Here is a 111,966-nt window from a genome sequence, read left to right as displayed (position 1 = left end):
AACTTTGCCCGGGTTTACCTGGTGGAGAAACAGATTCAGATTCAGCTATTACAGCAGGGCGATCGGCGTTTGTGGCAGCAGGCGAATCACATCATTGAACAGGGCATCGCGCAGCTGGCAAAACCGCCGTACAGCGTGCCGGAGAGCTGGTTTGTCAAACAGGCGGCGAAATACGGTGGCTTAAGCTAAAAAAAACCCGCCGTGCAGGCGGGTCACAGAGAACCGATAGTCGGCGTTATTCCAGCAGCTGTCGGCCCAGATACGGATTGGCCTGCAGCAGTTTCATCAGTTTGCGAGCCGTGGCGGATGGGCGCGTACGTTGCGCTTCCCAGCTTTTTACTGACGAGACGCTCACCCCCATCACGCGGGCGAATTCATCCACCTGCATGCCGGTCATCTCGCGTAAACGCTGCGGTTCGGGAACGGAAACGGTATTGAGTGCAATTTCTGATACGGGAGTCTGTGCATCACGTGTCAAAACAATTTGCTCAAGACTGCTGAGTAATTCGACCATTGGATCTTTTATTTCCATAGAGAACTCCTTAAAACTCACTATGAAGCACGTGAAAGTAGAGAGGTAAGCGCCACCAGGCGCTGAAACCGGCCTTATCAGGCTGTATCCCGAAACAGTTTTCCCTTATCAGGGCGAAAATAGTGTTTTAATGAAACCGTTACGGGACACAGCCTGTTGCACACTGCGAAAAGATGTCAGGGCAATGCAACATTGAACCGGGTCTCTAAGTATGGGTCAGATCCCCGGTTTTGCTGCCTGTTTCCTGATTATTTTTTCTTCTTTCTTATACTGCAAACGGATCGATCACCATAAGTAACTGACCCGCCTGCACTTGCTGCCCGGCCTGGCGTTGCAGGCTGTGGATTTTGCCACTGACCGGCGCCACGATCGGGATTTCCATCTTCATGGATTCGAGAATGCCTACCGTGGCACCCGCGGTCACAATACTGCCTTCCGCCACCAGCCATTGCCACACGCTGCCCGCCACCTGGCTCTCCACGCTGTGGCAGCCCGCCGGCACCACCACTTCCTCGCTGCTCTGCGCCTGCAGCTGGCTGTCGAAGGTGAACTGGCCATCGGCGCGCCAGCGTGCCAGCTCGGCGTCAAACGCCTGCTGACGCTGCTGCTGGAATGCGTCGATCTCCGTCGCCTGGGCAGTCAGCAGCGCCTGATAGTCGGCCAGCCGGAACTCACCGGTTTCCACGCGCAGCGGATAATCGCCCCACGGGAAACGTTCGCGGATTTGCAGCAGTTCGTCGGCACTGACCGGATAAAAACGGATTTGGTCGAAGAAACGCAGCAACCACGGCTGGGTAAAGGCGCTGGTGCGGCGATCGCGATTCCACATCTGCAGCGTACGTCCGACGAACTGATAGCCGCCCGGCCCTTCCATGCCATAAACACACAGATACGCGCCGCCGATGCCCACCGAGTTTTCCGCCGTCCAGGTGCGCGCCGGATTGTATTTGGTGGTCACCAGGCGGTGACGCGGATCGAGTGGCGTCGCCACCGGTGCGCCGAGATAGACATCGCCCAGCCCCATCACCAGATACGAGGCGCTGAACACAATCTGTTTCACCGCCTCCACGCTATCGAGCCCGTTAATACGCCGGATAAACTCAATGTTGCTCGGGCACCAGGGCGCATTCGGACGCACCGACTGGCTATAGCGTGTCACGGCTTCACGGCAGGCGGCATCATCCCAGCTGAGCGGCAGCCACACGGTGCGCGACGGCACAGCCGCGTCGGCGAGGTCGCCCAGCAGATTATCAGCGTGCAAAATTTGCGCCAACAGCTCACTTCTTGCGCACTGCTGCGCATCATAATGCACCTGTAACGAGCGGATGCCGGGCGTCAGCTCCAGCTGACCCGCCAGCGGATGCGCCTCCAGCCACTGCATCAGGGCGTGAACGCGGAAACGCAGCGCAATGTCCAGTGTCAGCGCGCCATACTCCACCAGCAGAAAACGGTCACCCGCGGCGCGCACGCACAGTGCAGGCCGCCCGGCGGTTGCTGCATGCTGGTGCAAGATCGGATCGATCAGCGGCAGTGCTGGCGCCACGCACACCGCTTCCGGTTGCAGATGCGCGATCTCGTGACGCTGCGCCTGCGCCAGACGATCGGCATCAGCAAGGGCGATCGGCACAAAGCGCAGTCGATCGCCCGCTTTGAGCTGACCCAGCTTCCACAGATCGGCGTCGATCACCGTCGCCGGACAGACAAAGCCGCCCAGCGAAGGGCCGTCCGGACCAAGGATCACCGGCATATCACCGGTAAAATCCACCGTGCCAAAGGCATAGGCGTTGTCGTGAATATTGGACGGATGCATGCCCGCCTCGCCGCCGTCGCTGCGCGCCCAGTCAGGTTTCGGGCCGATCAGCCGAATCCCGGTGCGGCTGGAGTTGTAGTGCACCTGCCACTCGGCAGCGAAAAATTCGTCGATATCGTCATCGGTAAAGAAGGCAGGTGCGCCGTGCGGACCATAAATAACGCGCAGCTGCCATTCACCGTTAAGCGGCGGCAGCAGCGTCTCGGGCAGGCGCGCCGCCGCAGCCTGACGCGGCGCGGCCAGCTGCAGCACGTCGCCGGCGCGCAGCGCCCGCCCGGCGTGACCGCCAAACTTACCCAGCGTAAAGGTACTGCGGCTGCCCAGATAGCGCGGCGTATCCAGCCCGCCCGCCAGCAGCAGATAGCTGCGGCAGCCGTCGCGCACGTCACCCAGCGTCAGGGTTTGCCCGGCCTGCGCATGCAGCACCTGATGCATCGCCAGCGGCTGGCTGTCGAGCGTGGCTGCCAACGGCGCGCCGCTCAGTACAAAGCTGCATGCCTGATTAAAGCGCAGCGTCGGACCGCGCAGCGTGATTTCCAGCCCGGCCGCCTGTGCCTCGTTACCCAGCAGGCGGTTGCCGAGCTGGAAGGCGCGGCTGTCGAACGGCCCGGAAGGCGGTACGCCGACGTGCCAGTAGCCGACGCGGCCCGGCGCATCCTGCACCGTGGTGAGGGTGCCGCCGCTGAGGATATCCAGCGTCGGCGGCTGCCACGCCACGCTGCCGAGCGTGGCGGTAATGATGCGCCCCTGCTGCACGTCCGGCAGCGTACAGAGCTGACGCAGCCAGCGCAGGTTGGTCTCGATGCCATACAGCTCACTCTGCGCCAGCGCCGCGATCATGCCGTCGAGCGCGCGCTGGCGATCGGCCGCGTGCACGAGGATCTTCGCCAGCATCGGATCGTAAAACGGTGAAACCTCCATGCCGCTCTCTACGCTGCTGTCGATGCGCAGCGTGGCGTGATCGAGCGCCGTCGGGAACTGCACGTGGCTGAGCAGCCCGGCGCTCGGCTGAAACTGCTTCGCCGGATCCTCAGCGTACAGCCGCACCTGAATAGCATGGCCCTGCGCCACCGGTTGCAGCGTCGCCAGCGGCGGCAGGCGCTGCTGCGCCAGTTCGACCATCCAGCGCACCAGATCCACGCCGTACACCAGTTCAGTGACGCCATGCTCGACCTGCAGGCGGGTATTCACTTCGAGGAACCAGAATTGCTGGCTGACCTCATCGTAGACATACTCCACCGTGCCGGCGCTACGATAGTTAACCGCGCGCGCCAGCCGTACGGCGGTAGCCTGCAACTGCGCGCGCACCGCATCGCTGAGCCGCGGCGCGGGCGTCTCCTCCAGCACCTTCTGATTACGGCGCTGCGCCGAGCAGTCGCGTTCGCCCAGCGCAATCACGTCGCCCCGGCCATCGCCAAAAATCTGTACTTCGATATGGCGCGCCCGGGCGATAAATTTCTCTAAGAAGACGCCATCGTCGGCGAAGTTGTTACCTGCCAGACGCTTCACGCGGGTAAAGGCTTCCTCCAGCTCCTCCGCGCTGTTGCAGCGCTGCATCCCGATGCCGCCACCGCCGGCGGTGCTTTTCAGCATCACCGGATAGCCAATCTGTTGCGCGGCGGCCTGTGCCTGCTGCAGGGAGGTCAGCAGGCCGCTGCCCGGCAGCAGCGGCACCGCGTTCTGCTCAGCCAGTTCGCGCGCGCGATGTTTCAGGCCAAACGCCCGCATCTGCGCCGCATCCGGCCCGAGAAAATGCAGGCCCGCCGCTTCGCAGCGCGTGACGAACTCCGGTTTTTCACTGAGAAAGCCATAGCCCGGATGCAGCGCCTGCGCGCCGCTCTGCGCGGCAATCGCCAGCAGTTTGTCCTGGTTGAGATAGGTGTCGCGCACCTGGCCCTCGCCCAGCGACCAGGCTTCATCGGCCAGCCGCACGTGGCGCGCATGGCGGTCGGCTTCGGCATAGACGGCAATCGCCCGGATATTCATGGCCTGCAGGGTACGGATGATACGCACGGCAATCGCGCCACGGTTGGCAATCAATACGCGATCAATCATGACTGAATACTCTTATTGCGGCAGGTCGTCCTGCACCAGCTGTGACGGCGTAAAACGGGTCGTCCCGTTGCGTCAGAGAATCACCACACGCTGACGGCAATCGGCGTCGGGTTGTAACCGTTACAGGGATTGTTGAGCTGCGGACAGTTGGAGATCAGCACCAGAATGTTCATCTGCGCCACCATCTCAACATACTTACCCGGCGCGGAGATGCCATCAGCAAACGTCAGGCCGCCGTCGTGGGTCACCGGCACATTCATAAAGAAGTTAATGTTGTGCGTGATATCGCGGCGCGTCAGGCCAGACTCCGGATGCGCGGCGACCGCCAGCATCCAGCTGTCACGACAGGAGTGCATGTGGCGCTTTTCGAGGTCATAACGCACCGTATTACTCTCGCACGAGCAGGCGCCGCCGAGCGTATCGTGACGGCCACAGGTATCGGCGGTGATGGTCAGCATCGGCCGATCAAGATTAGAACGCAGCACGCTGCCGGCCGTGAGAAACACGTTGTGCTGGCCGCGCAGCGTCTCGCTCATGCTGTAGCGCTCGGCGGTATCGTCGGCGTTGAAAAACAGCGTATCCGCCGCCTGATTGCCTTCCAGATCGGTAATGCGCAGCGTTTCTCCGGCGGCAATGCGCTGCAGCCAGTAATCACCGGCGTCGATCTGCTGTTGCAGACGCGCCTGCGCCGGGTTTCGTTCACTCTCTTTGATCATCACACTTCTCCCTGCAGTTGATAGAGGGCGTTATTGCGCAGGCCGCGCTGGTTTTCCGCGCGCTGCAGACAGATTTCCGGCAGCGGCGCACGCTGCGCATCCAGCGTCAGCTGCAGCGGCTGGCGCGGATAATCGCTCGCCGGGCTGAGCGGGTGCGGACAGGTGTGCAGCAGCACCAGCGTGTCCATGGCGAAACGCAGCCGAACCTGCGCGCCGGCTTGGCCCTGCCGCTCCAGCGTTAAGCGCCCGCTGTCATCGGCGCGTACCTGCGCAAACAGATTGAGGCAGGCCGCCATGTCGCGCTGGCCAAGGCCATATTTCGCCAGCTCGACCAGGAAGCTGTCGTAGCCGTTTTGATGGCGCAGGTTGCGCGCCTGCTGATAGTCGCTGACCCCATAGCGCGCGGCCGTTTGTGCCGCGTTCAGCGTGCCGCACACACTCTCGTGCCAGCCGAAACTGTCGTGTTCAATACCGCAGAAAATGCGCCCCATGTCCGAGTAGAGACAGTGGCCGGCGGTGAGCCGGAAAGTGTGCTGGCACTTGAGCGTGTCCGGCGCGTTATAGCGCTCCAGCAGGTTTTCCGGGTTATAAAACAACAGGCTGGCGCTGGCGCCGCCCTCCACATCGGTCAGCGTCAGCGCGCTGCCGCTGCGCATGACAAAAGACCAGTGCGCCCCGGCGGGCAGCAGGGTTTGGTATGGCTGCATCGTGCTCTCCTTTAAGCCACCTGCGTTGCGGACAGCACTTCAGCGGCGGGCTGAGTGCGATCCAGCGGCAGGTCGTAAGTGATAGTGGCGCCCCAGGCTTGCGGCGCGTGCGGATCGTGGCGCAGTTTGTCGAACACCAGCAGGCGTGACGCGAGGCTGAAGCCCTCTTTCAGATCGTGGGTGATCATGAAAATGGTCAGCTGATGCTGCTGCCACAGCTGGGTGATCAGCTGATGCATCTCGCTGCGAATACCGGGATCGAGCGCGCCAAAAGGTTCATCCAGCAGCAGAATACGCGGCTGTTTCATCAGCGCCTGCGCCAGGGCCAGACGTTGCTGCATGCCGCCCGACAGCTGATGCGGATATTTGCTCTGCGCCTGTTCCAGTCCGACCTGCGCCAGCATTGCCTGCGCGCGCTGGCGAATCGCCTGACGTTTGCGCCCCCAGACGCGTCCCAGCCAGCGTGCGCTGCTGAACTCGTCGGCCAGCATCACGTTGCCGAGCACCGTCAGATGCGGAAACACCGAGTAGCGCTGAAACACCACGCCGCGATGGGCGTCCGGCTCGTTGGGAATCGGTGCGCCATCCAGCAGCAGCTCGCCTTTGGTCGGTGCTTCGGTGCCGAGCAGCATATTCAGAAACGTGGTTTTGCCGCAGCCGGAGGCACCGACAATCGCCACGAACTCGCCGCGCTCGACCTGCATATTCAGCCGCTCCAGCACCACCTGATCGCCGTAGTGTTTTTCCAGATTTTTCAGTTGCAGTAAGGGCATCGCGCGCTCCTTATTTGGCGTGATACCACGGCCAGCAGCTTCGGCTGACGAGCCGCAGCAGCAGGTCGAGGGCAAAGGCCAGCAGGGTGATCCACGCCACGTACGGCAAAATCACATCCATGGCCAGATAGCGGCGCATCAGGAAGATGCGGTAACCGAGGCCTTCCGTGGCCGCAATCGCTTCGGCAGCAATCAGGAACAGCCACGCCGAACAGAGCGACAGCCGCACCGCATCGCACAGGCGCGGCATCAGCTGCGGCAGAATCACCCGCCACAGAATCTGCGCGCTATGCGCACCGAGCGTCTGCGCTTTGACCAGCTGCTCCTGCGGGATTTTCTGCACCTGCAACTGCAGATCGCGCGCGATCAGCGGCGTGATGCCGATAACGATCAGCACCACTTTGGAGACTTCGCCAAGGCCAAAGCAGATAAACAGAATGGGCAGAATCGCCAGCGGCGGCACCAGCGCAAACAGCGTCACCAGCGGCGCCAGCACCGCGCGCACCACCGGCAGCGCGCCGGTAAACAGGCCGATTGCCAGCGCCAGCAGCGCGCTGATAGCGACGCCACTCAGCAAACGCAGCAGGCTGGCGGCGGTATCGCTCCACAGCAGATACTCGCCGGTGCGCGGGCTGGGCTGAAACGCCATCCGGCTGATGGCCTCGCCCATGGCGTTGAATCCCGGCAGCAGTTTGTCTGCCGCGTTCAGGCTGAGGCGCGCATCCGACGCGAACAGATAGACCAGCAGTACCGCCAGCAGCGGCAGAATGCCAAGCAGCAGGCGGCCGAGCGGCAGCGGTTGGTAGTTAATTAATTTACGCATCGGCAGCGCCTCGCTTACAGCTGACCGGCGGCGGCCAGTTTGGTGAAGGTGTCGGTAAAGCGCAGTTTGATGTTGCCGGCATCGCCCCAGTTACCGGCCGGGGTCGCGACCCCTACCGCATCGGCCCCCGGCGCGCCTTCGCCCAGCAGGCCGTGTTTAAAGGAGAATTCGGCCACCAGCTGCATCGTGGCTTTCAGCTGAGGGCTGTCGACAAAATCCAGCGTGGTTTTGGCATCGCTGAACAGGTGTGTCGCGGCAAGCTGCTGATCAAAACCGGCCAGATCGGTACCGGATGCCTGCGCCATCTGCGTGCGCGCCGCTTTGGCACTGTCGCTCTGTCCGGCCATGCTGTGCAGCGTCTCGTACCAGGCGCCGGTCAGCGCTTTGCCGAGCTGAGGATATTTGTTGAGCGTGGCGGTGTTAACTACCAGCAGGTCGAGGATTTCGCCCGGGATCTGCGCCGAGGAGAACACCAGATGGCTGTCCGGCTGCTTCTCTGCTTCCGCCAGCAGCGGATTCCACGTGACGATGGCGTTAACGTCAGCAGTGCCAAACGCCGCCACCAGATCGGCATCGGCGGTGTTAACCACCCTGACATCTTTCTCGCTCATGCCGGATTTCTCCAGCGCGCGCGCCAGCAGATAGTGTGAGACCGACAGTTCGACGAGGTTGATGGGTTTGCCTTTCAGCGCGCTGACGCTGTCCGCGCCTTTAAGCAGAATGCCGTCGTTACCGTTGGAGTAGTCGCCGACAATCAGCGCGGTGCTGTCGACGCCGCCGGTCGCCGGAATGGTCAGCGCATCCATATTGGTCATGGTGCAGCCGTCAAATCCACCTGCGGTGTACTGATTGACCGACTCGATATAGTCATTAACCTGCACAAACTGAATATCGATGCCGTACTTATCGGCCCACTTTTTCACGATGCCGCTTTGCTGGGCGTAATCCCACGGCATCCAGCCAGCGTAGATGGACCAGCAAAGCTTAAAGGAAGGTTTAGCGGCGGCCAGCGACGGAACGCTGAACAGGGCGACGCTGCAAATCAGCAGCAGGCGCAGACAGACTTTAATCATGATGATTCCTCTGGCGTTAACGGACGAAAATCAGGCAGGAGGCGGCGAGCAACGTTCTCGCTTTCCTCCCGGGCTTTTTTCCCGCCGTGTAACCGTCAGAGGACGGTCGGTCACTCTCGGACCAGCATCTCGCGATCGGAACCCTAGTGACCCATTGCAAATTGTGTGGCGACGTCGGTTGCCCGCGATCGCTCCTGCATCTGCCAGAAAGCAGGCAATATCAATGCCAGGTTGCTATCAGCCTGAATTAGATGCGTTATTGCACAGCGCTGCGCTCGCAGGCAGGCTGCGCTGCACAGTTGTGCAGCAGGCACGCACCAGCGTGAAGCACTGCAGACCAGCCGTTGTACAGCCGGGGCCATTGCACTATTCTTTAGGACCTTTCCCAGCGAATCGAATTTAGCCATCGTCACAACAGGAGTTGAATTATGGCGTCAGGAATTTCCCGCATCTGGATGCGTAGCGGCATGCTGCTGACCGGCGTGCTACTTGTGCTGCAGCTTACCGCCTGCGGCGATAAAGAGGGCGATCAGCGCAAAGCCTTTACTGATTTTCTGCAAAACACCGTGATGCGCAGCGGTGAACATCTGCCCAGCCTGAGCGAAAACCAGAAGCAAACCTTCGGTAACTACGCCAGTGATTACGCCATCCTGTATGGCTTCTCGCAGCAGGTGAATCAGGCGGTGGATCAGGGCATGCGCCCGGTGGTTGATGAGCTGGCGGCCATTCGCGTACCGCAGGATTATCTGACACGCCGCGACAGCCTGCGCCAGGCGAGCGGCAATCTGAGCGTGCTGACGCAGCAGATTCAGAGCGCCAAAATGCAGGCCGACAGCAGCAAAGCCACGCTGAAGCAGCCGGACGACCTGAAGAAAGTGTACGACAGCGTGTACGCCAAAGTGGTGACGCAGCCAGCCAGCACGCTGATCCCGCTGCTGCCGCAGCTGCAGGCGCTGAGCCAGTCGGCAGTTCAGGCCGGCGATTATCTGCAGTCGCAGGGCGCACGCGTCAGCTTCAATGACGGCGGCGTTCAGTTCCCGACGCAGGAGCAGGCCACGCAATACAACACGCTGATGAGTAATCTCGCCAGCAATACGCAGGCGCTGACCCAGGCACAAAATGCCGTACAGGGTGGTTTGCAGTAAGCCGCTCAGCGGGCAGTTCTCCCCTGCCCGCTTTTTCAGATTTTTGTCACTTCCTTACATCGCCTTTTTCTGTCAGCACAGAGTGTGATCTGGCGCATTTTCAACCAAAAATAGTTTGTGATCTCAATCACATTTGTGAAACAAACCGGCCCAGATGAAAGGTGATTTTTGTCACATTTCTACCGCTAATGCGCGCATTTTTTCACCGACGTTGCTTTCTTACAGGGTATTTTTGTGATCAAAGTCACCTTTAATCCCCCTGCCCACCCCAACTTAGCGTGATATGTATCACACTTTTTTCCTGACGCTACGCAGTGTAATCAACTAGTGCTAGAGTCCGCGTGCATACAGTAATGCCACGGCCCCCGCCGTAACGTCTTAACAAAAACAAACGCGCTCTCTTATTGCAGCGCGTCTCAATAAGGGGTGGGTTTATGTCCTCATCAGTCAAGGTCAAGGTTCAGAGCTTTGGTCGCTTTCTGAGTAATATGGTGATGCCAAACATCGGTGCGTTTATCGCCTGGGGTATCATCACAGCACTGTTCATTCCAACCGGATGGATTCCTAACGAAACGCTGGCCAAGCTGGTCGGCCCGATGATTACCTACCTGCTGCCGTTGCTCATCGGCTTCACCGGTGGTCGTCTGGTGGGTGGCGATCGCGGCGGCGTGGTGGGTGCCATCACCACCATGGGCGTGATCGTCGGTGCCGATATGCCGATGTTCCTTGGCTCGATGATTGCCGGTCCGCTGGGCGGCTGGGCGATCAAGTCGTTTGACCGCGCGGTTGACGGCAAAATCAAAAGCGGCTTCGAGATGCTGGTTAACAACTTCTCGGCCGGTATTATCGGTATGCTGCTGGCGCTGCTGGCCTTCCTCGCTATCGGTCCGCTGGTAGAAGGTCTGTCGCACATTCTCGCCGCCGGCGTAAACCTGATGGTGCAGAACAACCTGCTGCCGCTGACCTCAATCTTTGTTGAACCGGCGAAAATCCTGTTCCTCAATAACGCCATCAACCACGGTATCTTCTCGCCGCTGGGTATCCAGCAGGCCAGCGAAGCGGGCAAATCGATCTTCTTCCTGATTGAAGCGAACCCGGGTCCGGGTATGGGCGTGCTGGTTGCTTATATGATCTTCGGCCGCGGCAGCGCCAAGCAGTCGGCGGGCGGTGCAGCGATCATCCACTTCCTTGGCGGTATCCACGAAATCTACTTCCCGTACGTGCTGATGGCGCCGCGCCTGCTGCTGGCAGTAATCCTCGGCGGTATGACCGGCGTGTTCACCCTGACGCTGCTGAACGGCGGTCTGGTATCACCGGCTTCACCAGGTTCGATTCTGGCCGTGCTGGCGATGACGCCAAAAGGCGCTTACTTCGCTAACATCGCGGCTATCGTTGCGGCTTTCGCCGTCTCCTTCGTGGTCTCTTCGATTCTGCTGAAAACCAGCAAAGTAAAAGAAGAAGACGACATTGAAGCGGCGACCCAGCGCATGAAAGACATGAAAGCGCAGTCAAAAGGCCAGACCGTTGCCGGTTCACCGGTGGTAGCCGATGCCAGCAGCGTTGACGTCAGCCACGTGCGCAAAATCATCGTCGCCTGTGATGCCGGTATGGGCTCCAGCGCGATGGGTGCAGGCGTGCTGCGCAAGAAGGTGCAGGATGCGGGCCTGAGCAATATCTCTGTGACCAACAGCGCGATTAACTCGCTGCCGGGCGATGTCGATCTGGTGATTACTCACCGCGATCTGACCGAACGTGCGATGCGTCAGGCGCCACAGGCGCAGCACATCTCGCTGAACAACTTCCTCGACAGCGCGCTGTACACCAACCTGACTGAGCGTCTGGTGGCGGCGAACCGCAGCGAAGCCCACCGTGAAACGGTGCAGACCGCGCTGGCAGACAGCTATGACGACGGCAGCGCGCACCTGTTCAAACTGGGCGCTGACAACGTGTTCCTCGGCCTGAGCGCCAGCAATAAAGAGCAGGCGATTCGCTTTGCCGGCGAGCAGCTGGTGAAAGGCGGCTACGTGCAGCCGGAATATGTTGAAGCGATGCTGGCGCGCGAGCAGCTGACGCCAACCTACCTCGGTGAATCCATCGCTGTGCCGCACGGCACCGTCGAAGCCAAAGACCGCGTGCTGAAAACCGGCGTGGTATTCTGCCAGTATCCGGCCGGCGTGCAGTTTGGCGATGAGCCGGACGAAGTCGCGCGACTGGTGATTGGTATTGCCGCACGCAATAACGAACACATTCAGGTGATCACCAGCCTGACCAATGCGCTCGACGACGACAGCGTAATCGAGAAGCTGGCGAACACCACCAGCGTGCAGGATGTGCTGGATCTGCTGTCTGGCAGCACTGCCAACGCGTAATTCGCGGTTTTAACTTCCCTGGGGCGGGCAAGCCCGTCCCCACTTTCCGGGGCGGACATGCTCGCCCCTTCGTCATTTGATATGGGTCAAATTTATGAAAGCGTTACATTTTGGAGCAGGTAACATCGGCCGTGGATTTATCGGTAAGCTGCTGGCGGATGCCGGTATCGAACTGGTGTTTGCTGATGTGAATCAGGTGGTGCTTGATGCCCTTAACGCCCGTCATGAGTATCCGGTTCACGTGGTGGGCGAGCAGGCGCAGGTTGAAATCGTTACCGGCGTCAGCGCGGTGAACAGCACCAGCGACGACATCGTCACGCTGATCGCTGAGGTTGATATCGTTACCACGGCGGTTGGTCCGCAGATCCTTGAGCGCATCGCGGGCAGCGTGGCGCAGGGTCTGGCCAAACGCAGTGACAACGGTAATGTCCGTCCGCTGAATATCATCGCCTGTGAAAACATGGTGCGCGGCACCAGCCAGCTGAAGCAGCACGTACTGAAGGCGCTGCCGCAGCAGTATCATGCGTGGGTTGAAGAGCATGTTGGCTTTGTCGATTCGGCAGTTGACCGCATCGTGCCGCCATCTGAAGCCGGCAGCACCGATCCGCTGGAAGTTACCGTAGAAACCTTCAGCGAGTGGATCGTCGACAAAACCCAGTTTAAAGGCGCGCTGCCGGACATTCCTGGCATGGAGCTGACCGATAACCTGATGGCATTCGTCGAGCGCAAGCTATTTACCCTCAACACCGGTCACGCCATTACCGCTTATCTCGGCCAGCTCGCCGGTCACGCCACCATTCGCGAAGCCATTCTCGACCAGAAAGTACGTGCCGTGGTGCAGGGCGCGATGCAGGAGAGCGGCGCGGTGCTGATCAAGCGTTATGGTTTCGATGCGGAGAAACATGCCGCGTATATCCAGAAAATCCTGACGCGTTTCGAAAACCCGTACCTGAAAGATGACGTCGAGCGCGTGGGCCGTCAGCCGCTGCGCAAGCTGAGCGCCGGCGATCGCCTGATCAAGCCGACGCTGGGCACGCTGGAGTATCAGCTGCCGCACGCCAGCCTGGTGCAGGGCATTGCTGCCGCGATGCACTATCGCAGCGAAGCCGATCCGCAGGCGCAGGAGCTGGCGTCACTGATCGCACAGAAAGGCCCACAGGCGGCGCTGGCGGAGATTTCTGGCCTCGATGCCAATAGCGAAGTGGTGAGCTCAGTGGTGAGCGCTTACCACGCTATGGCATAATGCGCGCCCTTTAGTGGTCAATTCGGGCACGGCAGCCGCGTGCCCGTCGACGGTAGCTGAATGATGCAGGCAATAATGGAAGAGAAGCAGGCTTTTGAAAACCGGGTGCTTGAGCGGCTGAACGCCGGTCGTTCGGTGAGAAGCTTCCTGATCGCCGCTGTCGAACTGCTGGCGGAAGCAGTCAATCTGCTGGTGCTGCAGGTCTTTCGCAAAGATGACTACGCGGTGAAATATGCGGTGGAACCGCTGCTGCTGGGCGACGGCCCGCTGGGCGAGCTCTCGGTACGCCTGAAGCTTATCTACGGCCTGGGGGTGATCAATCGCCACGAATACGAAGACTGCGAGCTGCTGCTGGCGCTGCGTGAGGAGCTGAATCACGACACCAGCGACTACCGCTTTACCGACGATGAAATACTCGGCCCGTTCGGCGAACTGCACTGCGTGCTGGCCTGGCCGCCGCAACCCGATTTCACCCGCGACGACGCCGCGCTGCGCGCCATGCAGCAGCAGCGCTACCTGCAGATGGTGCGATCCACCATGGTGCTGTCGCTGACCGAGCTGATTTCCCGTATCTCGCACAAACAGGCCTTCAAGAAGCCCGCCGTGTAACGCTTCCCCTGCGGCGCTATTGCCACGCGCCGCTGTTCTCTCCGCCGCAGACAAAATATTACGCAGGATATTGATGCAGCGCTTTTTTTGGCGGTTGATGATTTTGCCAACAATCGTCAGATAGCGATATACTTACCGCTCCTGTGGCAAACAGACGACATCCCTATGAAATACGATACATCTGAACTCTGCGACATCTACCATGAAGAAGTGAACGTTGTTGAACCGCTTTTTTCGAACTTTGGTGGGCGCACCTCATTCGGTGGTCAAATTACCACAGTGAAATGTTTCGAAGACAACGGCCTGCTGTATGACCTGCTCGAAGAGAACGGTCGCGGTCGCGTGCTGCTGGTCGATGGCGGCGGCTCAGTGCGGCGCGCGCTGGTTGACGCTCAGTTAGCAAGACTGGCGGCGCAAAACGAGTGGGAAGGCATCGTGGTGTACGGCTCGGTTCGCCAGGTCGATGAACTGGAAGAGCTGGAGATCGGCATTCAGGCGATTGCAGCCATTCCGGCTGGCGCTGCAGGCGAAGGCATCGGCGAGAGCGACGTGCGGGTTAACTTCGGCGGCGTCACCTTCTTCTCCGGCGATCATCTCTACGCCGACAACACCGGTATGATCCTGTCTGAAGACGCGCTCGACATCGAGTAAGCGACAAACAAAAACGGGTGCCGCGGCACCCGTTGGTTTAAGCGCTGAGGCTTAAACTTCTTCCATTTTTCCCAGCAGTGCACGCAGGCGCTCCTGCCATACATGCTGCTCTTCTTTCAGGTGCTGATTTTCACGCGCCAGCGCTTCGTGATTGCCGGATGCCTGGCTCATTTCATTTTTCAGGTTATTGTTCTGCTCTTTCAGCTCTTCAATTTCCATCTGCAGCAGGGTGATGGTATCAATCGCCTGCTGTACTTTCGCTTCCAGTTTCTCGAATACTTCAAATGACATCTTTCTGACCTCTCCTAAATCGTGCAAGGCGTTGATAGACCGGGCGTGCCTTAAAATAGTGCGTCCAGCCACGATGTCCCGATTGTATGTAGCCACACCCGGCAAGTCCAGCAGCACAAGGCCTGCGAGGGAAGTCTGTAACACTTTTCAGTTTATACCTGGAAAACGCGCAACTTCGCGCATTTTGCGCGCGGTCACACGCGCAGGGTGCAGCGCAGCGGGGGTTTTTGGCCCTAAACACAGGCAAAAGACGCGAAAACGCGCATTTTTATGACACGGCACACAAAATTCGATTTCGCTATTTCTCGTTTATGCTCGTTAACGATAAATTCACATCAACCCTACATTAGAGCTGGGCGACTCAAGGATTGAGAACAAAAACTGATAAAATTTAACCTCGCTTCAGGAATTCCATTATGAGTCAGACAACGAACACACTCAAAGGTCAGTGCATCGCCGAGTTCCTCGGTACCGGTTTGATCATCTTTTTTGGTGCCGGCTGTGTGGCGGCGCTGAAGCTGGCCGGTGCCGCATTCGGCCAGTGGGAAATTTGTATCATCTGGGGTCTTGCTGTCTCCATGGCGGTTTATCTGAGCGCAGGCGTATCCGGCGCTCACCTCAATCCGGCAGTCACGGTTGCCCTGTGCCTGTTCGCCAACTTCGAAGGCCGCAAAGTTTTACCTTATATTGTGTCGCAAATCGCTGGCGCGTTCTGTGCGGCGGCGCTGGTCTACGGTCTTTACTACAATCTGTTCTTTGATTACGAAGCCAGCCACCAGATGGTACGCGGCAGCGTGCAGAGCCTCGATCTGGCCGGTATCTTCTCCACCTATCCGAACCCGCACATCACCGTGGCGCAGGCGTTCCTGGTGGAAATGGTAATTACCGCCGTGCTGATGGCGGTGATCATGGCGCTGACCGACGACGGCAACGGCGTACCGCGTGGCCCGCTGGCGCCGCTGCTGATTGGTCTGCTGGTGGCGGTGATTGGCGGTTCCATGGGTCCGCTGACCGGCTTCGCCCTGAACCCGGCGCGTGACTTCGGTCCGAAGCTGTTCGCCTTCTTCGCGGGCTGGGGTAACGTGGCGTTCACCGGTGGTAAAGATATTCCTTACTTCCTGGTGCCAATTTTTGGCCCGCTGGTCGGAGCCTGCCTCGGTGCCTTTGGTTATCGTGCGCTGATTGGCCGTCACCTGCCGGGCAACCTTGCAGAAACCAGTAAAACAGAAAAACCGGTCGCGCGCGCTGAGCAGCGTAAAGCGTAAGTTTCATCGTTAATCATCAGGAAACCATAATGACTACGACTGATAAAAAATATATTGTCGCGCTCGATCAGGGCACAACCAGCTCACGTGCCGTGGTGCTCGATCATGACGCCAACATCGTCGCCGTCTCACAGCGCGAATTCACCCAGATCTACCCGAAAGCCGGCTGGGTTGAACACGATCCGATGGACATCTGGGCCTCGCAGAGCTCCACGCTGGTGGAAGTGCTGGCGCACGCTGATATCCGTTCTGACCAGATCGCCGCCATCGGTATCACCAACCAGCGTGAAACCGCGATTGTCTGGGACAAAGAGACCGGCAAACCAATTTACAACGCCATCGTCTGGCAGGATCCACGTACCGCCGACTACTGTAACAAGCTGAAGAAAGAGGGTCTGGAAGAGTACATCCAGCACACCACCGGTCTGGTGATTAACCCGTACTTCTCCGGCACCAAGGTGAAATGGATTCTCGACCACGTGGAAGGCGCACGCGAGCGGGCGAAACGCGGCGAACTGCTGTTCGGTACCGTCGACACCTGGCTGGTGTGGAAAATGACCCAGGGCCGCGTGCACATCACCGATCACACCAACGCATCGCGTACCATGATGTACAACATCCACAAGCTGGAGTGGGATGCGCGCATGCTGGAGATTCTGGATATTCCGCGTGAAATGCTGCCGGAAGTGAAAGGATCGTCCGAAATCTACGGCCAGACCAACATTGGTGGTAAGGGCGGCACGCGTATTCCTATCGCCGGTATCGCCGGTGACCAGCAGGCTGCGCTGTATGGTCAGCTGTGTGTGCAGCCTGGTATGGCGAAAAACACCTACGGCACCGGCTGCTTTATGCTGATGAACACCGGTACCGAAGCGGTTACTTCTACTCACGGTCTGCTGACCACCATCGCCTGCGGTCCACGCGGCGAGGTGAACTACGCGCTGGAAGGTGCCGTGTTCATCGGTGGTGCGTCCATTCAGTGGCTGCGCGATGAGATGAAGCTGATCAGCGATGCGGGCGACTCCGAATACTTCGCGATGAAAGTCAAAGACACCAATGGCGTGTACATGGTGCCGGCCTTTACCGGTCTCGGCGCACCGTACTGGGACCCGTATGCGCGCGGCGCAATCTTCGGCCTGACCCGTGGTGCCAATGCCAACCACATCATTCGCGCCACGCTGGAGTCCATCGCTTACCAGACGCGTGATGTGCTGGAAGCGATGCAGAACGATGCCGATACCCGCCTGCAGTCGCTGCGCGTGGATGGCGGTGCGGTGGCCAACAACTTCCTGATGCAGTTCCAGTCCGATATTCTCGGCACGCGCGTGGAGCGTCCGGAAGTGCGCGAAGTGACTGCGCTGGGTGCGGCTTACCTCGCCGGTCTGGCGGTCGGCTTCTGGAACGATCTGGAAGAAGTTCGTGCTAAAGCTGTGGTGGAACGCGAGTTCCGTCCAAGCATTGAAACCACCGAACGCAACGTGCGCTATGCCGGCTGGAAAAAAGCCGTGGCGCGCGCCCAGGCGTGGGAAGAAGAAGAGTAACACTGTGCTGACCCGCGGCGCCCTGCCGCGGGTTTTTCACGTCCCCCTGCCCCGCTGTGCTACACTGCCCGCCTGTTTTTTGTCAGGTGCAGACCATGAAACGAGAACTCGCGATTGAATTTTCCCGTGTGACCGAAGCCGCTGCGTTAGCGGGCTATCACTGGTTAGGACGCGGCGACAAGAATGCCGCCGACGGCGCCGCCGTCAACGCCATGCGCATTATGCTCAACACCATCAATATCGACGGCCAGATCGTGATTGGCGAAGGCGAAATAGACGAAGCACCGATGCTCTACATTGGTGAAAAAGTCGGTACCGGCCACGGCGATGCGGTGGACATTGCAGTTGATCCTATCGAAGGCACGCGTATGACTGCGATGGGCCAGGCCAACGCGCTGGCGGTGCTGGCGGTGGGCGATAAAGGCAGCTTCCTGCACGCACCTGATATGTATATGGAAAAGCTGATTGTCGGTCCGGGCGCGCGCGGCGCTATCGATCTCAACCTGCCGCTCGCCACCAATCTGCAGGCGATTGCGCAGGCGCTCAATAAACCGCTCAGCCAGCTGACGGTGTCGATTCTCGCCAAACCGCGTCACGATGCGGTCATCGCGCAGCTGCAGCAGCTGGGCGTGCGCGTGTTTGCTTTCCCGGACGGCGACGTGGCGGCCTCGATTCTTACCTGTATGCCGGACAGCGAAGTGGACGTGCTGTATGGCATCGGCGGTGCGCCAGAAGGCGTGGTGTCGGCGGCGGTGATCCGCGCCATGGATGGCGACATGCAGGCGCGCCTGCTGGCTCGTCATCAGGTCAAAGGAGATTCGGCCGAAAACCGCCGTCTGGGTGAGCAGGAGCTGGCGCGCTGTGCCGAAATGGGTATCAACGCCGGGGAAGTGCTGACGCTGCAACAGATGGCGCGTAACGATAACGTGATTTTCGCGGCGACCGGCATCACCACGGGCGATCTGCTAAAGGGCATCACGCGCCAGGGCAATATCGCCACCAGCGAAACGCTGCTGGTGCGCGGTAAATCGCGCACCATTCGCCGCATTCAGTCGATCCACTATCTGGACCGCAAAGACGCGGCGCTGCACCCTTTTATCCTGTAACCGTCTGTTTGCCGCTCTCCGGATGACGCGAGAGCGGCCACCAGCACAGCAGCATCACCAGCGACGTCACAAACATCAGCATGCCGAGGCTCGACTGATCGTGCTGCGGCAGCAGCGCTGAGAGCCACGCCACCACGCCGGAACCCAGATTCTGCAGCCCCCCAATCAGCGCACCGGCACTGCCGGCCAGCCACGCGTAGGGCTCCATCGCGCCAGAAGTTGCCAGCGGAAACAGCATGCCCGCGCCGAAGAAGAACAGCGCGGCCGGTACCAGCAGCGTCCAGATAGTCATCACGCCAAACCACGCCGGCAGCCACATCAGCAGGCCCGCCAGCAGGCAGCTGTTCACGCCATACCACATCAGCGTATGCCAGGATTTCTGCTCGCGGCCGGCAAACCAGGCGCCGAAAAAGGCCGCCGGAATCGGCAGGATGAACAAAATACTCACCGTCAGCCCGTCCAGCCCCAGCACGCCCGCCATCAGTACGCCACAGCTGGCCTCAAATACCGCAATGCCCGCCAGCGCGCCGATCAGCAGTAGCAGATAGCGCACAAAGTTGCCGTCGCTGAGCAGCGTGATGTAGCGGCGCAGAAACGGTGTCGCGGGCGCATCCACCGGACGGGTCTCCGGGAGCCAGCGGGCCATTGCCGCCGTTACGCCAACACACAGCAGCAGCAGGAAAGCAAAGCAGGCGTGCCAGCCAAACAGATGGGTCAGCAGCGCGCCGATTACCGGCGCCAGCAGCGGGCTGACCAGAATGCCCATGTTGAGCAGGCTGTTGGCCTGGCGCAGCGCAATGCCGGAGTAAAGATCGCGCGGCATGGTGCGCGCCATCACGCCAGCCACGCCGGTACCCAGTCCCTGCACCGCACTGCCCAGCACCAGCACACTCAGCGACGGCGCAAACAGGGCGATCAGCGCGCCCGCCGCGAAGATCGACATTCCCGAGAGGATCACCGGACGCCGGCCAATACTGTCCGACAGCGGCCCGTAGATCAGCTGCGATCCGCCGTAGGTCATCAGATAGGCCGCCATCACCTGCTGCATGGCGCCGCTGCGCACGTTAAGCGCCTCTGCCATGTTCGCCATGGCGGGCACATAGATGGTCTGCGCCATCTGTCCCACCGCCACCAGCACAATCAGCATGAACAGCATGAAGCGGTTTTGCGTATTACTCATCATCATGGAACAAAATGTCTGCCTGAGAAACAAAGTAATGACAGCACTAAACAGGGCTGCCGGAGAGTTATGGCGGCAAAAATATCAGGAATTGCGCACAAAGCGAGAGGCGGGCGTAAAGCGATAGCTCAGACATCGTCAAGCTTCTGTACCAGGCTGTAACGTGGCCGCTACAGTTGCTGATGTGTGCGGACGATTTGTCGCAGAGAGCCCTTTGCCCGCTGCGGGGCTGGAAATCTGGTGCCGGGCTGACGAAGATAGAAAGAGACCAATTATCAATCATCAGGAGCGAACATGGCAGAGTGGGTCAATGCAGAAGTTAAAGAAGTGAAAAACTGGACCGATGCACTGTTCAGCCTGCGCGTCACGGCGCCCATCGACCCTTTTACCGCCGGCCAGTTTGCCAAGCTGGCGCTGGAAGTCGACGGCGAGCGCGTGCAGCGCGCCTACTCCTACGTTAATGCGCCGCAGGATCCGCTGCTGGAGTTCTATCTGGTAACGGTGCCGGAAGGGAAGCTCAGCCCGCGTTTGCAGGCGCTGCAGCCCGGCGATCAGGTGATGGTGACCAAAGAGGCGGCCGGTTTCTTTGTGCTGGATGAGATCCCCGACTGCCAGACGCTGTGGATGCTGGCGACCGGCACGGCGATCGGCCCGTATCTGTCGATTTTGCAACAGGGCGAAGGGCTGGAGCGCTTCGACAACATTGTGCTGGTACACGCTGCGCGCTATGCCGCCGACCTGAGTTTTCTGCCGCTGATGCAGCAACTGCAGCAGCGTTATCAGGGCAAGCTGCACATTCAGACGGTGGTCAGCCGCGAGCAGATGCCCGGTTCACTGCATGGCCGCGTACCGCAGCTGATCGAGAGCGGAGAACTGGAAAACGCCGTGGGCCTGCCGATGCTCGCCGACACCAGCCACGTGATGCTGTGCGGTAACCCGCAGATGGTGCGCGATACCCAGCAATTGCTGAAAGAGACCCGCGATATGCGCAAGCATTTCAAACGTAAACCCGGTCACATGACCAGCGAGCATTACTGGTAATCGCGCTGGCAGCAAAATGTCAGATTTTTCCCGGCGCGGGTTTTGACTTTCAGCGGTAAAAACCGTTCTAATCGTGGGCTAAGTGAATGATTTAGGGCCGAAGCAATGAAGAATCTGCCAGTCGCGCTGCTGCTCAGCATCGCACTGACATTTCCCGCCTGGGCGGAGGACGCGCCCGCGCAGGATCGCAACGATCACCTGCCTGCGGCGCCGTATCTGCTGGCGGGTGCGCCCACCTTTGATATGACCATCGCGCAGTTCCGCGAAAAGTACAACGCTGCCAATCCTGACCTGCCGCTGCAGGAGTATCGCGCCATCGATAACCGCGATGACAAGAGCCACCTGACACGTGCCGCCAGCAAAATCAGCGAAACGCTGTATGCCTCTACCGCGCTGGAACAGGGCACCGGCAAGATTAAAACGCTGCAGATTACTTGGCTGCCGGTGCCGGGCCCGGATATGAAAGCGGCACAGACACGCGCCATGGATTACATGACTGCGCTACTGCGCTTTTTTGTGCCCGGTTTGTCAGCGGAAGAGGGACACAAGAAGCTCGACGGCCTGCTCAGCGCCGGCAAGGGTGCACGCTATTTTTCCCGCACCGAAGGTGCACTGCGCTTTGTGGTCGCAGACAACGGCGACAAGGGGCTGACCTTCGCCGTTGAGCCCATTAAACTGGCGCTCGCTAGCCCCTGATCTCCCCGGCAAAAATGACGAAAAGCAAAGCCAGCGCCCCATTTGATCTCTATACTGTCTGGCAGACATCGCTGCCCCGATGGCAGCGCTATTTCATGAATCGCGTTATGCGGAGGAAAGAATGCGACATCCACTGGTTATGGGTAACTGGAAACTGAATGGCAGCAAGCACATGGCGGGCGAGCTGATTGAAGGCCTGCGCAAAGAGCTGTCCGGTGTGGAAGGCTGCGGTGTGGCGATTGCTCCGCCGGCGATCTATCTGGATCAGGCCAAACACGCCATTTCCGGCAGCCACATTGCGCTGGGTGCGCAGAACGTTGACGTGAACCTGTCTGGCGCTTTCACCGGTGAAACCTCTGCCGAGATGCTGAAAGACATCGGCGCGAAATACATCATCATCGGCCACTCTGAGCGCCGCACCTACCATAAAGAGAGCGACGAGTTCATCGCGAAGAAATTCGCCGTGCTGAAGGCCGCAGGCCTGGTACCAGTGCTGTGCATCGGTGAGACCGAAGCCGAGAACGAAGCCGGCAAAACTGAAGAAGTGTGCGCACGTCAGATCGACGCCGTGCTGGAAACTCAGGGCGCAGCGGCCTTCGAAGGCGCGGTTATCGCCTATGAGCCAGTCTGGGCCATCGGTACCGGCAAATCAGCGACCCCAGCGCAGGCGCAGGCAGTACACAAATTCATTCGCGACCACATCGCGAAGAAAGATGCCGCTATCGCTGAGCAGGTAATCATTCAGTACGGCGGTTCGGTTAACGACAAAAACGCCGCAGAACTGTTCACTCAGCCGGACATCGACGGCGCGCTGGTGGGCGGTGCGTCACTGAAGGCCGACGCTTTCGCGGTGATCGTCAAAGCCGCTGCAGCAGCCAAAAACGCGTAAGTTTCTCACGCAGAAAAAGGCGGCTGATAAGCCGCCTTTTTTATTGCCTGAGCAGTCGCGATGCCACTCACTCCAGCAAACGGCACTGGTGATCCTGCAGTTCTTCCGCCGAACCGCGATTCAGCTTGAGCCAGTTGCGCTCCAGCGCCAGCAGCGCCAGGCGTCCATCCGGCAGTTGGGCCAGCGCCAGCCCGTATTTGCCCATCTCACCGCGCGCATGCGGCACCTCCTCTGCAAGCCGGATAAACACGCTCTGCTGCGCCAGTTCGGCGGTGCTCAGCGTGCGAATCAGCCAGGTATGCCGCAGCAGCGTTGCCGTCTGCCACTGCGCATTCAGCTTCGGTGCCAGCGTATCCAGCTGCTGACGCACATCCGGTCGCAGGCAGGAGATATGAATGTGCAGCTGATTCTGCGTACGACCATACTGCGCGTTGATGGCCAGCGACAGCACGCGGTCGTCGACAGGCGCACCGCGCTTCTGCGCCAGCAGGCGGCGCTGCTGCCAGGCGGCAGCAAACAGGTTCGGCGTAGTGGGTTCGAGAAGGATTGGGCTCTCCATGCCGGTGATTTTTGCTATCGGCATCAGCAGATATTGCAGCGGGCCATTCAGATCTTTGAGCGTAACGTAACCCTGCGCCAGATTGACCTGCTGACAGGGGGCAGGATTACCGCGTTGCGTCATGTCCGGTACGCACTTTTCGCTGACAATCTGCCACAGCGCGTCGGCGTTTTTATGCAAATGCAGCGCACCGGCGATCAGCCCGGCAATCAGAAGGATGAACGCGATAATCAGCAACGTAACACTACGGCGGCGCGCCTGCATGGCCAGATCCTCAGTGATGAGCTGCCAGCATCCTCACCTGTCGCCAGCGAAAAGTCACGGCTTTTTCCGCGCCGTAAAGCAAAACGGCCAGCGCAGGGCTGACCGTTTCGTCATGATGAAAACGCGGTTACGGTTTCATGACCTGATCGTAGCTGCCGCCGTCGGCAAAGTGTGCTTTCTGCGCTTTGCTCCAGCCGCCAAACTTGTCATCGATGGTGAACAGCTTAACCGGCGCGAAGCTGCTGGCAAACTTCTTCGCCACCTCAGGATCGCGCGGGCGATAGAAGTTTTGCGCCGCGATGGTCTGGCCTTCCGGTGAGTAGAGATATTTCAGATACTCTTCCGCCACCTTACGCGTGCCCTGCTCATCCACCACTTTATCGACCACGGAGACCGTCGGTTCGGCGAGGATCGATTCGCTCGGCGTAACGATTTCAAACTTGTCTTTGCCCAGCTTATCGACGGCCAGATAGGCTTCGTTTTCCCATGCAATCAGCACATCACCGATACCGCGCTCAACGAAGGTGTTGGTCGCGCCACGTGCACCGGAATCCTGCACTTCAACGTTTTTGAACAGCGCCCGGACGTAAGCCAGCGCTTTGGCCTGGTCACCGTGGTTCTGGTCCAGCGCCCAGCCCCAGGCCGCCAGATAGTTCCAGCGTGCGCCGCCGGAAGTTTTCGGGTTTGGCGTGATTACGGAAACGCCTGGCTTAATCAGATCCGGCCAGTCATGAATGCCTTTAGGATTGCCTTTGCGTACCAGGAACACGATGGTGGAAGTATAAGGTGCCGAGTTATCCGGCAGACGCTTGATCCAGTTTTTATCGATACGACCACGGTCAGCAATAGCATCCACGTCGGACTGCAGCGCCAGCGTAACCACATCCGCGCGGATGCCATTGATCACGGACGTCGCCTGCTTACCCGAACCGCCGTGCGACTGGCGGATCACCACGTTATCGCCGGTTTCCTGCTTATAGTGCGCGCTAAATGCTTTGTTGTACTGCTCGTACAGCTCACGGGTTGGATCGTAAGAGACGTTTAACAGCTGAATATCCTTTGCCAGAACACTGGTTGAAGCCAGTAACAGGGTGACACCAATACTCCACTTGTTCATTGCTTGCTCTCCCGAGGTCGTTATAGAACAAGACTGACACAAAGCAATCCATGGATTAAAGAATTAAAAATAAGCTGTTATAACTATGGAGAATATAGCAAGGCATAAAAAAGGGCGCGAAAGCGATCGCGCCCGATTTATCGTTGATTAGTAGAGTTTTTTCGCGGTATCCAGCCAGTCGCGCTTGAACGGACGCTTCATGTTTTCGATAGCGTCAATGATGTCATGATGAACCATCTTCTCGTTCTGAATCCCCACGCAGCGACCGCCGTAGCCCTGCAGCAGCAGCTCAATTGAATAAGCGCCCATGCGTGATGCCAGAATGCGGTCGTAAGCGCATGGCGCACCGCCACGCTGGATGTGGCCGAGCACGGTGGCACGGGTTTCACGCTTGGTTTCCGCTTCAATAAAGTGCGCCAGATCGTCGATGTCACAGATGTGTTCGGTGATCGCCACGATGGCGTGTTTTTTACCTTTCGCAATGCCAGCCTGGATTTCTGCCACCAGCTCTTCGCGCGTGTAAGGGATTTCAGGCAGCACGATGAACTCACAGCCACCGGCGATGGCCGCCGCTAAGGTCAGGTCACCGCAGTAGCGGCCCATCACTTCTACGATGGAGATACGCTGATGCGAAGAAGAGGTATCGCGCAGACGGTCAATCGCTTCAACTACGGTTTCCAGCGCGGTGAAATAACCGATGGTGTAATCGGTACCGGCGACGTCGTTATCGATGGTGCCCGGCAAGCCAATGCACGGGAAGCCCATCTCAGTCAGGCGCTTAGCACCCATGTAAGAACCGTCACCGCCAATCACCACCAGCGCATCAATGCCGCGCTTTTTCATGTTTTCGATCGCGACCTGACGCACTTCTTCGTTGCGGAACTCCGGGAAACGCGCCGAGCCGAGGAAGGTGCCGCCGCGGTTAATCATGTCCGACACGCTGTAGCGGTCGAGGTTGATCATGCGGTCTTCGTACAAACCCAGATAGCCGTCATAAATACCAAAAACTTCAAGGCCTTCACTCAGCGCGGAACGGACAACTCCGCGAATGGCTGCGTTCATGCCTGGGGCGTCGCCGCCGCTGGTCAGTACTCCGATTTTTTTGATCATGACAACCTCTGGATTGTTCAAAACTAAGGATTATTCCTGCCTTTCGACCGGTGTGGACCAGCTCGCGATCGCACGGCTTAATAGTTGCAGATAGTATATCAAAGGCTTGATGCTGAATTGATTCAGGTCAGACAAGTTTTCGCTAATTTTTTACAGAGTTGTTAGCGTTACGTCATTTTTTTCACGCAATACTATGTTTTATAACGGCTAAAACTGAAAAAAACCCTGCTGATTTTGCGGCACGACAGAACAGGGGTCCTGATGAATAATCACATCTGAGCCGGGAAATTTTTGCCGTAATGCCTGCTCAATTTGATCGGCCACCTGATGCGCCTGCACCAGCGGGAGATGATCGTCCATCTCCAGATGAAGCTGAATAAACCGCGTCGGGCCAGACTGCCGCGTACGTAACGCATGGGCACCGCGTACGCCGGGCCAGTGGCTTACCAGCGCGATAATCGCCTGTTTTTCCTGCTCCGGCAACGCACGATCCAGCAGCGACTGCACCGCTTCATAGCCCATGCGCAGCGCGTTATAGAGGATATATACGCCGATGCCGAGCGCAAACAGCGCATCCGCACGCTTGAAACCATAACTGCTTAAGCCCAGCGCCACCAGAATCGCGCCGTTCATCACCACATCCGACTGATAATGCAGCATGTCCGCGCGAATCGCCTGGCTGCGGGTACGCCGCACCACCCAGCGTTGGAAAGCGACCAGCACCAGCGTGGAGCTGAGGGCGATCAGCGTCACTATTATACCCACCAGCGGCGCACGCAGCGTTTCCGGCGTGGCCAGATGCTGCAGCCCGGTAAGAAACAAAAACAGCGCCGATCCGGAGATAAACATGCTTTGCGCCAGTGCCGCCAGCGATTCCGCTTTGCCATGACCAAAGGTGTGATCGTCATCGGCAGGCTGCAATGAATAGCGCACCACCAGCAGATTGGTCAGTGACGCGGCGATATCGACCAGCGAATCCACCAGCGCCGCCAGCACGCTGACCGAACCGGTGTACCACCAGGCGAAAATTTTCACGATCAGCAACAGCGTTGCCAGCGTGGTCGCCGCCAGCGCCGCGCGGTTTACCAGTTTTGCGTAGGAAGGTTCCATGCCTTGCCTCGTCAGGCGCTGCAGCACGCCATGCAGTGGAAAATGGCTCAAGTTTATCACCGTACCGTGCAGACTGCGTGACAGGATAGCGAAACGGATGCAATTTGCCCGCGAATTCAGGGCAAAAAAAACCCCGCCATCATGGCGGGGAAGACAGGGATGGTGTCTATGGCAAGGAAAACAGGGATACTATGTTACTGGTTACTGCTGGTACTACTCACTGCTTGCAGCGGTGATGATGGCTGCAATCCGGAGAGCCGACGCGCTTCATTCAGGCGCCGCTCAAAATTCTTCTGCAATGTCGCTTGCTGTGCAGGCGTTAGCAGGTGATACATCTGATTACGAACCCGGGCCATCTCGATTTGCAGTTCTACCTGCTCGCGGGCCTGTTTCTCTGCCTGCTGGCGGATAGCCGATTCGTTAAATTTGTCTGCAATGACAAGGTCATGCATAGTTTCTATGTCCTGAACGCTTAACACCGGGCGTTCATGGCGCGCTTGCTGCATCAGGTCGCGCATCTGTTGCCGCTGTTGTTCAGTCAGCTCAATGCCATCGAACATGTGGCTTTGCGGATTTTGCGTCATACTGCCTGTCGTCAATCCGCCGTTATGATGCATCTCGTCAATCGTCGTCGTGTCTGCTGCTTCTGCGCTGGCGTGACTGAGAACCATCGCTGAGGCAAAGACGACGGCGGTTAAGTAGCGCATCGTTTACTCCCGGTTCGTTCCGTTTTGCGATTCAACGAGAGCTAGTGTACGGCGACAGCTGCAAACATCCGTCAGGGGGTGTAAAACTACGTAAAGCGTTGGATTGCCACTATAGGAACACGGTATTTTGCCTGCGGAGGGCAACAAAAAATGAATAAAATCCTGTTGGTTGATGACGACCGCGAATTGACTTCGCTGCTTAAAGAACTGCTTGAAATGGAAGGTTTTGAGGTGATTGTCGCCAGCGATGGCGAGCAGGCGCTCAATCTGCTGGACAACACCGTCGACCTGCTTTTGCTCGATGTCATGATGCCGAAGAAGAACGGTATCGACACGTTAAAAGAGCTACGCCAGCAACATCAAACCCCTGTCATCATGCTGACCGCCCGCGGTAGCGAGCTGGACCGCGTTCTGGGCCTGGAACTGGGCGCGGATGACTATCTGCCAAAGCCGTTCAACGATCGCGAACTGGTGGCGCGTATCCGTGCGATTCTGCGCCGTTCCAACTGGAGCGAACAGCAGCAACAGCACGATAACAGCTCACCGACGCTGGAAGTGGATTGCCTGCGCCTGAATCCGGGCCGTCAGGAAGCCAGCTTCGACAGCGAAACGCTGGATCTCACCGGCACCGAGTTCACCCTGCTCTACTTACTGGCGCAGCATCTTGGCCAGGTGGTGTCACGCGAGCATCTCAGCCAGGAAGTGCTGGGCAAGCGCCTGACGCCGTTTGACCGCGCTATTGATATGCACATCTCTAACCTGCGTCGTAAGCTGCCGGAACGTCGTGATGGTCATCCGTGGTTCAAAACTCTGCGCGGACGCGGCTATCTGATGGTTTCGGCATCATGATTGGAAGTTTGACTACCCGCATCTTCGCCATCTTCTGGCTCACCCTGGCGCTGGTGTTGATGCTGGTACTGATGGTGCCCAAACTCGATTCGCGCCAGATGACCTCACTGATGGAGAGCGAACAGCGCCAGGGTACCATGATTGAGCAACACGTTGAGGCGGAGCTGTCACAGGATCCGCCCAACGACCTGATGTGGTGGCGCCGGCTGTTTCGCGCCATCGACAAATGGGCACCGCCCGGTCAGCGCCTGCTGCTGGTGACCAGCGAAGGACGGGTGATCGGTGCGCAGCACAATGAAATGCAGGTGATCCGCAACTTTATCGGCCAGTCTGATAATGCCGATCATCCGCAGAAGAAAAAGTATGGCCGCGTCGAGATGGTCGGTCCCTTCGCGGTGCGCGACGGCGAAGACAATTACCAGCTGTATCTGATCCGTCCCGCCACCAGTTCCCAGCTCGATTTCGTCAACCTGCTGTTTGACCGTCCTCTGCTGCTGCTCATCGTCACGATGTTAATCAGCTCACCGCTGCTGCTGTGGCTGGCGTGGAGCCTGGCGCGTCCGGCACGCAAACTAAAACATGCCGCGGATGAAGTGGCTAGCGGAAATTTGCGTCAGCATCCGGAACTGGAATCGGGCCCGCAGGAATTTCTCGCTGCCGGCTCCAGTTTCAACCAGATGGTGAGCGCGCTCGAACGCATGATGACGGCACAGCAGCGTCTGCTGTCGGATATCAGCCATGAATTACGCACGCCGCTGACGCGTCTGCAGCTGGCGACGGCGCTACTGCGCCGGCGTCATGGCGAAGGCAAAGAGCTGGAGCGCATTGAGACCGAAGCGCAGCGTCTGGACGGCATGATCAACGACTTGCTGGTACTGTCGCGCACCCAGCACAAGAACGCGCTGGTGAGCGAAGCGATGAAGGCCAACCAGCTGTGGAATGGCGTGCTGGAAGATGCCAAATTCGAAGCGGAGCAGATGGGTAAAACCATGGACGTGCCCTATCCGCCCGGTCCATGGCCGCTGTACGGCAACCCGCATGCGCTGGAAAGCGCGCTGGAGAACATTGTGCGTAACGCGCTGCGCTATTCACACACGCACATCAGCGTTAGCTTTGCGGTGGATATTCAGGGCATTACCGTGCACGTGGACGACGACGGTCCCGGCGTCAGCCCGGAAGATCGCGAGCAGATTTTCCGTCCGTTCTACCGCACCGATGAAGCGCGTGACCGTGAATCCGGCGGCACCGGGCTCGGGCTGGCGATTGTCGAAACCGCCGTGCAACAGCACCGCGGCTGGGTGAAAGCCGATGACAGCCCGTTAGGCGGTCTGCGCCTGACGCTGTGGCTGCCGCTGTACTCCGCCCGGCAATAATTTGCTATGCTGCGGCCCTCGTTTCCGGGGGCCTTATGCTAAACATCGTCTTATTTGAACCTGAAATCCCGCCAAATACCGGCAACATCATCCGCCTGTGCGCCAATACCGGCTTTCAGCTGCACCTGATTGAGCCGTTAGGCTTCGCCTGGGATGATAAACGCCTGCGCCGCGCCGGACTGGATTACCATGAATATACCGCGCTGAAAAAGCACGCCAGCTATGCCGCTTTTCTGGCGGCGGAAGCGCCACAGCGCTTATTCGCGCTGACCACCAAAGGCACACCGGCGCACAGCGCCGTCAGCTATCAGCCGGGCGACTATCTGCTGTTTGGCCCGGAGAGCCGTGGCTTACCGCCAGAAATTCTTAATGCGTTGCCGGCAGAACAAAAGATCCGCATTCCGATGCGCGCGGAGAGCCGCAGCATGAACCTGTCGAATGCGGTTTCAGTGGTGGTGTATGAGGCGTGGCGCCAGCTGGATTATGCGGGCGCGTTGATCAAAGGCTAGATGCCGTCGCCGTACTCAAACCCGGCGCCGGTGAAGTGCTGATCCATATCCATCGACGGTTTGTCACTGGCTGGTTTGCCGACAATACGCGCCGGCACGCCGGCTGCCGTGGTATGGGGCGGCACCGGCTGCAAGACCACCGAACCGGCGCCGATTTTGGCACCGCGCCCGACTTCAATATTGCCAAGGATTTTGGCCCCCGCGCCAATCATCACCCCTTCACGGATCTTCGGATGGCGATCGCCGCTGGTTTTACCGGTACCGCCCAGCGTGACCGACTGCAGAATGGAGACGTCATTTTCCACCACAGCCGTTTCACCAATCACGATGCCGGTGGCGTGATCCAGCATGATGCCACGCCCGATGCGCGCCGCCGGATGAATATCCACGGCGAATGAGACCGAGATTTCGTTTTGCAGATACACCGCCAGCGCGCGCCGTCCCTCTTTCCACAGCCAGTGGCCAATACGGTACGCCTGCAGCGCGTGGAAACCTTTCAGATAGAGTAACGGCGTGGAATATTTGTCGACCGCCGGATCGCGCTGACGCACCGCCTGAATATCGTACGCGGCCGAGACAATCATCTCAGGATCCTGACGATAGGCTTCTTCAACAATTTCGCGTATGGCAATAGCGGGCATGATCGGGTTAGCGAGCTTGTTAGCCAGCATGTAGCTGAGCGCGCTGCCAAGATTTTCGTGCTTGAGCAAGGTCGCATGGTAAAAACTGGCCAGCATCGGTTCACAATCGGCCAGCGCTCTGGCTTCGGCTTTGATATGGTTCCAGACCAGTTCTAACTCTTCAGACGACATTGCTGTTTGCTCCCGATAAAAAAGCGCCCGATTAGGCGCTACAGGTGATAATGCTTAAGCATCCTGCTTTAGCTTTGGCTGTTCTCGTCCTTCCTTGTACGACCAAGCAGGCTCAATGCTGCCTCTCGCGCCGATTTTTCGCAATATAATACCTGATAAATTTGCTCGGTTATTGGCATTTCCACGCCCACATGCGCAGCTAACGCTTTGACTTCTTTCGTGTTTCTGTAGCCTTCTACAACTTGTCCGATAATGCGTTGCGCCTCATCCACGCTTTCGCCCTGCCCCAGCATCATGCCGAAACGGCGGTTGCGCGACTGATTATCAGTACAGGTCAGCACCAGATCGCCAAGACCCGCCATGCCCATAAAGGTCGTCGGATCGGCACCCAGCGCAGCACCGAGACGGCTCATCTCCGCCAGACCGCGGGTGATGAGTGCCGTACGCGCGTTGGCGCCAAAGCCAATGCCGTCGGAGATCCCGGCACCAATCGCAATGACGTTTTTCACTGCGCCGCCCAGCTGCACGCCGATGAAGTCCGGATTGTTGTAAACGCGGAAGCTTTTGCCGCAGTGCAGCTTTTGCTGCAGATCGTCGGCAAACTGCGCGTCAGTGGCCGCCAGCGCAATCGCCGTCGGCAAACCGGCCGCCAGCTCTTTGGCAAAGGTCGGGCCGGAAATCACCGCCAGCGGAATGCTGTCGCCGAGGATTTCACGCGCCACATCCTGCAGCAGCCGTCCGGTCTCTTTTTCCAGTCCTTTGGTCGCCCAGACAATGCGTGAGTCGGCACGCAGCAGCGGTTTGAGCTGCATCAGCACATCGCCGAACACATGGCTTGGCACCACCACCAGCAGATCGCGGCTGGCGCTGACGACGCGGGCCAGATCGGCTTCAGGAACGAGATTATCGGGGAAAGGAACATCGGGCAGGAAAGCGGTATTGCATCGGTCAGCCTGCAGCTGCGCCACGCTTTGCGGATTGTGGCCCCACAGCAGCACCGGGTGGCCATTACGGGCCAGCATAATGGCCAGTGCGGTGCCGTACGAGCCGGCACCGATGACGCTAATCGAAGCGTTGAGTGTAGTCATCAGGCATCCTGACGTGGCGCTTCGCCTTCACCCTGCTGCTGCAGATAATTCATGAACAGCGCATCAAAGTTGACCGGCGCCAGATTGAGCTGAGGGAAGGTACCGCGTGACACCAGGCTGGTGACACATTCACGCGCATACGGGAACAGAATGTTCGGGCAGTAAGCGCCGAGGCAATGTGCCATCTGCGTGCCTTCGATACCGCTGATGGTGAAGATACCGGCCTGCTGTACTTCGCACAGGAACGCGGTGTCTTCGCCCACGGTGGCGGTGACAGTAACGCGCAGCACGACTTCATACACTTCATCCGCCAGCTGAGAAGAGGCGGTGTCCAGATCCAGCTTCACTTCCGGTTCCCACTCTTTCTGGAAAACCTGAGGTGCGTTTGGCGCTTCAAATGAGACGTCTTTGGTGTAAACGCGTTGAATCTGGAACTGCATTTCGTTGCTGCTATGCTCTGACATGTTACTGAATCCTTTAAGTGAAAATTGTCGGTCGAAAATGTTATGCGCGGAGCAAGGGATCGAGTCCCTGACGCCCGTCCAGCGCGTAGAGATCGTCACAGCCGCCAATGTGCTGCGCGTCAATAAAGATCTGTGGCACCGTGGTGCGGCCGCTGCGTTTGATCATCTCTTCGCGCTTTACCGCGTCCCCATCAATGGGAATCTCTTGGTATGACACGCCTTTTTGATCCAGCAACGCCTTCGCCCGGTGGCAGTAAGGACAGGTCACTTTGGTATAAATCTCAACATTAGCCATGCGGTGATACCTCAGGAAGTTATTTACCGCGAACCAGCGGCAGGTTTTCGCCACTCCAGCCGCTCACACCATCTTTCAGCACGGTCACTTTGTCAAAACCCGCTGCGCTAAGGGTAGCTGCCGGTTCTGCGGCGCTCTGGCCGGTGGCACATACCACAATTATGGGCTGCGACTTGTGCTTTTCCAGCTCGCCGAAGCTGCCTTTTTTGATATCGGCTGCGGCGACGTTAATAGCCCCTGAAATGTGTCCTTTGCGATAGTCGTCGCGTGAACGAACGTCTACCACCACCGCGTCCTCTTTATTGATCAGGTGGGTTGCTTCACCACGGCTGATGGTTTTTACCTTAGAGAACATGCCTTTAACGGTGGTTACAATCACCAGAATAAGTAAAGCGACCCATGCCAGACTAAGGATGGGGTGATTGCTTGCAAACTGCATAATTTCTTGCATGAGGGGTAACGACTCCAGACCGGGGCTAATAAGCTAAAACAAGGGTTCTGAGTATACCTGCGCCACTTCGCATGTACAGTCGCGAAGCGGGCAGAGTTACGATTTGTGCGTCATTTTCCAAAAAAAGTGTTCTAATCGCAAAATTGAGACAATCTTTATCCCGGTAAGCTGTGGCCGACATCTTTCGTAAAGCAAAACCCGGCCGGGATAACTGGTAAGCGGCTGTTCATCGTGGAATAATTATCGACTATGAAGGGAAAAGCGACCGTTACACACACAAGGACCCGTTACAACGACCCGGCATCTCCGTTGTCATTTCGCTGGTCCGATATCTCCCTCAGCCTGCTTTGTGCGGGTGCGTTGCTGTTGCCCGTCGCCGCGCATAGCGCCGATGACAGCAAAACGCAGCTAAAGTCCATTCAGCAGGACATCGCCGAAAAAGAGAAAAGCGTTAAAGCGCAGAAGCTGCAGCGCAGTAAGCTGCTCGATCAGCTGCAGAGTCAGGAAAAAGTGATTGCCCAGGCCAGTCGCCAGCTGCGTGAAACCCGCAATAGCCTGAGCGCGCTGAACGGCGAAATCGCCCAAACCACCGCCGCCATTGCCCGGCTGGAAAAGCAGCAGGCACAGCAGGAAAAACTGCTGGCGCAGCAGCTGGATGCCGCGTTTCGTCAGGGCCAGCACAACGGCGTGCAGCTGCTGCTCGGCGGTGAAGAAGCACAGCGCAGCGAACGTATTCTGGCCTATTTTGGCTACCTCAATGCCGCCCGGCAGAAAAATATCGATGAGCTTAAGCAGACTCAGCAGGAACTGGCGCAGCAGCGTCAGGCGCTGCAGGGCAAGCAGGAGCAGCAAAAGTCGCTGTTAGCGCAGCAGCAGACGCAACAGAACAAACTGGAAACCGCCAGCGCCGCACGCAAGAAAACGCTGTCCGCACTGGAGAGCGCGCTGGAGAAAGACCAGGCCGATCTGGTCGAGATGCGTCAGAACGAAAGCCGCCTGCAGGACAAAATCGCCAAGGCCGAACGTGAGGCGCGCGAACGGGCGCAACGCGAAGCGCGCGAGGCGGAAAAAGTGCGCCAGCGTCAGGCCCAGGCAAAAGCCAAAGGCTCCAGCTATTCCCCTACGCAAAGCGAGCGCGAGCTGATGGCGCGCACCGGCGGCCTTGGCCGGCCGGGCGGACAGGCCATCTGGCCAGTGCGCGGTCGCATTGAACATCGCTTTGGTGAAGCAATGCAGGGCGAACTGCGCTGGAAAGGTCTGGTGATTGATGCGCCGGAAGGCACTGAAGTCAAAGCCATTGCTGATGGTCGCGTGCTGATGGCCGACTGGCTGCAAGGCTACGGCCTGGTTGTGGTCGTCGAACACGGTAAAGGCGATATGAGCCTTTATGGCTACAATCAGAGCGCGTTGGTGAGCGTCGGTGCGCAGGTGAAGGCAGGACAGCCTATCGCCCTCGTGGGCACCAGCGGCGGCCGCGGCACGCCCTCGCTCTACTTTGAAATTCGTCGTCAGGGACAGGCCGTCAACCCACTGCCGTGGTTAGGAAGATAAGTGTTGTTTCAGTCCCAAAAGCTTAGCGCCGCCCTGTGCGGGCTGTTTTTAACCTTTGCCGCCCATGCGGGAAAACTGGCTATCGTCATTGACGACTTCGGCTACCGCCCGGCTGAAGAGAATAAAGTGCTGCAGATGCCTGCCGCGATTTCTGTAGCGGTGCTACCCAACGCGCCTCATGCGCGTGATATGGCAACCAAAGCGCATCAGGGCGGTCATGAAGTGCTGATTCACCTACCGATGGCGCCGCTGAGCAAACAGCCGCTGGAGAAGGACACGCTGACGCCGGAGATGAGCAGCGAAGAGATCGCGCGCATCGTGCGTGAAGCCAGCAACAAAGTGCCGTATGCGGTTGGCCTGAACAACCATATGGGCAGCAAAATGACCTCCAGCCTGCCCGGCATGCAGAAAGTGATGCAGGTGCTCAATCACTACAACTACTACTTCCTCGATAGCATGACCATTGGCAACAGCCAGTCGGTTCCGGCCGCGCAGGGCACGCAGGTTAAGGTGCTGAAGCGGCGCGTATTCCTCGACGACAGCCAGAATGAAGCGGCGATTCGCACCCAGTTCACCCGCGCAGTGAAGCTGGCACAGCGTGATGGCTACGCTATCGCCATTGGCCATCCGCATCCCACCACGGTACGGGTGTTGCAGCAGATGTTGCCGACGCTACCGGGCGATATCACCCTGGTCCGCCCCAGCCAGTTGCTCAACGAACCGCTGCGCCAGGGCGCTACGCCGCCGGCCAGCACGCCGGTGAAACCGCGTACCCCGGTATTCCGTGCGCCTGGCGTGTGTAAGCCGGGCCAGCCGCTGCCTGCCGTACCGCAGAGTCGTGCGGTGGAGGTGGTGACAGAGAGCATTACCGGCAGTCCACTCGTGCAGTCGCTTAAACAGCTATTCTGATTATCAGGCGCAGCGTGCTGCGCCTTATTTAACGCCACACCTTTTCCGCGCAAGGATATCGGAACAGATGACGTCAACCAGAAAGAAAATTCTGCTGCTGGATACCGGGCGCGAATGGGGCGGTGGTACCAACAGCATGCTGGAATTACTCAAGCGCATCGATCGCCAGCGTTTCGCTATTACCTGCTGTTTTTATCAGAATTATGCGCGTGGCAATCAGGAGACCATTGCCTCGGTATTAGACGCGATCGGCATTCCGGTGATATTTATTGCGCAGCGCCGCCAGCCGCTCTGGGCAAAAATCACCAAAGAGTTGCTGCGCACCCTGCTGTTTTTTAACCGCGCGGTGAAAAAAAGCGCCATCGACCACATCGATCGCCAGTGGCGCATGCAGCCTAACGCCCGCCAAATCGCGACGATTTTACGCGACGGTGGCTATGATGCGCTGTACATGAATAATCAGCCCAGCACCAACGTTGAAGGCTATCTCGCCGCTGAACAGACTCACGTGGCGTTAATTCAGCACTGCCGCATTGACCCGTTACTCAATAATGCGCTGGTCAACATGATTAATCGGCATTGTGATGCGGTGATTGCCGTGTCACAGGGCGTACACCGCACCTTAAGCGAAAGCGGTGTTGATGCGCAGCGCTGCTTTACCGTATCCAACGCTATCGATATTCATCAGCCGCTGCCGGTGCGTGAGGCGGTGCGTCAGCGCTTTGATTATCCCGCGGATACCTTTATTTTCGGCTCCATCGGTTCCCTGATTGCGCGTAAATCCAACCATCATATTTTGCAGGCGCTAGGTGCATTCAGCCGCGCGCATCCTGCCGCTAAATGGAAAATGGTGATCGTCGGTGCCGGCCCGGAGCAGCAGCACTTACAGCAGCTGGCACAAAAAGAAGGGATTGCCGCGCAGGTTATTTTTACCGGCTTTCAAAATAACGCGCTGGATTATCTGGCGGCATTCGATACGTTTATTCTCGCCTCAGCCAGTGAAGGGCTGCCGCGCGTGGTGCTGGAAGCGATGCTGGTGAATACGGCGGTGATAGGTTCGAATGTCGTCGGTACGTCGGAATTAATTCAACACCGCGAGACCGGTTTACTGTTTGACTATGGCAATACGCAACAGCTTAGTCAGCATCTTAGCGCGCTGTGGCAGGATACTGTACTGCGTCAGCGTTTAATCGCCGCCGCCGCCGCCCGGGTGCGCGAGCGCTACAGCATTGAACATTACGTGTCGGGCGTGGAAAACATTCTGGAAAACGTCATGGAGAGAAAAAAGCATGTTTGATTTTTTAAATAAACACCGTCGCTATATTCTCTCGCGCCACAACATTCCCGCCACGCAGGCGGATGCGCAGGGCACAATTGCCGTCAGTTCTGTGGTCATTCCCTGTACCGGCGCTGATTACATTGAAGAAGCGGTGCTCAGCGCTTATTTTGCCAGCCGCTGCGCCGACACCATCAGCGAAATTGTCATCGTCAGCGATCAGCCTTCCAGCGCTTTTCCGCCGCTGCCGGCACGCGTGCGCGTGGTGACGCTGGAAGTGCCGTTTCGAGAAGAAAACTACCGTTATAAACAGATCTACCGCAGCCGCCTGATAAAACTTCAGGCCCCCTTGCAGGCGACCGGTGAAGGTATATTGATGATCGATTCCGATCTCAATTTATTGAAAACGCCGGATATTGCGATGCGTGAGCATCATCTGTATAGCAGCTTCCGTCAGGGCAAGATGATCGCCAAACTGGCCGGCGCACCAGAAGAACATATTCCGGCCTATTACCACCACACCGTTCGCCCTTATTTGCAGGATCACGTGAATGGCGCCTACCTGGCGGCCTCCCGTCGCACATGGCAGCGTATTTGTCCGCTGTGGCTGACGTTATTTAATGATACCTGGGAATTGATGAACGACGACCAGCCGCCAACCGATCAGCTACCGCTCGCTGCCCTGCTCGACCTGCTGGATGTCCGCACGGTCAATCTGGGCGAATGGGCTAACTGGCCGGTGTCGAAACGCATTGGTGGTCAGTCGGCCGTGATTCCACCGCAGGTGATTGGCGCGCATGGCGGCTTTCCCTTAAGTGAATGGCAAAAATATTTGCAGGATCCGCACCAGCCGCTGAGCTTCAAAGGCCAGGACTACACGCGAAAGGTGCGTTACCTGACCGATGCGGAAAAACAGCAATCCTGAGCGTCACCGGCCCGCAGGCCGGTGTGTCGTTTAATCCCAGCTCAGCACCACTTTGCCTGAACGCCCGGAACGCATCTCGTCGAAGCCCTGCTGGAAGTCGTCGATGTGATAGCGATGCGTGATGATTGGGGTCAGATCGAGGCCGGACTGAATCAGCGCGGCCATTTTGTACCAGGTTTCAAACATCTCACGGCCGTAAATCCCCTTGATAAACAGCCCCTTGAAGATAACCTGATTCCAGTCAATCGACATCTCACCCGGCGGAATGCCCAGCAGCGCAATGCGTCCGCCGTGATTCATGGTCTCCAGCAGGGTACGAAACGCCGGCGGCGCGCCGGACATCTCCAGTCCGACATCAAAGCCTTCGGTCATCCCCAGTTCCGTCATCACCTCGCGCAGATTCTGCTGCGCCACGTTGACCGCGCGCGTCACGCCCATTTCACGCGCCAGCCCGAGGCGATACTCATTGATGTCAGTGATCACCACGTTTCGCGCGCCGACGTGCTTACACACCGATGCCGCCATAATGCCAATCGGTCCGGCACCGGAGATCAGCACATCTTCTCCCACCAAATCAAACGAGAGCGCGGTATGCACCGCGTTACCGAATGGATCGAAAATCGCCGCCAGCTCGTCGGAAATATTGTCGGGAATTTTGAACGCGTTAAACGCCGGGATCACCAGATATTCAGCGAAGCAGCCCTGACGATTAACCCCGACACCCACGGTATTACGGCATAAATGGGTACGGCCGGCGCGACAGTTGCGGCAGTGGCCGCAGGTGATGTGACCTTCACCCGATACGCGATCGCCGATGGCGAACCCCTTCACTTCCTGACCGATACCGACCACTTCGCCCACGTATTCGTGGCCGGTGATCATCGGCACCGGAATGGTTTTGCGCGACCAGTCGTCCCAGTTATAGATGTGCACATCGGTGCCACAAATGGCGGTTTTGCGGATTTTAATCAGCAGATCGTTATGACCGGGCTCCGGCACCGGCGCGTCGTGCACCATCCAGATCCCCTCTTCCGCTTTCAGTTTAGCCAATGCTTTCATCCGTTGGCTCCTGCAGTGATAACCTCTAACTGTTGTCCGATGCGCGTGAAGGCCGCCACCGCGTGCTCCAGTTGCGCCTGAGTGTGGCCGGCAGAAATCTGCGTGCGAATGCGCGCCTGGCCCTGCGGCACCACCGGATAGAAGAAGCCGGTAACGTAGATGCCTTCCTGCTGGAGCAGGCTGGCAAACTGCTGCGCCACTTTGGCATCGCCCAGCATCACCGGAATGATGGCGTGATCGGCACCGGCCAGCGTAAAGCCCGCGGCGGTCATTTTTTCCCGGAAGAAGCGGGCGTTTTCCCACAGCCGCTGCCGCAGCCCATCGCCTTCGTTCAGCAGATCCAGCACGCGCAGCGACGCGGCCACAATCGCCGGTGCCAGCGAGTTAGAGAACAGATAAGGGCGCGAGCGCTGACGCAGCCATTCAACCACCTCGCGTTTTGCCGCCACGTAACCGCCGGACGCGCCACCCAGCGCTTTACCCAGCGTGCCGGTCAGAATATCCACGCGATCCATCACGCCGCAGTATTCATGCGTGCCGCGTCCGCTTGCGCCGACAAAGCCTACCGCGTGCGAGTCATCCACCATCACCAGCGCATTAAACTCATCGGCCAGGTCGCAAATGCCCTGCAGGTTAGCGATCACGCCATCCATGGAGAACACGCCGTCGGTGGCAATCAGCAGATGGCGCGCCCCCTTGTCGCGGGCCTCCTGCAGGCGCGCGCGCAGCTCAGCCATATCATTGTTGGCGTAACGATAGCGCTGGGCTTTGCACAGGCGGATGCCGTCGATGATCGACGCATGGTTGAGCGCATCCGAGATAATCGCGTCTTCCGCGCCCAGCAGGGTCTCAAACAGCCCGCCGTTGGCGTCGAAGCAGGAGGAGAACAGGATAGCTTCTTCCATGCCGAGGAACTCCGCCAGCCGGCGCTCCAGCAGCTGATGGCTGTCCTGCGTGCCGCAGATAAAACGCACCGACGCCATGCCAAAACCATGCGTGTCCATGCCGTCTTTGGCGGCCTGAATCAGCGCCGGATGGTTCGCAAGGCCGAGATAGTTATTGGCGCAGAAGTTAATCACCGGCGGGCTATTGGCGACGTTGATTTCCGCCTGCTGCGCCGAGGTCAGGGTGCGCTCCTGTTTGAACAATCCGTCCTGCCGCGTTGTCTCAAGCTGTTGCCGGATTTGTGAATAGAACTGATCGGACATGATTCTGCTCCTCAGATAGCAAAATTTTGGCACATATTACTGATCGAAAAGCGAATGGACGACAATTCAGCCAGGGAAATCTCCGTTTTGCAGCATAGTTCACGCGGCGCGCAGGATTTGTGCAGCGCGATCGGCGTCATCTGGCTGTCCGCATCGGGCTGAAATGTTATGATGTTAGGTATTCGTGCGTGAAACCTCCTGTTTCACCCCAACTGTTTAAAGGCAAAGCATATGATTATCGTAACCGGCGGCGCGGGCATGATTGGCAGCAACATTGTGAAAGCGCTCAACGATCGCGGTCATACCGATATCCTGGTGGTGGATAATCTGAAAGATGGCACCAAATTCGTGAATCTCGCGGATCTGGACATCGCGGATTACATGGATAAAGAGGAGTTCCTCACCTACATCATGTCGGGTGAAGATCTGGGTCCGATTGAAGCGGTGTTCCATGAAGGTGCCTGTTCAGCCACCACCGAGTGGGACGGTAAGTACATGATGGATAACAACTATCAGTACTCAAAAGATCTGCTGCACTTCTGCCTCGAACGTGAAATCCCGTTCCTGTATGCCTCATCGGCCGCCACCTATGGCGGGCGTAACGAGAACTTCATTGAAGAGCGCCAGTACGAGCAGCCGCTCAACGTGTACGGCTACTCAAAAATGCTGTTCGACCACTATGTCCGCCAGATTCTGCCGGAAGCAGATTCGCCAGTGTGCGGCTTCCGCTATTTCAACGTGTACGGGCCGCGTGAAGGCCATAAAGGCAGCATGGCGAGCGTCGCGTTCCACCTCAATACGCAAATCAGCAACGGTGAAAATCCTAAGCTGTTCGAGGGCAGCGACAGCTTCCGTCGTGACTTCATCCACGTTGATGATGTAGTGGCAGTCAATCTGTGGTGCTGGGAAAACGGCGTTTCCGGCATCTATAACTGTGGTACCGGCCGCGCCGAATCTTTCCAGGAAGTGGCGGATGCGGTGCTGAAGTTCCACCAGCAAGGCCAGATCGAATACATCCCGTTCCCGGACAAACTGAAAGGGCGCTACCAGGCCTTTACGCAGGCGGATCTCAGCAAACTGCGCGCCGCGGGCTATGACAAACCGTTTAAAACCGTTGCGCAGGGCGTGGGCGAATACATGGCCTGGCTGAACCGTCACGCATAAGGAAACCGGCACCGGCGATGAAAATTCTGGTTATTGGCCCCTCCTGGGTCGGCGATATGATGATGTCGCAAAGTCTCTATCGCACGCTGAAACAGGCGCACCCTGAGGCGGTAATTGATGTGATGGCGCCGGCCTGGTGCCGGCCGCTGCTGTCACGCATGCCGGAAGTGAATCAGGCGCTGGCGATGCCGCTTGGCCACGGTGCGCTGGCGCTGGGTGAGCGCCGTCGGCTGGGCAAAGCGCTGCGGGCCAGCGGTTACGATCGCGCCTATGTGCTGCCAAACTCGTTTAAATCGGCGCTGGTGCCGTTTTTTGCCGGCATCAAACGCCGCATCGGCTGGCGCGGCGAAATGCGCTATGGCGTGCTGAATGACGTGCGGGTGCTGGACAAAGCCGCGTTTCCCTTAATGGTGGAGCGCTATGTGGCGCTGGGCTATGACCAGCCGGTTACGGCGGCAGCACAGTTGCCGCAGCCGCTGTTGTGGCCGCAGCTGCGCGTCGACGACGATGAAAAACGCATGACCGCGGCGCAGTTTGCGCTGTCGGCCGATCGCCCGGCCATCGGCTTCTGCCCCGGTGCCGAATTTGGTCCCGCGAAGCGCTGGCCGCACTATCACTACGCCGCGCTGGCGGCACAGCTGATTGCTGAAGGCTATCAGGTACTGCTGTTCGGCTCGGCTAAAGATCGGGAAACCGGCGAGGCGATCCTGCAGGCGCTGCCGGACACGGCACGCGCGCACTGCCGCAATCTGGCGGGCGAAACGCAGCTGGAGCAGGCGGTGATTCTGATCGCCCACTGTGCTGCGGTCGTCAGCAATGATTCCGGACTGATGCACATTGCCGCCGCGCTCAACCGGCCGCTGGTGGCGCTGTATGGCCCGAGCAGCCCGGACTTCACGCCGCCGCTGTCCCATCAGGCGCGCATCATTCGCCTGATTACCGGCTACCACAAAGTGCGCAAAGGCGATGCCGCAGAAGGCTATCACCAGAGCCTGATTGATATTCAACCGGCACGCGTGCATCAGGAACTCAACGAGTTACTGCATCCGGTGCAGGAGTAACCATGCACGTTTTGATTGTTAAAACCTCGTCGATGGGTGATGTACTGCACACGTTGCCGGCGCTGACCGACGCGATGCAGGCGATTCCCGGCATTCGCTTCGACTGGGTGGTGGAAGAGAATTTTGCGCAAATTCCTGGCTGGCATCCGGCCGTCGATAAAGTCCTGCCGGTGGCGATTCGTCGCTGGCGCAAACACTGGTTTGGCAGCCAGCAGCGCGAAGAGCGCGTGCAATTCAAACGCGAGCTGCAGTCACGTCAGTACGACGTGGTGATTGATGCCCAGGGGCTGATTAAAAGCGCCGCGCTGGTGACGCGCCTGGCTAAAGGCATCAAACATGGCCAGGACAGCCGCAGCGCACGTGAACCGTTCGCCAGCTGGTGGTATGACAAGCGTCATGAGATTGGTAAGCAGCAGCACGCCGTGGAACGTACGCGCGAACTGTTCGCGAAAAGTCTGGGCTATGAAAAACCGGCCACGCAGGGCGACTATGCCATTGCCGGTCATTTTCTCGCGGCACAACCGCAGGATGGCCAACCGTACCTGGTGTTTCTGCACGCCACAACGCGCGACAACAAACACTGGCCGGAAGATCACTGGCGCCAGCTCATCGCGCGGGTTCAGCCCACTGGCCTGCGCGTCAGGCTGCCGTGGGGCGCCGAACACGAGCACCAGCGCGCGCAGCGGCTGGCAGCAGGGTTTGATCATGCAGAGGTGTTGCCGAAGCTGACGCTGGAGCAGGTGGCGCAGCAGCTGGCGGGCGCCCGTGCGGTGGTCTCAGTAGATACCGGTTTGAGCCATCTGACCGCCGCGCTGGATCGCCCCAACATCACCCTGTTCGGCCCGACTGACCCGGGTCTGATTGGTGGCTACGGCAGGAATCAGCATGCGTTACGGCCCGCGCAGGGCAGCAGCAGCATGGCAGACATTCAGCCTGACGACGTGATGGCCATGCTGGCTGAGATCGCGCTGTAACGCGATTGGGCGGCTTAGCGCTGCTGTTGCTTCAGCCGGGCAAACTCCGTGAGCGTCATGCCCTGCGTCCGGGTCGCCAGCCAGCTGAACAGGCCTTCCAGATCGTCATACAGGCGTTCAATATCAGCCTCCGTTTTAAACGTGGGGCTGCCATCTGGCATAAACTCGGATGAATGCAGCATGAACTCCACATAGTCGTTGCCCTGTGCGAGCGTCTGTTCTGCCACCTGTTTCATCTGGGCCAGATTCCCCCCCACCGGACGCAGCCAGTTCACTGACGGTCCGCGCTGCCTGCCGCGGATGCCATTCCACATTTTTTTAAGCTGATTGGTCAGCGTGCCATAGCGATACTGAATGCTCATCGGCAGTTCCAGCAGCGGGCTGTCGCCCGGCCTGGAAATATCCTGTTCATCAAGGAAATAAGCGCGATCGGGGAAATGGCTGTAATCCGTTCCGCCCTGTCCCTGCGGTGCACCCTGCGCATTACGCCAGCTCACGCGCGGCGTAACCGAGCAGTCAACCAGATAGCCCTGATCGATCAGGGCGCGGGCGTACACTTCATTAAATGCCCAGCGGCCGGCGCGGTGGCTGGTCATTTTACGCTGAAAAGCGTTCTCCAGCAGATCGGTCATAAAGGCGACTTTATCGCGCAGGACGTTTTCCGGATATTCGATCAGATAAGGTTGGTAACGCCACTCATCGTCGGTCAGCGCATATTCAGGTGGACTGTACCAGGCATGTAAATGCATACCGATTTCGCCCTGACCGCGCGCCAGCAGATCGCGCCCGAACTCGACATAAGCCGGGTCACTGGCCATCTCATAGTTGGTCAGCCAGGTCGGTTTAAAAGCGTATTTCTCACACAGCGCCTGGAAGCGCGGTAAAAACCGGACGTTATGGGTAGTGACCTTGCCGCTGCGATTGCGCCACAGGTTATCCCCTTCGGTATCAAGGGTAATTAAAAAGGCAGGTTTTTCCATAACTTATCCGGTGAATTACAGTGTTATAATCGCTATGGTACGCAACGCTCCTGACGGGCGCAAACTTTTCCCATGCGGGTTCGAGGGGAAGTCGATAGCGGTATAAGATTAGTTAAACTAGAATAATTTAAACTCTTCACTGGCCTGAATTTTATCAATTAACCGAGCGCACGTTCGTGTAAAATTACCTGGCCATAAAAATAATTAATTGAATTTTCTTATATTAAGTCCTGATAGCACCGGGAATGATAGCAGCTAAGTCTTTACAGCAGACTGGCATGTAGGGGTAAAAAATTTTGTCGAAACGCATTTTAATGGTGATTGATGGCCTGCCGGGCGGCGGCGCCGAAAAAGTCGTACTGACTCTGGCGGGGGGCTTCCTCAGTCAGGGACACCAGGTTTCGATCTTCTCATTGCGGAAGGTATGTGATTACCCTATTCCGGCTGGCGTGGATTACCAGGTGATTCTTGATCGCTGTAACCACCCGTGGCGCAAGCTGACAGAAACATGGCGCCGCGCGCGCCTGCTGGATCGTGCGGTGCGCGACAGTGAAGCGCGGCACGGCAAATTTGATCTGATCCTCTCTCATCTGCATAAAACTGACCGCATTGTCAGGCAAACGCCGGCGCTCGATGGAGACAGGACCTGGTTCTGTCTGCACGGCGTGTTTTCTGCTTCGTATCTGGCACGTAAAACCGGCTTCTCGCTGTGGCTGAAGCGGCTGAAAATCCGTCACGTTTATCAGGATCGCCAAATCGTTGGGGTTTCGCAGTACGTCATCGACGATATGGTGCAAAACATTGGCGTACAGCCCCGCCAGGCCAAAGTGATCGCCAATCCTTTCGATTTTGACAGCCTCGCCCGACTGGCGGCAGAACCCTGCCCGTTGGCCGGCACCGATTTCCTGGTGCACGTGGGACGCTTCCATGAAACCAAACGCCATGACCGCCTGCTCGAAGCTTATGCCCTGAGTGGCATCACCGCGCCGCTGGTTTTGCTGGGACAGGGAAGCGAAAAAATAACGCAAAAATTGCGTGAGCAGGCGCAGAATTCAGGCATTGCAGAGCGCGTGCGCTTCGAAGGTTTTCAGCGCAATCCTTATCCCTGGATACGGCACGCGCGCCTGCTGGTGGTCAGCTCCGACAGTGAAGGTTTTGGTAATGTGCTGGTCGAAGCCCTGAGCTGCGGCACCGCGGTGGTCAGTACGCGCTGTCCGGGCGGTCCTGTTTCGATCCTCACCGGCGAACTGTCACGCGGTCTGGCAGAGATGAATGCAACATCGCTGGCAGAAAAAATGCGAGAAATTTATACAACTCCCCCCAGGTTGCAACATCTGGACTTAAGCATTTATAGTTTGAGCGTTGTTTGCCAGCAATACCTGCAGCTTATTCAGGTGGCGGAGACGTCATTTTCAACCACGCAGCACGTTTCAGGTTAACAGGTCCCCCATGACGGTGTGACCGAATCATGGGGATGACTACTTGACGTACGTACTACTGTTTATTCTTTTTTCACCGGTCAAATGGGTGATGAAGTTTGTTCATGGCCGCACCGGTAAAAATCTGGTGATACAGACCGCTAAAATTGGCGACTATATTAATATCACGCCGTTATTATCCCACCTGGGAAAAAGCGATGCCCTGCTGAGCTATAGTGTCGCCCCGCTGGCTGAACGTGACGCCACGCTGGAGCACATCTGGTATATCGAAGATCATCGCTCCGGTTTGATGAAAAAAATTAAACTGGTGTGGCAGCTGCTCAATCGCTACGACAATATTTATTTGCTGCATCCCACCAATCTCAATTTATTTATTGCCGCCTGCTGCAATGCCAGCAACAAACAATTTCTTTCCAGCTATCGGCGCAAAGGCTATCAGGGCCTGTTTTATTTAACGGCCAGCGGCGTGGTTTATCACGAGAAAAATACCTTAACGCTGGAAAATTACCTGAAACTGGCCGATCGCTCTTTTACCAAAGAGAGTTATCCCAAACATGCCACCCTGCCACTGTGGCAACCGGAAACCCTGCCAGCGGAAATTAGGCAGGCGCCGGGCATCCGCATTGGTATTAGCGTAACGGCAGGGAATCAGGCCAAAACCATTCCGCCGTTAATCTGGTGTCGGCTTTTCGACCACCTGAACGATCTCCCCTGCACTTTTTTTGCTTTCGGCGCACCGAATGAACAATCACGCGTTCAGGAGTTGTTTAAAGTTGCCGGTCAGCGAAACAATCTGGTGAGTCTGGTAGGTAAAATCCCGCTCGAGGCGCTGCCTGCCGCCATTAACGAGATGGATTTCTATATCGCCTCGGATTCCGGCAATGTGTATATTGCCGACGCGCAACAGGTACCGGTGATTTTAATTTATGGTCCCTGCTGCGTAGAGGAGCAAAGGCCGCTGGGTGACGTGCTCTTAATTGGCCCGAACCACATCGCGCCCTCTTCGTTTGTGTTCGCTGCGCAATACAAATTTGCCCATCCGGTTGAACAGCTGTTCGAGCTGGATGAACGCAAGCTAAATGATATCCATGATTTTATCCGCACCCGGCAGCAGCAGCGCCTGGCGCGACGGAACAACGAAGAACATGACAGCGCAGCCCGATAGCTCATCCCCGCTACTCAGTCTCATTATCCCGATGTTTAACGCTGGTGCTGACTTTACCGGCTGTATCAATGCATTGCTGGCGCAAACCCTGACGTCGCTGGAGATCATCATTGTTGACGATGGCTCCACCGACGGCTCTGGCGAGCGCGCCGACGCGCTGGCGCAGCAGTACCCACATATCCAGGTGATTCATCAGCCGAACGGTGGCGTGTCGCGTGCGCGCAATGCCGGGCTGGCCGTGGCGCGGGGTAAATACGTCAGCTTTCCTGACGCTGACGACACCATGGACCCGGCGATGTACCAGACGCTGGTCGACATGGCGGAGCGCGATCGGCTGGACGCTGCGCAGTGCAACGCCGAGTGGTTTTTCAAGGCCAGCCAGACAATTAAGCCGATGATTCCGCGGGATCGCCTCACCAGCACTGGCGTGTTAAGCGGGCCGGAGTGGCTCGACAAGGCGCTGAAAACCCGGCGTTACCTGCACGTCGTGTGGCTCGGTATCTACCGCCGTGAGCTGATCGAACAGCTTAATCTGCAGTTTGAACCCGGTCTGCATCATCAGGACATCCCGTGGACCGCTGAGTTCATGCTCAATGTGCAGCGCGTGCGCTACACCGATCGGGTGCTGTATCGCTACTACATGCACGATGCGTCGATCAGCAACCGCAAGCGCACCGGCCAGCACAACGTCGACTATCAGCGTCACTACCTGAAAATCGCGCGCATGCTGGAAGAGATCAATACGCGCTATCGTCACAAGGTGAAGATTTACCCGAGCTTCCACGCGCAGATTACCCGCGAAGCGCTCAGCGTGTGCCACGCTATCCGGCGCGAACCGGACGCCGCAGCGCGCCAGGCAATGATCGCCGATCTGTTTAGCAGCCAGACGCACAAACGCATGCTGCGCAATGCGCGCGGCGCGCGTCAGTGGTATCAGCTGCTGCTGTGGCTGAGCCGCATTTATCGCTGGCGCAATAAATAAGCGCCCGCCGCGGCTTTAACCCCTCCAGGGTTTGCCCTACAATCAGCTCACTGAATTTTGAGATGATTTGAGTATGGCAAGCCCGATTCCAGCCCACTTTGCACCGCAAAATATTTTGCTGATAAAGCTGCGTCATCATGGCGATATGCTGCTGACCACGCCTGCCATCAATGCGCTGCGCCAGCGCTATCCGCAGGCCAACATTGATGTGCTGCTGTACAAAGAGACGCGCCCGATGCTGGAAGCGCATCCGGCGATCCGTCAGCTGCATATCATCGATCGCAACTGGAAAAAGGAAGGCGGCTGGCAGAAGTTTCGCCATGAGGTCGCGCTGGTGCGGGCGGTGCGCGCCTGCCATTACGATGTGGTGATTAATCTGGCCGACCAGTGGCGCAGCGCCATTATTACCGGCCTGTCCGGTGCGCCGGTGCGCATTGGCTTTGCGTACCGCAAGCGCGACAACGCGTTCTGGCGCTGGTGCCATAACCAGCTGGTTTCCACCGACCGTCACCATCAGCTGCATACCGTGGAACAAAACATGACGGCGCTGCAGCCGCTCGGCATTCCCACCGCCGGGGCGACAGCCTCCATGCATTTCAGCGCCGCCGACCAGCAAAAAGTGCAGGACGTCCTCGCTCAGCAGTCGATTACCGGCCCGTTTGTGGTGCTGCAGCCCACCTCGCGCTGGGTTTTTAAGTGCTGGGAAGATGAAAAGGTGGCGCAGCTGATTGATGCGCTGGCCGCTGATGGTCGCAGCGTGGTGCTGACCGCCGCGCCCGATCAGAAAGAGCTGGCGATGATCGCCCATATCCAGTCGCTGTGCCGCACGCCGAACGTGGTGTCGCTGGCAGGCCAGCTCTCGCTGCCGCAGCTGGCGGCGCTGATCGACGCCGCACAGCTGTTTATTGGCGTCGATTCCGCACCAATGCACATGGCCGCGGCGCTGCAGACGCCGTGCCTGGCGCTGTTCGGCCCGACCAAGCTGCAGCACTGGCGCCCGTGGGGCGACAATAACCGCGTTATCTGGGCGGGCGACTATGCGCCGCTGCCGTCACCGGATTCGATCAATACCAATACCGAGCAGCGCTATCTGTCTGCCATCCCGGTTGAGGATGTGCTTGCCGCCGCCAGGAGCCTTTTGCATGACTAAGTTACGGCTGGCGATTGTCCGGCAGAAATACCGGCCGGACGGCGGTGCCGAGCGCTTTATCTCACGCGCGCTGGAAGCGCTGGACAGCGAGCAGCTCGATCTCAACATCATTACCCGCAGCTGGCAGGGCACGCCGAACCCGGCCTGGCACCTGCACATCTGCAATCCGGCAAAATTCGGCCGCATTTCGCGTGAACGCGGCTTTGCCCGCGCGGCGCGCGCCTGCTGGGAGCGGGAAAAGTTCGATATCGTACAGAGCCACGAGCGCATCGCCGGCTGCGATATTTTCCGCGCCGGCGACGGCGTGCATCGCGTATGGCTGGAGCAGCGCGCGCGCATTGTTTCGCCGTGGCAGCGGCTGAGCGCCAGCCTGAGCCCGTACCATCGCTATGTGCTGCAGGCGGAAGCGGAGATGTTCAACGCGCCCTCGCTGAAAGCGGTGATCTGTAATTCGCACATGGTGAAGCAGGATATTTTGCGCCACTTCGCGCTGGATGCCAGCAAAATCCACGTGATTCACAACGCCATTGATAGCCAGCGTTTTCAGCCTGCCAGCGATACGCTGCGTCACGCCGCGCGTCAGCGACTCAACCTGCCGCAGGACGCCACGGTGATGATCTACGTCGGCTCCGGCTTCGAACGCAAAGGGCTAAAGGCCGCTATCGAAGCGGTCGCTAATAGCGATCGCTACCTGGTGGTGGTCGGCCAGGACAAACAGCTGGCGCGCTATCAGCAGCTGGCGAACCAGCTTAACTGTCTTGACCGCCTGCGCTTTGCGGGCGTGCAGCAGGACGTTCAGCCGTTTTATCACGCCGCCGATGCGCTGCTGTTGCCAACCCTGTACGATCCGTTCCCCAATGTGGTGCTGGAGGCGATGGCCTGCGGGCTGGCAATCATTACCAGCACCGGCTGCGGCGGCGCAGAATTTATCACCAACGGTGAACAGGGTTTTGTCTGCGATGCGTTGGATATCAAAGCGTTAAACGAAGCGGTAATCGCAACGCCCGCACTTTCGCTCAATCCGGCGCTGGGCGAAGCCGCACGTCGCAAAATTGAACCTTATGGTCCACAGAGACTGGCGCAGGCACTGACTTCGCTTTATCAGCACGTCCTGCAAACCCGTTGACGAAGTGGTATGAGCAGGCGGTCAGTTTCTGTTAACATGCCGCCTTTCCTGTGTTTTTTGACGCGAACTGGTCGTAACCTTAACTATGACGACTCTCTATACAGCCCTGCTTTATCTGATTCAGCCACTGATCTGGCTGCGCCTGTGGCTGCGCGGTCGAAAAGCACCGGCCTATCGCAAACGCTGGGCGGAGCGCTACGGCTACTGCAGCGGTAAAGTGGCGCCGCACGGCATTGTGCTGCACTCGGTTTCGGTCGGTGAAACGCTCGCCGCCGTACCGCTGGTGCGCGCGTTGCGTCATCGCTATCCGACGCTGCCCATTACCGTGACCACCATGACGCCCACCGGCTCCGAGCGCGCCCAGTCGGCGTTTGGCAAAGACGTGCACCACGTCTATCTGCCGTACGATTTGCCCGGTTCAATCAACCGTTTCCTCGATACCGTCGACCCGCGGCTGGTGATTATCATGGAAACCGAGCTGTGGCCGAACATTATTCGCATTCTGCATCAGCGCCAGATTCCGCTGGTGATTGCCAATGCGCGCCTGTCTGAACGCTCCGCCAGAGGTTATAAAAAGCTCGGCGGTTTCATGCGTGACCTGCTGCAGCGCATTACGCTGATTGCCGCGCAGAACGTTGAGGACGGCGATCGTTTCCTCAGCCTCGGCCTGAAGCGCTCGCACCTGGCCGTGACCGGCAGTCTGAAGTTTGATATCTCCGTTACGCCGGAGCTGGCGGCACGCGCGGTGACGCTGCGCCGCCAGTGGGCGTCGCGCCGGCCGGTGTGGATCGCCACCAGCACGCACGAAGGAGAAGAGGCCATCGTGCTCGACGCCCATCGTCGCCTGCTGCAACAGTTCCCGGATCTGCTGCTGATTCTGGTGCCGCGCCATCCGGAACGCTTTAAAGATGCCTGCAACCTGACGCAAAAACGCGGCTTCAGCTTTACCCTGCGCAGCAGCGGCGAGATCCCCTCCAGCGCCACGCAGGTGGTGATTGGCGATACCATGGGCGAACTGATGCTGCTGTACGGCATCGCCGATCTGGCCTTTGTTGGCGGCAGCCTGGTGGAGCGCGGCGGCCACAATCCGCTCGAGCCCGCTGCACATGCCATTCCGGTGCTGATGGGCCCGCACATCTGGAACTTCAAAGATATCTGCGCCCGTCTGCAACAGGCGGAAGGGCTGATTACCGTTACTGATGTGGTGTCGCTGGAAAAAGAAGTGGCGAACCTGCTGCAGGATGACGATTATCGCCGCTACTACGGCCGCCACGCGGTAGACGTGCTGCACCAGAATCAGGGCGCACTGCAGCGTCTGCTACAGTTACTCGAACCGCATCTGCCTCCACGAGCTCATTAACGCATGTCGCAACGCCAACGTCTCTCCGTGGTGATGATCGCCAAAAACGAAGCTGAACTCCTTCCGGAGGCGCTGGCTTCCGTCAGCTGGGCAGATGAAATCATTCTGCTGGATTCGGGCAGCAGCGATGCGACCATTGAGGTTGCACGCGCGCACGGTGCGCAGGTCTATCAGGCAGACGGCTGGGCCGGCTTTGGTAAGCAGCGTCAGCGCGCCCAGGCCTTTGCCAGCGGCGATATGATTCTGATGCTGGATGCCGATGAACGGGTTACGCCAGAGCTGCGCCGCGCCATTGAGCAGGTGCTGACACAGCCACCCAGCGATAAGGTTTACAGCCTCGGCCGCAGTAATCTGTTTCTCGGCCGCTTTATGCGCCACAGCGGCTGGTATCCCGACCGCGTGCTGCGCCTCTATCCGCGCCATCTGCGCTATAACGACAATCTGGTGCACGAATCGCTGGAGACGCAGGGCACGCCGGTGGTGGCGCTGCCGGGTGATTTGCAGCACCTGACCTGCCGCGACCTGATTGCCTTCCAGCGCAAGCAGATGAACTATGCCGAAGCCTGGGCGCAGGAGCGCTTTCAGCGCGGCAAGCGCTGCAGTATTCTCTCTGTTTTCAGCCACACCGCAGGCGCGTTTATTAAGACGCTGCTGCTGCGCGCCGGTTTTCTCGATGGTAAACAGGGCTGGATTCTGGCGGTGGTCAACGCACAATACACCTTTAATAAATACTCGGCGCTCTGGGCGCTGCATCACACCTCAACACAGGGCCGCGTATGAGCACTAAAGCGATTTATCCCGGCACGTTTGACCCGATGACGCTGGGCCATCTGGATATCGTCACGCGCGCAGCGCAGATGTTTGATCGCATCGTGCTGGCAATTGCCGCCAGCCCGAGTAAGAAGCCGCTGTTTAGCCTTGATGAACGTGTCGATCTGGCGCGCCAGGTTACGGCCCATCTGCCAAATGTTGAGGTGGTTGGCTTTAGCGATTTGATGGCGAATTTTGCCCAGGCGCAGAACGCGAACGTGCTGGTGCGCGGTCTGCGTGCGGTATCGGACTTTGAGTATGAGCTGCAGCTGGCGCACATGAACCGTCATCTGCTGCCCACGCTGGAGAGCGTGTTTCTGATGCCGTCCGAAGGCTTCTCATTTGTCTCGTCGTCGCTGGTCAAGGAAGTGGCGCGCCATCAGGGTGACGTGCAGGCATTTCTGCCTGCCGTGGTGCATCAGGCGCTGCTGGCGAAGCTGGCGCAGCCGTAATCAGTGCTGGCAGCGTGGACACCAGAAGGTGCTGCGCTGACCGTGTTTACCGCTGAGGATCGGCGTACCGCAGGCGCGACAAGGCTCGCCGGTGCGTCCATACACCTGCAGCTGCTGCGCAAAATAGCCTGGCTTACCGTCGGTCTGCAGGAAATCACGCAGCGTGGTGCCGCCCTGCTCAATCGAACGCAGCAGTACGGCTTTGATGGTGTTCGCCAGCAGCTCCGCTTCCGCTTCACTCAGGCTCATCGCCGGACGATCGGGTAAGATCCCGGCGGTAAACAGCGATTCGCTGGCATAGATGTTCCCCACGCCCACCACCACTTTGTTGTCCATCAGCCACTGCTTGATCACCGTGCGTTTGCCGCGCGACTTTTCATACAGATACCCGCCGCTGAAGGCATCGCTCAGCGGTTCCGGACCGAGGTGCGCCAGCACGCTGCTGCCTTCCGGATCGGTAGTCCACAGCCAGGCGCCAAAACGCCGCGGATCGGTATAGCGCAGCACTTTGCCATTGCTCATCACCAAATCGACGTGGTCATGCTTCGCAGCCGGCAGTTCGCCGGACAGGACGCGCAGGCTGCCGGACATGCCAAGATGAATGATGATCCAGCCGTGCGGCAGCTCCAGCAGCAAATACTTGGCGCGGCGCTGTACGCTGAGCACCAGCTGGTCGCTCAGCGCGTGGATTTCATGGGAAACCGGCCAGCGCAGACGCGGATTGCGCACAATGGCATGCAGAATGGTTTCTCCCACCAGGTGAGGTTCTATACCGCGTCGGCTGGTTTCTACCTCAGGTAATTCAGGCATCTCATCTCCTCAACGTAGCGCAGAAACAAAAAACCCGGCCGGAGCCGGGTTTTTCGCAAGAACACCAAAATTACTTAATTTTGGCTTCTTTGTAGATCACGTGCTGACGTACAACCGGATCGAACTTTTTCAGTTCCAGTTTCTCAGGTTTAGTACGTTTGTTCTTCGTGGTGGTATAGAAGTGACCTGTACCAGCAGAGGAAACCAGCTTGATCTTCTCACGAATACCTTTAGCCATGATTCAGTTCCTTAGTACTTCTCACCACGGGCGCGGATTTCGGCCAGAACCGTATCGATGCCCTTTTTATCAATAACACGCATACCTTTAGCAGATACACGCAGAGTAACGAAGCGCTTCTCGCTCTCAACCCAGAAACGGTGAGAGTGCAGGTTCGGCAGGAAACGGCGTTTCGTCGCGTTCATTGCGTGGGAACGGTTGTTACCGGTCACCGGACGCTTTCCAGTTACCTGGCAGACTCGTGACATTTCTATTCTCCAAAAATCAAATCAGCTCGAGCTTTAAAAACTAGGTTTTGGCCGCCTCGTCAGGCCTTAGCCCGCCCAGGCGAGTTCCATGTGAACCCGCTAAGCTGGCCCAAACGCCAAACCCGAGATTCTCAAAGGTGGCGTAGTATACGCCGCTAAGCCGAAGTGCTCAAGTCCCGAACAGATAAAGATCCCTCCGGATCGCGCAAAAACGCCGGATTTCTGCCCAGTTGACGCCGCGAATTACAACCAGCCGCGCTCGGCGAAAGAGGTAAACTCGCCGTGACCAATCACCAGATGATCTAATAAGCGGATATTCAGCAGCGCGCAGGCCTGCGCCACCTTGCTGGTAATCTCACGATCGGCACGGCTCGGTTCCGCCATGCCGGACGGATGATTGTGCGCCAGTATCACCGCCGCCGCGTTGAGCTTTAGCGCCTCACGCACGATTTCACGCGGATGCACTTCCACGCTGGCAATGGAGCCAGAAAACATCTTCTGCGCCTGCAAAACGCGGTGCTGGTTATCCAGAAACAGCGCCATAAAGATTTCACGCTCCTGATGTGCCAGCACGCTTTGCAGGTAGTGGCGCGTGACCTGCGGATTCTCCATCACATTTTCGCGCGCCAGCTGGCTGGCAAAAAAGCGCCGCCCCAGTTCCGCAATGGCATGCAGTTGCGTCATTTTGGCGCTGCCGACGCCCTTTATCTGCCCGAGCTCCTCTTTACTGGCGGTCATGATGCGATACAGCGAACCGAATTCATTCAGCATCAGCCGCGCCAGCCCCATCACGCTGTTGCCGCGCGTGCCGGTACGTAAAAAGATCGCCAGCAGTTCGGCATCGCTTAGCGCCTCGGCGCCCAGCAGCGTCAGTTTTTCCCGTGGTGCCAGTTCCGTCATCGTTCCGCCCTCCCTGCAATGCCGCCATTTTGCGCCGGTGCATTGCAGGCCACCAGCGGCGCGTGACAAATTCCAGAGCCGGCTCGCAAAGGGCGCAGGCAGTGAAAAGGCGGGTCGCCGATTTTGTGATAAAGTTGCCTGCATCTGTCGCGCCAGGCGCGGCACTCTGCGTTGAAGTGAGGCAAACAACATGATGGGATTAGCCGGAAAAAAAATTCTGCTGGGCGTCAGTGGCGGCATCGCGGCCTATAAAGCACCGGAACTGGTGCGCCGTCTGCGCGATCGCGGCGCGGATGTCCGCGTGATGATGACCGATGCAGCCAAAGCCTTTATTACGCCGCTCAGCCTGCAGGCGGTTTCCGGCTATCCGGTGTTTGATGATTTGCTCGACCCGGCGGCCGAAGCGGCAATGGGCCATATCGAACTGGCAAAATGGGCCGATTTGATTGTGCTTGCGCCCGCAACCGCCGATCTGATTGCACGCATTACCGCCGGCATGGCAAACGACCTGGTCACCACCGCCTGCCTGGCCAGTGCGGCACCGGTCGCCATCGTGCCGGCCATGAACCAGCAGATGTACCGCGCGGCCGTGACGCAGGAGAATCTGCAGCGTCTGGCGCAGCGCGGCCTGCTGATCTGGGGACCGGACAGCGGCAGCCAGGCGTGCGGTGATATCGGCCCGGGCCGCATGCTGGACCCGCTGGCCATCGTTGCGCATGCGCTGGAGTGGGCCGCGCCCGTCAACGATCTGCAACATCTCAACATTATGATCACCGCCGGTCCGACCCGAGAAGCGCTGGATCCGGTGCGCTATATCAGTAATCACAGCTCCGGCAAGATGGGCTATGCGGTTGCCGCGGCTGCGGCGAAGCGCGGCGCAAACGTGACGCTGGTTTCCGGTCCGGTGAACTTAGCCACGCCCGCCGGCGTGACGCGTATTGATGTCAACAGCGCACTGGAGATGGAAGCGGCGGTGATGGCGCAAATCAGCCAACAAGATATTTTCATTGCCAGCGCAGCCGTGGCAGACTACCGGGCGGCAAACATTGCCGCAGAGAAAATTAAAAAACAGGGTGGCGATGATAACGTCACGCTGCAGCTGGTGAAGAACCCGGATATTGTCGCAGGCGTCGCGGCGCTCAAAGTGCAGCGCCCTTTCGTGGTGGGATTTGCTGCCGAAACCCAGAATGTGGAAGAATACGCGCGGCAAAAACGGGTGCGGAAAAACCTGGACCTGATTTGCGCCAATGATGTGGCGCAGGCCGGGCAGGGCTTCAATAGCGACACCAATGCTCTTCACCTTTTTTGGCAGGAGGGAGAGAAAGTCTTACCGCTCAGTGATAAGACGCTCCTTGGCCAACAATTAATAGACGAGATTGTCAGCCGTTATGATGAAAAAAATCGACGTAAAAATACTTGATGCGCGCGTAGGCAAGGAATTCCCACTACCCACCTATGCGACCTCTGGCTCCGCGGGTCTCGATCTGCGCGCCTGCCTTGATGACGCACTGGAAATCGCACCGGGCATGACCACGCTGGTGCCGACCGGCCTGGCGATTCACATTGCCGATCCGTCACTGGCTGCCGTAATCCTGCCGCGCTCCGGTCTCGGTCACAAACACGGCATCGTACTGGGTAACCTGGTAGGGCTGATTGACTCCGACTATCAGGGCCAGCTAATGGTTTCAGTGTGGAATCGTGGCCAGGATAGCTTCACGCTGCAGCCTGGCGATCGCCTGGCCCAGCTGGTGTTTGTACCGGTGGTGCAGGCCGAATTTAACCTGGTGGAAGATTTTGACGCCAGCGATCGCGGCGCAGGCGGTTTCGGTCACTCTGGCCGTCAGTAATACGCTCACTTTTCGCATAGCCATCTTTTTATTTCTTGTCGCCACAGGCCGCTTTATCTGTGGCAGATAAGGCAGTATTGCCTGTTTTTGGTGAATTTCAGGGGTGTTGAAGGTCATGGCAGAAAAAAAAGTCGCGAAACGGAATCGTCGCGAAGAGATTTTGCAGGCGCTGGCGCAAATGCTGGAGTCGGGCGATGGCAGTCAGCGTATCACCACCGCCAAGCTGGCCGCCAATGTCGGCGTTTCGGAAGCGGCGTTATATCGCCACTTTCCCAGCAAAACGCGCATGTTTGATAGCCTGATTGAGTTTATTGAAGACAGTCTGATTACCCGCATCAATCTGATCCTGAAAGATGAAAAAGAGACGATGGCGCGTCTGCGCCTGATCGTGCAATTGCTGCTGGGATTTGGTGAGCGTAATCCAGGGCTGACGCGCATCCTGACCGGCCACGCGCTGATGTTTGAACAGGATCGCCTGCAGGGGCGCATTAATCAGCTGTTTGAGCGTATCGAAGTTCAGCTGCGCCAGGTGATGAAAGAGAAGAAGATGCGCGACGGCGAAGGTTTCCAGACCGATGAGACGCTGCTCGCCAGCCAGCTGCTGGCGTTCTGCGAAGGTTTGCTGTCACGCTATGTACGCTCGGAGTTCCGTTATCGTCCGACCGCCGATTTCGACAGCCGCTGGCCGCTGATTGCCGCACAGCTGGTTTAATACGCACAGCGGATTTGTAGCGGCGCGATCCATCGCGCAATAAATTGCGCCGCTACGCTATCGTGCGGCGCTGAATATCGCGCTAAACCTTAAATACCGTACTCTTTGCAATCGCCCCGACCTTCGCCACCAGGTGCGCATCAATGCGCACCCTACGCCCTGGCATCCTGCGACTGTAGGGGCGCCATTCATGGCGACCGCGGCAAACCTTAAATGCCGTACTCTTTGCAATCGCCCCGACCTTCGCCACCAGGTGCGCATTAATGCGCACCCTACGCTCAAACATCCTGCTACTGTAGGGGCGCCATTCATGGCGACCGCAGCAAACCTTAAATACCGTACTTTTTACGATACGCCTTCACCTTTGCCACCAGGTGCGCATCAATGCGCACCCTACGCTCAAACATCCTGCTACTGTAGGGTCGCCATTCATGGCGACCGCGGCAAACCTTAGATGCCGTACTCTTTGCGATACGCCTTCACCTTCGCCAGATGGTCGGCCATCTCTGGCTTCTCCGCCAGGTAATCAATCAGCTCGCTCAGCGTAATGATCGCCGTGACCTTGCACTGATAATCGCGCTCCACTTCCTGAATCGCGGAAATCTCGCCACGGCCACGCTCCTGGCGGTCGAGTGAAATCAGCACGCCGGCCAGCGTGGCGTTGTGGGCGTTGATGATGTCCATCGATTCACGAATTGCCGTGCCGGCGGTGATCACATCATCGACCAGCATCACTTTGCCCTGCAGCGGGCTGCCCACCAGTAAACCGCCTTCGCCGTGATCTTTGGCCTCTTTACGGTTAAAACAGTACGGCACATCGCGGTCATGATGATCGGCCAGCGCCACGGCGGTAGTGGTCGCAATCGGAATGCCTTTGTAGGCCGGGCCAAACAGCAGGTCGAAATCGACGCCGCCATCCACCAGCGCCTGCGCATAGAAACGGCCCAGCAGCGCTAAATCGCGCCCGGTATTGAACAGACCGGCATTAAAGAAATAGGGACTTTTGCGGCCGGACTTCAGGGTGAACTCACCAAACTTTAATACCCCTTTGTTCAGGGCGAACTCAATAAACTGACGCTGCCAGGCTTTCATTTCTCACTCCTCAAATAAAGAAAAGGCGACTCTGTGGTCGCCTGTTACATCAATCAATTAACGCCGCTTTCTGCGCCTGAATCAGCTGCTCAATGCCGCCGCGCGCCAGCGCCAGCAGCTGCAACAATTCGTCATGGCTGAACGGCTCGCCTTCTGCGGTGCCCTGCACCTCAATCATGCGGCCATCTTCGGTCATCACCACATTCATATCCGTTTCAGCGGCAGAGTCTTCGACATACTCTAAATCACACACCGCTTCACCGGCCACGATGCCGACCGAGATCGCCGCCACCATGCCTTTCAGCGGGCTGGCTTTCAGTTTACCGGCTGCCACCAGCGCGTTCAGCGCATCCGCCAGCGCAACGCAGGCACCGGTGATTGCCGCGGTGCGCGTGCCGCCGTCGGCCTGAATTACGTCGCAGTCCAGCGTGATGGTGAATTCACCCAGCGCCTGCAGATCAACCGCCGCACGCAGCGAGCGGGCGATAAGGCGCTGGATTTCCAGCGTACGTCCGCCCTGCTTGCCTTTGGCGGCTTCACGCGCCATGCGGCTGTGCGTCGAACGCGGCAGCATGCCATATTCTGCGGTTACCCAGCCCTGACCTTTGCCTTTGAGAAAACGCGGCACGCCCTCTTCAACGGTCGCGGTGCACAGGACTTTGGTTTCGCCGAACTCGACAAGAACCGAGCCTTCCGCATGTTTGGTAAAGTGACGAGTGAGGGTGACGGGACGCACTTCAGAAGTGCTACGGCCTGCTGGACGCATGGTTTCTCTCCGGCTTGCTTGGGTTTGGCTGCGCATTATACGGACTTCACAGGCGGCTGTCCTGCCCGCGTGCAGGCAGCGCGTGTTACAGCGCCGCGCACACCAGCGAGTCGATACGCGTCACCGGTTGTGTCGCAAAACGATGTTTAAACTTGTCGCGCAGCGCGTTAATGCTTTCGGAGCTGGCCCGATCCGCCGGATGAAGCAGTACCAGTACCTTGCGATTGCCCTGCGGGCTGCGGCCATCGTAAATCGTCAGCGGCGAGGGAAAGTGCGGCGTGATGTCGCGTTCAGCAAACTGCGACCAGCCCGCTGCGCCAGCGGAGGACGGCAGATCAAACCACAGCGTGGTTTGCATCATCATCTCGCCGGCCCCGCACACGGCTACGGGCGCGGTATGCGGCGGAATAACCTGCGGGGTGGGCGGAGAAGTCTGACATCCGCTTAACATCATGGCGAAGCCCAGCGGCCTCATCCATTTATTCAACATCTTAGCCTCAGAAGTTGCCTGTCTCATCTGTCACAGCATAGGCCGCCGATGACCATTCCGTCATCATTTTTGCTTTCAGCTGCAGCAGGCTTTCATCTGTCGGATAGAGAGTCAGCGCCTGACGCAGCAGCCTGCGCGAGCGCTGATAGTGACGCAGATGCCACTCAATCATCACCGCATTCCGGAACACGTTGAGATCGTTATGGCGCTCCAGCCACAGCGATGACTGCTGCACAAAGCGCGCCAGCAGGCGCTCATCCCGCGTCTGGTTGTAGCGCATCAGGCAATGCACCATTTCGCCAAACTCATAGCGCTCGCCCTGAATCCACGGATTCCACAGCTGATCGCGTGAAGGATAGGAGAGAAACTGACCGCGCTCCGCCTGGGTGAGCAGCGCGTTGGTCTGCAGGCCGCTGAAGAAAAACAGCATCAGCGCAATCGCGCCGCCGGCCATGTTCAGGCGCAGCATGCGCGACGGCAGCCCCGGCGTCGCAGGTTCAATCATTGATCGATCTTCGGGCTGACGTAACGCCAGATGGGTAAGCAGCATCAGCAGCCACAGATGCGGCAGCGATTGATAGAGCGGAAACTCGACCATGGTGTGCAGCATGACGGGCAGCGTCAGACTCCACAGCATCAGGCGCTGCGGCTGACTGCGCCAGCGCCACAGCGGCGTCAGCCATGCCAGCAACACGGCGGTGAAGCCTACCATCGGCAAAACACCGCCTTCCACCCAGCTATACAGCCACTCGTTATGGGGATGGGTGGCGTTGAAATCTTTCAGGTGGATCGCGTCCACCATGCGTATCCGCGAAAAATGATACTCAAACTGACCAAAGCCCCAGCCGCTGAACGGTTTTTCCATAATCATGCGCAGCGTGTATTCCAGCAGCTGCTGGCGCGCCAGGTCGGACGACGCAAATTCACGCATGCCCGGCGCTAATTCATTGCGCAGCAGCAGGGCGCACAGCACGGCCAGCGCCATCACCATGACAATCCTGATGATTACCGCGCGCTGGCGACGATCGCACACCAGCAGCATCACCAGCAGCGCCAGCGCAAAGCCAAACGCACCGGTACGCGACTGCGTCAGAAGCAGCGCCAGGCTGTTGATCAGCACTGCCGGCAGTAGTAAGAAACGGTGCCTGATGTCAGATTGCAGACAGAGCCAGACCGTTGCCGCCAGACCGGTCGCCAGAAAGCTGGCCAGCAAATTGAACTGCTGAAAAATACCGTAAGGGCGAATCTGGCCGGCGTGATAACGAAACTCCATCAGCGTTTGCAGCTGGGCCGGAAAACAGGTTTGCGCAATCGCCAGCAGCGCCTGCAAGGTGCTGAGCAATACGATGCCGGCAATGATTTGCTGACGCTGCTGCCAGAGCTGCGGCATCAGGCCGAGCAGCAGCCACATAATGAGTATGGCGCTGAGCCCCAGTAGCCGGATAACGCCGGTCAGCAGTCCGTTATCGTTCTCCTGCAGGATCACCGCCAGCGCAAAGCAAAACAGCATCAGCAACAGCGCATGCGTCATGACGTTGTCATCAATTAAATCGCGCGGCTGGCGCCAGTTCTTCAACAGCAGCGTGGCCGCCAGCAGCGCGAGGCAGCCTGCAGTGAGCAAATTCAGCGGCAGATCAAAGCCATTGCCACCACTGTTGGGCAGATAAATCAGCGTGGGGAGGAAACAGATTAGACAGGCCAGCGAAGCGAAAGGGAAAGAAGCGACTTTCTCACCGCACTGTCCCCAACGCCGCCGCTGCAGAAATTGCTGCATCAGCAAAGGCGGCGTGACGCGCGGGTCTCGTCCGGACAGATACCACGACATAAAACAGAGAAAGAGCATAGCAAACCCAATTGCCGAAACAGGCCAAAAACTGTCTCGTTGAATAATGGTTGATAGACTTTGGCTACAGAAAATGTACGGCCAAAAAGCTGTGAATGGTGTGAAAACCCCCGTGAATCATGGTGATTCACACAGCTGTGATGATGAAAAATATTTTCAAACACCGTTAATCTGTATCGCTGCAGGTTAAGCCGATCTCCCTCTGATAAGTGTTTAACTTTAACCATCATAAAAAGATTAATTAACATTAATATCAATAACGCGGATTAAAGCATCATCAAGGCAGGCTGATCAGCAATGTTGCTGAAGCATTGAATTCACCACCGCTCAGCGGTTGTCCTTTCTTTTTCACCGGGAACACGGTGATGACCTCTGAAGCCATGCCGTTGATTAACCGGACAGTAGAAGTGCCCATCGGTTTGAGCAATTGTCCTTTATGTTTAACCGCAATGCCCAGATCAGGATAGTTGGTGGCGATGAGTTCATTCGAGAAAGAGGGGGTTCCGGCGACTAAGCGTAAATTGACTTCCTGATTTAATGCAGAACTGCATTTAACTTCTAACGGCACATCTTTGTAGTTGGCGGTATTGGACACTGATTCAGAAACGGAGCTTACCGCGATGCGGTCAAATTCAACGTTAATATCCGTGCCGTTATTGATATCGCAGACAATGGGTACCGGGATGATAATGCCGTGAGGTCCGATAACGATTTTTAGCAAGGGTTTTTCGGGTCTCGGAGGATAAGGCGGGCTCATATAACCAATCGTATAAATGGTCACCATCTCTACATCAGGCGGGACAAAAATCGCTCCACCGATAATATCTTTTGTTATAATAAAATCAGTTAAAAGAAATGAAGAAGCCGAAAAAACATCATGAATCATTCCCAGCCCAGGCTTTATTGTCCCACGACCAGGATTTTTATATCTACGGTCCTCGAAAGTCATTGGATAAGGATACCAGCTTGGAGCATAGCCTTGCACCTTCACATCAACATCATCAGTGAGTTTATAATAACCGATATTTGTAGATGAAGGGATAAAATGTGCACCCAGATCAGCCTCAATAAGTAAGTTATACCATTCATATTTACCGGGATTATTACATATGCCAGAAAACCCCCCTAATGATTCATCAAAGAATAACCTGCCGTGTACTCCTTTTACAGGAGATATGCTGTGGCTAGCCAAACGGCCAGATGTCAACACCATTACCGCTAAGGGGTCGGTCCAGCAGGCATAATCAAGACCAGCATGAGCCTGACCGGAGAAGGTGCTCATAAAAATAAATTTTATAATAAATAACACGCATTTTCTTCGCGACAATTTGGTTTTCATAACATAAATACGCATATCCAGTTAAAATAATAAAGACACTTAGCAATTAACAATTGGCTTTGAATTTACTCAGGACACATCCAGCCGTACTAGTCTTCATAAATTCGGCCCATCTTCTTTTTAATTTATTACATTACTGTGACAATTACCGTGGCTGAAGCAGTAAACTCACCACCGGAAAGTTTCGCACCTTTCCTTTTAACCGGCGAGAGTGTAATAGTTTCCAGGGCTTCGCCATTAACCAGCTTTACAGGTGAAGGTTGGTAAGGTTTCATTAGCTGCCCACGGTGAAACACTGCCACACCTAAATCCTTATTACTGGTAGCAATCAGGTCGCTGGAGAAATCGGTTACCCCAGTCGCTAACTGGATTGCTGCGTCCTGATTAAGGAGAGAGTTGCACTTTATGTGCAGGGGTACGTCCTGGCTATATTTGTCATTTACTGGTGCATCAGGAATTTCACTAACCACCATACGACCAAACTCAACATTTAAAGCATTACCTTCATTAATATTACAAACTATCGGCACAGGAATAACAACCCCAAGAGGATCGGTAATAATATGAGCCAAAGGCTTGTCTGGCCGCGGAGGAAGCGGCACAAAAAATCTGTCAACGGAATATAAAGTTGCTACAACTATATTACCTGGTATCACTACTGCCCCACCGATAACATCACGTCGCAATTTAAAATATATAGTTTCGCTCGAAAAGTCTGGACTTTGTGATGAGACATTTCTGCCAACAGGAACGAATGCATCTATAACTCGCATTATATCGTCATTAAAAGTTACGGGAAGATATTTACGACGAGTGCCCGCATTTGTTAAAATCAAGACAGCCACATCAATATCATCAGTTAATTTATAATACCTATTGTTCTGATCAGAAGGAGTTAGCAATGGACCCATGTCACCTTCCAACCAAAGAACATCTGAAAGATTACCCGGAGGCCGCGTGATTTTGCTCTTATTACAAATAACAGGGAATATGCGGGGTAATAAAGTCCTATTGCCCAGGGAGCTTTCTGCACCTTTCTTATAACTATTGAATTTTAACGCCTTAGTATCAAGAACCATTAATTGAGTCGGTTCAGTCCAGCAAGATTCTTCTAACCCTGCTATAGCACTATTCATTCTTATCAAAATAAAACATAAGAAACCGAAAAATATAATTTTACTCATTTGTATAATCATAAGTTATTTTTTACAAATCACCGACGGATTCGCATTATTGCCAATCACATAACGCACATTCTGCAGACGATAAATCCAGCCGTAATTGACATGGCCGGGCGCCAGGCCGGCGGAGATATAGCGTTCAATATTCTGTGGTGAGGCACGATTAGCGAGGTTGTAGGAGATAGCAGTGGTTTCGCTGCGCAGCGCGGCGCCGGAGAAGCTGTGGCGCAGCTCAAAAGAGACGTCTACCGGTTCGCGGCGCTGCAGTTGCTGTTGTGGCGAGTAATAACTGATCATGCCGCTGTAATTGCCGGTGGCCTGAAACAGACTGTTTTGCACTTTCCACTGCCCATGCGACACCACCAGCTGTCCCGCCTCTCTGGAAATCAGAATCGAATCTGCTTCACAATGAGGGATACGGCGCGACAGCTGATAAATCAGGATAGCCGCCAGTACCAGCGCCAGCATCAGTAATCCCCCCTGCAACACCCAGGTTACTCGGCGACGAAATATATGGCTGACCGACATAACGCATCCTTCTGCTCGATGGGGTTTTGACAGATAAACCAGCTGTAACGGTCAGCCAGCTTGGTGCGGTTGATATAGATGTGGCGTTCCTCTTCGGCCAGCTGGATAAAGCGCGCCATGCTGTCACTCACCAGCTGCAGGTTTTGATCGATCTCTTCACGCTCGGTGGCGCTGAAGTCGTCCTGGATATACCACTGCCGGCCCTGCACGTGGCGATAGGGTGCATAGGTCACAGTCACCACGTCGCGAATCTCCAGCACCTTAATACCGAGTAAGGCCAGCACCAGTAACAACACCGCGCTGATCAACATGCCGATTAACACCAGCCCGGAACGGCTGCGTGGTGCCGCAGCGGTCGTTTCCTCCTCCACGGTGGCGGTGGCTGGCGGCTGCACCATCACCGGCAGCGGCGCCGTGTGCACATGAGTGGTCACCAGCGGCTGAATACGTGCTTCCGACGCAATGCGCGCTTCTTCTACGGCTTCAGCCAGCGGTAAACAGGCTTCCACCCGCACCGACTCATGCAGCCGGTAGCCCTGACGATGAACGGTGACAAAGGTTTCTCCTTCAACCCGCAGTTGCAGAAACTGCTTGCGCAGCATCGATAGCATCTGGCGCAGCGAGTTTTCCGTCACGTGCACCCCCTGGCTACGCCAGCCTTCATCCAGCAGCGTTTCGTGGCTAATGACCTCACCCGGCTTTTGCAGAAACAGCGCCAGGCAGCGTGCGCTGCTCTGGTTGAGCAGCAGCTCGTTATCATGCCGATCGCGCAACAGGCGCCGATCCGGGTCAAACGTGATATGTTGATTTATCAACCACATAACAGGCACTCAGGGATAGTTCAGATAAAAAGTAGCAATCGCCGATACGTTGCCAGGCTCAATGGTGCGCTCGGCAATCGCGCTCGCCGAAGCCTGCAGCCAGGCACTGAACTGCAGCTGGTTGTCGCCCTGCTGCAGCGGAAAATGCATCACGCCGCGGTTAATGGGCACCAGCTTTCCGTCCGCATCACTCAGGCCAATGGCCACGCCTTTGGCACCGGCATCACCGGCCAGCGCCAGCAGATCGGGCTGCTCGGCATCGGCAATACCGTTGAACACCAGCTCGACGTCTTTACCCAGTTCGGTATCACAACTGCTCAGACGCATCACCAGCGGACGCGCCGGCGTGCGCGGATTCTGATACAGCGATTTCGCAACGATATCGCCAAAGTTGAGCTCCAGCTGCTGCTGATCCGGCTCCAGAGAACAGGGTTCCGCCACCAGCGTGCCGTGCAGCTGCATCTCTATCGCCTGTGCCTGTGACACCAGCAGCCATCCCAGTACCAGCATTACTCCCGCTCTCATCGCCTCTCCTTACTGATATTCCAGCAGCAGCGCCGCGCTGGCGGTGAACTCCCCACCCTCCAGCGTCACGCCCGGCTGCTGTACCGGCACCGCGCCGAGATCGAGTGTGCCGGGGAAAACAATCGGCAACGTGCTGTTGACCGCCAGCGGCTTGCTGGCCAGATAAAAGCGAATACCCAGCGCACTCACACTGCTGAGCAGCGCACTGCTGTCGAATCCGGAAGCGGTACCGGTCAGACGCACCTGCAATGCCGCACCCGGATCCTCGGTGCACTTGACCGGTATCGCCTTACGCTGCAGATAGTTGACGCCATCGATCTTTTTCACGCTCAGCGCATCGCCAAACTCAATCATCAGGCTCTGGTTGTCATTCAGCGTGCAGGGCGGATTCTCAATCAGCGTACCGTGCAGGCGCAGCTCCACCGCATGCAGCGGCCAGCAGATGCACAGCAGCAGGCTACCGATCAGCAGCCTGCTGTAATACTTCATCAACGGAACAAGTCGATGCTTAGTCATAGTTCACCTGTAACTGACCGCTGGCTGACCAGGCACCCGGCTGCAGCGGTAGCGCGGTGCGTTCCTCAACCGTCAGCCAGCTCAGCACATTGCTGCCGGCGCTGAGCGGCACGCGCAGATTGCGGAAGGTGGGCGGCAGCGGCTGATGGTTCTCATCAAACAATTGCAGGCCCACGCCGTCAGAGCCCTGTACGCGAATCAGCTGCGGGTCGGCCAGGCTTTGCGGGGCAAAAAAGTCGATGCTGATGGACGGCACATGTTGCAGCCATAGCGGATCGGCGACATTGCGGATACTGTACGGACAGTCCTGCAAATGCAGCGTTAACGCCTGCTTCATCACCTGCTCGCCGACCTGTTGCAGCGCGGCGGTCGGCGTGGTATCGAGGCCAGCCGCCTGATCATTGTTACCGACGTCAAGCCAGCATGGACTCTCCTGCAGCGCGCCATACACATGCACCACGCCGTTGGTTGCCGCCTGCAGAGTCAGGCTCAACAGCATCAGCACCAGCAACAGCACACGCATCGCTTACTGCTCCACCTTGTTACTGACGACGCTGCAGCTGTCGCCGGCACACTTCAGCGCCAGCGTTGGACGGCCGCCGTAGTCGTTGATGTAGGTTAATAGCGGCGCGCTGCCCAGTTCTGCTGCGTTCACGCCCAGATCGATACTGGTTTTTGGCGCGACCATGACCGGTTCAAAGCTCTTCTTCAGCGACTGGCCTTTCGCTGGCTGTGCATCCACCAGCGTAATGAAGTAAGGCGTGGGATTATTCAGCTGGTAGCGTGCACCCTTGCGCGTCAGCGTCAGTTTTTCCTGCCATGGCGTCACCACTGACGGATTGCTCACCACGATCGCTTCCGGGCGATAGAACAGCTTGATACGCGTCTGCAACGCGATTTGCAGCACGTTGCTCTTCTCGCTGCGCGGCGGGATTTCACGCATGCTGAAATAGAACACCGATTCACGATCCTGTGGCAGCGCCTTGATGGCTGGCAGCGCCTGCACTTTCACCACGCTGCGTTCGCCCGGTTCGACGCGCTGCACCGGCGGCAGCAGCACCAGCGGTGACGTTATTTTTTTACCGCTGCTGTCTTCAATCCAGCCCTGCGCCAGATAAGGCAGCTGCTTGTTTTCATTGCTGATATTCAGTGAGACGTTTTTTTCGTTACCGTTAAAAATGACCCGGGTGCGATCAAGCGCAATCGCCGCGTGAGCCTGCAGCGATAGCGTCAGCGTGGAGAGCAGCAAGGCGCTGCTCAGCGTTTTTACCAGCATGATTAACTCTTTCCTTACGTTGAAGAAGCAGGCGCTGCGCGGCGCGTGCAAAGTAATAACAAGTTCTGTCCTTCGTCGAGCAACTGCTGCGGCAGAGGATCGGGCAATGCCAGCTGACACTGGGTTTCGCCGTTCCAGCGCACATCCATGCTGGCACCGGCCTCAATGCCACTCAGCCATACCAGGCCGTCATCATCCAGAATGCCCACTTCGCGTCCGTTACTCTGGACGCTGGCACCAAAGGGCGGCCAGCTACCATCTTCCAGCCGGATGGCGGCCATGGCTTTGATACCTTTAATCACACCAAAACGCCGGTAACCGATGGCACCTTCGGTCAGGGTGATCTGGGTTACCGGGCGCGACGCTTCCACGTTGTCGGCCAGTCCGGTGACATCGATACTGGCGGTGTTGCGGTAGTAGCTGTTCACATCCGAAATCACCGCTTTGCCAAAGAAATTGGTATACGTGTTACTGCCACCACCGTTGACCGGCACGCCGGAGACGCCATCGGTATCGACCATCAGACGCGTGCTGCCGGGCATGCCCAGCCGGTGCAGCGCCGCGCCCTGCGGCGTGAGCGTTAAACCGCCCTGCAGTGACAGGCTGGCGCTGCGGTACTGTCCCTGCTGCGCGCTGGCGCTGGCCGTCATGCTGATCAGACTGCCCTGATGACTGTAAAACCCGCTGAACGACTGACGGCGATCGTTATTGAGGCCGGCGCTCAGGCTGTAGCTGTTATTACTGTCCAGCCGGTCATAAAAACTGGCCGAGTGGGTGGTTTGCTTACCGCTGGTTTGCTGGCTGTAGCTCAGGCTACTGTCACCGCCAATCGGCATACTGAAGTTGAGGTAAACGCTGTCATCGTTTTTGCCGTTATATTGCGTCCGGTTGAGCGACAGACTTAAACTCAGATTCTTAAACCGGCCGACATCAAAGTAGCGCGAAGTGGAAAAGCTCCAGCGATCCAGCGGGGCACGATCCCAATAGGTCTGATGGCTGTAGCTGAGGTAACTACTCAGGTTCAGGCTGCGAAAGTGCTTGTTGAGCGTAATGGTGTAGAGCTCTTTGCTGTTAGAAACCTGCTGGTTGCGATAACGCGCGTCGAGATACTGCGGCAGACTCATAAAGTTGCGCTGCGAAAAGCGGTAGCCGGCAAACGTCACCTGACCATCAAGTTCCTCGAAGCGTTTGGAATAGCTCAGGCGATAAGAGCCGCCGCTTTTGTTGCCCTGCTGCGGTAAGCCAGCCTGTGACTGGGTGGCATCAAACGAAATGGCGCCCAGCAACAGCAGATCGCGCCCCAGACCCATCGATAACGCTTTGTAATTGCCTGCGGCCAGCCCGCCGCCGTACATCGACCAGCCGTTACTGATCCCCCAGGAGAATTCGCCGGTGGCAAACGTAGGGCCCTGCGTTTTGTGCTCTTCGCTGCCTGGTTTGCCGCTGGCGAATTTGTAACGCACGCGGCCCGGACGGGTCAGATACGGGATGGTGGCGGTATCGACGCTAAAGGTCTGCACGCTGCCGTCCTGCTCCTCGACGCGCACGTCAAGCTGGCCGGAGACGGCATCATTGAGATCCTGAATACGAAATGGACCGGCAGCCACCTGCGATTCATAAATCACCCGTCCCTGCTGGCTAATGGTGACTTTGGCGTTGGTTTTGGCGATACCGGTTACTTCCGGCGCATAGCCACGCAGGTTGGGCGGCAGCATGTTGTCATCGCTGGTGATCGCCGCACCAAGATAGCGAAAGCTGTCAAACATGCCGGAATCGAGATAGTTCTCGCCCAGCGTGGCTTTCGCCTGGAGAGAAGGCAGCGGCCGATAGGCGTAAAAGCGTGTCCAGGTGAATTCCTGGCGATGGCTGCCCGTGCCACGATTTTGCTGCATCTGCCAGTCCGCACGCAGGCGCCAGGCACCGGCGTTAACGCCACCGGTGCCGTTGCCGCTCACACTCTGGCTTTTAGCGCCGTATTGCGCACGCGTAGTGGAGGCAAACAGGTTGTAATCCATTAACAGGCCCGGGACGCCGTTATCCCAGCGCGACGGCGGTTCCCAGTTGGCGGCGCTGTACTCCAGCCATGCCTGTGGAATGGTGATGTTGAGGCGAGATTCACCCAGATTGCCGCGCACCTGCATGCCGGAGATGGAATCCACCGCCAGACACTGGCCGTCCTGCAGCCACGACGCGTTTTTCAGCACTTCCGGTTTCAGCGCCAGTTTATCCACCATTTCGGGTGTCAGGCAGGGCAGACTTTCATTCGGCGCATTTTCGGGCGCGTAGTAGCGCACCAGCATTTCCGGAATCTGTGTCTGGTTGACGCGCAGCTCCATCATGTATTCGCCCGGCATGATGTAGCCGGCCTGAGCAAACTGCGACAGATCGATGTTTTGCCGATCGTTGAGATCAAGAATATCGGTGTTGAATGAGACCGCACCGGCAGCGAAGAGCGGAGCACTGTAGCCGAGGGCTAACATTAACGCCACGCTGAGCGGCGTCAGCCTGATACGCTGCCTGCGCACGCATGAGACTGGCGCAGTTAATGAAGCCTTTTTCATGGCAAGCGGTGTCCGTAAACCGTGAAAGATCAGTTGTAATTAATGTGAAAACGAATCGCGGCGGCGTAACTCCCGCTGTGCAGTTGCTGCTGGTTGCTGACCAGCGTGAGCCGATAACGCAGGTCGTGCTGCTGCGTCAGATGCTGATCGATCGGCTGCGCCTCACCGGGAGCAATGGTGTTGCCCTGCGTATCCGTAATCATCAGCTCTACCCCTTTGGCATCGCCATACACAGCAAAACGCTGCTGACCCGGCGGGCCATCGTGGTCAAAGGTGATAGAAAAGGTGCGTGCCACGCCTCCCGACGCGCTGTACTCCACCGGACAATTCACCAGCTGGATAGAGAAGGGAAAACCCGGCCCTTTACCGTCACGTTGCAGGCGCGCCAGCGGCAGCACCCCCATCGCGATGGTTTGTTCAGCATCATCGACCTTAATGGCGCAGGCACCCTGATGAATGGCGCCGCGTAACGCAACGCGGCCGCGGTCGATCAACTGTTCGGCGCGGCAGTCATTGATGAAAAGCACCGATGCCGAAACTATCGCCGCAGGCATAAAACGACTCATCGCCGCAGTTCCTTAAGCGAAAAGATAGAGTGGCGGGCAAGGAAGCCCGCCAGTCTCTGACCATTACTGATAGTTCAGTGCGAAGTCAGCCACGCTCTGGAATTCGCCCGGGACGATAGTCTCAGAAGCGCCGCCACCCTGCAGGAAGGCTGCGAAGGAGAGCTGGTTGTTGCCGTCCATCAGTTTTTGCGCTGGTGTGGCGGTACCCAGTTCAATTTCGGTATCGCCGAAGTTGATGCCGATCGCCGCGCCTGATGCAGTACCGGTGATAGCCAGTTTGCCCGGGATAACCTGAGAGCCAGTACCGGCAAAGGTCACGGTCACTTCTTTCTTCGTTGCGGTGTCGCAGTTTTCCAGTTTGATCTGGAATGGACGCGGTGTAGAACGGCCACCGTCTTTCAGCGCCAGGTTGGAAATCTGACCCAGCTCAACCGTCTGATCGACTGAACCTGGTTCGATGGAGCATGGCGCATCAACAATCGCACCTTTAAACGTCACAGTACCGTTACCTTCACCTGCTGCCATCGCAGAACCCGCCACCAGAGACATAGACAGACCTAAAGCCACAACGATTTTGTTCATGTTCATTTGCTGATTTCCATTTAGGTGAATAAAACAAGGAGCGCGTTCTGCGTCGGTCTTATTCAATTTGCTGTGTATAGAAAAATTTAATTACTTATATTTTTCCTGATGGCCGTCCACATCATTTTTGTGGTTGTCGTCCTCAAGTGGTGCCAACGATAGAGATCAATTTTGCCCTGCGCAACGGTATTTTCGTTATATATGATCAAAAACAACACTCACAAATCCATTATGTTTTAACGGTTATTAAAGCCATTAAAATCAATGGATTGACACAATTCACAGCTTTGCATCAGTGTTTTAATGATTTTAATCAAGGGAAAAACCCTGCCCGTTCACAAGCTGGCGATAATTACCGCAGGTCAATTCACGCAGTAGCTATTTTTTCGCCAGATTAAAACGTTATTTATCTCTGCATTCACAACCTTGATATTTTTATCGCCTGAAAACATCGGTAAATAACAATAAACGCGATTGTCAAAGGCCTGGCGCCCTGCAGTGCGTTTACGCCTATCATGCCGGGAGCACCCTCGCTATAATTCGAAGAACATTTCCTGAATGAGTAGAAGCTTATGATCCGCAGTATGACCGCATACGCCCGCCGTGAAGCCAAAGGCAGCTGGGGCAGCGCCGCCTGGGAACTGCGTTCCGTCAACCAGCGTTACCTCGAAACCTATATCCGCCTGCCGGAGCAGTTTCGCAGCCTGGAGCCGGTGATTCGCGAACGCATCCGCAACCGACTGACGCGCGGCAAAATCGAGTGCAACCTGCGCTTCGACGCCGATGCCAGCGCCCAGGGTGAGCTGCAGCTGAATGAGTCGCTGGCTAAACAGCTAGTGCAGGCGGCGAACTGGGTGAAGATGCAGAGTGATGAAGGCGCAATTAACCCGCTGGATATTCTGCGCTGGCCGGGCGTGATGACCGCGCAGGAGCAGGATCTGGACGCCATCAACGCTGAACTGCTGGCGGCGCTGGATGGCGCGCTGGACGATTTCATCATTGCGCGTGAAAGTGAAGGCAACGCGCTGAAAGCGCTGATCGAACAGCGACTGCAGGGCGTGACCGAGCAGGTCAGCAAAGTGCGTGCACAGATGCCAGAAGTGCTGAAATGGCAGCGCGAGCGTCTGGTGAGCAAGCTGGAAGAAGCTGAGGTTAAGCTGGAGAACAATCGCCTTGAGCAGGAACTGGTGATGATGGCCCAGCGTATTGATGTAGCCGAAGAGCTGGATCGCCTCGATGCGCACGTAAAAGAGACTTACAACATTCTGAAGAAGAAAGAAGCCGTCGGCCGTCGCCTCGACTTTATGATGCAGGAGTTCAACCGCGAGTCGAACACGCTGGCGTCGAAATCGATCAATGCGGACATCACCGCCTCGGCAATTGAGCTCAAGGTGCTGATCGAACAGATGCGCGAGCAGATCCAGAACATCGAGTAACGCTTATCTCTGTAAAGCCCTGCTCAGGGCTTTATCTTTCCTTGCTAACAGCAGCCATTACGCCGGTTTGTATAGCGCCTGGTTGCTGGATCCCACGGTTTTACGGCCTGCCGCAGGTATGCGGTGAGATTTTGCTGCACACCGTAGCCATAGGGTAAGCCTGATTGAGCTATAACGCTTCCATATAGACACAATAGTGTCTGAGCATGGCTTTTTTAGCGTCAAATGGACATTACTGTGTCTGGAACTGGCTTGCAGAAGCTACTAGTTGCAGTGGTAGACCAATATTTAATTTTCGCAATGTAAGGATTATTGCCTGAATGATGAACAACTGTGTCTGTTACTGACCGAAAATGACATATAAATCTGGCCAGCCAGTCCACCAACCTATTGTTTTTAAGCAGTTTAAACCCAATCCGATTTCATTCTCACGCCAGTTAGTGCACGATCCATCAATCATCTGAATCCTGAAGATTGCAGAGTTTACATATCTTATACGGCACTATTTGCTAAAGTGCCGGTCGTAATAACTACAGTTGTACCGCACCAGGAACCATGGACCGACTTCTTCGCGCGTTACATTCACTCCTGACATGAAGGCGCTATGAAGAAAACCGGGCAGTTCTGTTCCAAACTTTTGCATCCCCGCTACTGGTTTACCTGGTTCGGGCTGGCAGTGCTCTGGCTGCTGGTGCAGCTCCCCTATCCTTTATTAATCCGGCTGGGTGCGACGGCGGGCCGGTTATCACGCCACTTCCTGAAGCGGCGCGAACGCATCACGCGGCGTAACATCGAACTCTGCTTCCCGCACATTAATGAAGACGAGAAAGAGATGATGATTGCCGGCAATTTTGAGTCGCTGGGCATGGCGCTGGCGGAAACCGGCATCGCCTGGTTCTGGTCCGATGCGCGCGTGCGGCAGCTGTTTCAGGTGCACGGCATCGCCAATCTTCAGCATGCGCAGAGCCAGCAGCGCGGCGTGATGGTGATTGGCGTGCACTTTATGTCGCTGGAGCTGGGCGGCCGTATTACCGGACTGTGCCAGCCGATGATGGCGATGTATCGCCCGCACAATAATCAGGCGATGGAGTGGGCGCAAACCAAAGGGCGCATGCGATCCAATAAAGCAATGATTGATCGACGCGATCTGCGCGGCATGGTTCAGGCGCTGAAACAGGGCGAAGCCGTCTGGTTCGCGCCGGATCAGGACTACGGCCCGAAAGGCAGCGTGTTTGCCCCGCTGTTCGCGGTCGAGAAAGCGGCCACCACTAATGGCACCTTTGTGCTGTCGCGGCTGGCGAAACCGGCGATGCTGACCATCGTGCTGATTCGTAATGCGCGCAAAGACGGCTATCAGCTGATCATTCAGCCGCAGCTGGAAAACTACCCGCATGATGATGAAGCGGCCGCCGCGGCGTACATGAATCGGGTGATTGAGAAAGAAATTCTGCGTGCACCTGAGCAATATCTGTGGCTGCATCGCCGCTTTAAAACCCGTCCGCCAGGCGAAGCTTCACTTTACGTCTAACCGGCGCTCGTGAATGATAGTCCGCACCAAGACATAACCTGCGGACTATTATAATGGAACACTCTGAGACAGCAGGCTGGCTGCGACCGCTGCACGCCGACCAGCTTACGCCCTACCTGGAAGTTGATGCTGCGCGCCTGCAGCGTAACCTGCAACTGATGCAACAGAAAGCCGATGCCGCCGGCGTCGCGCTGCGTCCCCACATCAAAACTCATAAAAGCGTCTGGATCGCTGAACAGCAGCACCAGCTGGGTGCGCGCGGCATTACCGTGTCGAAACCGAGCGAAGGCGTGGCTTTTGTGCTCGGCGGGGCACGCGATGTGCTGCTGGCCTATCCCGTGGTGCACGCCGCCGCGCTGACCGAACTGCTGCAGCTGGCGGCACAGCATCAGGCACGCATTACCTGCATCGCAGATTGCGCGGCGGGCGTGAGCGCCATTGCCGCCGCCCATCAGCAGCAGCCGGACTGCGCGCTGGCGATCGCCATTAAAGTGGATGTGGGTCTGCATCGCGTTGGCGTCGATCCGCATAGCGATAGCGCGCTGACGCTGGCGCAGCAGATTGTCGCCAGCGGATTGCCCTTCGCCGGGCTGATCTCGCATGCGGGTCATGCGTACGCTGCGGGTCATGCCACGGCGATAGCTGAGGTGGCGCAGCAGGAGATCGCGCTGATGCGTGACCTGCAACGGCGGCTGCTGGATGCCGGTTTTGCCCCTTGTCCCGTCTCGGTTGGCTCCACGCCCACGGCGCTGGCGGCACCGGTAGCCGCCGGCAGCGATGAAATTCGTCCCGGCAATTATGCCCTGCTGGATCTCACCGCCTGGCGTCTGGGCTTGTGTGATGCGGATGCGCTGGCGTTAACGGTCGTGACGCGCGTGGTGGCCGTTAATCCTTATTACGCCATCATTGATGCCGGATCCAAAATGCTGAGCTCGGATAAAGGCCCGCACGGCACCAATGCCATCGGTTTCGGCATCGCAGTGGACGAGCATGGCCATCAGTATAAAGTGCAGAAGTTGTCGGAAGAGCACGGCTTTTTAACCTATGGCGAACATGCGCCTGCAGTTGGCGCCCTGCTGCGCATCTTCCCTAATCACAGCTGTGCGGTGGTGGCGCAATCCGATCGCTTCGTGCTGCGTCAGGCCGACGGCAGCGCCGAACCGCATGACATTCAGGGCCGTGGCCGTTTTATCTGACAGAAAACGCTGTTGCAGCACACTTCCGTCACCGGGCCGTTTGCAGTCCGGTGACCTTCAGTTAAGGTGACAGGCGATGTTTCAGGTTTAATTTGTCGTTTACCTGCCCCGCGGAGGCTCCATGCTGCCATCTCAGACAGTGACGCTCACCATTCCCCGTAACTGGTTAGATCTGTACGAAACCATCTGGAAACCCGAATGTTTTGCAAAGTGGGCCAGCGGCCTGAGCAGCAGCACGCTGACGCAAGAAGGCCAGTACTGGAAAGCGAAAGGCCCGGAAGGCACAGTGAAGATTCGTTTTACTCCCTATAACCCGTTTGGCGTGATGGATCACTGGATCGACACCGGCAGCGGTAAAGAGATTTATATGCCGATGCGGGTCATTGCCAACGAGCAGGGGGCCGAAGTCGTCATGGTGGTTTATCGCCAGCCGCTGATGTCTGATGAGAAGTTCGCCGGGGATGTTGCCTGGGTAAAACGCGATCTCGAGCGTCTCCTGCATCTGTTAACCCATTAGAATCAATGCATTATCCCACCAGCCGCCCTTTATACTGCGCTGGACGCAATCGCGAAAAAGCGGCATTTTTTTCGCGCAGCGGTGTTTAACTGTTTCACCGCGCGCAAAGCGCATTTTCGCACCATTCACCAGTCTGGCTAAAGCGTCGTAACCGGGAAAATTCCTGGTCGTGCCGGACTGGCGAGAGCTGAGTGCTTCTGATTTATCTCTGTTTTTTCCTGTGCACTGACTTGTTCAACTTTGCAGCGCCATAAAAGGTGGAAAAGGACTTATAAATTGCAAAGACCAGAACTTATATATTCACATCCATATTCTGAAACCATTTATTCCTGCAGTCGATTTATAGGAGTTTTCTTATGGTGTTAATTTAAATAAAACACGGTATAACTCCTTCACACACAGCAGTACTTAATAATAAAAACAGCAGGGACATAACATGGATCGCTCAACTTATCCTTTGTTATCTGAAAAAGAATTTGTTGAGATTGCCAGACGGATACTGGCCGGGAAATATAATAATGCAAAAGGATTTTATAACGATCTCGCGGATTTCCTCCTGACCGGAGGAGATACCGCGCAGACGCCACAACAATTACGCGCCAGGGGCATCATTTTATTATCAGAGCATCACTTAATTAACAGCATCGCGACGTGGCCGGCACTGAAAGGTATCTCAGGGCTGCGACAGGAAGCGCTGCATTGATGTGATCTGTACTCTGGGCAGCCGCCCGGGTGAACCCTTAATTGCACTGGTACATGTACCATAATGAGCAGAGTATGGCGATACGCGAAAGAAATCTGGCCAGCGCCAAATGGTCAGTGTTGTCATCCATAAAAATCGTTGGCATTGGGGTATTACAACTTTCACTGCTGGCGCAAATCCTGCAGGCAAATGAGCTCAATTTGCTCGCGATTGCCGTAGTGATATTATTAGTGATTGATACATTAGCCGATCGCGGCTTCGGTAACGCACTTATTCGCTATCAAAGTTTAAATAACAGCGAACTCTCGACGCTTTACTGGGGTAATGTATTAAGCGGTCTATTTATTTTTGCCGCGCTGTTTATCGGCAGTGATATTTACAGCCGAGTAATGGGACAGCCGGAACTGGCAATTATGCTGGAGATGATTTCTGTTATCTTTATTATTATTCCGCAGGGGCAGCACTATCGCGCCATCCTGCAACGGGAAAAACAATTTACGCGCATTGCCTTTACGGAAACGTCTTCCGTGCTGGCAGGGCTGGCGGTCACGCTGTTTACCGTGTGGCTGACGCCGTCAGTGCTGTGCGCCATCTGGGGTTACCTGGCGATGGTTTCCATCAGAATGCTGATCTACTGCTACTACGGACGTCCCTGGTTCCAGCCGGAGTACCGTTTTAGCCTGAAAGCTTTCGCCGCAGTGCGAGCAAGAAACGGATAATAACAACAAGTCTGTATGGTGGGCTCTGGGCATCTGCAAGATGCGTTCGCGTGCTGGTTACCAGCACGCTTTTTTCTTTTTATGCTTCCAGTAACTCTTCCAGCGAATGATAAGCCAGCTCGCTCAGCTTGCCATTGCGGTGCAGGCGCAGCCATCCCACCAGCATGCGCAGCTCGTCAATCACCATAAACAGATCGGCCATGTCGTTTTTGCTTTTCACCTGCAGGCGGGTTAACGCATTTAGCTTGTGTGCATTCACCGTTTTATGACTGATACCGAGCCGGTTACCAATCTGCTCCGTGTTGTAGCCCCACGCCAACATCAGCAGCACCCGTAGCTGCCGGTCCGGTAGCAGAATGTCAGCCCCCTCCTGCAACTGCGGTATCCCGCCGGCGATACAGGCCAGCAGGCAACGACACAGCGCGGTGTGTGAGGACTTTAAATCGAGAACACTGAGTCCGGGCAGATAACGACTGAGGGCGTGCATCATCGGCAACAGGCGTCGCGTCAGTACCAGCACCTGCATAGCCGGAAACTGCTGCTGCAGCGCATACAGCACTTTGAAGGTGCCACTCAGCGGCATATTTTCGTGAAAGATAAACACCAGCAAGCGGGGTCGCAGCTTTTCACACTGCGAGATGACGGTACTGAGCGACCAGAGCTCATGCGCCCGGCAGCCTACCGGTAATGCCGTCAGCAGGCTTTCCAGCCCGAGTGCCGCCAGCTTATCGGAGGAGTAGTAGAGGATGTCTTCGCTGTGTTTTTTCATGCCTGTCCAGAGTTGCTGCACGTCGCGCCCGTAAATGATGAGCCTGAATGAGCAGGCATTAATCAGGTACGACACATGATCGGCGAAACTTAAATCAGGGCCGATCCGCCGTCTCGCATCATTTTTATTGATGCGAAAACACCGGCTGACAACCGCAGTTCCTCTGTAACAAGCCCATCAGCAGGCTCGCCATCAGCATGGCTAATCCGAAAACATTTTTTTAGAAAATCTCAGTGGTCTACACTCTGGGAAATCTTTAGCCTTGCCGCCAGTTTACTGGAGTGCTCTATGTTATTAACCGTCCTGTACATCATTGGTATTACCGCCGAAGCAATGACCGGTGCGCTGGCGGCAGGCCGACGCAAAATGGACCTGTTCGGCGTCATTATTATTGCGTCAGTCACGGCGATTGGCGGCGGCTCGGTGCGCGATATTCTGCTGGGCCACTATCCGCTCGGCTGGGTGAAACATCCGGAATACATCATGATCGTCGCGGCGGCGGCCGTGGTCACCACCTTTGTCGCGCCGCTGATGAATCATCTGCGTAAAGTGTTTCTGGTGCTGGATGCGCTGGGTCTGGTGGTGTTCTCGATTATCGGCGCACAGGTTGCGCTGGATTCCGGCCATGCGGCGATCATCGCCGCCATCGCCGCAGTCATAACCGGCGTTTTTGGCGGCGTGCTGCGCGATATGTTCTGCAACCGCATTCCGCTGGTATTCCAGAAAGAGTTGTATGCCGGTATCGCTTTTGCCTCCGGCTGGATGTATATCCTGCTGCTGAAAACACCGCTGGCGCATGAAGTGGTGGTGATCATTACGCTACTGTTCGGCTTCTTCGCCCGCCTGCTGGCGCTGCGCTTCCGCCTCGGTCTGCCGATTTTCAACTACCCCCACCCCGAGCACTGACGGCTGCGCCGGGATATTCTGCTGCTGCAGAAAGTGAATCAGTGACTGCAGTCGCGCATCCTGCAGCATCGTCACCAGCCGCTGTGCCAGGACGTTGCCGATACCCGGCAGCTGCTGCCAGCTGTCGGCTGAACGCGCCAGCAGCTGCGACCACTGCGTATCGGGCAACGCCTGGAGTGCCGTGCGCGGCAGCGGTAAGCCCAGCGCGCTGATCCAGCGGCGCAGCGGCTGCTGGCGCGTCAGGTTAAAGCGATGCCAGATCTGCCGGGCACGTACGGTGGAGATGCCCTGCGCCTGCGCAATCTGTTCTGGCGTGAGCGTCAGCCAGGAGAACAGGTGGCTGACGCTGCCGCCGTCCAGCAGGCGCTGCCAGCTACTGCGCTGCATGCCAGCAATATCCAGTACCGACTTATGACTTAGCCAGCTGAGGCGCGCCAGAAACTGCGCGCGACACCCTGCGCTGAAGTGCAGGCAGCTTAGCGGATTGAATGCGTCGTCCTGTGGCGGCAGCGGATAGTCGCGCTGCGCCACACGCCAGATCACCCGTTCCAGCCGCGGAATACCCAGCCCGGCCAGCGACAGCGTGACCTGATCGCCGGCGATCACATCCCACTGCTTCCAGCGACGCAGCGAGCCCAGATTGACCCGCCGGACGGTTTTATCCTCCAGCTGCACCGGCTGCAGATTCAGCACCACGGCAATTTTGCCGGTGCGTCCGACGTTGAAATCCACCGACAGCACCTCGCTGCTGACTTCGGCGGGCTGATATTTCCACGCGGCCGACCAGCTGCCCTGCCCGGGCTGCCAGTCGCGCCCGACGCGCTGCGGTGACTGGTGAATCACTACCCCATCGGTGACAAAAGGCAGCGACTGGCGATACCAGCGCTCACGCCAGGCCGCGACCTCCTCCTCATTGCTGACCTGGCGGCTCCACTGCTGCGTCAGGGCAAAGCCCCACTGCGTAAGCTGCACCAGCCGCGCCTGCATCATCGGCGGCCCATCCGGCCATGCCCAGATAAACACACCAATGCGCGACAGCAGCGGACTGGCTTCGCGCCGCATCATGGCGCCCGCCACCTGGGCGCGCGCATTCTGACCGCCGTCGCGCGCCTGCTGGTGACCGGTCATCGTCAGAAACAGTTCGCCCTGCAACACCACTTCCGCACGGTCGGTCGCGATATGCTGCGGGATCGCCGCAATGTGCGGCGCTTTCGCCAGCCACTGTTCACCGCGCAGTCCGTCGCCCCGGCTGATCAGGCCAGCCAGTTCGCCGTGGCGATACACCAGCGTCACCGCCACGCCATCGACTTTCGGCTGCACCCACAGCGCCGGTTTATCCTGCATCCAGTAGGCCACCGCCAGCTTGTCACGCAGCTTGCGCACGCCGGTATGCGCCACCGGATGCAGCGTGCTGCCGTCGGTGCTGAGCTGTGCCGCATAGCCGGGCAACGCCGGCGTGAAGCAGCGCTGCCACTGCTGTAAGCGCTGCTGCAGGCTGTCGTAGTCGGCATCGCTTACCGGGCTTTGCCCCTGACGGTAGTAGGCATCATCCCAGTGGCGCAGCTGGTTGTGCAGCACGCCCATCTCCTGTTCAGCGCGCACCGGTGACCAGTTGGGACAGATCGCCATCCCATTCGCACATCCCGCCAGCAACATCGCACCCAGCCATCTCCATCCTTTCATCGTCGCCTCCTTTTTTGCTGATTGCAGCGTGCCGCGGTGAGTGACACCAGCGTTAAAAAGCCGATTGTGGAGCGAGGCTGACGGGTTTTTGTGCGAATTGCAGAAAGTTGCGCTGCCGCTGGAGGTCGCGCACAGAAAAAGAATTGCCGCGTGCGGGCGGCAAACGCTGCGTGCTGCGCTTAAGCCGTGTATACTGTGCAGGAAATCGACTCCGCTCTTTACTCAATTCAAGATAACCATGGCTCAAGGCACGCTCTATATTGTTTCCGCCCCCAGCGGCGCAGGTAAATCCAGCCTGATTCAGGCGCTGTTAAAGACACAACCGCTGTACGATACGCAGGTGTCTGTTTCTCATACCACCCGCGGCGTGCGCCCCGGCGAAGCGCATGGTGAACACTACTTTTTCGTCTCAAAGCCTGAATTCGAACGCATGATCGCCGAGGATGCTTTCCTTGAGCATGCGGAAGTGTTTGGCAATTATTACGGCACCTCACGCGCGGCGATTGAGCAGGTGCTGGCGACCGGCGTTGACGTGTTTCTCGACATTGACTGGCAGGGCGCGCAGCAGATTCGCCAGAGAATGCCGGCCGCCCGCAGTATCTTTGTTCTGCCGCCGTCCACCGAAGAGCTGGATCGCCGCCTGCGCGGCCGCGGTCAGGACAGCGAAGAGGTGATCGCCCGCCGCATGGCGCAGGCAGTGGCAGAAATGAGCCACTATGCCGAATACGATTATTTGATTGTTAATGATGATTTCGATCTGGCGCTGTCGGATCTGAAAACCATTATTCGCGCAGAACGTCTGCGTATGGGTCGCCAGAAAGCGCGACATGATGCTTTAATCAGCAAACTATTGGCAGTCTGAAGTCACTTTCAGTATTATGCCCAGTCATTTCTTCATCATCTGTGGAGTAGCACACCTATGGCACGCGTAACCGTTCAGGACGCAGTAGAGAAAGTTGGTAACCGTTTTGACCTGGTGTTGGTCGCTGCACGTCGTGCACGTCAGATGCAGGTAGGCGGCAAAGATCCGCTGGTTCCGGAAGAGAACGATAAAGCCACCGTTATCGCCCTGCGCGAAATCGAAGAAGGCCTGATCACCAACCAGATTCTGGATGTCCGTGATCGTCAGGAACAGCAAGAGCAGGAAGCCGCTGAGTTACAAGCCGTTACCGCTATCGCTGAAGGTCGTCGTTAACAGCACTCTGCAGGTCAACCTTGTATCTGTTTGAAAGCCTCAATCAGCTGATTGAAAAATACTTGCCTGAGGAGCAAATCAAGCGCCTCAAGCAAGCTTACCTTGTCGCACGTGATGCCCACGAGGGCCAGACACGCTCCAGCGGCGAACCCTATATCACCCATCCCGTTGCGGTTGCCTGCATTCTGGCCGAGATGAAGCTCGACCACGAAACGCTGATGGCGGCGCTGCTGCATGATGTGATTGAGGATACGCCCGCCACCTATCAGGACATGGAACAGCTGTTCGGAAAAAGCGTGGCCGAGCTGGTAGAAGGCGTTTCCAAGCTCGATAAGCTGAAATTCCGCGACAAGAAAGAAGCGCAGGCTGAAAACTTCCGCAAAATGATCATGGCGATGGTGCAGGACATTCGCGTCATCCTGATCAAACTGGCTGACCGCACGCACAACATGCGCACGCTGGGCGCGCTGCGTCCGGATAAAAAACGGCGCATCGCGCTGGAAACGCTGGAAATTTACAGTCCTCTGGCGCACCGCCTAGGTATTCATCACCTGAAAACGGAACTGGAAGAGCTCGGCTTTGAAGCGCTCTATCCAAACCGTTTCCGCGTGATTAAAGAGGTAGTGAAAGCGGCGCGCGGTAACCGTAAAGAGATGATTCAGAAGATCCTGTCGGAAATCGACGGGCGTCTGCAGGAAGCCGGCATTCCGTGCCGCGTCAGCGGACGCGAAAAGCATCTCTATTCGATCTACCGCAAAATGCACCTGAAAGAGCAGCGATTTCACTCGATCATGGATATTTATGCCTTTCGCGTCATCGTGAAAGACCTTGATACCTGCTATCGCGTGCTCGGTCAGATGCACAGCCTGTACAAACCGCGTCCCGGACGCGTGAAAGATTACATCGCCATTCCCAAAGCCAACGGCTATCAGTCACTGCACACCTCGATGATCGGCCCGCACGGCGTGCCGGTTGAGGTACAAATCCGTACCGAAGATATGGATCAGATGGCGGAGATGGGGGTGGCGGCCCACTGGGCTTATAAAGAAGCTGGCGAAAGCGGTACTACCGCGCAAATTCGCGCCCAGCGCTGGCTGCAAAGCCTGCTGGAGCTGCAGCAGAGCGCTGGCAGCTCGTTTGAATTCATCGAGAGCGTAAAATCCGATCTGTTCCCGGATGAGATCTACGTGTTTACGCCGGAAGGCCGCATCGTCGAACTGCCCGCGGGCGCCACGCCGGTGGATTTCGCCTATGCGGTGCACACCGATATCGGCCACGCCTGCGTCGGTGCGCGCGTTGATCGCCAGCCGTATCCGCTGTCGCAGGCGCTGACCAGCGGCCAGACGATTGAAATCATTACCGCCCCTGGCGCCCGGCCAAATGCCGCGTGGCTCAACTTTGTGGTCAGCTCAAAAGCGCGTGCCAAAATTCGCCAGCTGCTGAAAAACCTCAAGCGCGAAGATTCCGTTAACCTCGGCCGTCGTCTGCTGAGCCATGCGCTCGGCGGCAGCAAAAAACTGGCCGAGATTCCGGCGGAGAATATTCAGCAGGAACTGGAGCGTATGAAGCTCTCCAGCATCGACGATCTGCTGGCGGAGATTGGCCTTGGCAATGCCATGAGCGTAGTGGTGGCGAAGAACCTGCTGCAATCCGGCAGCGAACCGTCATCTGGCAGCAGTAAGCGCAGCAAAAAGCTGCCAATCAAGGGCGCTGATGGCGTACTGATCACTTTCGCCAAGTGCTGCCGTCCGATTCCTGGCGACCCGATTGTCGCGCACGTCAGCCCCGGTAAAGGTCTGGTGGTGCATCACGAATCCTGCCGTAACATTCGCGGCTACCAGAAAGAACCGGAAAAATTCATGCCGGTTGAATGGGATAAAGTGACCGATCAGGAGTTTGTCGCCGAGATTAAGGTGGATATGTTTAACCACCAGGGCGCGCTGGCCAACCTGACCGCGGCAATCAATACCGCAGGTTCGAATATTCAAAGCCTCAATACCGAAGAGCGTGACGGCCGCGTTTACAGCGCCTTCATCCGCCTCACCGCGAACGATCGCGTCCATCTGGCCAATATCATGCGTAAAATCCGCGTGATGCCGGACGTGATTAAAGTTCACCGTAACCGTAATTAGTGCATGAACGCTCAACGTTTTGCTCGTATCCAGGAGATGCTGGCCATGCGCCAGCACGATCTCACCGTCTGCATGGAGCAGGTGCATAAGCCGCACAATGTCTCTGCGGTGATCCGCACCGCCGACGCCGTCGGCATCCACGAAGTGCACGCCGTATGGCCCAGCGTGCGTATGCGCACCATGGTGTCCGCGTCGGCGGGCAGTAACAGTTGGGTGAAGGTGAAAACCCATCGCCACATTGCTGATGCGGTGCGCCATCTGAAAGATCGCGGCATGCAGGTGCTGGCGACCCATCTGTCAGACAAAGCGGTCGATTTCCGCGAGATCGATTACACCAAACCGACCTGTATTTTGATGGGCCAGGAGAAAACCGGCATCACCGCTGAAGCGCTGGCGCTGGCCGACCGCGATATCATCATTCCGATGGTCGGTATGGTGCAGTCACTGAATGTCTCCGTGGCCTCCGCGCTGATTCTGTATGAAGCCCAGCGTCAGCGGCAAAACGCCGGCATGTATCGCCGCCAGCACAGCCTGCTGGACGAGGATGAGCAGCAGCGTCTGCTGTTTGAGGGCGGGTATCCGGTGCTGGCGCGCGTAGCGAAGCAGAAAGGCCTGCCCTATCCGCACATCAACGCGCAGGGCGAAGTCGAAGCCGATGCCGCCTGGTGGTCCACCATGCAAGCGACGGGTAAAAAATGAAAGGCCGTCTGCTGGATGCCATTCCGCTCAGTACCCTGACCGGCGTCGGCGCCAGCCAGGCGGGTAAGCTGGCGAAACTCGGCCTGTTTACCATTCAGGATCTGCTGCTGCACCTGCCGCTGCGCTACGAAGACCGCACCCAGCTGTACAAAATTAACGATCTGCTGCCCGGCATCTGGGCGACGGTGGAAGGTGAAGTGCTGCACAGCGAAATCACCTTTGGCCGCCGCCGCATGCTGGTATGCCAGATCAGCGACGGCAGCGGCGTGCTGACGATGCGCTTCTTCAACTTCAACGCCGGCATGAAAAACAGCCTGGCACCGGGCCGTCGCGTCACCGCTTATGGCGAGATCAAACGCGGCCAGCGCGGCGCTGAAATCATTCATCCGGAGTATCGCGTCCAGGGCGAGTTGGGTGGCGTTGAGCTGCAGGAAACCCTGACGCCGGTCTATCCCACCACCGAAGGTATTCGCCAGGCCACGCTGCGCAATCTCACCGATCAGGCACTGACGCTGCTGGAGAGCTGCCCGATTGCCGAGCTGCTGCCGCCGGAATTGAGCGGCGGTTTGATCAGCCTGCCGGAGGCGCTGCGCACCCTGCACCGGCCGCCGCCGGACCTGCGCCTGAGCGAGCTGGAAACCGGCCGTCATCCGGCGCAGAAGCGTCTGATTCTCGAAGAGCTGCTGGCGCACAATCTCAGCATGCTGGCGGTACGCGCCGGCGCGCAGCGCCATCACGCCCTGCCCATGCCGGCACGCCACCAACTGGTGGATAAACTGCTGGCCGCGCTGCCATTCTCGCCCACCGCGGCGCAGCGGCGCGTGGTCGCAGAGATTGAGCGCGATCTGGCGCATGACTTCCCGATGATGCGCCTGGTACAGGGTGATGTCGGCTCCGGTAAAACGCTGGTGGCTGCGCTGGCGGCGCTGAATGTGATCGCCCACGGCAAGCAGGTAGCGCTGATGGCGCCGACCGAACTGCTGGCAGAACAGCACGCCAGTAATTTCCGCCAGTGGTTTGCGCCGCTTGGCGTAGAGGTTGGCTGGCTGGCCGGAAAGCAGAAAGGCAAAGCGCGCGAAGCGCAGCAGGAGGCGATTGCCAGCGGTCAGGTGGCGATGGTGGTGGGCACGCACGCGCTGTTCCAGGAACAGGTGAAGTTCAACGGCATGGCGCTAGTGATCATTGATGAGCAGCACCGTTTCGGCGTGCATCAGCGGCTGGCGCTGTGGGAAAAAGGCGAAGAGCAGGGTTTCCATCCGCATCAGCTGATCATGACCGCCACCCCGATTCCGCGCACCCTGGCGATGACGGCCTACGCCGATCTCGATACCTCAACCATTGACGAACTGCCGCCGGGCCGTACGCCGGTGACCACGGTGGCAATTCCCGATACCCGCCGCAGCGACATCATCACCCGGGTGCAAAGCGCCTGCCATGAAGGCCGTCAGGCCTATTGGGTGTGTACGCTGATCGATGAATCCGACGTGCTGGAAGCGCAGGCGGCGGAAGCCACCTGGCAGGAGCTGAAAGTGGCGCTGCCGGACCTGCAGGTCGGTCTGGTACACGGGCGTATGAAGCCGGCGGAGAAACAGGCGGTAATGGCGGCGTTCAAGGCCAACGAAATCCAGCTGCTGGTGGCTACCACGGTGATTGAGGTTGGCGTGGATGTGCCCAACGCCAGCCTGATGATCATCGAAAACCCGGAACGACTTGGTCTGGCACAGCTGCATCAGCTGCGCGGACGCGTTGGCCGCGGTGCCGTCGCCTCACACTGCGTACTGCTGTACAAAGCGCCGCTGAGTAAAACCGCGCAGAAACGCCTGCAGGTGCTACGCGACAGCAACGACGGTTTTGTCATCGCCCAGCACGATCTGGAGATTCGCGGTCCGGGTGAATTGCTCGGCACGCGCCAGACCGGCAACGCCGAGTTTAAAGTTGCCGATTTACTGCGCGATCAAAGCATGATTCCGGAAGTTCAGCGCGTGGCGCGCCATATCCACCAGCATTATCCCGAACAGGCTCAGGCGCTGATCGAGCGCTGGCTGCCGGAAACCGAGCGCTACAGCCACGCTTAATCCAGCTGCGGCTGTCGATCCACCGCCATAAAATCCCCGACGAAGCGCTGTAACAGGCGCGTTAACTCAGCGCGCTCTTCAGCTGGCCAGCCAGCGAACAGCTGCTGATAGATCTGGGTGCGCGCCGCGTCGATTTTGTCCGTCATCGCTTTTCCCGCCGCGGTGATCACCGCCTCATTGATCCGCTTGTCTCTGGCATTTTTCTGCCGCTGCGCCAGCCCCAGCTCTTCCAGCTTCGCCACCTGGCGGCTGACAGTGGTGTAATCGCGCCCGGCGCGATCGGCCAGCTCGATCACGCCGAGGGGACCAAAGCGGCCAATCTGGATCAGCAACGGAAACAGGGCGCGATCCAGCTGGATACCGGACTCTTTTATTAATAATTCATCGCGTTGCGGACGATTAAAGGTGCCGACGATCATCAGCAGCGCGTTGTGCAAATCATCGAAGCCGGCATTATTATGTGTATTTTGCACACTTTTCATTGACGTCATCCCAGAGCAGGCCTAATGTGTGCATATTACACATATTATCCGATGAACTGAAGGTGAAACATGAAAGCAGCTATTGTCAGTGCCGCAGGTGAGAAACCGGTATGGGGCGATTTCCCGGCACCGCAGGCCGATGAACAGCATGTGGTGGTAACGGTGAAGGCCGCCGCCATCAGCCAGCTGGCGAAAGCGCGAGCTGCCGGCGCCCATTACAGCGCCGATAGCCACTATCCGTTTATCGCCGGTATTGATGGCACCGGCACGCTGAGCAACGGCGATCCGGTCTATTTTCTCGCCTTTAGCGCACCGTGGGGCAGTATGGCGCAGCAGACCCGGGTGCCGGCTGCGGCGGTGGTTGCGCTGCCGCCGACGCTTGATCCGCTGCTGGCTGCGGCAATCGCCAATCCCGGCATGTCCTCGTGGGCCGCACTGACGCGTCGCGCGCAGTTTCAGGCAGGTGAAACCGTGCTGATCAACGGCGCAACCGGCACCTCCGGCGGGCTGGCGGTGCGCATTGCGCGTCACCTCGGTGCCGGGAAAATCATCGCCACCGGCCGTAACCGCGCGGTGCTGGAGCAGCTGCGCACGCAGGGCGCGGATATCATCCTGACGCTGGATGAACTGCCCGGCGCGCTGCCAGCGCTGATGCAGCAGGGCATTGATGTGGTGCTGGATTATCTGTGGGGCCAGAGTGCGCTCGACATCATGCATGCGGCCGTGGCCGGCGGTGAGAAAACGGTGCGCTTCGTGCAGATTGGGTCGCTCAGCGGGCAGGAGATCGCACTGCACAGTAAACTGCTGCGCTCATCCGGGCTGACGCTGATGGGCAGCGGACTGGGCAGCGTCTCTGACAGCGAACTGATCGCCTGTATTGGTGAGATGCTGAACGCCGCCGCTGAAAGTGACTTCTCCATCGCTTTTCAGCAGCGTCCGCTGAGTGAGGTAGAGCAGGCGTGGCAGCAGGATGACAGCCGCTGCCGCACGGTGTTTACGCTCTAGATCAATCACAACCAAAAGGGGTACTGCAAACGATTGCTTTCACAACGCAACCGTTTAAAATCGCCCCTTTGTTGTTATTGAGAAGCCACCATGTCCGTCAATACTGCTGAATCCCGCCAGCCTGCCACTGCGCCAGGCGAGAGCAAAAGTGAACTGATTTACCGTCTTGAAGATCGTCCGCCGCTGCCGCAAACGCTGTTTGCTGCCTGCCAGCATCTGCTGGCGATGTTTGTGGCGGTGATTACCCCGGCACTGCTGATCTGCCAGGCGCTCGGCTTACCGGCGCAGGACACGCAGCACATCATCAGCATGTCGCTGTTTGCTTCGGGCGTGGCGTCCATTCTGCAAATTAAAACCTGGGGACCGGTGGGTTCTGGCCTGCTGTCGATTCAGGGCACCAGCTTTAACTTTGTCACGCCGCTGATCATGGGCGGTATGGCGCTGAAAAACGGCGGTGCCGATGTGCCAACCATGATGGCGGCGCTGTTTGGTACCCTGATGGTGGCTTCCTGTACCGAGATGCTGCTGTCACGCGTGCTGCACCTCGCGCGCCGCATCATCACGCCGCTGGTGTCCGGCATTGTGGTGATGATTATCGGTCTGTCGCTGATTCAGGTCGGCCTGACCTCGATTGGGGGTGGCTTCGCCGCCATGAACGATCACAGCTTTGGGGCGCCGAAAAATCTGCTGCTGGCCGGTGCCGTGCTGGTGGTTATCATCCTGCTCAACCGCCAGCGCAACCCTTATCTGCGCGTCGCGTCGCTGGTGATCGCCATGGCGGTGGGTTATGCGCTGGCCTGGGCGCTGGATATGCTGCCCGCTACCTCTGCACCAACCAACCAGGCGCTGCTGGCCGTGCCATCGCCGCTCTATTACGGCCTGGGTTTTGACTGGAATCTGCTGATCCCGTTGATGCTGGTGTTTATGGTGACCTCGCTGGAAACCATCGGCGATATTACCGCCACCTCCGATGTCTCCGAACAGCCGGTCAGCGGTCCGCTGTATATGAAGCGTCTGAAAGGCGGCGTGCTGGCCAATGGTCTCAACTCGTTTGTGTCGGCGCTGTTCAACACCTTCCCTAACTCCTGCTTTGGTCAGAACAACGGGGTGATTCAGCTGACCGGCGTAGCCAGCCGCTACGTGGGCTTTGTGGTGGCGCTGATGCTGATCGTACTCGGCCTGTTCCCGGCGGTGAGCGGCTTTGTGCAGCATATTCCGGAACCGGTACTGGGCGGTGCCACCATCGTGATGTTTGGTACCATTGCCGCTTCCGGCGTGCGCATTGTTTCGCGCGAGCCGCTCAATCGCCGCGCCATTATGATCATCGCACTGTCGCTGGCGGTGGGCCTTGGCGTATCGCAACAGCCGCTGATTCTGCAATTTGCCCCGGACTGGCTGAAAACCCTGCTGTCATCCGGCATCGCCGCCGGGGGTATCACCGCTATCGTGCTTAACCTCGTCTTTCCGCAGGAAAAGTAATGCAGCTGGCAGGCTACGGCCTGCCTGTTATTTATCCGCTTTTTCATCCAGGCTGTTGAGCTGTAACGGTAATTCAGGCATAACAACCACTCACCGGATAAATATCGGGATGGATGGATGCGATGAAATTTTTAGGCAAGTTTTTCCTTACCTTGTTACTGCTGATTCTGCTGGCGCTGGTGGTTCTCTATGTGCTGCTGCAAACCCAGTGGGGCGCAGGCTGGTTTAGCCGTTGGGTAAGCGATAAAACCGCCTGGCATTTGTCGCTGAGTAAGATTGAGCACAACTTCTCCTCGCCTTCCCACATCATTCTGGATGACTTCAGCTTCGGCCACGACGGCCAGCCGGCGGTGCTGGTGGCGAAGCGCGTCGATCTCGGACTGGCACTGGTGCAGTTCAGCGATCCGCTGCATTTCGACAGCATTGAAGTGCGCGACGGCGACATCAACCTCGCTAACCAGTCACCACAAACTACGCTACCGATTCAGGCCAACCGGCTGCAGCTCAATAATGTGCAGATCGAAAGCCCGCACAGCGTCCTGCCGCTGGCGGCGCAGCGGGTAAACGGCGGCATTGTGCCGTGGAAGCCCACGCCTGACGATATGCTGGGCAGCGATGCGCAGTTCCAGATGAGCGCAGGTGCCATGACGCTGGACGGCGTCGCCGGTAACAACGTGCTGCTGCAGGGCAATATCGCCAAACGCCGGCTGGTGCTGAGCAATATCGGCGCCGATCTGGCGCGCGGCTCAATGACCGGACGTGCCGAGCGCGACGCGCAGGGTAACTGGCAAATCAACCAGCTGCGTCTTAACGATATTCGTCTGCAAACCCAGCAGAGCCTGAGCGAGTTCCTCAGTCCGCTGCGTGACGTGCCTTCGGTGAGCATTAACCGGCTGGATATGACCGATGCGCGCCTGCAGGGCCCGGACTGGGCGGTGACCGATCTCGATCTGACCCTGAAGAACATTACGCTGCGCGGCGATGACTGGCAGAGCGACGACGGTTCGCTGGCCATGAACGCCGGCAACTTTATTAACGGCAGCTTTGAACTCAACGATCCGATCGTCAACGCCGAATTCTCACCGCAGGGCATTCAACTGACGCAGTTCAGCTCCCGCTGGGTCAACGGCGTGATTCGCGCCAGCGGCAGCTGGACGCGCAGCGATAAGCGCCTGACGCTTGACGATTTAGCCATTGCTGGCCTGGAATACACGCTGCCGCAAAACTGGCGCGATCGCTGGCAGCAGACGCTGCCGGGCTGGCTGGATAGCGTGCTGGTGAAGCGTGCGACCGCTAACCGTAACCTGGTGATTGATATCAATCCGGCCTTCCCGTTCCAGATGACCGCGCTTGATGGTAATGCAGAGAATCTGCTGCTGGCGCGCCAGCATCAATGGGGCATCTGGGCGGGCAAAGCCAGCTTTAACGCGGCGGAAGCCACCTTTAACCGCACCGATTTGCGCCATCCGTCGATTAGCCTGAACGCCAGCGATCGGCAGATTGAGGTCAGCGAGATGAGCGCCTTTAACGGTAGCGGATTACTGGAAGGCACGGCAACCGCAGGACAGGAAGCACAGCGTCCGTTTACGCTGAACCTGAAAGGCCAGGCGGTGCCGGCAAACGTGCTGCAAAACTGGGGCTGGCCTGCACTGCCGCTGAGCGGCAGCAGTAATTTGCAGCTGCAGCTGAAGGGCTCGCTCAGCGCGGGCGCACCGTTGCGTACCAGCGCAGAAGGCAGTTTGTCGGTGACCACGGATACGCAGTCGCTGCAGCAGACGATGCGTGGCGGGCAGGTGCAGTGATGATTGCATGACCGATCGCGCTGAAAAGCGCGATGCGGGCGCGTCAGGCCATCACAAATCGCACAATATTTGTAGCGGCGCGATTTATCGCGCAATAAATTGCGCCGCTACCAAAAATGCAACTGTTGTTGCATGCATTTGAATCTTAGCTGGCAAACATTACGCCATGCAGAGTGACCCTGTGGTTTTTTGCGCGCTGCGTGGTTAATTAATACGCGCGCCTGAACCGCCCTCTTCCAGCGGTCCGTCGGGATCGGCGGGTAACACGATGTAGACACCTTCAAACACCGCGCCCAGCTCATCATCCCCAAAAAGCTCCACCTCCATCTGTACGCGAGCTTTTCGTCCGCGCGCCAGCCGGTCGAGATCGCCGCTCAGCGAGCCGAGATCGGCGATGGCGCCGGGCCGTCCGCTGATGGGTTTGCTATAGCGAATATGTGCATCGGCCAGAATGATGGTGCCGCCGAGATGGCGTTCGCGCAGCAGCAGCCAGATCAATCCCCAGCCGGTAAGCGTGGCGAGTGAAAACAGGCTGCCGGCAAACAGCGTGTGGTGCGGGTTCTGGTTGCCGGCTTCCGGCATGGTGGTAACAAACTTCTGCCCGGTATACTGCAGAATGCGCACGCCCATCTTTTCGCTCAGCGGGATGTGTTCGTACCACGCCTGCTGCAGCTGTCCACACCAGTCGGCGCGATGCAGAATATCATCCAGCGTCACCACCGGTTTAATCATCAGGAAGTGACGCACCGGCGTGGTTTGCGGTGCGGTAATTTCGCCCTGATTAACAAAGCCGAGCTTGGCAAAGAACTCCACCGCATCCTCGCGCGCGCTACAGGTGACGCGTTTGGCCCCTTCCTGGCGCGCCACCGACTCCAGCGTCATCGCCACCAGCGTACCCAGCCCTTTGCCCTGCACCGACGGATGCACCGCCAGAAAGCGGATCGCCGCTTCATTTTCCGCATTGATATACAGCCGGCCTACCGCTACCGGTTTGCCGTGCTCATCCACCACCATCTGGTGATGCGCCAGCGCATCCCAGGCATCACGTTCTGAGCCCTGCGGCTGGCGCAGCGGCTTCCGTAACATTTCCCAGCGGAACTGGTAATACATATCCAGCTCTTCCGCCGTTTGCGGTACGCGAAGATGATACATAAAGTGATTCTCTCGTTCGGAGCTTGCGTGGCTGATCCCTTGCCGCTCGGCTAAAAATCTCACACCTGTAACCAGAAGGTCACCGGACCATCGTTAATCAGCGAAACCTGCATATTGGCGGCGAAGCGCCCGTTGGCGGTGGTGACGCCCAGCGCCCGGCAGCGATCGCTGAAGTCGTGATAGAGGCGCTCCGCTTCCGCCGGATGCGCGCCGCCAGAGAAAGAGGGACGCATGCCTTTTTGCGTGTCGGCCGCCAGGGTGAATTGCGAGACCACCAGCACGCTACCGCCTGTCTGCTGTACGCTGAGGTTCATTTTGTCGTTCTCATCGCCAAAGATGCGGTAGCCCAGCACTTTCTCCGCCAGGCGCTGTGATTTCTGCTCGTCATCGCCCTTTTCTACCCCCAGCAGCACCAGCAGACCGGCGCCAATTTCGCCTACCGTGGCGTTATCCACGCTGACGCTGGCACGCGTCACACGCTGAATCAAAGCAATCATGTTTCCTCTCGTTCTTTATCGCGTTCCTGCTGTTTTAACTGGCGATAGTCATCCAGCGTGACGGTCACTTCCGCGCCTAACAACACAATACACCAGGTCCAGTAAACCCACAGAAACAGGATGGGGATCACCGCCAGCACGCCGTAAATTAACTGATACGAAGGAAACATCGTAACATAGAGCGCAAAGCCTTTTTTGCCCAGCTCGAACAGCAGACCCGCGACCACCGCACCTATCAACGCATCGCGTCCCGGCACGCGCCGCGTCGGCACAATGCTGTATAGCAGCCAGAAGGCGAGAATCGACAAAACCAGCGGGAAGATGCGCAGCGCCTGATCGATCAGGCTGGTGACGCCGGTCACGTTCACCCAGCGCAGCGACAGCAGATAGGAGCTGATAGCCAGACTGGCACCGGCCAGCAGCGGTCCCAGCGTCAGGATCATCCAGTAGACCGCAAAGGAGTAAACCATCGGGCGCGGCTTGTCGCTGCGCCAGATGGCGTTGAGTGCGCTGTCGACCGAGTGCATCAGCAGCAGCGCAGTGACAATCAGCCCGACCGCTCCCACTGCCGTCATTTTGTTGACGTTGGCGACAAACTGATCGAGATAGCGCTGAATCACATCCCCGGCGGCCGGCATGAAGTTAGTGAAGATGAAGTTCTTCAGCTGCACGCTGATGTCGGAGAACACCGGGAAGGCGGCAAACAGCGCGAATACCACGGCAATCAGCGGCACCAGCGCCAGCAGTGACACGTAGGCCAGGTTACCGGCCTGCGTGGTCATGTTGTCTTCATCGATGCGGCGCCACAGCAGTTTGATCCACAGGAAAAACGCATGCGCCGAGTGGCGCAGATGAGTTCGCATGGTCACTCAGCGACGGCTCGCAAACCAGTCAGGCACGGTTTTCGCATCTTCGACCAGCACGCTCTCAATGCCCAGCGCGCGCGCTGCATCAACATTGGCCTGGTTGTCATCAAAGAATACCGCCTGATCGGCGGTGAAGCCTTCATGCTCCAGTACGTAGTGCCAGATGCGCGCTTCTGGTTTGCGCATGCCGATATCCTGCGACATATAGATGTGGTCGGCAGCCTGCTGCACTTCCGGATACTGCGTTGGCCAGAACTCGAAATGCAGCTGGTTGGTGTTAGACAGAATCACCACGCGCTCGCCGCTGGCGCGCAGCTGGTTCATGATCGCCAGCGTTTCCGGACGCACGCCGACAAACACCGCCTGCCAGCCAGCGGTGAACTGCGGATAGCTCAGGGCAATATCGAGCTGGTCACACAGCCGCGCGGCAAACTCCGGGTCGCTGATTTCGCCCCGCTCGTGCTGCTCGAAGGTCTCGTCCATGCGAAAACGGCTCTGCAGCGTGGCAAGCGGCACGCGTCCCAGATCGCTCCAGACGCCGAGTACCCGATTGAAATCGATATCAACAATCACATTGCCTAAATCAAAGATGTACAGCATGACACCTCTCCTCTACGTTCCCTGGATCATTCACTCTAGCGGTAAAAGGCAAGCCTGAACAGGTACGCTTAGGGGAAATCCGCATTCCGCAAGCGGGGTCTGATTTCGCCCAGGCCGCGCCGTCACAACCGACAGGCAAAAAAAAGCCCCGCGGGTGCGGGGCTCATTATCAGACGATTTCGCTTACTCTTTGCTGCCGCGAGACGCGCGTTTGCGATCGTTCTCGGTCAGGTGGCGTTTACGAATACGTACTGACTGAGGCGTCACTTCTACCAGTTCGTCGTCATCGATGAACTCGATAGCCTGCTCCAGCGTCATTTTCTGCGGTGGTACCAGGGTGGTAGCTTCGTCAGTACCTGACGCACGCATGTTGGTCAGTTTCTTACCGGTCAGGCAGTTTACGGTCAGGTCGTTAGAACGGCTGTGAATACCAATGATCTGGCCTTCATACACTTCCGCACCGTGACCGAGGAACAGCTTACCGCGATCCTGCAGGCCGAACAGGGCGAAGGCAACCGCTTTACCCTGACCGTTGGAGATCAGCACGCCGTTCTGACGCTGGCCCACTTCGCCCGGACGCACGTCGTCGTAGTGGCTGAAGGTGGAGTACAGCAGACCGGTACCGGAAGTCATGGTCATGAATTCGTTACGGAAGCCGATCAGACCACGGCTTGGGATCACGTAGTCGAGACGTACGCGGCCTTTACCATCCGGATCCATGTTTTTCAGGTCGCCTTTACGCTCACCCATCGCCTGCATCACCGAACCCTGGTGGGTTTCTTCGATGTCGAGGGTAACGTTTTCGAATGGCTCCTGCTTGCGGCCTTCGAATTCACGGAAGATAACTTTCGGACGGGATACCGCCAGCTCGTAGCCTTCACGACGCATGTTCTCGATCAGAACTGACAGGTGCAGCTCACCACGACCGGATACGCGGAATGCATCGGCATCTTCGGTTTCTTCTACGCGCAGCGCTACGTTGTGCACCAGCTCTTTGTTCAGACGCTCAAGGATCTGACGCGACGTCACAAACTTACCTTCTTTACCACAGAACGGTGAGGTGTTGACGTTGAAGAACATGGTTACGGTTGGCTCATCCACGCTCAGCGCTGGCAGCGCTTCCACATTCTGCGTGTCGCAGATGGTGTCGGAGATGTTCAGCTCGCCCAGACCGGTGATAGCGATGATGTCGCCCGCTTCAGCCAGATCGGATTCAATACGCTCCAGACCCAGATGGCCCAGCACTTTACCGACTTTCGCGTTACGGGTTTTCCCTTCGCTGTCGATCACAGTAACCTGCTGGTTTGGCTTCACTTTACCGCGCTTGATGCGGCCGATACCGATTACGCCGAGGTAGTTGTTGTAGTCCAGCTGCGAGATCTGCATCTGCAGTGGGGCTTCAACTTCAACCTGCGGTGGAGAAACGTGGTCGACGATGGCCTGATACAGCGGGGTCATGTCGTCAGCCATGTCGGTGTGATCCAGACCGGCGATACCATTCAGCGCAGACGCATAAATGATCGGGAAATCGAGCTGTTCGTCAGTCGCGTCGAGGTTAACGAACAGGTCAAATACCTGGTCCACAACCCAGTCCGGACGCGCACCAGGACGGTCAACTTTGTTGATGACTACAATCGGCTTCAAACCGTGGGCAAAGGCTTTCTTGGTTACGAAGCGGGTTTGCGGCATAGGGCCATCCATCGCGTCTACAACCAGCAGCACCGAATCCACCATGGACATGACGCGCTCAACTTCACCACCGAAGTCGGCGTGCCCCGGGGTATCAACGATGTTGATACGGTAGTCGTTCCATTTGATGGCGGTGTTTTTCGCGAGGATGGTAATCCCACGCTCTTTCTCCAAATCGTTGGAGTCCATTACGCGCTCAGTCGCTTCGGTACGGGCATCAAAAGTACCGGACTGTTGCAGCAGTTTGTCAACCAGGGTGGTCTTACCATGGTCAACGTGCGCGATGATGGCGATGTTACGCAAATTTTCGATCACAGCTTTGCCTCAGGCATTATAGAAATAACGCGGTATTGTACACGGATTAAGCGAAAGACTGAACATGATCACAGTTTTCGCCGAAAGATTCTCGCAGTGCGCGTTTTTAGCACCAATAACGGTGCATTAAGCTGCACTTTGATGGCGCTTTGCACCATTTAAGTGCTTACCCCTAAACTGACGGCACTATTTTGGTGCATTCCATCCACGCTGGTGCAGCCGTCGTCTCACCGCAGGGCGCATCACAGCGCCATTTTCACCATTGTAATAAAGTTGGCACAGAATTCGCTTTATATCTTTTAAGCGAAAACGACAGTTGCACAACGGTTGAAGAGCTTGCCGAGATCTTGGTCAGGGGTGGTCAGTAGTCGTGACACATTCCCGGCAACAGAAGTTCTCTCACCACGACGACAAAATGACCATTTCCAGGAGAGTTGAGTATGTCCGCTGAACACGTTCTCTCGATGATGAACGAGCACGAAGTTAAGTTTGTTGACCTGCGTTTTACCGATACTAAAGGTAAAGAACAGCACGTTACTATCCCTGCTCACCAGGTTAACGCTGACTTCTTCGAAGAAGGCAAAATGTTCGATGGCTCTTCCATCGGCGGCTGGAAAGGCATTAACGAATCAGACATGGTGCTGATGCCGGATGCAACAACTGCCGTGATGGATCCGTTCTTCGAAGATCCGACGCTCATCATCCGCTGTGACATTCTCGAGCCAGGCACGCTGCAGGGCTACGATCGCGACCCGCGCTCCATTGCCAAGCGCGCAGAAGAGTTCCTGCGTTCTTCCGGCATCGCCGACACCGTACTGTTCGGACCTGAGCCAGAGTTCTTCCTGTTTGACGACATCCGTTTCGGCTCTTCAACTTCCGGCTCACACGTGGCTATCGACGACATCGAAGCAGCCTGGAACACCGGTAAAGAGTACGAAGGCGGTAACAAAGGTCACCGTCCAGGTCTGAAAGGCGGCTACTTCCCGGTGCCACCGGTTGACTCATCACAGGACATCCGTTCTGCCATGTGTCTGACCATGGAGCAGATGGGTCTGGTGGTTGAAGCGCATCACCACGAAGTGGCAACCGCAGGTCAGAACGAAGTGGCTACCCGCTTCAACACCATGACCAAGAAAGCTGACGAAATTCAGATCTACAAATATGTCGTGCACAACGTCGCGCACGCCTACGGCAAAACGGCGACCTTTATGCCGAAGCCAATGTTTGGCGACAACGGTTCCGGTATGCACTGCCACATGTCACTGTCTAAAGGCGGCGTAAACCTGTTCTCTGGCGACAAATACGGCGGCCTGTCTGAAACTGCCCTGTTCTACATCGGCGGTATCATCAAGCACGCTAAAGCCATCAACGCCCTGGCAAACCCGACCACCAACTCATACAAGCGTCTGGTCCCAGGCTACGAAGCACCGGTCATGCTGGCTTACTCAGCGCGTAACCGTTCTGCCTCTATCCGTATCCCGGTGGTGGCCAGCCCGAAAGCACGTCGTATCGAAGCGCGCTTCCCGGATCCAGCGGCTAACCCATACCTGGCGTTCACCGCACTGCTGATGGCCGGCCTCGACGGCGTGATCAACAAGATCCACCCTGGCGATGCGATGGACAAAAACCTGTACGACCTGCCGCCGGAAGAAGAAGCTGAGATTCCAAAAGTGGCCGGTTCACTGGAAGAAGCGCTGAATGCACTGAACGAAGACCGCGAGTTCCTGACCCGTGGCGGCGTGTTCACCGACGACGCTATCGATGCTTACATCGAACTGCGTAAAGCTGACAATGACCGCGTACGCATGACGCCGCACCCGGTTGAGTTCGAACTGTACTACAGCGTTTAATCCTTAAAAGATTCGCGCAGATGCACCGTAGCCGCCAACGCAGCGACGGTGCTAATCCTGGCGCTGAAGATTTTTTGTTGCCGTGGAAACTTTAGCCCATCTCCGGATGGGCTTTTTTCACCGCGAATTCATCGTTCGACGGATAGATTTGCGTCCCCAAAGGCTATAATGCACTAATTTAGTGCAGAGGAACGCTGTATGGCAACTGGCACGCTGCCCGACGCGGGGCAGATTCTCAACTCCCTGATCAACAGTATTTTGCTGGTCGATAACGATCTGGTTATCCACTACGCCAACCCGGCGGCCCAGCAATTACTGGCGCAAAGCTCACGAAAATTGTTCGGCACGCCCTTACCGGAACTTACCGGCTATTTTTCGCTGAACATTGAGGTAATGAGCGAGAGTTTAGGGGCAGGCCAGGGCTTTACCGATAGCGAAGTCACGTTAGTGGTGGATGGCCGCGCGCACATTATGTCGCTCACGGCACAGCGTCTACCCGACGGATTTATTCTGCTGGAAATGGCGCCGATGGATAATCAGCGTCGTCTCAGCCAGGAGCAAATTCAGCATGCCCAGCAGGTTGCTGCGCGCGATCTGGTGCGCGGCCTGGCGCACGAAATTAAAAACCCGCTCGGCGGATTGCGCGGCGCGGCGCAGCTGTTATCGCGCGCCCTGCCCGATCCGGCGCTGAATGAATATACCAAAGTGATTATTGAGCAGGCCGACCGGCTGCGTAACCTGGTCGACCGCCTGCTGGGTCCGCAGCAGCCCGGACTGCACGTGACCCAGAGCATCCATCAGGTAGCTGAACGTGTGGTTAACCTGGTGTCGATGGAGCTGCCGGAAAACGTCTCGCTGGTGCGTGATTATGACCCCAGCCTGCCGGAGCTGCCGCACGACCCGGACCAGATTGAGCAGGTGCTGCTCAACGTGGTGCGTAATGCGCTGCAGGCGCTGGGCGAAGCGGGCGGCACCATTGTCATCCGTACCCGTACCGCGTTTCAGCTGACGTTACACGGCACGCGTTACCGGCTGGTGGCGCGTATCGACATTGAAGATGATGGCCCGGGCATTCCGGCCCAGCTGCAGGATACGCTGTTCTATCCGATGGTCAGCGGACGCGAAGGCGGCACCGGTTTAGGTCTCTCTATCGCCCGCAGCCTGATCGATCAGCATTCGGGAAAAATTGAATTTAACAGTTGGCCAGGCCACACCGAATTCTCGGTTTACCTGCCTATTCGCCAGTGAGGTTTCTATGCAACGAGGGATAGTCTGGATCGTCGATGACGATAGCTCCATCCGCTGGGTGCTTGAACGTGCGCTCACTGGAGCCGGTTTAAGCTGCGCCACCTTTGACAGCGGCAACGAGGTGCTGGATGCGCTCTCGACCAAAACCCCGGACGTATTATTGTCGGATATTCGTATGCCAGGCATGGATGGTCTGGCGCTGCTGAAGCAGATCAAACAGCGTCATCCGATGCTGCCGGTCATCATTATGACCGCGCATTCGGACCTCGACGCGGCGGTCAGCGCTTATCAGCAGGGCGCGTTTGATTACCTGCCAAAGCCGTTTGATATTGATGAAGCGGTCGCGCTGGTAGAGCGCGCCATCAGTCACTATCAGGAGCAGCAACAGCCGCGCAATCAGCCGGTAAGCGGCCCGACCACCGACATCATCGGCGAAGCGCCGGCGATGCAGGATGTCTTCCGCATCATCGGCCGTCTGTCGCGTTCGTCGATCAGCGTGCTGATCAACGGCGAGTCCGGTACCGGTAAAGAGCTGGTCGCGCATGCGCTGCATCGCCACAGCCCGCGCGCCAAATCCCCGTTTATCGCGCTGAATATGGCGGCGATCCCGAAGGATTTGATCGAATCGGAGCTGTTTGGCCACGAGAAAGGCGCGTTTACCGGCGCGAACCAGATTCGTCAGGGCCGCTTTGAGCAGGCCGATGGCGGCACGCTGTTTCTCGACGAAATCGGCGATATGCCGCTGGATGTACAGACGCGCCTGCTGCGCGTGCTGGCTGATGGCCAGTTCTATCGTGTTGGCGGCTATGCGCCGGTCAAAGTGGATGTGCGCATCATCGCCGCTACCCACCAGAATCTGGAGCTGCGCGTGCAGGAGGGCAAGTTCCGTGAGGACCTGTTCCATCGCCTCAACGTGATTCGCGTGCATCTGCCGCCGCTGCGTGAACGTCGCGAGGATATTCCGCGTCTGGCGCGCTACTTCCTGCAGGTCGCAGCGCGTGAGCTGGGCGTGGAAGCGAAAATTCTGCACCCAGAGACCGAAGCCGCGCTGACGCGACTGCACTGGTCGGGTAACGTGCGTCAGCTGGAGAACACCTGCCGCTGGCTGACGGTGATGGCCGCGGGCCAGGAAGTGCTGATTCAGGATCTGCCGCCGGAGCTGTTTGAGTCGAGTACGCCGGAAAATCCGGTGCAGTCGCTGCCGGACAGCTGGGCAACGCTGCTGGCGCAGTGGGCAGACCGCGCGCTGCGTTCCGGTCATCAAAACCTGCTGTCAGAAGCACAGCCGGAGATGGAGCGTACGCTGCTGACCACTGCGCTGCGTCATACGCAGGGCCACAAGCAGGAAGCGGCACGTTTACTGGGCTGGGGCCGCAATACGCTCACGCGTAAACTGAAAGAACTGGGCATGGAATAACGCGGAAAAGTGTAAAAGGGTTATTTATTGCACACTTTCTGCGCGTAACATCTGTACAGACCGGTGCCGTTCAGTATCATACGGGCGGCAATCGGGAGAGGCTAACATGTTGCAATCTGTCATCCAGCTGATCGCGCATAACGTGGCGGCAATCGGTAATGCTGTGACTCACTCACCGCAAACCGCGCTGGCCGCCGTGGTCTGCGCCATCAGCGTCAGTCTGTTCAGTTAACATAAAGGGAGCGCTGGCTCCCTTTATGCTTAAATTACCCGCGAAAATTGCTGCATGCGCGCTTTCTGCCGCAGATAGCGGTCAAAGCACATGCAGATGTTGCGAATCAGCAGACGGCCAATGCCGGTGACCTGCAGCCGGCGCTCACCCATCTCAAGCAAGCCGTCCGCCACCAGCGGCGCCAGCAGCGCTAAATCCTCAGCAAAATAGCGTTCAAACACCACTGGCCACCGGGCTTCGATGTCGGCAAAATCCAGCGCAAAGTTACAGATCAGCGCTTTAATTACATCCCGCCGCAGACAATCATCCTCGCTCAGGGTTAAACCGCGCCACAGCGCATGGCCCTGCTGCTCAACGCTGGCATACCAGGCTTTTAACTCTTTCTGATTCTGCGCATAGCTGTCGCCCAGCATGCTGATGGCCGAAACGCCCAGCCCGAGCAGTTCGGTTTCGCCCTGCGTGGTGTAACCCTGGAAGTTGCGATGCAGTACGCCGGCGCGCTGCGCCACCGCCAGTTCATCATCCGGTTTGGCAAAGTGGTCCATGCCAATAAACTGGTAACCCGCACCGGTCAGCGTCGCGATGGTTTGCTGCAGGATTTGCAGCTTCTGCGCCGCCGTCGGCAGCTCCTCATCTTTGATTTTGCGCTGAGCGGCAAACAGCGCAGGCATGTGCGCATAGTTGAAGACGCTGAGGCGATCCGGATTGAGCGCAATCACCCGCTGCAGCGTAAAGGCAAAGCTCTCTGGCGTCTGCAGCGGCAGGCCGTAGATTAAATCCAGACTGACTGAGCGGAACCCCTGCGCGCGGGCACGCTGCACCAGGGCGAAAATGGTCTCTTCATCCTGAACGCGGTTGACCCGCTCCTGCACCGCCTTGTTGAAATCCTGCACGCCCATACTCAGGCGATTGAAGCCCTCTGCGCGCAGATGATCGATCATCTCCAGCTCAATTTCACGCGGATCGACTTCGATCGACATCTCCACATCGTCAGCGATGTCGAAATGGCTGCGCAGCAGCGCCACCAGCCGGCTGACCTGCTGCTGATTAAGGAAGGTAGGCGTGCCGCCGCCCCAGTGCAACTGCGTAACGCGACGGCCGGCAAACAGCGGTGCGCGCTGACGAATCTCCTGCGCCAGAACCTCCAGATAGCGATCGGCCTTGTGCAGCTGGCGCGTCACGATTTTATTGCAGCCGCAGAAGTAACACAGACGATGGCAGAACGGGATATGCACATACAGCGATAGCGCGCGCTCGGGATAGCGCTCAACCGCGCGCTGAAAATCGCTCGCGCCAAAGCTTTCACTGAATTCCAGCGCGGTGGGATAGGAGGTGTAACGCGGACCGGCGTAATTGTATTTTTCGATGAGCCGCTGATCCCACTCAATCTGCTGCGATGACATGCTCACTCCTTACGGTGACGTCGTCTGAGGGCGGGTCGCGTGGCAGAAGAGGAGACGAAGCGCTGGGCGGAACGCCGCCGTAAGCGCGATTTCAGCCGCGACAGGCGGCGTAGTTTAAACAATAACCACAGCAGATAACATGTCAGCAGCAGCGCTAAAATTGATCCAGGCCAAAACATAGGTGAATACCTGTTTAGCGCGGCATGCGCAAAGCCGCATGCCGATCAAAAATGGCGGTTAGTGGCCCTTAAGCAGGCGCATCATATCCTCTTCTGCCTGCTCGTCTTCGGCGTCGTCGTCCAGCGCAATGCCCAGCGTTTCCATCAGCTCGTCAATGCGATCCAGCGTCTCATCCAGCCACGCCTGATCTTCTGCGCTCAGGGTTTCGCCGCTCTCAAGGCGATCGAGCAGCGTGTCGAGACGCTCATCGTTCTCCAGCCTGGCCAGCTCTTCCTGCGGCGTCAGGCGCACTTTTTCGGCTTTGGGTTTTGGCTTCGCCACTTTCTTTTCGGGCAGGGTTTTGCCGTCCGCCACCAGCGCGACTGGCTTTTTGCTGCCCACGCGCGGATCGGCGCTCTTTTTGCTGTGCCCTTTACCGGCGCTTTGCGTTTCCGGGTTGGCGCGGCTGCCGGATTTGTGGCCGCTGTGCTTTTTATCGCGCTTGCGATCGCGGGCTTCCTGGTTCAGTTCTTCACGCGATTTGCGTTTCGCTTTAGCAGCAGGTTTGCCACGCTGGGCTGGTGCAGGTTGCTTCATGTGTTCGGTCTCGGCGATGCCTGGTGAGTTCAGTATAGAATTGCGGCGAAATCTAGCAGAAAGATGACAAAGAAAAAAGGCGATAGCCTGTGCTATCGCCTTATTTCGCACCTTCATACGAAGGAAACACGCGTCAAATCCTTTACGGCTCACAACGTCCCGGTTGCTCCATCGCCACATCGCTCCTGCGAGTAATCCCTGTCCCTGTCCGATTCCTGCCTGAATCGCTCTCCTGCCATGCTCGCGGTCATCCCCGACGCTCCTGAGCTCATCATCCTGATGGGTGCTGCCGTGCACTGACAACAAATGTAGACCAAACAGTAAATTGAACAAGTGAGACTTGTCTCTAATTTAGAGCGGCCTTTTTCATTTTTAACGTAATACATTGAAAATAAACAATATTATAACGAATGAATGTTGCATGAATCCGTCATCACTGGTAGCAGTTAGCGGCGATCTCTTACAAAATGGCGCGTTAAGACGCCTGTCGGGCACTTTTGCGCCATAACAGGTATAATCAGCGCCATTGCCCGATCATTCTGCTGGAGTTTTACATTGTCTGCTTTGAACTATCACGTCACCCATTTCATGCTCAGCGCGCCGGATATTCGTCATCTACCGGCGGATACGGGCATTGAAGTTGCCTTTGCCGGACGCTCAAATGCAGGCAAATCCAGCGCGCTGAATACCCTGACCAACCAGAAAAGCCTGGCGCGTACCAGTAAAACACCAGGCCGCACGCAGCTGATTAACCTGTTTGAAGTGGTGGAAGGCAAACGCCTGGTGGATTTACCAGGTTACGGTTATGCGGAAGTCCCGGAAGAGATGAAGCGTAAATGGCAGCGCGCGCTGGGTGAATATTTGCAGAAACGTCAGGCCCTGAAAGGACTGGTGGTACTGATGGATATCCGCCATCCGCTTAAAGATCTCGATCAGCAAATGGTTGAGTGGGCGGTGCAGAGCGGTATTCCGGTTATGATTTTGCTGACTAAAGCCGACAAGCTGGCTTCCGGTGCCCGTAAAGCGCAGCTGAACATGGTGCGTGAGGCATCGCTGGCATTTATGGGCGATGTCCAGGTCGAGATGTTCTCATCGCTGAAAAAACTGGGCGTCGATAAGCTGCGTCAGAAACTCGATACCTGGTTTAGCGAGCTGACCCCGGCGCAGGAAGGCGACGGTGAAGCGCTGTCAGAATAGCGCCAGAGTGGGCCTTTGCGTCCGCTTTTTTTCAGAAAAAGCCCAATAAAAAACGCCCCAGTCATAAATGACTGGGGCGGCTAATATTCAGCCAAATCCGATTACGTGAAGTAAAAGGTCTGAAAGATAGAACATCTTACCTCTGTACCCTACGCGATGAACTTTACCCGATTTTTTCTGACCAACAAAGGGTTTTTTGTTGTTAAGTTTCAGAATTCGACATCTTTTTTACCAGCTTCGTCACATTTTCGCGCAGGGCATGTAGTTTAATTACCAAAAAAATGCTTAGCCGATAAGCAGTTACTTAACCTGTATTTTACCGGCAGTTTTGATGACCGGCTGAACCGATTAAGTAAACTTTTTTCTTATGACGTTACCCGCCGCCTGCATCTGCGGCGGGCAGCGGGCCCTTAGTGCGCCTGATCCCAGCTATCACCGGTTCCCACTTCAACCTGCAGTGGTACATCCAGCTTCATGCTGTTCTCCATCAGTTCGCGGATCGTCTGGCTGGCACCTGCGACGGCATCTTTGTGGATCTCAAATACCAGTTCATCGTGTACCTGCATGATCATTTTCACCTCGTCACTGTTCTGCTGCAGCAGCCAGCCGTCAACGGCGATCATGGCACGTTTGATGATGTCCGCCGCGGTGCCCTGCATCGGTGCGTTGATCGCTGCTCGTTCGGCGGCTTTACGGCGAATAGCATTGCTGGAGTTGATGTCCGGCAGCCACAGACGACGACCATCCAGCGTCTCGACGTATCCCTTATCCGCGGCTTGCGCGCGCGTCGCTTCCATATAACGCAGCACGCCCGGATAGCGCTCAAAGTAGAGATCCATGTACTTCTTCGCTTCGCCGGCACCAATGTTGAGCTGTCGCGACAAACCAAATGCGCTCATGCCATAAATCAGTCCGAAGTTGATTGCTTTCGCACTGCGGCGCTGCTCACCGGAAACCTTGCTCAGCGCCACACCAAACACTTCGGACGCCGTGGCGCGGTGGATATCCTCACCCTGCGCAAACGCATCCAGCAGGCCTTTGTCCTGCGACAGGTGCGCCATAATTCGCAGCTCAATCTGCGAATAGTCGGCGGCCACGATGCGCTTATCCGCGCCCGCAATAAACGCCTGACGAATGCGCCGTCCCTCTTCGTTGCGCACCGGAATGTTTTGCAGGTTCGGGTCGGTCGAGGAGAGTCGTCCGGTGGCCGTCACCGCCTGGTGATAAGAGGTGTGTACCCGGCCGGTGATCGGATTGATCATCTGCGGCAGCTTATCGGTGTAAGTGGATTTCAGCTTCGACAGGCCGCGATGCTCAAGAATCACTTTCGGCAGCGGATAGTCGAGCGCCAGCTCAGCCAGCACTTCTTCACTGGTCGACGGCGCGCCGCCCGGCGTTTTCTTCGTCGGCTTAATCCCCTGCTTCTCAAACAGAATGGTTTGCAGCTGTTTGGTGGAGGAGAGGTTGAAAGGCTCGCCGGCCAGCTCATGCGCCTTCTGCTCCAGCTCGGCCAGACGCGTGGTCAGCTCCTGCGAATGTTTCGCGAGGATGTTCTGATCGATCAGCACACCGTTGCGCTCTACGCGGGAAATGACCGTCACCAGCGGCATCTCAATCGCCTCGAATACCTGCTTCGGACCGGCTTCCTGCTCCAGCTTCGGCCACATCTGCAGGTGCAGCTGCAGCGTGACGTCAGCGTCTTCTGCCGCATAGTGCGCCGCCTGCTCAAGCGCGATCTGATTGAAGGTGAGCTGATTTTTACCTTTACCGGCGATTTCTTCGAAAGTGACGGTTTTGTGGTTAAGCCAGCGGGCCGCCAGGCTGTCCATGTCATGCTTGCCGCCGACGCTGTTCAGGCAGTAAGACTCCAGCATGGTGTCGAATTTGATGCCGTTCAGCTCAATATCGTAATTTTTCAGTACGCCACGATCGTACTTCAGGTTCTGCCCGACCTTCGCTGCTTTACTGTCCTCCAGCAGCGGTTTCAGCTGCTTCAGCACCGCGGCGCGATCCAGCTGCGGTGGCGCGTCAAGATAGTCATGCGCCACCGGCAGGTAAGCGGCCTCGCCCGGTGCCACGGCGAAGGCAATGCCGACAATATTGGCGCTCAGGGTATCCAGCGAATCGGTTTCCAGGTCAAAAGCAAACACGTCGGCGCTTTGCAGTTTTTTCAGCCAGTCGGCAAAGGTCGCCTCGTCGAGGATGGTGACATAGCCGTCGGAGGACAGCACGCTGACCGTTTCCGCTGCGGCCACGGCGGGTTCATCCGGCAGCGATTTCTGCGCCTGGCTATTGCTCTTTTTACCCTGCAGCCATTTTCCTTCCTGCAGATCGGCAAGCCAGCGTTTGAATTCATAGCGGCTGAACAGCGTCTGCAATGCTTCGACGTCAGGCTCGTTAACCGTCAGCTGCTCGCAGGCCAGCTCCAGTTCCACATCGGTTTTGATGGTCGCCAGCTGGTAGGAGAGAAACGCCACATCGCGATTCTGCTCCAGCTTCGCCGCCATGGTTTTTGCTCCACGGAAGGAGAGCCCGGCCACTTTATCAAGGTTGTCGTAGATGGATTGCATGCCGCCCAGCCCCTGCAGCAGCGCCTGTGCGGTTTTCTCGCCCACGCCCGGTACGCCCGGGATGTTATCCGAGCTGTCGCCCATCATGGCGAGGAAATCGATAATCAGCGAAGGCGGTACTCCGTATTTCTGCTCGACTTCTTCCGGACCGAGCACGGTGTTGGTCATGGTGTTAATCAGGGTAATGCCCGGCGTCACCAGCTGCGCCATATCTTTATCGCCGGTGCTGATCAGCACCGCACGCCCCTGCTTTTCCGCTTCCAGCGCCAGCGTGCCGATCACGTCATCGGCTTCCACGCCGGACACCGCCAGCAGCGGCAGCCCCATGGCTTTTACCATCTCGTGCAGCGGCGCGATTTGCGCGCGTAAATCGTCCGGCATCGGTGGACGATGCGATTTGTAATTTTCAAACAGCTCATCGCGGAACGTTTTGCCTTTGGCATCGAAGACCACAGCCACATGGCTGGGTTGATACTGCATCAGCAGGCTTTTCAGCATGTTGAGCACACCATACATGGCGCCGGTTGGCTCACCCGCACTGTTGGTCAGCGGCGGAAAGGCATGATATGCACGGTAGAGGTAGGAAGAGCCATCTACCAGAATCAGGGGATTTTCTGCAATTTGCGCCATAGGTTTGTATTTTCTTCGTTGCGATAATCAGGGTTATAAGGATGCCACAACCAGCGAACAATGTTGAAGTAACAGCAGAAAGTGAGGATCTTTTTCGCGGTTACGCGGCGCGGATCGCAAGGATCATCTTGTGGATAACTTTGTGCGTAAAATTCATAACGTATTGTTATTTACGTTAATTGCAATCATTTTACGATTAATATGCTTTTATAATCAGTCATTTATAATCTTGCCGTGATACGAAACACCTTTTTAAAAAGGCGATCGTCTATGTGGATATTAAGCGAAAGGGTAATCAAAAAACGCTGGCGGTGAGGGATGAATAGCTTAGTGAATTAAGGATGTGGTGTGGGTTGTTTTCACTGTAGCGGCGGGTGATAACCGCGCCGCTACAGCATAAGCCATCGCGTTTTCAGCGCTTAATTACTTTTTCTCAACCAGGAATTTCACGACGTTGGCATAATCCGCCACGAAGTTATCCATTGAGCTGGTGTCCAGGCCGCCGTTGTTAACCATGTATTTGCCGTTAACAAAAATCGCCGGTACGCCCTGCAGATTAACATCCGAAGCCGCTTTCTGCTGCTGTGCAACCAGCGCCTTCACGGCGAAGCTGTTCCACGCTGCATCGTAATCTTCAGAGGTAATACCCGCTGCTTTAATGAAGGTTTCTTTCAGGCTGGCTGCGTCGGTAATGGTCTGGGTCTTCTGGATGCCGTCGAAAATCGGTGCGGTCACTTTATCTTCCACACCCAGCGCCATTGCCACTGCCCACGCATGCGTGACCACCGGACCGAAGTCGCCGCCGAGGAAATCAACGTGATATTTGGTCACTTTGGTATCCGCTGGCAGATTCTTTCTCACCGCATCGCTGACGTGGTAAATGCGCTCAAACTGGTAGCAGTGCGGGCAGAAGAAGGAGAAGAACTCCATGACCTGCGGCTCACCGGCGACCGGTTTTGGCAGCGTAACGTACTGTTTGCCGTCGTTGAACTGTGCCGCTGAGGCGCTAAATGCCAGCATCAAACCTACCAGCGCAAACCAAATCTTTTTCATCGTGAGAACATCTCCTGAGTACTTCATTAAAATTGCGGGCTAAGCTGTAACGGCGGTTCGTGTAACAGCCTTTCCTGCTCGATAAATAGTGCAATCTGCCGGCGCCAGAAGTCCTCATCGGTCATCCAGGGGAAGGCGCGCGGAAAAGCGGGATCCTGCCAGCGGCGTACCACCCAGGCCAGATAATAAACCATGCGCATGGCGCGTAAAGACTCAATCAGTGTCAATTCGTGTAAATCGAAATCACCAAATTCGTTATACGCTTCCAGCAAAATATCCCACTGGATCAATTGCTCCTGACGGCTGCCGTTCACCAGCATCCACAAATCCTGCACTGCCGGGCCAGTGCGCGCGTCATCGAGATCGACAAACATCGGCCCATCGCGCCACAGAATATTGCCGGGATGGCAGTCACCGTGCAGCCGGAGCGGTTGCCACTGGCTATGCCAGCTCTGCTGCAGCGTGGCGCTGAGTTTATCTAACGCCTTCAGTAGCGCATCCTTCAGCGAGGCAGGCACCAGCGCGCTCTGTTCCAGCTGCAGACGTGGCTCAACCACATACTCCTGCAGGCCCAAAGTGGGCCGCTGGCGGAACGGGCTGTGGCGTCCGGTTTGATGGATACGGCCAAGAAAACGACCTACCCACTCCATCTGCTCTTCATTGTCGGTTTCATACTGCCGGCCACCGAGGCTGGGGAACACCGCGAACATAAAGCCAGCGTGCTGATTGAGCGTAGTGCCCTGCAGCGCCAGCGGTGCGGCAACCGGCACTTCATCGTCCAGCAGATCCTGAGCAAAGCGATGCTCTTCAGCGATCTGCGCGGCGCTCCAGCGTTGCGGACGATAGAACTTAGCGACATAGCGTCGCTTATCCTCATCGCTAAACTGATACACGCGGTTTTCGTAGCTGTTCAGGGCGGTTAAGCCGGACTCGACCCGCAGACCTGCATCCCAGAGCGCATCAAGGATAACGTCGGGATTCAGCGTCTGAAAATTAAAAGCGGCTTCGCTCATCATTGTGCCTGTGTGTTACCTGTGCGTTGAACGCGCAAGGATAACACTACTCATCATCCTTGATCACACCGCGCGCACGTAATAGCGCGCTTTTGAAGTCCACTTCATAATCTTTCTTCAGCCCCGGGATCACAGCCTGACTACCGGCATCACGCATTTTGAGATGGTAAATCAATACGTCATCGCTTAATTCACTTAATGGGCCACTGAAACCTGATTCCTGCGCCAGTTTTTGTAAAAATGCCAGCAGGTTGAGATCGGGTTCTTGCTGCCAGGCAGGCTGCAGCAGTTCGAGCAGTTCATTGAGTCGGTGATATTTCATCATTGATTCCTTTGCGCAGGTGGTTCGCTACCGCGAGTTAAGTATCGTCCAGAATAAACAGGGAGACGAAGATGACCGCATTTACCGGTGTGATCCTTGCAGGCGGGCAAGGCAGCCGTATGGGAGGTCAGGATAAGGGCTTGCTGCCATTACAGGGCAAACCGCTTTATCAGCACGTTCTGCAGCGTTTACAGCCGCAGGTCAATATTGTGTTGATTAGCGCCAACCGTAACATTGATCGTTATCAGGCAAGTGGTTGTCAGGTGATTCGTGATTCGCTGCCTGATTATCCCGGTCCGCTGGCAGGCATGCTCAGCGGCCTGCGGCACAGCCAGACCGAATGGGTGGCGTTTTGCGCCTGCGATACGCCGTGGCTACCGCAGGATTTTGTTGCACGGCTGTGGCAGCAGCGTGGTGCAGCCGCCGCCGTGTGGGTGACATCGGGTCAGCGTGATCATCCGGCGCTGGCTTTGGTGCATCGTGCGCTGGCTGATGATCTGGAAGCGTGGCTGCTGCGCGGAGAACGCCGTCTGATGCAGTTTATGCGTGAACATGGCGGACACGGCGTACTGTTTGATGATGATGAAGCCGCCTTCCGCAATATCAATACGCCTGACGATTTGGTTAATGAGGAAAGTGCGTGATGAGTGTGCCGTTACTGGCGGTGGTGGGCTGGAGTGGCACCGGCAAAACCACCCTGTTACAACAGGTGATTCCGCTACTGAGAGCGCAGGGCATTCGCCCCGGGCTGATCAAGCATACCCATCATCAGATGGACATCGATACGCCGGGAAAAGACAGTTATCTGCTGCGCAAAGCGGGAGCCGATCAGGTGATCGTCGCCAGCGAACAACGCTGGGCGTTAATGTGCGAAACGCCGCAGCAGCCGCTTAGTTTAGCGGAGCTGGCAGGCCGTATGGACGCTACAACGCTGGATCTGGTGCTGGTCGAGGGGTTTAAACAGGAGCCTGTCCCCAGAATGGTGTTGTGGCGGCGCGGCGTTAAGGGGGAAATTGATGAATTGCTGGACGACTGGGTGATTGCCGTAGCGACGGATGAAGCGTTAGCGCTTCAGGTACCGGTGCTGGATATTAATCAGCCTGATCAGGTTGCAGAGTATATTGTTCAATGGCTAAAAAACCGCTAATCACACGGTTTTTGGCGGGAAATTTGCC

At 57.3% G+C, this 111,966-nt stretch carries 110 protein-coding genes and 1 riboswitch (1 of these 111 only partly in view); of the genes, 55 read left to right on the top strand and 55 right to left on the bottom strand.

What is annotated here, in order from left to right:
* Nucleotides 1-189: the 3' portion of an HD domain-containing protein gene (locus OXR61_RS16565; RefSeq protein WP_021507025.1), read on the top strand. The gene continues 405 nt to the left of window position 1, outside the view; 189 of the gene's 594 nt are visible here — the last part of the coding sequence; the start codon falls outside the window, past its left edge; the stop codon is at nt 187-189.
* 46 nt (nt 190-235) lie between these two features.
* Here the strand turns inward: OXR61_RS16565 and OXR61_RS16560 are convergent, their stop codons facing one another.
* From OXR61_RS16560 to OXR61_RS16530, 7 genes are all read right to left on the bottom strand, one after another.
* On the bottom strand, nt 236-532 hold the full coding sequence (locus OXR61_RS16560) for an HTH-type transcriptional regulator (protein WP_021507026.1): 297 nt from the start codon (nt 530-532) through the stop codon (nt 236-238).
* Nucleotides 533-797: 265 nt separating this feature from the next.
* The gene (gene uca, locus OXR61_RS16555) at nt 798-4,397 is read right to left on the bottom strand and encodes an urea carboxylase (protein WP_267412418.1); all 3,600 of its coding nucleotides are present in this window, start codon (nt 4,395-4,397) and stop codon (nt 798-800) included.
* A gap of 80 nt (nt 4,398-4,477) precedes the next feature.
* A complete protein-coding gene (locus OXR61_RS16550; RefSeq protein ID WP_021507029.1) occupies nt 4,478-5,113 on the bottom strand; it encodes an urea amidolyase associated protein UAAP2 in 636 nt (211 codons plus the stop codon).
* A complete protein-coding gene (locus tag OXR61_RS16545; protein WP_021507030.1) occupies nt 5,113-5,820 on the bottom strand; it encodes an urea amidolyase associated protein UAAP1 in 708 nt (235 codons plus the stop codon). The genes OXR61_RS16550 and OXR61_RS16545 overlap by 1 nt, the downstream gene beginning before the upstream one ends.
* Before the next feature lie 11 nt (nt 5,821-5,831).
* Nucleotides 5,832-6,593 (bottom strand): ABC transporter ATP-binding protein, encoded by a 762-nt coding sequence (locus OXR61_RS16540; protein ID WP_021507031.1) that lies wholly within the window; start codon nt 6,591-6,593, stop codon nt 5,832-5,834.
* A 10-nt stretch (nt 6,594-6,603) separates the two neighbouring features.
* The gene (locus tag OXR61_RS16535; RefSeq protein WP_267412417.1) at nt 6,604-7,416 is read right to left on the bottom strand and encodes an ABC transporter permease subunit; all 813 of its coding nucleotides are present in this window, start codon (nt 7,414-7,416) and stop codon (nt 6,604-6,606) included.
* A gap of 14 nt (nt 7,417-7,430) precedes the next feature.
* A complete protein-coding gene (locus OXR61_RS16530; protein ID WP_021507033.1) occupies nt 7,431-8,489 on the bottom strand; it encodes a putative urea ABC transporter substrate-binding protein in 1,059 nt (352 codons plus the stop codon).
* Between the two features lie 63 nt (nt 8,490-8,552).
* A riboswitch (guanidine-I (ykkC/yxkD leader) is annotated at nt 8,553-8,647 on the bottom strand.
* Between the two features lie 270 nt (nt 8,648-8,917).
* Here OXR61_RS16530 and OXR61_RS16525 point away from each other — a divergent pair.
* From OXR61_RS16525 to rraA, 5 genes are all read left to right on the top strand, one after another.
* Nucleotides 8,918-9,634 carry a DUF3053 domain-containing protein gene (locus OXR61_RS16525; protein ID WP_010616539.1) on the top strand — a complete coding sequence of 239 codons (717 nt, stop codon included), beginning with the start codon at nt 8,918-8,920 and terminating at the stop codon, nt 9,632-9,634.
* Between the two features lie 434 nt (nt 9,635-10,068).
* Entirely contained in the window at nt 10,069-12,003 is a 1,935-nt protein-coding gene (locus OXR61_RS16520; protein WP_021507034.1) for a PTS mannitol transporter subunit IICBA, read from the top strand.
* A gap of 94 nt (nt 12,004-12,097) precedes the next feature.
* The gene (mtlD, locus tag OXR61_RS16515) at nt 12,098-13,246 is read left to right on the top strand and encodes a mannitol-1-phosphate 5-dehydrogenase (RefSeq protein WP_021507035.1); all 1,149 of its coding nucleotides are present in this window, start codon (nt 12,098-12,100) and stop codon (nt 13,244-13,246) included.
* Nucleotides 13,247-13,306: 60 nt separating this feature from the next.
* Entirely contained in the window at nt 13,307-13,855 is a 549-nt protein-coding gene (mtlR, locus tag OXR61_RS16510; protein WP_193717991.1) for a mannitol operon repressor MtlR, read from the top strand.
* Between the two features lie 165 nt (nt 13,856-14,020).
* Entirely contained in the window at nt 14,021-14,506 is a 486-nt protein-coding gene (rraA, locus tag OXR61_RS16505) for a ribonuclease E activity regulator RraA (protein ID WP_021507037.1), read from the top strand.
* 51 nt (nt 14,507-14,557) lie between these two features.
* On the opposite strand, the gene zapB is transcribed toward rraA, so the two are convergent.
* Complete coding sequence (gene zapB / locus OXR61_RS16500; RefSeq protein WP_021507038.1) at nt 14,558-14,797, bottom strand: cell division protein ZapB; 240 nt, start codon at nt 14,795-14,797, stop codon at nt 14,558-14,560.
* Nucleotides 14,798-15,213: 416 nt separating this feature from the next.
* On the opposite strand from zapB, the gene OXR61_RS16495 reads away from it, so the two are divergent.
* The 3 genes from OXR61_RS16495 to glpX all read left to right on the top strand — a co-directional run bounded on the left by OXR61_RS16495 (nt 15,214) and on the right by glpX (nt 18,709).
* On the top strand, nt 15,214-16,062 hold the full coding sequence (locus OXR61_RS16495) for an MIP/aquaporin family protein (RefSeq protein ID WP_021507039.1): 849 nt from the start codon (nt 15,214-15,216) through the stop codon (nt 16,060-16,062).
* A 29-nt stretch (nt 16,063-16,091) separates the two neighbouring features.
* The gene (gene glpK / locus OXR61_RS16490; protein WP_021507040.1) at nt 16,092-17,603 is read left to right on the top strand and encodes a glycerol kinase GlpK; all 1,512 of its coding nucleotides are present in this window, start codon (nt 16,092-16,094) and stop codon (nt 17,601-17,603) included.
* A gap of 95 nt (nt 17,604-17,698) precedes the next feature.
* Complete coding sequence (glpX, locus tag OXR61_RS16485) at nt 17,699-18,709, top strand: class II fructose-bisphosphatase (RefSeq protein ID WP_021507041.1); 1,011 nt, start codon at nt 17,699-17,701, stop codon at nt 18,707-18,709.
* Here the strand turns inward: glpX and emrD are convergent.
* A complete protein-coding gene (gene emrD / locus OXR61_RS16480; protein WP_276591603.1) occupies nt 18,699-19,892 on the bottom strand; it encodes a multidrug efflux MFS transporter EmrD in 1,194 nt (397 codons plus the stop codon). The genes glpX and emrD overlap by 11 nt on opposite strands.
* 291 nt (nt 19,893-20,183) lie before the next feature.
* Here emrD and fpr point away from each other — a divergent pair, with 291 nt between their 5' ends.
* From fpr to tpiA, 3 genes are all read left to right on the top strand, one after another.
* Nucleotides 20,184-20,930: a ferredoxin--NADP(+) reductase gene (gene fpr / locus OXR61_RS16475; protein WP_021507043.1), complete on the top strand. Its 747-nt coding sequence runs from the start codon at nt 20,184-20,186 to the stop codon at nt 20,928-20,930.
* 105 nt (nt 20,931-21,035) lie between these two features.
* Complete coding sequence (locus OXR61_RS16470; protein WP_021507044.1) at nt 21,036-21,626, top strand: YiiQ family protein; 591 nt, start codon at nt 21,036-21,038, stop codon at nt 21,624-21,626.
* Nucleotides 21,627-21,747: 121 nt separating this feature from the next.
* Entirely contained in the window at nt 21,748-22,515 is a 768-nt protein-coding gene (gene tpiA / locus OXR61_RS16465) for a triose-phosphate isomerase (RefSeq protein ID WP_031279624.1), read from the top strand.
* Between the two features lie 67 nt (nt 22,516-22,582).
* Here the strand turns inward: tpiA and OXR61_RS16460 are convergent, their stop codons facing one another.
* The 5 genes from OXR61_RS16460 to cpxP form a co-directional block, all read right to left on the bottom strand.
* Nucleotides 22,583-23,338 carry a CDP-diacylglycerol diphosphatase gene (locus tag OXR61_RS16460; protein WP_021507045.1) on the bottom strand — a complete coding sequence of 252 codons (756 nt, stop codon included), beginning with the start codon at nt 23,336-23,338 and terminating at the stop codon, nt 22,583-22,585.
* Between the two features lie 127 nt (nt 23,339-23,465).
* Complete coding sequence (locus tag OXR61_RS16455; RefSeq protein ID WP_021507046.1) at nt 23,466-24,455, bottom strand: sulfate ABC transporter substrate-binding protein; 990 nt, start codon at nt 24,453-24,455, stop codon at nt 23,466-23,468.
* A 147-nt stretch (nt 24,456-24,602) separates the two neighbouring features.
* Nucleotides 24,603-25,565 carry a 6-phosphofructokinase gene (gene pfkA, locus OXR61_RS16450; protein ID WP_021507047.1) on the bottom strand — a complete coding sequence of 321 codons (963 nt, stop codon included), beginning with the start codon at nt 25,563-25,565 and terminating at the stop codon, nt 24,603-24,605.
* Nucleotides 25,566-25,772: 207 nt separating this feature from the next.
* Nucleotides 25,773-26,675 (bottom strand): CDF family cation-efflux transporter FieF, encoded by a 903-nt coding sequence (gene fieF / locus OXR61_RS16445; protein ID WP_021507048.1) that lies wholly within the window; start codon nt 26,673-26,675, stop codon nt 25,773-25,775.
* Between the two features lie 194 nt (nt 26,676-26,869).
* Nucleotides 26,870-27,382 (bottom strand): cell-envelope stress modulator CpxP, encoded by a 513-nt coding sequence (cpxP, locus tag OXR61_RS16440; protein WP_021507049.1) that lies wholly within the window; start codon nt 27,380-27,382, stop codon nt 26,870-26,872.
* A gap of 150 nt (nt 27,383-27,532) precedes the next feature.
* Here cpxP and cpxR point away from each other — a divergent pair, with 150 nt between their 5' ends.
* Genes cpxR through trmL form a run of 3 tightly spaced genes read left to right on the top strand, consistent with a single transcriptional unit; the run spans nt 27,533 to nt 30,113 of the window.
* Complete coding sequence (gene cpxR, locus OXR61_RS16435; protein ID WP_007885339.1) at nt 27,533-28,231, top strand: envelope stress response regulator transcription factor CpxR; 699 nt, start codon at nt 27,533-27,535, stop codon at nt 28,229-28,231.
* Nucleotides 28,228-29,604 (top strand): envelope stress sensor histidine kinase CpxA, encoded by a 1,377-nt coding sequence (gene cpxA / locus OXR61_RS16430; RefSeq protein WP_031279625.1) that lies wholly within the window; start codon nt 28,228-28,230, stop codon nt 29,602-29,604. The genes cpxR and cpxA overlap by 4 nt, the downstream gene beginning before the upstream one ends.
* Nucleotides 29,605-29,639: 35 nt before the next feature.
* Complete coding sequence (gene trmL / locus OXR61_RS16425) at nt 29,640-30,113, top strand: tRNA (uridine(34)/cytosine(34)/5-carboxymethylaminomethyluridine(34)-2'-O)-methyltransferase TrmL (protein ID WP_021507051.1); 474 nt, start codon at nt 29,640-29,642, stop codon at nt 30,111-30,113.
* Here trmL and cysE read toward each other — a convergent pair.
* The 5 genes from cysE to OXR61_RS16400 all read right to left on the bottom strand — a co-directional run bounded on the left by cysE (nt 30,110) and on the right by OXR61_RS16400 (nt 33,223).
* Entirely contained in the window at nt 30,110-30,925 is an 816-nt protein-coding gene (gene cysE / locus OXR61_RS16420) for a serine O-acetyltransferase (RefSeq protein ID WP_021507052.1), read from the bottom strand. The genes trmL and cysE overlap by 4 nt on opposite strands.
* A 68-nt stretch (nt 30,926-30,993) precedes the next feature.
* Complete coding sequence (gene gpsA, locus OXR61_RS16415; RefSeq protein WP_267412409.1) at nt 30,994-32,013, bottom strand: NAD(P)H-dependent glycerol-3-phosphate dehydrogenase; 1,020 nt, start codon at nt 32,011-32,013, stop codon at nt 30,994-30,996.
* Nucleotides 32,013-32,477: a protein-export chaperone SecB gene (secB, locus tag OXR61_RS16410; RefSeq protein WP_021507054.1), complete on the bottom strand. Its 465-nt coding sequence runs from the start codon at nt 32,475-32,477 to the stop codon at nt 32,013-32,015. The genes gpsA and secB overlap by 1 nt, the downstream gene beginning before the upstream one ends.
* Nucleotides 32,478-32,517: 40 nt before the next feature.
* Nucleotides 32,518-32,772, bottom strand: a complete 255-nt coding sequence (gene grxC / locus OXR61_RS16405; protein ID WP_010616518.1) for a glutaredoxin 3 — start codon at nt 32,770-32,772, stop codon at nt 32,518-32,520.
* 19 nt (nt 32,773-32,791) lie between these two features.
* The gene (locus tag OXR61_RS16400) at nt 32,792-33,223 is read right to left on the bottom strand and encodes a rhodanese-like domain-containing protein (protein WP_021507055.1); all 432 of its coding nucleotides are present in this window, start codon (nt 33,221-33,223) and stop codon (nt 32,792-32,794) included.
* 249 nt (nt 33,224-33,472) lie between these two features.
* Here OXR61_RS16400 and envC point away from each other — a divergent pair, with 249 nt between their 5' ends.
* From envC to OXR61_RS16380, 4 genes are all read left to right on the top strand, one after another.
* Nucleotides 33,473-34,774 carry a murein hydrolase activator EnvC gene (gene envC / locus OXR61_RS16395; protein WP_031279626.1) on the top strand — a complete coding sequence of 434 codons (1,302 nt, stop codon included), beginning with the start codon at nt 33,473-33,475 and terminating at the stop codon, nt 34,772-34,774.
* Between the two features lie 3 nt (nt 34,775-34,777).
* A complete protein-coding gene (locus OXR61_RS16390) occupies nt 34,778-35,683 on the top strand; it encodes a divergent polysaccharide deacetylase family protein (RefSeq protein WP_031279627.1) in 906 nt (301 codons plus the stop codon).
* 67 nt (nt 35,684-35,750) lie between these two features.
* A complete protein-coding gene (locus OXR61_RS16385) occupies nt 35,751-36,980 on the top strand; it encodes a glycosyltransferase (RefSeq protein ID WP_021507058.1) in 1,230 nt (409 codons plus the stop codon).
* On the top strand, nt 36,973-37,884 hold the full coding sequence (locus OXR61_RS16380) for a hypothetical protein (protein ID WP_021507059.1): 912 nt from the start codon (nt 36,973-36,975) through the stop codon (nt 37,882-37,884). The genes OXR61_RS16385 and OXR61_RS16380 overlap by 8 nt, the downstream gene beginning before the upstream one ends.
* Before the next feature lie 30 nt (nt 37,885-37,914).
* On the opposite strand, the gene tdh is transcribed toward OXR61_RS16380, so the two are convergent.
* The gene (tdh, locus tag OXR61_RS16375) at nt 37,915-38,943 is read right to left on the bottom strand and encodes an L-threonine 3-dehydrogenase (RefSeq protein ID WP_021507060.1); all 1,029 of its coding nucleotides are present in this window, start codon (nt 38,941-38,943) and stop codon (nt 37,915-37,917) included.
* Nucleotides 38,940-40,151 (bottom strand): glycine C-acetyltransferase, encoded by a 1,212-nt coding sequence (locus OXR61_RS16370; protein ID WP_021507061.1) that lies wholly within the window; start codon nt 40,149-40,151, stop codon nt 38,940-38,942. The genes tdh and OXR61_RS16370 overlap by 4 nt, the downstream gene beginning before the upstream one ends.
* 231 nt (nt 40,152-40,382) lie before the next feature.
* Here OXR61_RS16370 and rfaD point away from each other — a divergent pair, with 231 nt between their 5' ends.
* From rfaD to rfaC, 3 genes are read left to right on the top strand one after another with little or no spacing between them, the layout of a single operon-like run.
* Complete coding sequence (rfaD, locus tag OXR61_RS16365) at nt 40,383-41,315, top strand: ADP-glyceromanno-heptose 6-epimerase (protein WP_021507062.1); 933 nt, start codon at nt 40,383-40,385, stop codon at nt 41,313-41,315.
* A 17-nt stretch (nt 41,316-41,332) separates the two neighbouring features.
* Nucleotides 41,333-42,376, top strand: a complete 1,044-nt coding sequence (rfaF, locus tag OXR61_RS16360) for an ADP-heptose--LPS heptosyltransferase RfaF (RefSeq protein ID WP_021507063.1) — start codon at nt 41,333-41,335, stop codon at nt 42,374-42,376.
* 2 nt (nt 42,377-42,378) lie between these two features.
* Nucleotides 42,379-43,350 (top strand): lipopolysaccharide heptosyltransferase RfaC, encoded by a 972-nt coding sequence (gene rfaC / locus OXR61_RS16355; RefSeq protein ID WP_021507064.1) that lies wholly within the window; start codon nt 42,379-42,381, stop codon nt 43,348-43,350.
* Nucleotides 43,351-43,364: 14 nt separating this feature from the next.
* Here rfaC and OXR61_RS16350 read toward each other — a convergent pair whose 3' ends face one another.
* Nucleotides 43,365-44,330, bottom strand: coding sequence for a polysaccharide deacetylase family protein (locus OXR61_RS16350; RefSeq protein WP_021507065.1), 966 nt, complete (start codon nt 44,328-44,330; stop codon nt 43,365-43,367).
* Between the two features lie 314 nt (nt 44,331-44,644).
* On the opposite strand from OXR61_RS16350, the gene OXR61_RS16345 reads away from it, so the two are divergent.
* From OXR61_RS16345 to coaD, 8 genes are all read left to right on the top strand, one after another.
* Nucleotides 44,645-45,769 (top strand): glycosyltransferase, encoded by a 1,125-nt coding sequence (locus OXR61_RS16345; protein ID WP_021507066.1) that lies wholly within the window; start codon nt 44,645-44,647, stop codon nt 45,767-45,769.
* A gap of 43 nt (nt 45,770-45,812) precedes the next feature.
* Nucleotides 45,813-46,934, top strand: a complete 1,122-nt coding sequence (locus tag OXR61_RS16340) for a glycosyltransferase family 9 protein (RefSeq protein ID WP_031279629.1) — start codon at nt 45,813-45,815, stop codon at nt 46,932-46,934.
* A complete protein-coding gene (locus OXR61_RS16335; RefSeq protein ID WP_021507068.1) occupies nt 46,915-47,916 on the top strand; it encodes a glycosyltransferase in 1,002 nt (333 codons plus the stop codon). The genes OXR61_RS16340 and OXR61_RS16335 overlap by 20 nt, the downstream gene beginning before the upstream one ends.
* A gap of 73 nt (nt 47,917-47,989) precedes the next feature.
* The gene (gene rfaQ / locus OXR61_RS16330) at nt 47,990-49,066 is read left to right on the top strand and encodes a putative lipopolysaccharide heptosyltransferase III (protein ID WP_021507069.1); all 1,077 of its coding nucleotides are present in this window, start codon (nt 47,990-47,992) and stop codon (nt 49,064-49,066) included.
* Nucleotides 49,059-50,192 (top strand): glycosyltransferase family 4 protein, encoded by a 1,134-nt coding sequence (locus tag OXR61_RS16325; protein ID WP_021507070.1) that lies wholly within the window; start codon nt 49,059-49,061, stop codon nt 50,190-50,192. Before rfaQ ends, OXR61_RS16325 begins: the two co-directional genes overlap by 8 nt.
* A gap of 85 nt (nt 50,193-50,277) precedes the next feature.
* Nucleotides 50,278-51,552, top strand: a complete 1,275-nt coding sequence (gene waaA, locus OXR61_RS16320; RefSeq protein ID WP_021507071.1) for a lipid IV(A) 3-deoxy-D-manno-octulosonic acid transferase — start codon at nt 50,278-50,280, stop codon at nt 51,550-51,552.
* Between the two features lie 3 nt (nt 51,553-51,555).
* Nucleotides 51,556-52,332, top strand: coding sequence for a glycosyltransferase family 2 protein (locus OXR61_RS16315; protein WP_010616498.1), 777 nt, complete (start codon nt 51,556-51,558; stop codon nt 52,330-52,332).
* Nucleotides 52,329-52,814, top strand: coding sequence for a pantetheine-phosphate adenylyltransferase (gene coaD, locus OXR61_RS16310; RefSeq protein WP_021507073.1), 486 nt, complete (start codon nt 52,329-52,331; stop codon nt 52,812-52,814). The genes OXR61_RS16315 and coaD overlap by 4 nt, the downstream gene beginning before the upstream one ends.
* On the opposite strand, the gene mutM is transcribed toward coaD, so the two are convergent.
* From mutM to radC, 4 genes are all read right to left on the bottom strand, one after another.
* Complete coding sequence (gene mutM, locus OXR61_RS16305; RefSeq protein WP_021507074.1) at nt 52,815-53,624, bottom strand: bifunctional DNA-formamidopyrimidine glycosylase/DNA-(apurinic or apyrimidinic site) lyase; 810 nt, start codon at nt 53,622-53,624, stop codon at nt 52,815-52,817.
* 70 nt (nt 53,625-53,694) lie between these two features.
* Nucleotides 53,695-53,862 carry a 50S ribosomal protein L33 gene (gene rpmG, locus OXR61_RS16300; RefSeq protein ID WP_001051798.1) on the bottom strand — a complete coding sequence of 56 codons (168 nt, stop codon included), beginning with the start codon at nt 53,860-53,862 and terminating at the stop codon, nt 53,695-53,697.
* 11 nt (nt 53,863-53,873) lie between these two features.
* Nucleotides 53,874-54,110 carry a 50S ribosomal protein L28 gene (gene rpmB / locus OXR61_RS16295; protein ID WP_010616494.1) on the bottom strand — a complete coding sequence of 79 codons (237 nt, stop codon included), beginning with the start codon at nt 54,108-54,110 and terminating at the stop codon, nt 53,874-53,876.
* A gap of 243 nt (nt 54,111-54,353) precedes the next feature.
* Nucleotides 54,354-55,010, bottom strand: a complete 657-nt coding sequence (radC, locus tag OXR61_RS16290) for a DNA repair protein RadC (RefSeq protein ID WP_021507076.1) — start codon at nt 55,008-55,010, stop codon at nt 54,354-54,356.
* Between the two features lie 190 nt (nt 55,011-55,200).
* On the opposite strand from radC, the gene coaBC reads away from it, so the two are divergent.
* The 3 genes from coaBC (at nt 55,201) to slmA (ending at nt 57,569) form a co-directional block, all read left to right on the top strand.
* Nucleotides 55,201-56,430 carry a bifunctional phosphopantothenoylcysteine decarboxylase/phosphopantothenate--cysteine ligase CoaBC gene (gene coaBC / locus OXR61_RS16285; protein WP_021507077.1) on the top strand — a complete coding sequence of 410 codons (1,230 nt, stop codon included), beginning with the start codon at nt 55,201-55,203 and terminating at the stop codon, nt 56,428-56,430.
* Nucleotides 56,399-56,857, top strand: a complete 459-nt coding sequence (gene dut, locus OXR61_RS16280) for a dUTP diphosphatase (RefSeq protein WP_031279631.1) — start codon at nt 56,399-56,401, stop codon at nt 56,855-56,857. Before coaBC ends, dut begins: the two co-directional genes overlap by 32 nt.
* A gap of 115 nt (nt 56,858-56,972) precedes the next feature.
* The gene (gene slmA / locus OXR61_RS16275; protein WP_021507079.1) at nt 56,973-57,569 is read left to right on the top strand and encodes a nucleoid occlusion factor SlmA; all 597 of its coding nucleotides are present in this window, start codon (nt 56,973-56,975) and stop codon (nt 57,567-57,569) included.
* Between the two features lie 450 nt (nt 57,570-58,019).
* Here the strand turns inward: slmA and pyrE are convergent, their stop codons facing one another.
* The 15 genes from pyrE to OXR61_RS16200 all read right to left on the bottom strand — a co-directional run bounded on the left by pyrE (nt 58,020) and on the right by OXR61_RS16200 (nt 71,661).
* Nucleotides 58,020-58,661 (bottom strand): orotate phosphoribosyltransferase, encoded by a 642-nt coding sequence (gene pyrE, locus OXR61_RS16270; RefSeq protein ID WP_021507081.1) that lies wholly within the window; start codon nt 58,659-58,661, stop codon nt 58,020-58,022.
* 49 nt (nt 58,662-58,710) lie between these two features.
* Nucleotides 58,711-59,427: a ribonuclease PH gene (gene rph / locus OXR61_RS16265; protein ID WP_021507082.1), complete on the bottom strand. Its 717-nt coding sequence runs from the start codon at nt 59,425-59,427 to the stop codon at nt 58,711-58,713.
* Nucleotides 59,428-59,512: 85 nt separating this feature from the next.
* Nucleotides 59,513-59,917 carry a DUF3574 domain-containing protein gene (locus tag OXR61_RS16260; RefSeq protein ID WP_031279632.1) on the bottom strand — a complete coding sequence of 135 codons (405 nt, stop codon included), beginning with the start codon at nt 59,915-59,917 and terminating at the stop codon, nt 59,513-59,515.
* A gap of 7 nt (nt 59,918-59,924) precedes the next feature.
* A complete protein-coding gene (locus OXR61_RS16255) occupies nt 59,925-61,760 on the bottom strand; it encodes a Wzy polymerase domain-containing protein (protein WP_081316028.1) in 1,836 nt (611 codons plus the stop codon).
* A 277-nt stretch (nt 61,761-62,037) separates the two neighbouring features.
* Complete coding sequence (locus OXR61_RS16250; protein ID WP_196368253.1) at nt 62,038-63,099, bottom strand: fimbrial protein; 1,062 nt, start codon at nt 63,097-63,099, stop codon at nt 62,038-62,040.
* 128 nt (nt 63,100-63,227) lie between these two features.
* Nucleotides 63,228-64,283: a fimbrial protein gene (locus tag OXR61_RS16245; protein ID WP_158251412.1), complete on the bottom strand. Its 1,056-nt coding sequence runs from the start codon at nt 64,281-64,283 to the stop codon at nt 63,228-63,230.
* A gap of 15 nt (nt 64,284-64,298) precedes the next feature.
* Complete coding sequence (locus OXR61_RS16240; RefSeq protein WP_127833493.1) at nt 64,299-64,808, bottom strand: hypothetical protein; 510 nt, start codon at nt 64,806-64,808, stop codon at nt 64,299-64,301.
* On the bottom strand, nt 64,775-65,629 hold the full coding sequence (locus OXR61_RS16235; protein ID WP_021507088.1) for a winged helix-turn-helix domain-containing protein: 855 nt from the start codon (nt 65,627-65,629) through the stop codon (nt 64,775-64,777). Before OXR61_RS16235 ends, OXR61_RS16240 begins: the two co-directional genes overlap by 34 nt.
* Before the next feature lie 9 nt (nt 65,630-65,638).
* A complete protein-coding gene (locus OXR61_RS16230) occupies nt 65,639-66,154 on the bottom strand; it encodes a fimbrial protein (protein ID WP_031279633.1) in 516 nt (171 codons plus the stop codon).
* A gap of 9 nt (nt 66,155-66,163) precedes the next feature.
* Nucleotides 66,164-66,670 carry a fimbrial protein gene (locus tag OXR61_RS16225; RefSeq protein WP_081035969.1) on the bottom strand — a complete coding sequence of 169 codons (507 nt, stop codon included), beginning with the start codon at nt 66,668-66,670 and terminating at the stop codon, nt 66,164-66,166.
* A complete protein-coding gene (locus OXR61_RS16220; protein WP_021507091.1) occupies nt 66,663-67,193 on the bottom strand; it encodes a fimbrial protein in 531 nt (176 codons plus the stop codon). The genes OXR61_RS16225 and OXR61_RS16220 overlap by 8 nt, the downstream gene beginning before the upstream one ends.
* 3 nt (nt 67,194-67,196) lie before the next feature.
* Nucleotides 67,197-67,946 (bottom strand): fimbria/pilus periplasmic chaperone, encoded by a 750-nt coding sequence (locus OXR61_RS16215; RefSeq protein ID WP_021507092.1) that lies wholly within the window; start codon nt 67,944-67,946, stop codon nt 67,197-67,199.
* A gap of 14 nt (nt 67,947-67,960) precedes the next feature.
* On the bottom strand, nt 67,961-70,507 hold the full coding sequence (locus OXR61_RS16210) for an outer membrane usher protein (RefSeq protein ID WP_081035970.1): 2,547 nt from the start codon (nt 70,505-70,507) through the stop codon (nt 67,961-67,963).
* A gap of 29 nt (nt 70,508-70,536) precedes the next feature.
* Entirely contained in the window at nt 70,537-71,073 is a 537-nt protein-coding gene (locus OXR61_RS16205) for a fimbrial protein (protein WP_021507094.1), read from the bottom strand.
* Nucleotides 71,074-71,136: 63 nt separating this feature from the next.
* The gene (locus OXR61_RS16200) at nt 71,137-71,661 is read right to left on the bottom strand and encodes a fimbrial protein (RefSeq protein ID WP_021507095.1); all 525 of its coding nucleotides are present in this window, start codon (nt 71,659-71,661) and stop codon (nt 71,137-71,139) included.
* A gap of 566 nt (nt 71,662-72,227) precedes the next feature.
* Here OXR61_RS16200 and OXR61_RS16195 point away from each other — a divergent pair.
* From OXR61_RS16195 to OXR61_RS16170, 6 genes are all read left to right on the top strand, one after another.
* Nucleotides 72,228-73,091: a YicC/YloC family endoribonuclease gene (locus OXR61_RS16195; RefSeq protein WP_267412404.1), complete on the top strand. Its 864-nt coding sequence runs from the start codon at nt 72,228-72,230 to the stop codon at nt 73,089-73,091.
* Between the two features lie 604 nt (nt 73,092-73,695).
* Nucleotides 73,696-74,619 carry a kdo(2)-lipid IV(A) palmitoleoyltransferase gene (lpxP, locus tag OXR61_RS16190; protein WP_021507097.1) on the top strand — a complete coding sequence of 308 codons (924 nt, stop codon included), beginning with the start codon at nt 73,696-73,698 and terminating at the stop codon, nt 74,617-74,619.
* Nucleotides 74,620-74,672: 53 nt separating this feature from the next.
* Nucleotides 74,673-75,815: an alanine racemase gene (locus OXR61_RS16185; protein ID WP_021507098.1), complete on the top strand. Its 1,143-nt coding sequence runs from the start codon at nt 74,673-74,675 to the stop codon at nt 75,813-75,815.
* 121 nt (nt 75,816-75,936) lie between these two features.
* Nucleotides 75,937-76,332, top strand: coding sequence for a hypothetical protein (locus OXR61_RS16180; RefSeq protein ID WP_021507099.1), 396 nt, complete (start codon nt 75,937-75,939; stop codon nt 76,330-76,332).
* Nucleotides 76,333-76,768: 436 nt separating this feature from the next.
* Complete coding sequence (locus OXR61_RS16175) at nt 76,769-77,035, top strand: hypothetical protein (RefSeq protein ID WP_021313935.1); 267 nt, start codon at nt 76,769-76,771, stop codon at nt 77,033-77,035.
* 74 nt (nt 77,036-77,109) lie between these two features.
* Complete coding sequence (locus OXR61_RS16170; protein WP_021507100.1) at nt 77,110-77,754, top strand: oligosaccharide flippase family protein; 645 nt, start codon at nt 77,110-77,112, stop codon at nt 77,752-77,754.
* Nucleotides 77,755-77,833: 79 nt separating this feature from the next.
* Here OXR61_RS16170 and OXR61_RS16165 read toward each other — a convergent pair whose 3' ends face one another.
* The gene (locus tag OXR61_RS16165; RefSeq protein WP_021507101.1) at nt 77,834-78,523 is read right to left on the bottom strand and encodes a LuxR C-terminal-related transcriptional regulator; all 690 of its coding nucleotides are present in this window, start codon (nt 78,521-78,523) and stop codon (nt 77,834-77,836) included.
* A gap of 288 nt (nt 78,524-78,811) precedes the next feature.
* Between OXR61_RS16165 and OXR61_RS16160 the strand changes: the two genes are divergently transcribed.
* Nucleotides 78,812-79,429, top strand: coding sequence for a trimeric intracellular cation channel family protein (locus OXR61_RS16160; protein WP_031279636.1), 618 nt, complete (start codon nt 78,812-78,814; stop codon nt 79,427-79,429).
* Here the strand turns inward: OXR61_RS16160 and ligB are convergent.
* On the bottom strand, nt 79,343-81,112 hold the full coding sequence (gene ligB, locus OXR61_RS16155) for an NAD-dependent DNA ligase LigB (protein WP_031279637.1): 1,770 nt from the start codon (nt 81,110-81,112) through the stop codon (nt 79,343-79,345). The two genes, OXR61_RS16160 and ligB, sit on opposite strands and share 87 nt — an antisense overlap.
* Nucleotides 81,113-81,350: 238 nt before the next feature.
* Between ligB and gmk the strand changes: the two genes are divergently transcribed.
* Genes gmk through recG form a run of 5 tightly spaced genes read left to right on the top strand, consistent with a single transcriptional unit; the run spans nt 81,351 to nt 87,213 of the window.
* The gene (gene gmk / locus OXR61_RS16150; RefSeq protein WP_021507104.1) at nt 81,351-81,974 is read left to right on the top strand and encodes a guanylate kinase; all 624 of its coding nucleotides are present in this window, start codon (nt 81,351-81,353) and stop codon (nt 81,972-81,974) included.
* Between the two features lie 57 nt (nt 81,975-82,031).
* Nucleotides 82,032-82,307 (top strand): DNA-directed RNA polymerase subunit omega, encoded by a 276-nt coding sequence (gene rpoZ, locus OXR61_RS16145; protein ID WP_021314198.1) that lies wholly within the window; start codon nt 82,032-82,034, stop codon nt 82,305-82,307.
* 20 nt (nt 82,308-82,327) lie between these two features.
* A complete protein-coding gene (gene spoT, locus OXR61_RS16140) occupies nt 82,328-84,439 on the top strand; it encodes a bifunctional GTP diphosphokinase/guanosine-3',5'-bis pyrophosphate 3'-pyrophosphohydrolase (RefSeq protein ID WP_021507105.1) in 2,112 nt (703 codons plus the stop codon).
* Nucleotides 84,440-84,442: 3 nt separating this feature from the next.
* The gene (trmH, locus tag OXR61_RS16135) at nt 84,443-85,138 is read left to right on the top strand and encodes a tRNA (guanosine(18)-2'-O)-methyltransferase TrmH (protein WP_031279638.1); all 696 of its coding nucleotides are present in this window, start codon (nt 84,443-84,445) and stop codon (nt 85,136-85,138) included.
* Nucleotides 85,135-87,213, top strand: coding sequence for an ATP-dependent DNA helicase RecG (gene recG / locus OXR61_RS16130; RefSeq protein WP_021507107.1), 2,079 nt, complete (start codon nt 85,135-85,137; stop codon nt 87,211-87,213). The genes trmH and recG overlap by 4 nt, the downstream gene beginning before the upstream one ends.
* Here recG and OXR61_RS16125 read toward each other — a convergent pair.
* Nucleotides 87,210-87,695 carry a MarR family transcriptional regulator gene (locus OXR61_RS16125; protein ID WP_021507108.1) on the bottom strand — a complete coding sequence of 162 codons (486 nt, stop codon included), beginning with the start codon at nt 87,693-87,695 and terminating at the stop codon, nt 87,210-87,212. The two genes, recG and OXR61_RS16125, sit on opposite strands and share 4 nt — an antisense overlap.
* Nucleotides 87,696-87,764: 69 nt before the next feature.
* Here OXR61_RS16125 and OXR61_RS16120 point away from each other — a divergent pair, with 69 nt between their 5' ends.
* The 3 genes from OXR61_RS16120 to OXR61_RS16110 all read left to right on the top strand — a co-directional run bounded on the left by OXR61_RS16120 (nt 87,765) and on the right by OXR61_RS16110 (nt 91,981).
* The gene (locus OXR61_RS16120; RefSeq protein ID WP_021507109.1) at nt 87,765-88,700 is read left to right on the top strand and encodes a zinc-binding alcohol dehydrogenase family protein; all 936 of its coding nucleotides are present in this window, start codon (nt 87,765-87,767) and stop codon (nt 88,698-88,700) included.
* Nucleotides 88,701-88,790: 90 nt separating this feature from the next.
* Complete coding sequence (locus OXR61_RS16115; protein WP_021507110.1) at nt 88,791-90,179, top strand: uracil-xanthine permease family protein; 1,389 nt, start codon at nt 88,791-88,793, stop codon at nt 90,177-90,179.
* 122 nt (nt 90,180-90,301) lie between these two features.
* Nucleotides 90,302-91,981 carry an AsmA family protein gene (locus OXR61_RS16110; protein ID WP_031279639.1) on the top strand — a complete coding sequence of 560 codons (1,680 nt, stop codon included), beginning with the start codon at nt 90,302-90,304 and terminating at the stop codon, nt 91,979-91,981.
* Between the two features lie 204 nt (nt 91,982-92,185).
* On the opposite strand, the gene fabY is transcribed toward OXR61_RS16110, so the two are convergent.
* From fabY to typA, 5 genes are all read right to left on the bottom strand, one after another.
* On the bottom strand, nt 92,186-93,133 hold the full coding sequence (gene fabY / locus OXR61_RS16105) for a fatty acid biosynthesis protein FabY (RefSeq protein ID WP_021507112.1): 948 nt from the start codon (nt 93,131-93,133) through the stop codon (nt 92,186-92,188).
* Nucleotides 93,134-93,192: 59 nt separating this feature from the next.
* A complete protein-coding gene (gene dtd / locus OXR61_RS16100) occupies nt 93,193-93,630 on the bottom strand; it encodes a D-aminoacyl-tRNA deacylase (protein ID WP_021507113.1) in 438 nt (145 codons plus the stop codon).
* Nucleotides 93,627-94,493 (bottom strand): virulence factor BrkB family protein, encoded by an 867-nt coding sequence (locus tag OXR61_RS16095; RefSeq protein ID WP_021507114.1) that lies wholly within the window; start codon nt 94,491-94,493, stop codon nt 93,627-93,629. Before OXR61_RS16095 ends, dtd begins: the two co-directional genes overlap by 4 nt.
* Nucleotides 94,494-94,499: 6 nt before the next feature.
* Nucleotides 94,500-95,096, bottom strand: coding sequence for a glucose-1-phosphatase (yihX, locus tag OXR61_RS16090; protein ID WP_021507115.1), 597 nt, complete (start codon nt 95,094-95,096; stop codon nt 94,500-94,502).
* Between the two features lie 183 nt (nt 95,097-95,279).
* Complete coding sequence (gene typA, locus OXR61_RS16085) at nt 95,280-97,100, bottom strand: ribosome-dependent GTPase TypA (RefSeq protein ID WP_021507116.1); 1,821 nt, start codon at nt 97,098-97,100, stop codon at nt 95,280-95,282.
* A gap of 440 nt (nt 97,101-97,540) precedes the next feature.
* On the opposite strand from typA, the gene glnA reads away from it, so the two are divergent.
* The 4 genes from glnA to OXR61_RS16065 all read left to right on the top strand — a co-directional run bounded on the left by glnA (nt 97,541) and on the right by OXR61_RS16065 (nt 101,847).
* Nucleotides 97,541-98,950 (top strand): glutamate--ammonia ligase, encoded by a 1,410-nt coding sequence (glnA, locus tag OXR61_RS16080; protein WP_031279641.1) that lies wholly within the window; start codon nt 97,541-97,543, stop codon nt 98,948-98,950.
* A 198-nt stretch (nt 98,951-99,148) separates the two neighbouring features.
* Nucleotides 99,149-100,198 carry a nitrogen regulation protein NR(II) gene (gene glnL, locus OXR61_RS16075; protein ID WP_021507118.1) on the top strand — a complete coding sequence of 350 codons (1,050 nt, stop codon included), beginning with the start codon at nt 99,149-99,151 and terminating at the stop codon, nt 100,196-100,198.
* Between the two features lie 7 nt (nt 100,199-100,205).
* Nucleotides 100,206-101,615 carry a nitrogen regulation protein NR(I) gene (gene glnG / locus OXR61_RS16070; RefSeq protein ID WP_031279642.1) on the top strand — a complete coding sequence of 470 codons (1,410 nt, stop codon included), beginning with the start codon at nt 100,206-100,208 and terminating at the stop codon, nt 101,613-101,615.
* 106 nt (nt 101,616-101,721) lie between these two features.
* The gene (locus OXR61_RS16065; RefSeq protein WP_021507120.1) at nt 101,722-101,847 is read left to right on the top strand and encodes a YshB family small membrane protein; all 126 of its coding nucleotides are present in this window, start codon (nt 101,722-101,724) and stop codon (nt 101,845-101,847) included.
* A 29-nt stretch (nt 101,848-101,876) separates the two neighbouring features.
* Here the strand turns inward: OXR61_RS16065 and hemN are convergent, their stop codons facing one another.
* Together hemN and yihI are read right to left on the bottom strand one after the other, a co-directional pair.
* Entirely contained in the window at nt 101,877-103,250 is a 1,374-nt protein-coding gene (hemN, locus tag OXR61_RS16060; RefSeq protein ID WP_021507121.1) for an oxygen-independent coproporphyrinogen III oxidase, read from the bottom strand.
* A 237-nt stretch (nt 103,251-103,487) separates the two neighbouring features.
* Nucleotides 103,488-104,006: a Der GTPase-activating protein YihI gene (gene yihI / locus OXR61_RS16055; RefSeq protein WP_021507122.1), complete on the bottom strand. Its 519-nt coding sequence runs from the start codon at nt 104,004-104,006 to the stop codon at nt 103,488-103,490.
* A 555-nt stretch (nt 104,007-104,561) separates the two neighbouring features.
* On the opposite strand from yihI, the gene yihA reads away from it, so the two are divergent.
* Nucleotides 104,562-105,203 carry a ribosome biogenesis GTP-binding protein YihA/YsxC gene (gene yihA / locus OXR61_RS16050; protein ID WP_031279643.1) on the top strand — a complete coding sequence of 214 codons (642 nt, stop codon included), beginning with the start codon at nt 104,562-104,564 and terminating at the stop codon, nt 105,201-105,203.
* Nucleotides 105,204-105,613: 410 nt separating this feature from the next.
* Here the strand turns inward: yihA and polA are convergent, their stop codons facing one another.
* From polA to OXR61_RS16030, 4 genes are all read right to left on the bottom strand, one after another.
* Entirely contained in the window at nt 105,614-108,403 is a 2,790-nt protein-coding gene (polA, locus tag OXR61_RS16045; protein WP_021507124.1) for a DNA polymerase I, read from the bottom strand.
* Between the two features lie 423 nt (nt 108,404-108,826).
* Entirely contained in the window at nt 108,827-109,456 is a 630-nt protein-coding gene (gene dsbA / locus OXR61_RS16040; RefSeq protein ID WP_021507125.1) for a thiol:disulfide interchange protein DsbA, read from the bottom strand.
* A 26-nt stretch (nt 109,457-109,482) separates the two neighbouring features.
* Nucleotides 109,483-110,469, bottom strand: coding sequence for a serine/threonine protein kinase (locus OXR61_RS16035; protein WP_021507126.1), 987 nt, complete (start codon nt 110,467-110,469; stop codon nt 109,483-109,485).
* 46 nt (nt 110,470-110,515) lie between these two features.
* Nucleotides 110,516-110,791 (bottom strand): YihD family protein, encoded by a 276-nt coding sequence (locus tag OXR61_RS16030; protein ID WP_021313943.1) that lies wholly within the window; start codon nt 110,789-110,791, stop codon nt 110,516-110,518.
* A gap of 71 nt (nt 110,792-110,862) precedes the next feature.
* On the opposite strand from OXR61_RS16030, the gene mobA reads away from it, so the two are divergent.
* Nucleotides 110,863-111,435: a molybdenum cofactor guanylyltransferase MobA gene (gene mobA, locus OXR61_RS16025; protein WP_021507127.1), complete on the top strand. Its 573-nt coding sequence runs from the start codon at nt 110,863-110,865 to the stop codon at nt 111,433-111,435.
* On the top strand, nt 111,435-111,938 hold the full coding sequence (mobB, locus tag OXR61_RS16020) for a molybdopterin-guanine dinucleotide biosynthesis protein MobB (RefSeq protein WP_021507128.1): 504 nt from the start codon (nt 111,435-111,437) through the stop codon (nt 111,936-111,938). Before mobA ends, mobB begins: the two co-directional genes overlap by 1 nt.
* The last annotated feature ends 28 nt before the right edge of the window (nt 111,939-111,966 follow it).

The sequence above is a fragment of the Pantoea sp. GM_Pan_4 genome (assembly GCF_026541005.1).
Lineage (GTDB): Bacteria > Pseudomonadota > Gammaproteobacteria > Enterobacterales > Enterobacteriaceae > Pantoea > Pantoea dispersa.
Note: the sequence above shows the minus strand (reverse complement) of the source record. Positions and strands in the feature narration are given on the sequence as shown.

What these genes read in the sequence shown, in the direction of transcription:
- OXR61_RS16560 (WP_021507026.1), bottom strand. Translation starts at nt 532, where the DNA reads ATGGAAATAAAAGATCCAATGGTCGAATTACTCAGCAGTCTTGAGCAA.
- uca (WP_267412418.1), bottom strand. Translation starts at nt 4,397, where the DNA reads ATGATTGATCGCGTATTGATTGCCAACCGTGGCGCGATTGCCGTGCGT.
- OXR61_RS16550 (WP_021507029.1), bottom strand. Translation starts at nt 5,113, where the DNA reads ATGATCAAAGAGAGTGAACGAAACCCGGCGCAGGCGCGTCTGCAACAG.
- OXR61_RS16545 (WP_021507030.1), bottom strand. Translation starts at nt 5,820, where the DNA reads ATGCAGCCATACCAAACCCTGCTGCCCGCCGGGGCGCACTGGTCTTTT.
- OXR61_RS16540 (WP_021507031.1), bottom strand. Translation starts at nt 6,593, where the DNA reads ATGCCCTTACTGCAACTGAAAAATCTGGAAAAACACTACGGCGATCAG.
- OXR61_RS16535 (WP_267412417.1), bottom strand. Translation starts at nt 7,416, where the DNA reads ATGCGTAAATTAATTAACTACCAACCGCTGCCGCTCGGCCGCCTGCTG.
- OXR61_RS16530 (WP_021507033.1), bottom strand. Translation starts at nt 8,489, where the DNA reads ATGATTAAAGTCTGTCTGCGCCTGCTGCTGATTTGCAGCGTCGCCCTG.
- OXR61_RS16525 (WP_010616539.1), top strand. Translation starts at nt 8,918, where the DNA reads ATGGCGTCAGGAATTTCCCGCATCTGGATGCGTAGCGGCATGCTGCTG.
- OXR61_RS16520 (WP_021507034.1), top strand. Translation starts at nt 10,069, where the DNA reads ATGTCCTCATCAGTCAAGGTCAAGGTTCAGAGCTTTGGTCGCTTTCTG.
- mtlD (WP_021507035.1), top strand. Translation starts at nt 12,098, where the DNA reads ATGAAAGCGTTACATTTTGGAGCAGGTAACATCGGCCGTGGATTTATC.
- mtlR (WP_193717991.1), top strand. Translation starts at nt 13,307, where the DNA reads ATGATGCAGGCAATAATGGAAGAGAAGCAGGCTTTTGAAAACCGGGTG.
- rraA (WP_021507037.1), top strand. Translation starts at nt 14,021, where the DNA reads ATGAAATACGATACATCTGAACTCTGCGACATCTACCATGAAGAAGTG.
- zapB (WP_021507038.1), bottom strand. Translation starts at nt 14,797, where the DNA reads ATGTCATTTGAAGTATTCGAGAAACTGGAAGCGAAAGTACAGCAGGCG.
- OXR61_RS16495 (WP_021507039.1), top strand. Translation starts at nt 15,214, where the DNA reads ATGAGTCAGACAACGAACACACTCAAAGGTCAGTGCATCGCCGAGTTC.
- glpK (WP_021507040.1), top strand. Translation starts at nt 16,092, where the DNA reads ATGACTACGACTGATAAAAAATATATTGTCGCGCTCGATCAGGGCACA.
- glpX (WP_021507041.1), top strand. Translation starts at nt 17,699, where the DNA reads ATGAAACGAGAACTCGCGATTGAATTTTCCCGTGTGACCGAAGCCGCT.
- emrD (WP_276591603.1), bottom strand. Translation starts at nt 19,892, where the DNA reads ATGATGAGTAATACGCAAAACCGCTTCATGCTGTTCATGCTGATTGTG.
- fpr (WP_021507043.1), top strand. Translation starts at nt 20,184, where the DNA reads ATGGCAGAGTGGGTCAATGCAGAAGTTAAAGAAGTGAAAAACTGGACC.
- OXR61_RS16470 (WP_021507044.1), top strand. Translation starts at nt 21,036, where the DNA reads ATGAAGAATCTGCCAGTCGCGCTGCTGCTCAGCATCGCACTGACATTT.
- tpiA (WP_031279624.1), top strand. Translation starts at nt 21,748, where the DNA reads ATGCGACATCCACTGGTTATGGGTAACTGGAAACTGAATGGCAGCAAG.
- OXR61_RS16460 (WP_021507045.1), bottom strand. Translation starts at nt 23,338, where the DNA reads ATGCAGGCGCGCCGCCGTAGTGTTACGTTGCTGATTATCGCGTTCATC.
- OXR61_RS16455 (WP_021507046.1), bottom strand. Translation starts at nt 24,455, where the DNA reads ATGAACAAGTGGAGTATTGGTGTCACCCTGTTACTGGCTTCAACCAGT.
- pfkA (WP_021507047.1), bottom strand. Translation starts at nt 25,565, where the DNA reads ATGATCAAAAAAATCGGAGTACTGACCAGCGGCGGCGACGCCCCAGGC.
- fieF (WP_021507048.1), bottom strand. Translation starts at nt 26,675, where the DNA reads ATGGAACCTTCCTACGCAAAACTGGTAAACCGCGCGGCGCTGGCGGCG.
- cpxP (WP_021507049.1), bottom strand. Translation starts at nt 27,382, where the DNA reads ATGCGCTACTTAACCGCCGTCGTCTTTGCCTCAGCGATGGTTCTCAGT.
- cpxR (WP_007885339.1), top strand. Translation starts at nt 27,533, where the DNA reads ATGAATAAAATCCTGTTGGTTGATGACGACCGCGAATTGACTTCGCTG.
- cpxA (WP_031279625.1), top strand. Translation starts at nt 28,228, where the DNA reads ATGATTGGAAGTTTGACTACCCGCATCTTCGCCATCTTCTGGCTCACC.
- trmL (WP_021507051.1), top strand. Translation starts at nt 29,640, where the DNA reads ATGCTAAACATCGTCTTATTTGAACCTGAAATCCCGCCAAATACCGGC.
- cysE (WP_021507052.1), bottom strand. Translation starts at nt 30,925, where the DNA reads ATGTCGTCTGAAGAGTTAGAACTGGTCTGGAACCATATCAAAGCCGAA.
- gpsA (WP_267412409.1), bottom strand. Translation starts at nt 32,013, where the DNA reads ATGACTACACTCAACGCTTCGATTAGCGTCATCGGTGCCGGCTCGTAC.
- secB (WP_021507054.1), bottom strand. Translation starts at nt 32,477, where the DNA reads ATGTCAGAGCATAGCAGCAACGAAATGCAGTTCCAGATTCAACGCGTT.
- grxC (WP_010616518.1), bottom strand. Translation starts at nt 32,772, where the DNA reads ATGGCTAATGTTGAGATTTATACCAAAGTGACCTGTCCTTACTGCCAC.
- OXR61_RS16400 (WP_021507055.1), bottom strand. Translation starts at nt 33,223, where the DNA reads ATGCAAGAAATTATGCAGTTTGCAAGCAATCACCCCATCCTTAGTCTG.
- envC (WP_031279626.1), top strand. Translation starts at nt 33,473, where the DNA reads ATGAAGGGAAAAGCGACCGTTACACACACAAGGACCCGTTACAACGAC.
- OXR61_RS16385 (WP_021507058.1), top strand. Translation starts at nt 35,751, where the DNA reads ATGACGTCAACCAGAAAGAAAATTCTGCTGCTGGATACCGGGCGCGAA.
- OXR61_RS16380 (WP_021507059.1), top strand. Translation starts at nt 36,973, where the DNA reads ATGTTTGATTTTTTAAATAAACACCGTCGCTATATTCTCTCGCGCCAC.
- tdh (WP_021507060.1), bottom strand. Translation starts at nt 38,943, where the DNA reads ATGAAAGCATTGGCTAAACTGAAAGCGGAAGAGGGGATCTGGATGGTG.
- OXR61_RS16370 (WP_021507061.1), bottom strand. Translation starts at nt 40,151, where the DNA reads ATGTCCGATCAGTTCTATTCACAAATCCGGCAACAGCTTGAGACAACG.
- rfaD (WP_021507062.1), top strand. Translation starts at nt 40,383, where the DNA reads ATGATTATCGTAACCGGCGGCGCGGGCATGATTGGCAGCAACATTGTG.
- rfaF (WP_021507063.1), top strand. Translation starts at nt 41,333, where the DNA reads ATGAAAATTCTGGTTATTGGCCCCTCCTGGGTCGGCGATATGATGATG.
- rfaC (WP_021507064.1), top strand. Translation starts at nt 42,379, where the DNA reads ATGCACGTTTTGATTGTTAAAACCTCGTCGATGGGTGATGTACTGCAC.
- OXR61_RS16350 (WP_021507065.1), bottom strand. Translation starts at nt 44,330, where the DNA reads ATGGAAAAACCTGCCTTTTTAATTACCCTTGATACCGAAGGGGATAAC.
- OXR61_RS16345 (WP_021507066.1), top strand. Translation starts at nt 44,645, where the DNA reads ATGGTGATTGATGGCCTGCCGGGCGGCGGCGCCGAAAAAGTCGTACTG.
- OXR61_RS16335 (WP_021507068.1), top strand. Translation starts at nt 46,915, where the DNA reads ATGACAGCGCAGCCCGATAGCTCATCCCCGCTACTCAGTCTCATTATC.
- rfaQ (WP_021507069.1), top strand. Translation starts at nt 47,990, where the DNA reads ATGGCAAGCCCGATTCCAGCCCACTTTGCACCGCAAAATATTTTGCTG.
- OXR61_RS16325 (WP_021507070.1), top strand. Translation starts at nt 49,059, where the DNA reads ATGACTAAGTTACGGCTGGCGATTGTCCGGCAGAAATACCGGCCGGAC.
- waaA (WP_021507071.1), top strand. Translation starts at nt 50,278, where the DNA reads ATGACGACTCTCTATACAGCCCTGCTTTATCTGATTCAGCCACTGATC.
- OXR61_RS16315 (WP_010616498.1), top strand. Translation starts at nt 51,556, where the DNA reads ATGTCGCAACGCCAACGTCTCTCCGTGGTGATGATCGCCAAAAACGAA.
- coaD (WP_021507073.1), top strand. Translation starts at nt 52,329, where the DNA reads ATGAGCACTAAAGCGATTTATCCCGGCACGTTTGACCCGATGACGCTG.
- mutM (WP_021507074.1), bottom strand. Translation starts at nt 53,624, where the DNA reads ATGCCTGAATTACCTGAGGTAGAAACCAGCCGACGCGGTATAGAACCT.
- rpmG (WP_001051798.1), bottom strand. Translation starts at nt 53,862, where the DNA reads ATGGCTAAAGGTATTCGTGAGAAGATCAAGCTGGTTTCCTCTGCTGGT.
- rpmB (WP_010616494.1), bottom strand. Translation starts at nt 54,110, where the DNA reads ATGTCACGAGTCTGCCAGGTAACTGGAAAGCGTCCGGTGACCGGTAAC.
- radC (WP_021507076.1), bottom strand. Translation starts at nt 55,010, where the DNA reads ATGACGGAACTGGCACCACGGGAAAAACTGACGCTGCTGGGCGCCGAG.
- coaBC (WP_021507077.1), top strand. Translation starts at nt 55,201, where the DNA reads ATGATGGGATTAGCCGGAAAAAAAATTCTGCTGGGCGTCAGTGGCGGC.
- dut (WP_031279631.1), top strand. Translation starts at nt 56,399, where the DNA reads ATGATGAAAAAAATCGACGTAAAAATACTTGATGCGCGCGTAGGCAAG.
- slmA (WP_021507079.1), top strand. Translation starts at nt 56,973, where the DNA reads ATGGCAGAAAAAAAAGTCGCGAAACGGAATCGTCGCGAAGAGATTTTG.
- pyrE (WP_021507081.1), bottom strand. Translation starts at nt 58,661, where the DNA reads ATGAAAGCCTGGCAGCGTCAGTTTATTGAGTTCGCCCTGAACAAAGGG.
- rph (WP_021507082.1), bottom strand. Translation starts at nt 59,427, where the DNA reads ATGCGTCCAGCAGGCCGTAGCACTTCTGAAGTGCGTCCCGTCACCCTC.
- OXR61_RS16260 (WP_031279632.1), bottom strand. Translation starts at nt 59,917, where the DNA reads ATGTTGAATAAATGGATGAGGCCGCTGGGCTTCGCCATGATGTTAAGC.
- OXR61_RS16255 (WP_081316028.1), bottom strand. Translation starts at nt 61,760, where the DNA reads ATGCTCTTTCTCTGTTTTATGTCGTGGTATCTGTCCGGACGAGACCCG.
- OXR61_RS16250 (WP_196368253.1), bottom strand. Translation starts at nt 63,099, where the DNA reads ATGAAAACCAAATTGTCGCGAAGAAAATGCGTGTTATTTATTATAAAA.
- OXR61_RS16245 (WP_158251412.1), bottom strand. Translation starts at nt 64,283, where the DNA reads ATGAGTAAAATTATATTTTTCGGTTTCTTATGTTTTATTTTGATAAGA.
- OXR61_RS16240 (WP_127833493.1), bottom strand. Translation starts at nt 64,808, where the DNA reads ATGTCGGTCAGCCATATATTTCGTCGCCGAGTAACCTGGGTGTTGCAG.
- OXR61_RS16235 (WP_021507088.1), bottom strand. Translation starts at nt 65,629, where the DNA reads ATGTGGTTGATAAATCAACATATCACGTTTGACCCGGATCGGCGCCTG.
- OXR61_RS16230 (WP_031279633.1), bottom strand. Translation starts at nt 66,154, where the DNA reads ATGAGAGCGGGAGTAATGCTGGTACTGGGATGGCTGCTGGTGTCACAG.
- OXR61_RS16225 (WP_081035969.1), bottom strand. Translation starts at nt 66,670, where the DNA reads ATGACTAAGCATCGACTTGTTCCGTTGATGAAGTATTACAGCAGGCTG.
- OXR61_RS16220 (WP_021507091.1), bottom strand. Translation starts at nt 67,193, where the DNA reads ATGCGTGTGCTGTTGCTGGTGCTGATGCTGTTGAGCCTGACTCTGCAG.
- OXR61_RS16215 (WP_021507092.1), bottom strand. Translation starts at nt 67,946, where the DNA reads ATGCTGGTAAAAACGCTGAGCAGCGCCTTGCTGCTCTCCACGCTGACG.
- OXR61_RS16210 (WP_081035970.1), bottom strand. Translation starts at nt 70,507, where the DNA reads ATGAAAAAGGCTTCATTAACTGCGCCAGTCTCATGCGTGCGCAGGCAG.
- OXR61_RS16205 (WP_021507094.1), bottom strand. Translation starts at nt 71,073, where the DNA reads ATGAGTCGTTTTATGCCTGCGGCGATAGTTTCGGCATCGGTGCTTTTC.
- OXR61_RS16200 (WP_021507095.1), bottom strand. Translation starts at nt 71,661, where the DNA reads ATGAACATGAACAAAATCGTTGTGGCTTTAGGTCTGTCTATGTCTCTG.
- OXR61_RS16195 (WP_267412404.1), top strand. Translation starts at nt 72,228, where the DNA reads ATGATCCGCAGTATGACCGCATACGCCCGCCGTGAAGCCAAAGGCAGC.
- lpxP (WP_021507097.1), top strand. Translation starts at nt 73,696, where the DNA reads ATGAAGAAAACCGGGCAGTTCTGTTCCAAACTTTTGCATCCCCGCTAC.
- OXR61_RS16185 (WP_021507098.1), top strand. Translation starts at nt 74,673, where the DNA reads ATGGAACACTCTGAGACAGCAGGCTGGCTGCGACCGCTGCACGCCGAC.
- OXR61_RS16180 (WP_021507099.1), top strand. Translation starts at nt 75,937, where the DNA reads ATGCTGCCATCTCAGACAGTGACGCTCACCATTCCCCGTAACTGGTTA.
- OXR61_RS16175 (WP_021313935.1), top strand. Translation starts at nt 76,769, where the DNA reads ATGGATCGCTCAACTTATCCTTTGTTATCTGAAAAAGAATTTGTTGAG.
- OXR61_RS16170 (WP_021507100.1), top strand. Translation starts at nt 77,110, where the DNA reads ATGGCGATACGCGAAAGAAATCTGGCCAGCGCCAAATGGTCAGTGTTG.
- OXR61_RS16165 (WP_021507101.1), bottom strand. Translation starts at nt 78,523, where the DNA reads ATGAAAAAACACAGCGAAGACATCCTCTACTACTCCTCCGATAAGCTG.
- OXR61_RS16160 (WP_031279636.1), top strand. Translation starts at nt 78,812, where the DNA reads ATGTTATTAACCGTCCTGTACATCATTGGTATTACCGCCGAAGCAATG.
- ligB (WP_031279637.1), bottom strand. Translation starts at nt 81,112, where the DNA reads ATGAAAGGATGGAGATGGCTGGGTGCGATGTTGCTGGCGGGATGTGCG.
- gmk (WP_021507104.1), top strand. Translation starts at nt 81,351, where the DNA reads ATGGCTCAAGGCACGCTCTATATTGTTTCCGCCCCCAGCGGCGCAGGT.
- rpoZ (WP_021314198.1), top strand. Translation starts at nt 82,032, where the DNA reads ATGGCACGCGTAACCGTTCAGGACGCAGTAGAGAAAGTTGGTAACCGT.
- trmH (WP_031279638.1), top strand. Translation starts at nt 84,443, where the DNA reads ATGAACGCTCAACGTTTTGCTCGTATCCAGGAGATGCTGGCCATGCGC.
- recG (WP_021507107.1), top strand. Translation starts at nt 85,135, where the DNA reads ATGAAAGGCCGTCTGCTGGATGCCATTCCGCTCAGTACCCTGACCGGC.
- OXR61_RS16125 (WP_021507108.1), bottom strand. Translation starts at nt 87,695, where the DNA reads ATGAAAAGTGTGCAAAATACACATAATAATGCCGGCTTCGATGATTTG.
- OXR61_RS16120 (WP_021507109.1), top strand. Translation starts at nt 87,765, where the DNA reads ATGAAAGCAGCTATTGTCAGTGCCGCAGGTGAGAAACCGGTATGGGGC.
- OXR61_RS16115 (WP_021507110.1), top strand. Translation starts at nt 88,791, where the DNA reads ATGTCCGTCAATACTGCTGAATCCCGCCAGCCTGCCACTGCGCCAGGC.
- OXR61_RS16110 (WP_031279639.1), top strand. Translation starts at nt 90,302, where the DNA reads ATGAAATTTTTAGGCAAGTTTTTCCTTACCTTGTTACTGCTGATTCTG.
- fabY (WP_021507112.1), bottom strand. Translation starts at nt 93,133, where the DNA reads ATGTATCATCTTCGCGTACCGCAAACGGCGGAAGAGCTGGATATGTAT.
- dtd (WP_021507113.1), bottom strand. Translation starts at nt 93,630, where the DNA reads ATGATTGCTTTGATTCAGCGTGTGACGCGTGCCAGCGTCAGCGTGGAT.
- OXR61_RS16095 (WP_021507114.1), bottom strand. Translation starts at nt 94,493, where the DNA reads ATGCGAACTCATCTGCGCCACTCGGCGCATGCGTTTTTCCTGTGGATC.
- yihX (WP_021507115.1), bottom strand. Translation starts at nt 95,096, where the DNA reads ATGCTGTACATCTTTGATTTAGGCAATGTGATTGTTGATATCGATTTC.
- glnA (WP_031279641.1), top strand. Translation starts at nt 97,541, where the DNA reads ATGTCCGCTGAACACGTTCTCTCGATGATGAACGAGCACGAAGTTAAG.
- glnL (WP_021507118.1), top strand. Translation starts at nt 99,149, where the DNA reads ATGGCAACTGGCACGCTGCCCGACGCGGGGCAGATTCTCAACTCCCTG.
- glnG (WP_031279642.1), top strand. Translation starts at nt 100,206, where the DNA reads ATGCAACGAGGGATAGTCTGGATCGTCGATGACGATAGCTCCATCCGC.
- OXR61_RS16065 (WP_021507120.1), top strand. Translation starts at nt 101,722, where the DNA reads ATGTTGCAATCTGTCATCCAGCTGATCGCGCATAACGTGGCGGCAATC.
- hemN (WP_021507121.1), bottom strand. Translation starts at nt 103,250, where the DNA reads ATGTCATCGCAGCAGATTGAGTGGGATCAGCGGCTCATCGAAAAATAC.
- yihI (WP_021507122.1), bottom strand. Translation starts at nt 104,006, where the DNA reads ATGAAGCAACCTGCACCAGCCCAGCGTGGCAAACCTGCTGCTAAAGCG.
- polA (WP_021507124.1), bottom strand. Translation starts at nt 108,403, where the DNA reads ATGGCGCAAATTGCAGAAAATCCCCTGATTCTGGTAGATGGCTCTTCC.
- dsbA (WP_021507125.1), bottom strand. Translation starts at nt 109,456, where the DNA reads ATGAAAAAGATTTGGTTTGCGCTGGTAGGTTTGATGCTGGCATTTAGC.
- OXR61_RS16035 (WP_021507126.1), bottom strand. Translation starts at nt 110,469, where the DNA reads ATGAGCGAAGCCGCTTTTAATTTTCAGACGCTGAATCCCGACGTTATC.
- OXR61_RS16030 (WP_021313943.1), bottom strand. Translation starts at nt 110,791, where the DNA reads ATGAAATATCACCGACTCAATGAACTGCTCGAACTGCTGCAGCCTGCC.
- mobA (WP_021507127.1), top strand. Translation starts at nt 110,863, where the DNA reads ATGACCGCATTTACCGGTGTGATCCTTGCAGGCGGGCAAGGCAGCCGT.
- mobB (WP_021507128.1), top strand. Translation starts at nt 111,435, where the DNA reads ATGAGTGTGCCGTTACTGGCGGTGGTGGGCTGGAGTGGCACCGGCAAA.